This is a genomic window from Chitinophaga sp., from assembly GCF_017745275.1.
Taxonomy (GTDB): Bacteria; Bacteroidota; Bacteroidia; order Chitinophagales; family Chitinophagaceae; genus Chitinophaga.
Window position 1 is genome coordinate 576,714 of record NZ_JAGHZS010000001.1, and the last position, 115,343, is coordinate 692,056.

Here is a 115,343-nt window from a genome sequence, read left to right on the forward strand (position 1 = left end):
AATGCCTGACGGAAGAATATTATGTCGTCAATAAACTCATCAAAGGATTTATTGGCAGCAATAACATCGATACCAATTCACGCCTGTGTATGAGCAGCGCCGTGGCTGCTTATAAGATGGCCCTCGGGGAAGATGCCGTGCCAGGCACTTATGACGACATAGAACACGCCGACTGCATCTTTGTAGCCGGCGCCAATCCCGCCTGGTGCCATCCTATTTTATGGCGACGGGTGGAAGCTGCCAAAGCCGCCAATCCAGCCCTGAAGATTATTGTAAGCGACCCGCGTGTCACACAAAGCTGTGCCATGGCTGATCTTCATCTGCAGATACATCCGGGCACGGATATCGTTTTGCACCATGCCATAGGACGCGCGCTCATCATGGCTGGGCATACAGATAGCCATTTTATACAGGCACATACCAACGGCTTTGCCACATATAAAGACACCGTGATGCGACGAAGCGTGGAGGAAGCCGCAGGTATTTGCGGTATCCGGGCGGAAGAGATCTATACGGCCGCCGCTTACATCGGCAACGCTACCGGCTTTATGACGCTATGGACCATGGGCCTCAATCAAAGCGTGGTAGGTGTTCATAAAAACCTTAGCCTGATCAACCTGCATCTCATTACCGGGCATATAGGAAAACCTGGCAGCGGTCCTTTCTCCCTGACCGGGCAACCCAATGCCATGGGAGGCCGCGAGGTAGGTGGTCTTTCTAACCTCCTGCCTGCACACCGCGTACTCAGCAATCCACAACACCGCAAAGAGGTACAGGAATTCTGGGGCGGCACCACATTATCTGATAAACCGGGATTGACTGCCACAGAGATGTTCAATGCCATGCATGATGGCCGCCTGAAGGCCATCTGGATTATGTGCACCAATCCACTTGTGAGCCTGCCCGACGTTCGTTTTGCAGAAGCAGGATTATTGAAAGCCAAATTTGTAGTAGTACAGGAAATTTCCAATAAGCCGGAAACATTGCGCTACGCCGATGTAGTACTGCCTGCTGCCGCCTGGACAGAAAAAGAAGGTACTATGACCAACGCCGAACGCCGCATCAGCTATCTGACAAAATTAACAGACGCTCCCGGAGAAGCGTTGCCAGATGCTGAAATTATTTGCCGCTTTGCACAAAAAATGGGATATCACGGTTTCGACTATACGAGTATGGCTGATATTTATGCTGAACATGTTCGCCTGACAGCGGGTACTAACATAGATATCAGCGGACTGGATTATCAGCAGCTACAGGCACATCGCAGCGTACAGTGGCCTTACCGGGGAGGACAAAGCACCGCGCGGCTTTTCGATGATCACCAGTTTTACACCCCGGATTCAAAAGCGGTGATACATAGTTTTGAGGATCACAACCAATCCGTAAAGCCCACCAAAGCCTTGCCGCTCATACTTACCACCGGTCGTATCCGCGATCAGTGGCATACCATGAGTAAAACCGGCAAGGTCAGCAAACTAAAACAGCATATCGCCTCCTCCTTCCTGGAAATACATCCTGACGATGCGCGGCAGCGGGGAATACAGGCAGATGATATTGTTGTTGTTCACAATGGAAATGGTGAAGTACGTGTAAAAGCACAACTCAGTAGCCATATCAAAAAAGGGGTGGTGTTTTTGCCGATGCATTGGGGCAAAATTTTACAAAATGATTTACATCGCGCCAATAATCTCACCCATCAATTACTGGATCCTATCTCCAAACAACCTGATTTTAAATACTCCGCTGTGCAGGTACAACGTTACCGGAAGCCTGCACAAAAAATTGTGATAATAGGCGCGGGTGCAGGCGCCTGCGGCTTCGTAAAGTCGTACCGCGAGCTGAATACCACAGATGAAATCACGGTATTCAGCAAAGAAGATCTGCCGTTTTATAACCGCGTAATGTTACCGGATTACATCAGCGGTACCCAGCAATGGAAGCAACTGATTAAAATGACCCGGGCAGAAGAAACGGCTTATAACATTACGCTGCACAGGGGTGTCAGCATCCAGCATATTGACCGTAACCGCAAATGCGTGACGGATAGTAACGGCAACCTACATACGTACGACATACTCCTGATGGCAACCGGCAGCAGGGCTGCCACGCTGCGGGATATTCCCCCTATCCCCGGTATATTCACGATGCGCACCCGCATGGACGCAGACGCCTTCAAACAACATATTGCACCTGGTAAAGGGAAAGTAATGATCGTAGGGGGTGGACTATTGGGGATAGAGCTGGCAGCATCTCTCAAAGAAATTAATATAGACGTGGGCGTTATACAGCGTACTTCCCGGCTCATGGACCGGCAACTGGATACGCTTGGCGGGCAGTTGCTCTATGAAGAACTGACAGATCGCGGCATCGATATCTATTACAATGATGAAATTGATCGCTTCCTGGGGCAGGACCAACTAGAAGGGATACGCATGAAAAGCGGGGCTTATATTCCCTGCCAGGCCGTAGTAATGTCTATCGGCACGGTTCCAAATATAGAACTGGCACAGGCCGCGCAGTTGCACTGCAATCGTGGTGTAGTGGTAAATGAATACCTGCAAACCAGCGATCCTGATATTTATGCGATCGGAGAAATTGCCGCCTTCAATGGCACGCTGTATGGTATTACTGCTGCCGCAGAACAACAGGCCGCAGTAGTGGCCCGCTATCTAAACGGTGATATCAGCAGTTATTACCAGGGCTCTCTCTTCATGAATATCCTAAAAATGCATGGTACCGATCTTTGCTCACTGGGCATGGTGGAAACGCCGAAAGATCCGGCATACGAAGAAGTGGTATTCATTGATAAAGCAAAACGTTATTACAAAAAATGTATCATTCACCAGGACAAATTAGTAGGCGCCATCCTGATCGGCGACAAATCTGAATTTGCAGAATTCAGGGACCTTATCCAGCAAAAAATTGAGCTGTCGGACAAGCGGCTGGAACTATTGCGTTCCGGGAAAAAAGGTACCCCTGTTATTGGCAAACTTGTTTGTTCCTGCGGGAATGTAGGAGAAGGGAATATCCTGGAAAAAATTGCTGCCGGTTGCGACAACCTCCAACAGTTATGCGCCGCATCCGGTGCCGGTATGGGCTGCGGCAGCTGTAAGCCGGAAGTAAAAGCGCTGCTGGAAAAAGCAATACCTAAAAACGTGGCGGCATTGGTATAATCTATGGGAAAACAAGCACATACTTTTGCGATCAACTTCACAGGCGGCATTATTTCGCCGGGCTGGTTACTGGAAATACTGGACATTGCCGAAGCTGCTCAGGCCATGCATATCCGCTTTGGCCTGCGCCAACAATTGCTGATTGACATTCCCGACAAATGCCTGGTGTCCTTTAAAGCACAGTGCGCCGAAAAGCAGCTCACATTTGCAGTTACGCCGAATATCATGAGCGCTTATCCCGCTGCAGATATTTTTATACAAAATAGCTGGCTGAGCGAAGGAATTTATAAAGATGTGTTTAATCTCTTTGACTATGCGCCCACGCTTAAGGTGAATATCTGCGACAGCCAGCAAACTTTTGTGCCGTTATTCACCGGGCATATCAACTGGATTACTTCTTCCCATACCCATTACTGGTATCTATACCTTCGGATGCCGGGTAGCCAGCAGTTGTTCGCCTGGCCGGAACTGATTTACACCAATAACATTGCAGCAGTCAGCAAACAGGCGGAAATGGCACTCAGTAAAGGATATACACCAGAGCAATTATATGGGGAGATAAAGCAAACGTTAAACTATATCTCACGCCCGAAAGAGCAGGAGCCCGATCTGCCGCCGTTTCATTTGCCCTATTACGAAGGATTCAATAAATACAATAACAGCTACTGGCTGGGCATTTATCGCCGTAATGAAGACTTTCCCATTCCCTTTCTGAAAGAAATTTGTACTATTTGCCTTGAAACCCGCATCGGTCAACTGTATGCCACGCCATGGAAATCGCTCATCATCAAAAATATAGATGCCGCTCATCGCAGCCTGTGGGATTATGTATTGGGGAAGCACGGCATCAATGTGCGACATGCCGCCAATGAACTAAACTGGCAGGTGGAAGATAATTGTGAAGACGGCCTGGTGTTGAAGCGGCATATCATCCGGTATTTCGATACCGCTGACGTGCGTACCTATGGCCTGTGTTTCAGCGTAAGAGTGAACCGCCCTGCCAGCCTGTTTGGTACGGTGGTGATCCGCAAAAAAGAAAATAAACACCAGAGCAAATTAAAATACCTGCAGCGGTATGATATCCTCTATACGGCGGATTATAATGCCAACTCTGCACAACTGCTGCTATATCGCGAAGGCGTCACAAAAGAACAGTTGGGAGCTTATATCGTTTCCCTGTGCAAAGCGTTCTATGAACAAAAAAGTGCCGCCAACATACTGCAGCATTATGTGAAGGAACAACAAGCCACCATTGCGTTGCCGGTGGCGGCAAAAATGGTGTATCAATGTCCGCATTGTTTTACCGTATACGACGAAGCGGCCGGTGATGCAGCACAACAGGTACCAGCCGGTACCCTGTGGCAGGATATACCCAGAGATTATGAATGTTTCGTATGTGCGGCTCCTTTAACCGATTTCCGGCAAGTGAATGCGGTAACTTTACAGGCGGAGGAATAGGACTACGGTGGGTTTCGTGTCATCCGGACAATCTACGCCGGCTTTTTCCCTGAAATTGTCTAATTTTGCGGACTTCAACGCCGCAACAGGTGTGATCCTCAGATCATGTTAGCAGATATTCACAACGAAACCGATGCACGGCAATACCGAATCGCCACTTCTGTATTCTTTTTTATTTCGGGACTGGGTTATTCTTCCTGGGCATCCAGGATTCCGTCTATTCAGCAACAGTTGCACTTAAACGAAGCGCAACTGGGTGCCGTATTATTTGCGCTGCCCATAGGGCTCATGCTAACTATGCCTATTACCGGCAAGCTGCTGGGCAGCTTCAGCAGCCGGAAGATTATGATGTTTGGCGCAATGGCGTTTAACGTAGTACTGAGTTTACCTGGTTTCACCACCCACATCTGGCAACTGGCGCTGTTATTATTCTGCTTTGGCTCTGCCCGTAATTTGCTGAATTTATCTATGAATGCGCAGGCGGTAGCAGTGCAACACCTGTATCCCCGGTCTATTATGACCACCTTTCATGGTATCTGGAGTGTGGCAGGTTCTGTAGGTGCGCTGACAGGCTTACTCATGGTGTCTATGAATATTGCACCGTCTTATCACTTGTTATTGGTGAGTGTATTGTTGTTGGGGTTCTGTGTATACTATTATCCTAAAACCTTTCCCGATCAACCGGTGAAAGATCCCGTGAAACGTGCCGCCTTTTCCTTACCGGATAAATCATTGCTGCGGTATTCCCTGATCTGCTTTGCCTGTATGGCAACAGAGAATACGATGTACGACTGGAGCGGGTTATATTTTCAAAAAGTAGTTGGCACCGGTAAATCTACAGCGGTAGCGGCTTTCGTAATCTATATGGTAGCGATGACCACCGGCCGTTTTGCCGGCGATAAGCTGGTGAAAAAATGGGGCATCAAAACTATCCTGTTGTATAGTGGCTGGTTGATTCTCAGCGGCCTGCTGCTGGCTATCCTGTTGCCTTACCCGGTAACGGCAGGTATCGGGTTCATTTCTGCAGGATTAGGTGTGGCTTGTGTGGTTCCGTTGGTGTTTAGCCTCGCGGGGAAATCAAAAAATACCAACAGCGGACAAACATTGGCTTCTATTTCCACTATCGGCTACCTGGGATTCCTGGTAGTGCCGCCACTGATTGGGTTTGTAGCACAGGCAACCAGCTTACGGTTGTCGTTTGGTATTATGGCCATCTGTGGACTGCTTATTATACTGATGGTACGCGGACTGAAAGAAGCATAATATAAGAGCCCCCAAGCTTTCGGCGAGGGGGCCTGATGACTAAAACAAAACCTGAGCCTTTGGGCAACCGGCTATTAGCATACCCAAAACGTTTCTCCGCAGCTGATGAACTGGGTAGTCGGCAATGACTGGTTTTTAACCGCCTGGGGCGACACTTTACTCAAAGTAGCCACGGTAATTTTGGTAAGCTTCAGTTTTGAGGTGATTTTCTTTTTCATCGTAGTACAGATTTAAGGTTTATTGAATCTACTGAAAGCAACCTTGTCTGTCAATCACGGAAAAAGGGGATTTATTATTGTTGCGCTCCCTTGCTGATGCTGTTATTCACGATCCGCGGCTGACCATCAATATCCAACGTTCCATTCACATCAGCAGCAATCACCACACCACTATTTTTAGCCGGTGAATTAGCTGTGATATGCAAATCAGGAATAGTGGTACTCACCAGCAATGGATCCACCCCATATGTGGCACTCGCATCTACGCCGGCAGTAGTTTTCCAGGTGGCAAAGTCTGTGATGATATGATCGTTGGTGCTGCCCCAGATCCACTGCGGAGTGCCGGTAGTGTAATACAAATTATTATCGATGATATTTCCGGAACCAGAGTTGGTGTACTTATGAATGATTACATCTACCGGTCTGGCATATACGATATTATTTTTAATGACGTTATCGAAGCATTGTTCTGTCAATCGTATTTCTCCTTCTATTTCACCATAGGCGCCCACCACCTTGTTATTAAACAGCAGCGTATTATTCACCACATAACAATTACGCGTACCTCCGGAAGTATAGCCCAGGTAGCCACCAAGATAAATACCGGTGAGCCAGCCGTTATACACAAAATTATTTCTTACAATACAATTGCTGGTTGGGTAATCATTGTTTTCGCTCACAATGCCAATACCACGATCGGCTTCATGTATTTTATTTCTTTCTACAATAATATTCCGGGCTCCGTCTACGTAAATCGCAATGGCGCCGTGCCCGTGTATTCCGCCTATGGGGCCCCGTGTTATGTCGATGTTATATAATTCATTTTCGCTGATCACACCATTGCGTGCATAATTAAAAGCGGGATTAGTATTGGCGGCATAACCACCTGCTGCGTCTATGCCGATATTTTCTGTGTTATAAATGGTATTTCTGCGAATGGTAAATCCATCTACATAACCATTGATGGTCAGGTTTTCACTATATCCTGTTTTGGTATCATGAATGATATTATCTTCCACCAGGATATTTTTCATCACATCAGCAGTGTTGCCAATAATTTCAATACCATGACCACTTCTTCCCTGTGAAGGAGCTGCATTATTCTCGATGTTATAAATTTTATTTTTCCGGATGATGATATTGCCAGACCCTGCGTTGGCTGTCACACCGTTCACGTTGGTGCCGGCAGCACTGGTCTTTAGATTGCAGATATCAAATCCTTCCAGCACTACATAGCTGGCATTACTGATCATGACCAATGATTCATTACCCGACACCGTAAGACCCGTACCATCAATCACCGCTTTTTCTCCCGCATAGGCTTTCAGGGTAATTAATTTCTCAAGGCGGCCTGATTTAGGAAATACTACTTTTTCTCCGTAGTTGCCGGCTCTTACAATCACGCTATCGCCCGGAATTGCTTTTGCCAGGGCCGCGTTAATGGTGCGCATAGGGCTACCGATGGCCCCATTGGCAGCATCACTACCAGTAACGGATACGTAATAAGTATGCGGTTTTACAACGGCAACAGGCGCCGTTTTATCACTTTTGTTACACGCACCAGTGAGGCTGCCGATAGCTGCCAATAAAAAGATATACATGTGTTTGCTTAACATTGTTTTAAAATATAAGGCCGCCATACACGGTAGTGTATAGCGGCCGGGGTTCGCATATTAGAGGACTACTCTGATACTATCTTTCTTACCCTGTTGTTATTCTTATCCAACACATACACCACATCGTTCTTATCTACGGTTACGCCCATAGGTGCATTGAAGGCTGCCAGTCCGCCGATGCCGTCAGAGAAACCAGGCGTACCGCCTCCGGCATAGGTAATCACTTCCCAGGTATTAGGGTAAACAGCACGGATGCTCTCATCTACATTAGCACCATAGCTACCGTTACCGGCTACGTATATCATACCATTATCACCTACTGCCAATCCCCAGGGATTGGCAAACCTTGCAGCGGCGCCAATACCATTCACAAAACCGGCTGCCCCGGTTGTACCGGCAATTACGCTGCGTTCCCAGGTACCTGCTTTAAACTTCAAAATGGTTTGATCGCCATAACTGGATACATACAAATTACCATCCTTATCGAAACTCATTCCCCCGGGATTGTTAATACCACTGAGGAATGTTTCGCTGCTGCCGTCGGATTTTAATTCCATGATGACACCATTGCCGGGATTGGAATAAAATATCCTTCCGGATTTTTTATCTACAGCAATATTCCATGGTTCCTGCGCCGCATCTCCCAGGGAAGAAGTAGTGCCATCCGGCGTAATTTTACGGATATGCCATACACCCGGATCCGCCACATATACGTTGCCCGCAGCATCCGTAGCCACTCCATAAGGAATGGAGAAGCGGGCCGTTGAGCCCTGTCCTTCATCACCACCACCGTGGCCGGGACTACCCGCCAATACGGTTGCATTACCTGCAGCATCAATTTTACGGATACAGTTATTTCCGGGATCTGTTACAAATACATTCCCCTTGTCGTCTGTAGCTATTCCCATCATTCTAAACCAGCTCTGTCCATTAAAGTTGAACATCGCATCTGCGCCTTTCCCATCTGCATATCCTGCTGTACCATTACCCGCCAATGTAGTCACAGTTCTCGTGAATATATAGTTGAATGGCGCGCTGCTCACTACACTATCTTTTCCGATAGACACCACCAGGTTGCCTGACCCGCATCTTTTTGGTACAATCACCATAATTTGTTTGGTATTGGCTCCTACTATTTTGCAGGGCTTACCATTGATAGTAACCTTCAAAGCCGAAGTATCAGATGAAAAGTTATCACCGGTGATGAGTACTTCTGTGGTAGCGCCACCACTGGCGGGAATAAAGTCTGTCAGCACAACAGGTTGCCCCGCGGCATGTTTCAAATCACTATCTTTTTTACAACTGGTAAAGACAGCTGCAACCAAAAAACAACCTGTAAGTATATATGAATTCAGTGGCCTGATCATAACCGTTAATTGAGAATTAAATAAAGAAAATTATTACCACCCTGGATTCTGTACCAGTCCCCTCGCTCTTTCCATATCCTTCTGCTGTATTGGGAACAGGTACATCCTGTCATCCCAGAATCTCTTCTGGAAAAGCGTTCTGTTATAAAAGTCAGTGAAAGCAAATCCCTGTTTGTTATCGTTCGCATTTACGTTCATCCCGTAAATAGCCTGGTTTTCCGGTTTACTCATCCGCAGGCGGCGAATCAGTGTTAAGTACCGGTCACCTTCAAAGCAAAGTTCTACCTGTCTTTCTCTCAGGATATATTCTCTCATTTTGGTCTGATTGCCTACTGCATCCGGATAAGCTACTTCTATCCCCGGAATACCTGCTCTTTGTCTGATCATATCCAGGTACTTCACGATATCCGTATTGGCAGGATCATATTCGTTGAGTGCCTCCACATAGTCCAATAATATTTCAGCATAACGGATAAGGATCCACGGAGAACGATAAGCGCCACTCACCATGGTGCGGATATTATCATTAGGACTCAGGAGCTTACTGGGCAGATAACCTGTAATAACATTACTTCCCTGGGATATCATCCCTGATTTACCACTGTAATAAAATTCTATTCTGCCGGTACCATCTTTATTATTATCGGAAGAAAAATAATTACGTTCATCCGGCGAAGTGGCTGCCGTAACAGGGCGGCCATTGTAGGCAATGTAAGCATAGAAACGGGGCTCACGGTTAGCATACATATTCCAGTCGCCTTTATGATGTTCCCATCCATTATCACCTGCTTTGGAGGCAAAACCAGTTTCCTGGTAACCGGAAGCAGGATCATCAATGGTTTTACCATTATTCATGTAAAATGCATCAACTACATTTTGTGTAGCATTGTATAAATCCAGTCCTGATGGGCCGGGCGAAGAACAAGCAGTATACCCCCAACGATCCCAGTTCATAGAAGCCAGGATGATTTCATTATTCCAGGAAGTCAGAAACAAATCACGCACAGATTCGTAGGGATTAAACTGGCTTCCACCGTTGTCCAGGTTGGTGAACAACTTATAAATGTTTGAATCAATAATGGCTTTGGCAGCGTTGGCAGCTGTACGCCATTTATTAACATCATAGGCAGCAGGCGCCAAAGGCGTACCATCCTGATTTTTGAAATTAGCAAAACGCGGATTACCATTCCACAACGGACTGGCAGCCCATAGCGCTACCTTCTCTTTAATCGCCATACAGGCGCCTTTGGATACACGGCCGTTATTACCCGCATTCCAGGTAAAAGGTAATCCTTTCGCTGCTGCATCCATCAGGCCATTGATATGGGCTACACAGTCCGCAAATGGCGCCCTGGTTAATTTATTATAATCATCATTCTGACTCATGGTACCAGTTACGATAACGAACGGACCATACTGTCTTAACAGCATCCAATAAAAATATCCACGGAGGAACAGGTTCTCTGCTTTATACTGTGCCTTCAGCTCATCGCTCAACTGGATAGCAGGTACTTTATCGATATTCTGCTCAAAAATAAATGACTGGCGAATAGCAGTATAATAGCCACCCCAGTTATAATAGTACCAATCTGACGGGCTCCAGTTGCCACTCACCATATATCTGGCATTGGTACTCGGAATACAAACAGACATTTCATCTGAAACACCAATATTGGCATAATCACTATACCCCGATCTGTAGCTGTAAATATTGCTCAGGTACGCTTCCGCATTGGCCCTGGTTTGCCAGATCTGGTCATCCGTTAAAAGATTATCCGGCTTTTTATCAAGGTATTTACTACAGGCACCCAGCATCATAACGCTCATACCACTGAAAAAAAGTAACAGGTATTTATATCTCTTCATAACAATGATCTTTTTTGCTTCATTAAAACTGTGCTCTTACACCCAGTGTAACTGTTTTAGAATAGGGATACTTCGCTGCATTATTACCCAGTTCAGGGTCCCATAACTTAAATTTAGAGAAGGTAAGCATGTTGGTGCAGGACGTATATACCTGTAAGCTGCTGATACCTCTTCTCTTCATTTCAGGTGTGATAAAAGAATAACTGAGCGAAGCCTGTTTAAGGCGCATAAAGCTGCCATCTCTTATCCACCAGCTACTGTTTACATAGTTATTATCATTGGTATTCGCTACAGTGAGTCTTGGGTAGTGTACGTTCTGGCTTGGATTGTCCGGTGTCCAGCGGTTCATCATATCTTCCATTACTGCGGCAGTATATTGTCCCATACCGGCAAATGGCACAATACCTACGCCCGGAGCGCCGGCGCCATCCATTTTAACATCGGTACCATTCGCCATAATACCTACATCAGCTACACCTGCGAAGACGGCAGAGAGTTCAAACTTTTTATATCCGATGTTGAAACCATAACCATATGACCAGGTTGGAAAAAATGATTTGCCGAGATAGGTTTGATCATCTCCATTAATTTTACCATCCCCACTCAGGTCTTTGTACTTTATATCACCAGGATAAACTACCCTGCTTTGTGTAGGGCTTTTTGCTACATCATCATTACCGGTAAACAGTCCCAGGCTCTCGTAACCGTAAAACTCACCAAACTTATGTCCTTCCATTTGTTGATACGGGAATATCGCTTTAGGCGCATCTGCATAAACGATACGGTTCTTAGCATAAGTAACGTTACCGAATAAACGAATAGAAACATCCTTTCCTATATGATCAGTATATTCCAGGCTGGCATCCATACCTTTGTTCACCATCTCGCCTATATTGCCAAATATGGAAACACCGGAATAACCACCGATGGGAGAAATACTACTTCTTGCAACAAGTATAGCAGTTCTTTTATCCTGGAATAAATCTACCACCAGGTTCAGCTTATTCAGGAAACCAGCTTCCAGGCCGATATCTGCTTTTGCAGATTTCTCCCAGGTCAGTCCTTCGGTACCAATCACACTGGCCGCAATACCATTGTGATAGGTAGGCGTTCCGGCACTGCCAAATGATACGCCACCTGCGCCGGTGTTATAGGTTGTTAAATAACCAAAACGGTTACCCTGACCTATTTGGTCGTTACCCGTCATACCATAGGAACCTCTTATTTTCAGCAGGGTTACTGCTTTTACTACAGGCTGGAAGAAATTTTCTTTTGAAATCACCCAACCAATAGATCCTGCAGGAAAATATCCCCATCTTTTACCTTTCTCAAAATTCTCGGAGCCTGTAGCACCCATATTTATTTCTGCCAGGTATTTATCCATATAAGAATAAGTAACCCTGGCGGCTACATTCTGGTTGCGGTAGGGAATAGCGGTTATTGCATCACCGGCAGATCCTCTCAAACGATTGCGGATACTACCCACCAGTAAGCCACCGAAATTATGTTTACCAAAACTACGGTCGTAGGTCAGGTTACCTTCCAGGTACATCATACGTTCACCCGAAGAAGAAGCACCGTAGCCCAGGTAAGTATCCCCTGTTCTTACAGGCTGTCCAAAAATAAAGCTGCCATCTTCGTTTCTGCCGGAGGCGTACCAAAGGTCATTTAGTCCTTTCCTGGAATTATCAAATTCACTATAGGTATCAAATGAAAAGCGTGCGTTGGCACTCAGTCCTTCTGTGATAGCATCCAGTTTCTGGTTCAGTGATAACACAGACTGGATAGAAGGTTTGAACTCTGTACTGTAACCTGAATTTTGCACCAGGTTAAACGGGTTGGCGCCACCATTATTAATAGGCCCCGCCCACTTATTACCGGGATACGAAACCGGGAAAGAAATAGGATTAGTACCATAAGTATTATACCAGATGCTTCCGGCGGAGTTGCCCGGAAAACGGCTATTTACCAGCATTGAAGCCAGGTTGAGGGAAAGCAGTGTTGTTTTGGTGACATTCAGGTCTACATTACTTCTGAAATCGTATCTCTTGAAATTAAGGTTGGGGTTATAATCATTTATCTTTTTCACCTTGTATTGTCCGTCCTGGTTATAAAACGACATCGATACATAATAACGCATGGACTCTCCACCACCACTTACATTTACGTTGGCATTGGCCATTGCTGCCCAGTCCTTATAAATCGTATTGATCCAGTTTACATTTGGATACAGGTATGGATCCAGTCCACTGGCCGTTTTCCGGATCACCTCATCTGTATAAACAGGTTGATCTCCGGCATTCGTCCGCGCCTCATTATATAGTTTCATATAATTTACGCCATCCAGCATTTTAGGCAGCTTAGTTAAACCACTATAACCTGTTTCTGCTTTGGCAGATACTTTAGGCTTACCGGCAATACCTCTGCGGGTAGTAATAATCAATACGCCATTGGCACCTTTCGCACCGTACACGGCGGTAGCAGAAGCATCTTTCAGCAAGGAAATGCTCTGGATATCTTCCGGATCTATATTATTAAATGCACCTCCATAGGTACTATTCACATCTTCGCGTTGCACCCCATCCACAATAATTAATGGAGACGTGCTACCCACAAAAGTGCCAATACCACGGATAGTGAAATTGGGATTATCATAACCGGGCTCACCACCTGCACTCGCCATAGAAATCACACCGGCCACTTTACCTACCAACGCATTGGTTAATGTGCGTACAGGCGTTTTCATGTCCGCCATATTCACCGTGGAAACAGCACCTGTTACGGTTACTTTTTTCTGTGCACCGAAACCCACTACCACCACTTCATTCAGCTTATCCACTTTAGCGGTTAAACTGATTTTCATGGATTTCTGGCTAACCACGCGCACTTCTTCGGAATTCATTCCCATCATACCTACTTTCAGGATATCATCCTTGGCAGCGTTGATGGAAAATACGCCCATTACATCGGTCACCGTACCTTTATTGGTTTCCTTTACAGTAACTGTAGCACCGGGTAATGGATTACCATCGGCGTCCATCACCTGACCACGTACCAGCCACTCATTCTGCTTTTCAGCCGGAGCAGCAGGCGCCGCAACTGATTCCTGCGGCACTGCTTTCTTGTCCAGTACAATACGGTTACGCTGTACCACATAGCTGATATTCCGGCTCTTAAAAATAAAAGCCAATACATCATCCAGTTTCGCCTGCTGGAAATTCAGCGAGATCTTCTCACCATCATTCAGCAATTGATTGCTGTACACCAGCGTGAGACCAGTTTGCTTTTTAATGGCACGAAAGATCTGCGCCAGCGATACATCATTTCCTGTAACGGTTACAATTGACTGTAGTGAAGGAGTTGGCGTTTGCGCCCGGGCGCTAAAAAACGGCATACCTAAAAGGCTGCATAGCACCAGTAAGTGTACTACTCTTCGCATAGCCATTTGAAAGTGGCGTATACTTTTTCTCATTCGGGAATTGTTTACAAGTTAAAATGATTATACAGCAAATAGCATCTACCACTGCTTTTCAGAACAACTACATCGATTTTGGTAAAACGGGTGACAAGCCGCACGCACTTTTTTTAAAATTATTTTTGGCTGCTGTACTTTAATAATAAACAGATAAATAGTTGACTGGCCAGCATGAATGCTTTCCATATAGCTACTCCGTTTTCGATAAAACGGGTGACAAGCGATGGCTCAAAATTTATTTCAGGATAATTTCGCTACCGGAGAGTTGGTAGTCGAGATGAGCGGTAGTTTTAAGGTCAGATAAAAAATCATCCAGCCTTTTACGGTCCATTAACCCCGTAACGGACTTACCGGCCAGTTTATCTTTATCAATGACAAAGCGCATCCCATAAAAGCGGGTGGCTTCCTGTATTAACGCAGCAAGTGGCATACTGTGATAATAATATACACCTGTACGCCAGGAGGTGACTTCTTCCTCATCAAAGCGACTGGTAGTAAATCCTTTGCCGGCGCCATAATCCGCCTGTTGCCCGGGTTGTAAGGCCTGCCTTTCATTACCTTTCCCATGGGCAATCACACTCCCTGATACCAGCGATGTTTTGATGATACCTGCCTGGTAAGTGTTAATGTTAAAAGCTGTTCCCAGCACCTGCACATTATTTAAAGCCGTATGTACGATAAAAGGACGCTGCGCATCTTTGGCTACATTGAAGTACGCTTCTCCGGCTACATATACTTCCCGGCTGGATTTCCCAAAATGAAAGGGAAAACGCAACCTGGTGGCAGCGTTCAGCCATACCTCCGTGCCGTCAGATAATGTCAGCTTATAACTTTCTCCTGCCGGTATTTCCAGTGTATTTTGTACTGTATCTAAAGAAGTGTATTGTAATGCGCCATTGTTGGTATTTAGCGTCGCATTATGTAAGGCGATGGTTTGGCTACCGCTGTCTTTATTCAATGTGATGGCTTCGCCATGATCCATTACCAGGCGGATCTCCCTTTTCTGTTGCTGCTGGATAGCGTTGGCAGAAGTATATACCGGCGCAGGTTTATGCCAGAAGAAAAATACGAGGATACCACTACCTAACAACAAGGTCATGACGGCGGCAATCATTATTTTTTTCAGTGGAAACACCCGTGCAGGTGGTGCCTCTCCTCTTTCTTCGTGAATGGACTGCAAAGCAGCGGTGGAATCAAGACGTTGCAGGTAACCGCTGGCATTCATGGCTTCATCTTCCTTTACCAGCAGTTCCCATTGTGCTTTGAACGCAGGATTATGCAGCAACTGTTCCTGCACATAACGCTCCTCTTCTGCAGAGAGCGTACCCGACAGGCGTTGTATATATAGTTCAAATATTTTTTCTGCTGCTGCTTCCATGATTGTTAACAAAACACGGCTAATGCCCTTTATTAATGACTGCATGCCGCAATACTTTCAAGCCTCTTTTCAAGTGAGTTTTGAAAGAATTGATGCTGATTCCCATTTCATCTGCTGCCTCCTGGTAACGCTTCCCCTCCATATATACCATTTGTATGGCCGAACGTTTTTGTATAGCCATCCCATTAATAGTAGATAATACCTGTTTATAATAATCCGGAGAAATATCCGGCACACTCATACACGTTTCATCCTGCAATTGTGTGAAAGCCATCTGCTGTTCCCGTTCGTTCTTCTGCTTTTTCAACAAAGTCAGGCAACGGTTTTTAATAGCCTGGTGCAGGTATCCTTTGATATCACCATTGAACTGAAGATATAACTTTTTGTCCCATATGTCCAGGAAAAAAGTCTGTACCAGGTCGTTTGCTTCCGCTTCATTACGTAAAAACCAATACGCATTTACGCACAGCAGCTTATGATACTTCATAAACAAAGTATCATACGCGGCGGTATCCCCGTCTTTTAACCGTTCAACCAGTTCTATGTCTGAAGAATAATCCATTTAATAAGACTGCCGTGTTATTACAGGTGACATTTACACATAACTCCATTGATGGCTATATCGCAAATAGCTGCTATTTGATTGGTTCGACTTAAAATAGTTGCGGAAGAAGCGTATTTCTTCTATTGTTCAACTGTTGTGACTAAAGACTTTGGCTTGATGATTTTAATTTGAAATCAAGGTAAATAAATAATTCGTAAAAATGCATAGCGCCGGGAAAAAAAGTAAAAAGCCCCGGCAAACGGTGCCGGAGCTTTCTTTTCACAGGGGTTTCAGTAGACAGCTTATAATTTAAAGAAGATTTTTTTCTTATATAACCAATAGCACAATCCCCATTCCAGTGCCAATACTACAAAAGCTGAAATTACTTCCTGGATGCCTTCCGGCACTCCCACCATACCGGTAAAGCCTTTTACAAAAATACCGGTGGTTGGATTTACCCACTCTCCTCCTACTGTTTCAAAAAAGAGGTAGATAAAAATTGCGTTCATCCCTACCACAGTGGCTATCCACGCGTAACGCGTATTTTGTTTTACATCTACCACCCAATACAGCAAGGCCAGTAACAACATCACCCAGCCGCCGGAAGCCAGTGTAAAGGAACTGGTGGCAATACGCTTGATAATAGGTGTAATACCTGCCCAATCCAGCCCGAAGCCAGCAACCAAACCCAGGGCGCCTGCCGCCAGCAGTATATTTATTTTTTGGGAAGATGACCGGCTGCTGATCAGTAACTTCCCCGCCAGTACTCCCCAGATAGTATGAGCAGCAGTAGGCAAAAAATTAATGGTCACCCATCCTCCACCATTATTTAGTTTCCCCATTAACACCATATCCATGAATGATCCGAAGTTATGGTCCATTACAAACGGCTCATTATAACCAGGCATCAATACAAAACGATAAAGCAGGTCAGTAGCCAACAATAATAAGAGGCTTACTCCCAACTGGAAAACATAGGAACGGCGTATAATCAGGTAGGCGATAAGGGTGGTGAGGGAGAGTTGTGTCAGCACATTCCATAACTCCCACACTAACCTTCCTGCATATACGCAATGGAGGGCGGTGCCAAATATAAACAACTTTATACAACGAAACGCAATATGCCGGAAGTTTTGTGACCAGGTGATCCCTTTCTGCGTCTTATAATAGTAGGATATATACATGGCAGATCCAGCCATGGTCATGAACGCTGGCTGCACCAGGTCCCAGGCCCGCAGGCCATTCCAGGGATGATGAAAAAACTGTTGAATGATACCGCCGGCAATTCCCGGAGGATCCAAATGCGCAATTGACGAGTATATGCGGGCGCTCTCCCCTGCCAGGAGAATCATGATAAGGCCGCGCATCACATCCAGGGAAATCAGTCTTTGGTTGACATTGGTTGTACTGTTCATTATCCTGATTGTAGCGTTAATTTAATAATTATTCCGGCATATTTAATAAAAAAGATGCCGCCCCTTCATCAGGAATAGTTCCCAACTGAGTCCCCCAATCGCTGGTAGTAGCCACCATACCAAGTCGTATAGCCATCCCCGTAAATCCTTTGATCTTTGAACGATCCAGTTTTCCTTCAAACCGAAGCAGCCCATTATTTTCCTGCAACGTACCTATGGCGTAAAAATCAGTACCCGACTGCGGATCAAAGTTGAACCCTGTTTGGGGACCACTGTGATAATACATGGCCATCGGAATAGGAGCAGATCCCAACAACCATTGCCCTTCCAGCAATACATCATAGCCGCCACTGGTGAAGAGCGCCGTCAGTAACCCTGTACCGGCATTGTTGTCGCTATCTATGTACACATCGAAAATCACCCCATCCGACTGCTTACCACTCATCTCCACATAGAAATACACATACTGCCCATCGTAGTCAAATTTGGCCTTCTTAAACACTCCTCCTTTAGGGCCGGCAGTCATTACGTTCTGCGTCAGCGTATCCCAGTCCGCCAAACTGTTATCATTCAGCTTAACAGGCGACGTCTTTGAAATCCGTATTACCGTTGAGCCTTCCGCCGTTACCCCATCTCCCGAAGTAGCATACAAGGTAGGTACATACTTACCCTTACCTTTATACGTATGCACCGGGCTTTGCTCTGTGGACGTAGTACCATCGCCAAAATCCCATTTCCAGGATACCGCCCCGGTGGTAGTATTGTTAAACTTCACCTGGTTGCCATCAACAGCAATGGTGTATACCACTACCGGCGCCGGTTTAGCATCATCTTTTTTACAGGAAACCGCTACACATAGTAGCAATAATATATAAAGCAATGACTTTTGCATGTTCAGTGTTTTAAGGATTCTGGGTACACAGTTTATTCGTTTCTACTTCATCAATCGGGATATAGTAGATGATCTTCGGATTATCCGGCTGTATGATCATATTGGCATAGCCTGATGGGTGCCTGGATAAATCAATATCTGATTGCTTCAGGCCGGGTAAATGATAGCCCCAATAGGTTCTGTTCATTGGCCTTTTATTCCGGTACAAATCATAACTACGATGCCCCTCAAAAGCTAACTCCAGGCGCCTTTCCTTTAATACAACGTCCAGCGCCGATTTACCCGCCGGCAATTGCTGATGATACAAGGCATTTGCTAAACCACGGTTGCTGCGGATCATGTCCACATCATCCAGCGCCGCGGCTACATTTCCAGCCTTTGCATTGGCCTCCGCCCGGTTGAGATACATCTCTGCCAACCGAAACAAAATCGGTGAACTCAACGTAGGCCGCTTATCCTGGCCGGAGAACTTGGAAATATAATAAATGTCGATTCCATTCTTTTGCTGCAATACCCCGTTACCATCTTTCAGGGGCACAATATACTTCCAGCGTACATCTTCCGGATTGGCTGCCATGGTATCTCTCAGCGAAGCAGACGCAAACTCCTCTCCCCAACCGGAGTTGCCATCGGAATAAATCATGGACGCAATAGAACCGAATTTGCCGTAATCATCCAACTGCGTAAAGGCCACACAAAAAATAGTTTCACTGCCACCAATTGCATTCGCAAATAAATCAGGATAAGTGGCACTGGTAGTCAGCGAAAAGCGGCCGCCATCTATTACTTTGTTAGCGAAATAAATGGTGCTGTCGTTCACTCCTTCATAGAGATAAGCCCTGGAAAGCAATGCCCATGCGGCGTCTTGTGAGGCATATTGTTTTCCCCTGGCTTGTGTCATCAGGTCGGCGCCGCGTCGTGCATCAGCAATTACCTGCTTATATACCTCCGCTACTGATGCCCGCGCCTTCTGTGCCGGATCACTGGTAGACGTTCGCAGGATCACCCCCTGCGCTGCCGGGTTCAGCGTATATGGCATGGCGAATATTTTCACCAGGTTGAAATGCACTAACGCCCGGAGGAAATAACATTCTCCCAACAACTGTTGCGTAGTAGCATCTGCGTTAGGCAGCTTCTCCACCGCTTCTATCACCGTGTTGGCATCATTGATAATTTTATAGGAGATATACCAGAAGTAACGGGTATTCGTTTGCGTTGGAGAATGATCCAGCGAAAAGCTGTAGAACAGCGGATCTTCGGTGGTTTGTCCACATACAATATCATCGCTGGCAAAATCAGACAGTTGAAAATATTGACGCAGGTACATGTTGTTATCATCTGTAGTACCATTAAAAGGCACATGATCTTTCAGGAGCGAATAGGCACCATTCACTGCATTCTTCAGCCCATCCGGTGAACCGGTAATTGTTCCAGTGGTGAGCGCATCACTGGGATTTACATCTTTCATACAACCGGTTTGCCATAGCAACAACGGTAGTAACAATACTATTATAATAACTGATCTCATGACAGGCAGTTTAAAATCTGAAATTAATATTGAACAGGTATTGGCGGTTATTCGGATACTTGAAATCCGATACGCCGGGCATCACCTGTGAGCCGGGCGTGATGGTGGTTTGCGGATCCTGGCCCAGGAAATTAGTGAAGGTGTGCACGTTGTCGGCGGTGAAACCCACGGTAATCCCTTCCATGTTCAAACGGCTGACCAACTGCCGCGGCAGTTCATAACTCAACCGGATATTACGCAACGCCAGGAAGCTGCCATCTTTCAAAAAGCGTGTAGACGTTTGCGTGGAATTGGCGGAATTCTGCGGGCTGGGTTCTGTGGCGTCATCACCCGGTTTACTCCAGGTACTGCTGCCTTTAGGCAAATTCACCTGGTTGTAATAAGGCTCATTGCCATCATTTTCTACAAAGCGCAGGTTGTTGCTGTATACTTTGTTGCCCGACAAAAAATAGATATTCACGCCCAGCGAAATACCGTTATAACTAAAGGTATTAGTCATGCCGCCCTGGAATTCAGGCAGCGCAGATCCTACCTCCTGGTAGGTAGCACTGGCATAATTGGAAGTAGATTTCCGGGTACCATCTTTTTCCACCACTTCCCATAAGGGTGCACCCGTTTGTTTATCTACGCCCAGCCACTTCGGCATATAAAATTCATACAGGTTGCCACCGTTGCGATAAATCTGTGAAATGCTCCAGGTAGATTGGGTATTGATAATATTTGCGGGAAACTGCTGTAAGCGGTTCGTATTGAAATTGATATTGAAGTCGGTGTTCCATTGGAATTTTCCTGCACGCACATTTAAACTGCTGATACCTACTTCTATCCCGTTGTTCACCAGCTGTCCAACGTTCTCCCAGCGGGTTTCAAAGCCTACAGACAGTGGCTGCGATACCTGCAGCAACAGGTTTTTAGTGATGTTGTTGTACACATCCACACTAAGGTCTATACGCTTAAACAAGCCGATATCTATCCCGCCATTCCACTGGTATTTGCTTTCCCAGGTAAGATCAGGGCTGGGGAGCTGGGAGGGCGTGGCAGCGGTTTGCTGGTTATACTGCCCCGATAGTGAAAACAGCGCCAGGTAACGCGACGACCCGATATCCTGTGTACCGGTAACCCCATAGCTGGCCCGGAGCTTTACATTATTGAACACTTCATTATCTTTCAAAAAATCTTCATTGCTCACCAACCATGCAGCAGATATTGCCGGGAAAGGTGCATAGCGGTTGCTGGATGGGAAATTGGAAGAACCATCTACGCGGAAAGATCCGGTGAGGAAGTATTTATCCAGGTAGCTATAATTCACCTGCGAAATAAACGACTGGATAATGGCTTCATTCACACTCCCAAACACTTGCTGATTACGGGATACTACGTTCAATACTTTCAACCCCACAGGAATCCCTTTTCCGGAAGCTCCTAAAATTTCCGCATTACTTCCTTCAAAAGCCACGCCGGCAAGGCCGCTGATCCGATGGTTGCCCATATGAAAATCCACTTTCAACAGGTTGTTGGAGATATAACCGTAGTTGAGCGTACTCTGCTCATTCAGATAGCCGTCGCCGTGATACTGACCGGCCACCTGTGGAGAATACCACGTTTTATTTTTGTTATAACCCAGCGATAAACGATTGGTGCTGGAAAACGTGAGCCAGTTGGTGATGCCGACATTCAATCCCATATCATAATTCACATCAAAATTTTTATACGGGTGCTCAGAATTCTGAATGGTATGTATCGGGTTCACTTTATCCCTCGACCACCATTTAAATGGTGCATTGCCGTCTACATACAGCGCTTTGCCGCTGCTATCATAAGGATTATCCCAGGGCATGTTCAGGAACGCGTAATACATATCGTTGTAGTCGTATGTTTTACCGAAAGCGCCGCTGAGGTTGATGTTGTTGGTAAGACTGATATTTTTCGTGAAGTGATAGGTCGAATTAGCTCTCAGGTTCACCCGTTGATAATTGGTATTCATGAAAGTACCTTTCTCATTGTAGTACGAGAGTCCCAGGTAATAATCTGCTTTATCTGTTTTACCGCTGGCAGATACATATACATTTTGCATAGGTGCGCGGCGGAACATATCTGTTAGCCAGTTGTAGTCCTGATTTTTCAGGGACAGCGGGCGTTCGTTGTAGAACTTCACCAGGTCTATTTTGTAGGAGTTATCGGTGGCACCTGGGATATAATCGCGGTAGAATTCCTTTTGGCGTTCGTACAATTCACTGCCATTCATCATATCCATAGTACCAAAATCAGGCGTACGAAAGCCGGTAGTAATCTTTGCCTCGAAGCGTGTTTTACCGGAGGCGGCTCTTTTGGTGGTGATGATAATGACGCCGGCATTGGCCTGTGAGCCATACATCGCGGTGGCGCCGGCATCTTTGAGCACTGTTACCGTAGCAATATCATTGGGATCATAGTTACCGCCGATGATACCATCTACTACTACCAGTGGGCTTTGAGAAGCATTCACCGAAGAAATGCCGCGCATGCGTATTTCAGCAGCGGCGCCGGGTACACCAGAGCTGCTCACTACCTGCAGACCGGCTACTTTTCCCTGTAGCATAGTTCCTACGTCGTTGGTGGTGACATCTTTTAACTTGGTGGCATCTACTACGGCCACGGCGCTGGTGAGTTCACTTTTTCTCTTGTCGGAGTAACCTACTACAATCACCTGGTCCAGCTGGCTGTTGCCGGATTTCATGGTCACCTGCATTCCCTGCCGGGCGGGGAGCTCCTGCTTGTCATAGCCGGTAAAGGTGAATACCAGTATTTCTCCGGCGTTGGCGGTTACAGTAAACTGACCGCTGCCGTTGGTGGCATTTCCCCTGCCCGTTCCTTTTACTATCACGGTGGCGCCGGGCAATGGCGTACCATCGGCGGTTTTCACGATACCGGATATCTTACCCAACGTATCGGCAGCGGTTGGCGGGGGCAAAGGTTTCGGACGAATGACGAATACGCCGTCGTTCAGCGTAAAGGTAACCGGTTGATGTTGCAGGCATTGCTCCAATACTGTTTGCACAGATACGCCATTCACCTCTAATGTAACCGGCAGGGTATTTTTCAGTGCCGATTCATTGTACACGATGGTAGCGCCGGATTGCAGGATTATTTCCGCAAATACTTTTTGTAAGGGCATATTTTTCACAGAGAGGGTTACCTGTTGTGAAAAACTCCTGGCGCTTACATGCAAGCAGGCTACCAGGATGAGCCAGGTGGTTATTTTCATCACCCGCAAAATTTTGGTTAATAAAAGTCCCTTGGGGAGAAATGGCTTCTCCTTAAATTTTAAATCCATACTTTTAATAAGGTTTAGAATTCTTAAATGATCATTCGACGGATCTTACAGGATGCTGGACTTTGCCGGGGGTGTGTCCGCACCTCCGGTTTTCCATTGTTCAAAAATTTCGTTCTTCATTTTTTATTTACAGGCGTTTTACGGTAATACAATAACTTTATTTCCGTTCGTTTTAAAGTGATTTGTTCCGTTTTCCTCTAATACGTGCAATACAGCAGACAAATTAAGATTCCGGCTGATACCGCCACCATACAGCTCTTTACCGGGTGCGGCTTCATAAACTATTTCCACATCATACCAGCGGGCTACCTCCCGTAGGATGGTGGATAAATCCATATTATTAAATACAAACAGCCCGTTTTTCCAGGCCATGATTTTGTTGATATCTGCTTCCTTCACCGTTAACTGATGACCGGAAAGCGCCAGTACTGCCTGTTGACCGGGACGCAAAATTTTATCCTGCACTTTTATTTTTCCATCCAGCAGCGTGGCGTTAATACTCGGTTCGTCGGTATAGGCCATCACATCAAAGCGGGTACCCAGCACCTGTACATCCATTTCATTAGCCTGTACTTTAAATGGCTGCCCTGCTTTGGCGGCTACTTCAAAATAGGCCTGTCCCTGTAGCAGCACTTTTCTTTCAGTGCCCGTGAAAGCAGTAGGATAGCGCAGCGAAGAAGCGGAATTCAACCATACCTTGGTACCATCCGGGAACACCACCTGGAACTGGCCACCACGGGGCACGGAGAGGGTATTATATACCACGGCCGCATGGGCGTCGCCGGCCTGGTAAGAAAGTTGCCCGGCGGTATTTTTGATAACGCTGGCGCCACCTTGTTTTCCAATAGCGCCATTAGCCGCATCATCAAGCGCAATGGTACTGCCATCACCTAATGTGAGGGTGGCCTTTTTATTAGCGGGAGGCACCTCTTTCGGAGAGGTATTTACGGCTATTGTATTTTTTGGGGGAGATGGATACCGGAGCTTTAAGCCGATAACACCGGCTACGCCCACTACGGCGGCTACAGATGCCGCCACGAGATAACGACGATAACGCGGATTTTTATTTACGACAATAATTCTTTGCTTTTCGTTTGCTGCCTGCTGCTCTTCCATAACAGGCTGCAGCCGGCTTAGCAGCCGCTGCTCCAGCAGTTGCCGGTCTTCCCCCGGCTCCAGTGGCAGGGATACTTCACTATCGTCAAAGCTGTCATACCAGTCATGAAGCGCACTGCCCTCTTCGGGTGTAGCCTTGCCTTTCAGGTAACGTTGAATCAGGTCTTTTAAATGCTGCATAATAATAGAGTACAGAAATGCCTGCTCTACCCTTAGTCCGGATTAAATTTTTTTTTAGAAGAAGAAAGAAAGATAGGGATATACATCTTTCAAGCGTACGCGAAGTTGTTTCAATGCCTTAGTCAGGTGGGCTTCTACCGTTTTCTCCGACAGTTGCATGGCGGCGGCAATTTCTTTATTGCTGTATTGTTCTTTCCGGCTATATAAAAATACGAGGCGACATTTTTCCGGAAGCCGGGCTATTTCCGCTCCCAATCGTTCCTGTAGCCGGTAATAGTCGAGGTGGTCCATATCCGGCGCCGCTACCTGTTGCATCACCTCCGGGTTATCCAGTGGCTGATCCGGCAGCAGGCGGCTGATCTGGCGGAATACAGCATAGCGGGTAGCGGTAGCCAGGTAACCGGAAAGATGACGTATTTCAAGCACCTCCCTGCGTGCCCACAAACTGGCCAATACTTCCTGCACTACATCTTCTGCGGCGGTACGTACGCGTAGGCGATTATAAGCGATGGCATATAGTTTTTCCCAGTAGCGGTGAAATATTTCGGTGTAGGCCGATGCGTCGGCCTGTTGTAGTCTTTCTAATAACGCTATGTCACTCAGTTCATCCACGTGTGGTAGTTGGTTGATATCCGACGGATGCACTAAAAATAGCGAAAAAGACTTAGAAATTATAACGGCCTTTCAGTATACAGGAAAGCGGACCAACTTTAAAAATATCAAGTAGATGATTTATTTTTATGGTCCCGCCGTAATGATTAATTTGCATTTGTATCTGTGCTGTTTAACCCGCCTGCCGCCAGGCAGCGACTCGTTTGTAACCATTTTCAATACCCGAAATCTGTTTATCCATTATTATTCACATAAATAAATGCTTATGATTTTACGTACTACTATTTTCCATTAATCCTTTCCGGCCTTACACAACAAATACTATCATTCTGCGATCCAGACGATCATTTCCCTATTAATTTATCATCTAAAAACCCTTTAGGAAACATGAAATTTCTATTCATTCTGTGCTACAGTTTCGTTTTTGCTTTTACCTCACAAGGTCAGGTAGTCGGCTTGTTCCGGGTATGTCCTGATCAGGATTATTCTTACGAATACCTTACCAGCAGGCCCTATTTCACCATCAATTACACAGTGGTGGATGGGTTTGGAGTTGTTTCACCCTATAACTCCGTAGCTAATATTAAGTTCCCAAGCTCAATGAACGTCGGTAAAAAACCGCGCGTTGTTGCCACTATACGGTGGACCTCTGGTGAAATTGGAACGGATACCTCCCAGGCGATAACGGTGCTGGCTATTGGAGATCCAGCGGAAAGCGTTTCCATGACCCGATCTTTCCCCTGTTCATTTCGCGGTACCACCACCGTTACCATTGGCAGTGTTGTGAACGCAAATTCGTTTGACGTGACCAACGATGCTGGCTGGCCAGTCACGCGGACCTCCAACAATCAATTTGTCATCGATATTAATAATGGGGCTGAAGGTAAGGTGTCACTCATCGCCAGACAAGACAGCTGTAACAAAACGCGGGTTAGTACAATCCAGATATCCAGACCCAAGCCTCAACTAGGAGCGCTCACCAGCACCGGCTCTATCTGCGAGGGGGGTACCTCAACATTCAACGTGCCGGCCTATCCTAACGCAACCTCTTATACATGGACCGCCAACAATGCCAATATACGGATCAACGGGCAGGCAGCCCCGGTTACCATTAGCGGCACCAGTGGTAATAGCGTACAAATTACCTCCGTTGGCGGAAGTTATAGTGATATCATCCGCGTAGTAGCCACCAGCGAATGTGGCAATAGCGATACAGTACGCCGGCCGCTCACTGTAGGTATTCCGCCCATTATCGGCGTTCAGGGATTTGAGATCAACGGAATGCATTTCGCAGCAGGACAAGTTTATCCGTTTTCCATAATACTGGCTGCGGGAACCGGTGACGTTCTTGAAACCAAATGGACTATTGGCGGTGGTGCGATCATCAATTCAAATGCCAACAAAACTGACATCGATGTACGCATGAACAAACCCCGATTCCAACCCCTGCCGGGAGCAGTAAATATGGTCATAGAATATCGGAATCAGTGCGGATGGAGTAATTATTTCAAGCGGTCAGGAGACCTGGATATCAATGGCCTCCCATTCACCGTTAGCCCCAACCCTGCAAGCAATTATCTTAATATACAACTTACAGACGCAGGGGCTACTGCCAGCAAAACCGCCACAGTAAATACAGATGGCGTAGCAATCCTTTATGATATGAATTACAGGGAAGTCAAAAGAATGAAACTACTAGCTGGCACACAACAAATCAGAATGGATTTGCAGAACGTCTGGGAAGGTACTTACATCCTGCAAATAATAATCGGCAAGGAAAAATCTACTAAGACAGTGGTGATCTCTCATCCGATGTAAGAAATAACAACCACTCTTCCACATAAATAAGGCTATCTCAAAACAATTGAGATAGCCTTTCTACTTTTACAACGCTTCTTTAATCACTTTCACCGCCTGCCCTCTCTCCAGTTCATTATGCTCCTGCCACTGGCTTTGCTGCTGGCTCACCAGCAACGACGTTTGCCAGGCCAGGAACTTAGCTTCCAGCCGCTCCAGGCAAAGTTGCTTATTCTGCAACTGCGAGCGACTATCCATCGCTAACACCTGTAATCCGCTGGGACGATGTATACCACGTACGGCCGTTTCTACCTTGTTCACATGTTGTCCACCAGGACCTGCAGCACGACAGGTTTCCAGTGTTACATCTTTCAGGTTCCACTGCAATTGTTTCTTCACATCGAATACCGATACACCCACAAACCAGTTTTTACGTTTATGAAATTTACGATAAGGACTTTGTGCAATCCACTGTATAGTACCTTCCCATTCTTTGAGGAAAGCTCCCATCTGATGACCTTTTGCCAACAACGTGGCAGACAACAATGTGCCGTTGATATCTCCCTTAATACTATCCAGTACCGTGATATCGATGCCTGCGGCGCGGCCCTGTTTTATGATGCGTTCCTGCACCCTGGCCACTACCCGGCAACATTCTGCCGGGCCGCGACCTGAGGTGATTTGTATAATCATTTGTTCCATATCATTAATCTTTATTCATTCTTACAATGGCAGGCATAAACCGGCCCTGTATCTCAATTAATTCCGTTTGCGCAGCTATCACCTGGTCGATGTTTTTGTATGCCAGCGGATTTTCTTCTACGCTGCCGCCAATGAGGGTTACGCCTGCATTGGCCAGCATTTTTTTCATGCCGGACACCGTCATGTTTTCTTTGGCTCTTTTACGGCTCATCGCTCTGCCTGCCCCATGAGAGGCAGAGTATAAAGCGTTATCCACGCCTTTACCCATCACGAGATAAGCAGGCGTACACATACTGCCGGGGATGATACCCATTTCACCGGCATGTGCAGGCGTAGCGCCTTTGCGGTGAATGATCACCGAACGGCCATCTGCCAATGTATCCTGCCAGGCGAAGTTGTGGTGGTTTTCCACTTTGGCGAGCGACTGTAATCCTAACGCTTTAATCAGGTTGATGTGGATACGGTCGTGACAAGCCCTGGCATAATCGCCAGCCAGGTTCATCGACAGCCAGTATTCCTGTCCCGCTTCGGTGTTCATATCCAACCATGCCAGCTGTTGCGCGGAACGTGGCAATTTGCAGGTATCCATCGCGATGCCAGTGTAGTGCTGTGCAATATTGGCACCAAGGCCACGGCTGCCGGAGTGCGACAATAACGCCAGGTATTTTTTCGGCGGCAATTGCAACGCATTATCTTCCTGTAATTCGATGAGTCCGAACTCTACGAAGTGGTTGCCACTGCCGGAAGATCCCAGCTGTCGCGCTGCTTTGGCCTGCAGCTTTCGCAGCAGCTCAGTGTATTGAAACACCGGGCTGTCTAATACTTCATGTTCCTGCGAAAATTCCAGTCCACCTTCCATGCCGAAGTGCGTATATTCTTTCAACGCTACTTTCACCTGGTGAGAGAAACGTTTTAAAAAGCTTTCTCCTTCGTCGAGGATGGTGAGCGCCATGCGGCAACCAATATCCACGCCTACAGCGAAAGGAAGCACGGCATTTTGCGTAGCTAATACGCCGCCGATAGGTAAGCCGTAGCCCGTATGGGCATCGGGCATTAATGCGCCCTGTACGGTGACCGGCAACGACATGGCCAGTTCCATCTGTTGTTTCGCAGAACGCTCTATTTCTTTGGCGCCATATACTTTTAACTGCCCGGTTTTTTCCAGCAGTTCATGCGACTGAAAATGGCATTCCACCGGCTCATCCATGAATTTGTCTGCAATTTTTCCCAGGATGTCATGCGACCGGTATTTCGCCGGATCTGCTTTGATATCCGCTAATAGCTCCATTATTTCCGGCTTGCTGTGATGCTTGAAATGCCTGGACATAATGTTGATGACAAGGCTTCTGGCCCTGTCGTTGGTATAACCTATTTTACTAAGTTCTTTTGTTTTTATACTGCCCATAAAATGGTCGTTTTTTGTGTGCGTTATATTTGTGCGCACACGGGGGTTGCATCAGTATTTACTGATGTCATCAATAAAATAAAAAAGATAATTTTTCCCGCAGAGGGAGATCAACTTTCGCAGAGGCAGGTGAGCAGCAAACGACAGGTATAACGTATATGCATATATGATTCCGTCCGGGCAAATGTACGCACCGCAAAAGCAATGTAGCGATGACATCTGCCTATAAAAAAGATATAAAAGCAGGCTTACACAATTACAGTGTATAACCTTCACAACTTTATAACTCCGGCTTATGCAAAAGTAATATAAGGCGTTTGCCTGATCAGGCAAGAAGCGAAAGGGGCGATATGTGGGTATGTTCTGTCATGATTCCTTGTAATTTTAAAAATGAAAAAAAGGAATTCGGGTGCAAAGATATATTTATTTCTGAAATACCAAATTTTCATTTCCTTTTTCTTCTTTTCCAGTCCTTTTTTCACCGCAGATTTTAACATTTCCAGCTGAGATAAAAAAGGGTTTATAACCCTGCATGACGTAAATTTGTATACCCGTAATTATTAACCTCCGGCTACCCGCTCCGGGCGGGATCATTTCAACAATAGTAAAACTTTTTCTCATGGACAAACAGCTCATCCGCAACGCTTACAAAGTGTACTGGCTGGAAAACGGCAAAGCGCCCGTATCTGTTTATGCACTCTGCAAAATTGTAGACATCACCGAAGCTTCCTTTTATGAGCAATACAGCTCCCTGGAAGCAGTAGAAAAAGATATCTGGCTGGCTATCTTCCAACAAACACTGGAACAACTGCAGGCAGACGACATTTACCAGCAATACAATGCACAGGAAAAATTACTGGCCTTCTATTTCCTTTGGGTACAAAAACTGAAAGAAGACCGCAGCTACCTTCTCCTGCAACGCAAACACTTCCGCTTACCGGACTTCTATCGTAATAAACTGGAAACCTTCCGTCATGCGTTCAACAATTATGTCAGCGACCTGGTAAAAGAAGGTTACCAATCCAGCGAAATCAAAGAGCGGAAATACATCTCCGATCAATATGTACACGGCTTCTGGCTACAGGCGCTGTTTGTACTGAAATACTGGCTGGATGATACCAGCAACCAATTTGAAATGACCGATGCTGCTATTGAAAAAGCAGTAAACCTGAGCTTCCAGTTAATCAAATCCAATACACTTGATAGCTTGCTGGACTTCGGGAAATTTATTTTTACGCGGAAATAAGCACCATGAAAGAGCAATCCAATATCCCCACTACCAAAGTGGAAAGGGCTGGCAAATTCGTTACGACCGGACTTAAAGTAGGTACCAATTATATCAAACATTACACCCGCAAACTGATGGACCCTTCTACCACCAAAGAAGCGTTACACCAGGACAATGCCGCTGATATTTATGATACCCTGAGCAACCTGAAAGGCAGTGCGCTGAAAGTAGCGCAAATGCTGAGTATGGACAAAGGAATGCTTCCAAAAGCCTATACTGAGAAATTTGCTATGTCGCAATACAGCGCGCCTCCATTGAGTGGACCGCTGGTAGTCAATACTTTTGTAAAAACACTGGGTAAATCACCCACACAACTATACGATACCTTCGACCTACAGGCGTCTAACGCTGCCTCTATTGGCCAGGTACACAAAGCCACCAAAAATGGTCAGCCGCTGGCTGTAAAAATTCAATACCCCGGCGTAGCCAACAGCGTAAAATCTGATCTGCGTATCGTGAAACCCTTTGCCATCCGCATTGTGGGTATGAACGAAGTAGATATGGATAAATACTTCGACGAAATAGAAAGTAAGCTGCTGGAAGAAACCGATTATAAACTGGAACTACGCCGCTCCATGGACCTTTCCCAGGCCTGCGCACATATTCCTAACCTGCGGTTTCCCGGCTACTACCCGGAAATGTCGTCCGACCGCATTATTACCATGGACTGGCTCGATGGGCAGCACCTGAAAGAATTTTTGCTCACCAACCCCAGCCAGGAAGCCAGGGATAAAATCGGGCAAGCCCTGTGGGATTTCTACCAATTCCAGGTGCATAGCCTTAAACAGGTACATGCCGATCCACATCCCGGCAACTTCCTCATGCGCCCCGATGGCACCGTAGGCATCTTCGACTTTGGCTGTGTGAAAGAAATTCCGGAAGATTTTTATATCAACTATTTCCTGTTGGTAGATAAAGAAGTACTGAAAGATGAAAAACGGCGACATGAGATTTATACCAACCTGGAAATGATCCACCCCACAGATACGCCTAAAGAAGTGGAATTCTTTTCCGGCCTCTTTCAACATATGATTGATTTACTCACCTTACCATTTACGCTGGAACACTTCGACTTTGGTAATGAAGCATATTTCAATGAAATATATGCCTACATGGATGAGTTATACAACATGAAAGAAATCCGCGACTCCAAAGTAGCCCGCGGTTCCAGGCATAGCCTCTACATTAACCGTACTTATTTCGGCTTATACTCCATTCTCAGTGACCTGAAAGCCAATGTGATTACAGGCCCCGGCAGAATACAGGAGTTGCAGAAAGCGTAAAGCAGAAAGCCTAAAGCAAAAAGCTATTGAGGCGAGTGATCAAAGCGTATAAATATCCGCAATAATCACTCGCCTCAATAGCTTTTTGCTTTAGGCTTTCTGCTTTATGCTTTATTAAAATGTCTTTTTCTTCTCCAGCTCTGGCAACGCTTCATCTATGCGTTTACATAACTCTGGTAATTTGATAGTAGGCACCGCAGGAAACAAGTGATGCTCCAGGTGATAAAACATACTGAAAGTAATCGTGTTCTTCCATCCTGTACGCTGCGTTCTGGCAATAGTGTCATGGTCACAGTCGTGGTGCACACTCCATACAGCGAAAAAAGCCATCATCAACTCCCCGATCAGCATCACTATGATGTGGTACACCAGGAAATGTACCTGGAAATAAAACACCAGTCCTGTAAATACCACAATAGCAGCTAACTCCAGCAACATATTACGGCGGTAGTTCTTATTGCCCAGTTGCCAGGTGACCCGGTGAATCAGCCACATATGCTTAGGTCCGTAGCAAATGGCACCCAGCGCGCTCATACCGGCCGACTTACCTTCGTAATCTTCTTCAGACAAACAATATTTGTGATGACGGATGTGGTTAAATTTCACCGCATGAATAGAAGCCATCATCAGGATGCTGTTGAGAAACAGGGTAACCCAGGTCAGTTGCTTGTTAGTACCGAGTGATTGGTGAAAACCGTTATGTACTTGTCGCAATGCCGTCAGGAAAAAAATGGCCGATAAAGGCATCGCCAACATGTAGTATCCATAATACGCTAGTACCCAGGAACCAAGCGCCCAGGGAATAGAAATATTATTTTCGATGAGCATTTCCCGGACAGACAAGCGGGTTAAGTCTTTCCAGGCAATTTGACGGGTAATATCAGCAGCTGCCATATACCAGAATTTAGGAAGGATGAGGTGATAAGGAATTCGGGTGTAAAATTAAATCATTATTGAATATGATAATCGGTTGGTCGTATATTTATTCGGGTTGGTCGCAACCCATGAGCAGATAATCGTCGAAATTTCTAAATTGCCACGATGAAAGAAGAGTGGTACCATCAAAAATGGGCGGTCGTGGCCAGGCATATATTAGCGTGGCTGCTGTTTTTTTCGTTGCCTTACCTGTTGCACCCTACAACTGATGCCTGGGAGCGGGATCATATCAAGGATAAAATGGCCTGGACCATCTACCAGTATTATACTGACATAATACTCATCGGCTTCTTTTACGTGAATGCCTGGGTGTTTATTCCCAGGATGGTTTATAAAAAGAAATTCGCCAAATATGCATTGCTGATGCTGGTGGTATTTTCACTGATGATAGCCAGCCGGCTTTTTTTCAATCGTTTTCTGGTGGATCCTCCCAGCGATATCAGGCCTACCATTCTCATTACCTTTTTTATCTTTTTCCTGGTACTCTGCGCCAGCACAGCTTTCCAGATGATTGAAGACAAGATGCGAATGGAACGGCAAGCCAGCGCCAAAGAAAACGAAAATTTGAAAACGGAATTATCACTGTTGCGGTCACAGGTGAGTCCGCATTTCATGTTCAATGTGCTCAACAACATGGTGGCGCTGGCCCGCAAAAAATCAGATGTGCTGGAACCTTCCCTGATAAAGCTTTCTTCGTTGATGCGCTATATGCTATATGAGACAGATGAAGACAAAGTACCGCTGCAAAAGGAAATAGAGTACCTGCAAAGCTATATCGACCTGCAGCAGCAGCGTTTTGGAAAAAATGTAGCGATCGGGGTATCGTTGCAAGCTACGGACAGTACCCATGAAATAGAGCCGATGCTGCTCATTCCTTTCGTGGAAAATGCTTTTAAACATGGTACCGGCCTGATTGCCGATGCCTGTATAGATATCCGCCTGTATACACGCCCCGGCAGATTATTTTTTGAGGTACGTAACAAGTTCAACCCAATTTCCTGCGAAATAAAAGATAAAACCAGCGGCATTGGCCTCACCAATGTAAAAAGGCGACTGAATTTATTATATGGAGATGACTATGTATTGAATATCTCCCGGAAAGATGACTGGTTTATAGTATCCTTGCAATTAAATCTCCATTGATGATAAAGTGTATTGCCATAGATGATGAACCCCTGGCGCTGGACCTGCTGGAAGATAATATCGGCATGGTGCCTTACCTGCAGCTCATAGGAAAATGCAACAATGCCTTTGAAGCCATGGAAATACTGCGGCAACAACCCGTAGACCTTATTTTCCTGGACATCCAGATGCCAGGGCTTACCGGCCTGCAGTTCCTGGAGTCTCTGCCGCATAAGCCCATCGTGATCCTCATTACGGCCTACGAAAAATATGCATTGGAAGGCTTTAATCTTGCCGTTACCGACTACCTGGTAAAACCGGTGTCACTGGAGCGTTTCATCAAAGCATGCAATAAAGCACAGGAACTTTTCCTGTTGAGAACAGCCGGTAAAACTACCAAAGAACCCGCGGATTTCTTCTTCGTGAATGTAGATTACAGCTTGCATAAAGTAGTATTTGCAGATATCATATGGATTGAAGGACTGAAAGATTATGTCAAAATACATCTCCGGAGCACCTCAAAACCTGTTATAACACGTATGAGTATTAAGGGCATGGAAGAGCAGTTGCCCGGCACGAAATTCATTCGTATCCACAAATCCTATATTGTGGCTGTTGCCGCTATTTCTTCTATCCGGAAAAACAGTATTTCCCTGGACAGCCTGGAACTTCCGGTGGGCGACACTTACCGGGATTCGGTATATGCCATTGCCGGTAAGATGTAACACATTAACTGCTGTTTGTAGCGTTTTTTCTCCCACTCATCTCATTTATTTTATAATATCCGATACGACGATATACTTTTGCACGATTAGAATTATACCAAAATGCAGAAGATTTATTTGTTTATCACCCTGTTTTTGCTTTCAATGAGTGCCTGGGCACAGGCTCCAGGAGGTCCCGGTGGCAGAATGCCGATGGGAATGACTGGGCACGTGTACGGGAAAGTAATCGACCCCGATGGGAAACCCGTCAATTATGCTTCCGTGATTGTACTCCAGAATCGTATGGATACGCTCACCAAAAAAATGAAAGAAAAACTGCTGAAAGGCGCGCTCACCAAAGGGAATGGTGAATTCAGCCTGGACGATCTGCCAGCCAGAGGTCCCCTGAAACTGCGCATTACCGCTACCGGCTACAAAACTGTAGAACAAGCTGTTAGCTTTCCCCCATTTGATAAAGATCTGGGCAACATCAAACTGGCTGTCAGCACCACCCAGCTGCAAGGCGTTACCGTGGCAGGCACCAAACCGCTGATGTCCATGGATGTTGACAAGAAGGTATTTAACGTGGAAAAAAACATCGTCAGCGCAGGCGGGACTGCCCTGGATGTCATGAAAAATGTTCCTTCCGTAAATGTGGACATCGATGGAAATGTGACGCTGCGCAATGCTGCACCACAGCTCTACATTGATGGACGCCCCACTACCCTCACCCTGGAGCAGATTCCAGCGGATGCTATCGAAAACGTGGAAGTGATCACCAACCCTTCCGCTAAATACGATGCTTCCGGTGGTAGCGCCGGTATCCTGAACATTGTACTGAAAAAGAACCGTAAAACAGGCTACAATGGTAACCTCCGGGCCGGTGTGGATAAACGCGGTGCACTCAATGGCGGCGCCGACTTCAACCTGCGCCAGAACAAAGTAAACATCAGCGCCAGCGCTATGGGCAACCAGATGAAAGGCCGTACCAATGGTACCACCGATCGCAGCAATTTCGGAGACGTACCTGCTACCGCCATTACCCAGGACAACGCCAACAAAACCAATGGCGGCTTCCTTTTCGGTAAACTGGGACTGGACTGGTTCATGACCAACCGCACTACGCTCTCTATCGCAGGTATCAAAGTACATGGTTCCATGAACCCTGATGAACACATTGATATCATCAGCGATACGCTTGTAAAAGGAGGACCCAGCATCAGAAGCCTCAGCCAGCGTAACTCCGACGGCCACAACAAGTTCAATGCAAATGGAATTGTGTTGGGTATGAAACACCTCTTCCCTAAAGAAGGCGAAGAATTAACTGCCGACTTCAACTATTTCGGTGGCCAGGGTGATAACAACACCAATTACAGAACGGACCGCTTCGGCAACAATAACAGCATCATCGGCAGCGATATCCAAAGAATTGCTGGTACCGGGAAAGTGAGCTTCATGACCATCCAAACGGATTACGTGAAACCATTTAAAGGTAAAATGAAGCTGGAAACCGGTTTAAGGGCAGCTGTACGTACTACAAAAAGCAACTTTGTGAACTCGATGTATGACGACCAATCCGGTAAATACATCCCGATTCCAGCCGCTTCCAACAATTACAAAAACAACGATAACGTATACGCAGCTTACGCCAGCTTATCCGACAACATCGGTAATTTTGGATATAAGGCAGGTTTGCGCGCGGAAAGCTCCGATTACTCCGGCGATCTGCTGAACAACGGGCAGCACTTTAAAAACAGCTACCCTATCAGCCTGTTCCCATCTATCTTTTTAAGCCAAAAACTGAAAAAGAACCAGGAACTGCAGGTGAGCTATACCCGCCGTATTAACCGTCCAAACTTCTTCCAGCTGATACCATTCACCGATTCTACCGATAAGTTGAATATCACCAAAGGTAATCCGGGCCTGGTACCAGAGTTCACCACTTCACTGGAAATGTCGTACCTGAAAACGTTTAAGGGTAACAATACCTTTTTGGCATCTCTCTATTACAGACATACCAACAACCTCATCACCCGTTACCTGACCAAGGAAACCAACCCGGTGGATGAAACACAGATATTGGTAAACACGTATATCAATGCCAATTCCAGCTATTCCGGTGGTTTGGAACTCACATCTATGAACACCCTTGCAAAATGGTGGACGATGTCGACCAACGTGAATATCTACAATTCAAAAATCAATACCGATAACGTTACACAGTCGCAGGATGCCCTGTGGAGCTGGTTCGGAAAACTGAACAACCAGTTTAAGCTACCGGCCAATTTTGAATTACAGTTGACTGGTACTTATCAATCTAAAACCAACCTGCCGGTAAATGACAACAAAAACGTGCAGGCGGGTCCGCCGATGCAGCAGTCGCAGAACGCATCACAGGGATATATTGCTTCTTTCTGGGGCGTAGACGCTGCCATCAAAAAGAGCTTCCTGAAAAACAATGCTGCTTCTGTAACCTTAAGCATCAACGACATTTTCAGATCCCGCTGGTCTGACCAGTACTCTGAAAGTGCTTATTTCACACAGTATTACAGCCGCATAAAAGATCCTCAAATGATCCGCCTGAACTTTGCTTACAGATTTGGTAAAATAGATGCCAGCCTGTTTAAGAGAAAGAATATGGGCGCGGGCATGCAGGGAATGCAGGAAGTAATTCAGTAAGTAATTGCTTAAATTAACAGGCCGCCACGCGTTATGCGTTGCGGCCTTTTTCGTTCGGGTATAATTCCATCACCAGGTCACTCTGCCACACTTCACCCGTGTCTGGATTCATAGCTGAAACCCGCCCCAGGTAAGCGGCTCCCGTATCGAGGTTGTATACGTTGCATGCTTTCATGGGCATCGTTTCCCCATAAATCAGCGTAGGGGTGTGCCCGATATAAATTTCATGAAACTGCTGTAATATTTTCGGATATAGCTCCGGATGAGTGATCACTCTTTTATCCATAGTAAGAGCCATTTCCCAGAGGGTTCTGTCTTTATACATCGCGTGATCAAAAGGCACTGTACCGGGTGTTACCGTGTAACCTGCATGGATAAAGAGGCGGTTTTTATCGTCCACGTAGTAGTCCTTCATCGCGGCAAAAAAAGCGGCATGCTGCGCCCGTTCTTCAGCCGACAATTCGTTGTAACTGGCCATGGTAGCTATTCGGCCATTTTTCAATGTACTATTGGGCGGCAATGTTCCTTTCAGCCAGGATTCACACCAGTCGTCATGATTACCTTTGATGAAAATACAGGAATACTGCTGCGATAACGCCATGAGGTGGGTGATCACTGCCACGGAATCGGACCAGCCATTTACATAATCTCCCAAAAAAATCAATTGATCATCGTTTTTCAATTCCAAACGGGTAAGCAACTGTTGTAATGCTTTCAGTGCGCCGTGAATATCACCGATGACGTAGGTTGCCGGCATGTTTACAGGTAATTTAAGAGGTGGGTAAATACATCAGGGATTCCGGCCTTTTTCATCCGGGTACATCCCCTGCACCCTGTCGCTTTGCCACACCTGTTTGGTATCAATATTCATGGCAGAAATTTTCCCCATAAAGGCAGCGCCGGTATCGATGTTATGTACATTGGCGGCAATCATCGGCTTGTCTTCCCCGTAATTCACACTGGGCGTATGCCCGATGTATACTTCGTGGAAGAGCGCCAGGCGTTTCGGATAGCGCAACGAATCTTTCGGGATGCGCGGATCCACTGCCAGCGCCAGTTCCCAGAAACTTCTGTCCCAGTACAACGAAGGTTCAAACCGCTCATAAGCCGGGCCATGCGTGGAAGTGAAGCCGGCATGAATAAATAACCGGTTCTGTGCATCAATATGATACAGCTTCATTTGCTCCAGGAAAATGGTATGCCCCAGGCGCTCCGCAGGATTGAGCTTATTGAAACTGGCAACAGTAGCTTGTCCGCCGTTGCGAAGCCACGACGCTTCAGGCATGATGCCGTGCAGCCAGGATTCGCACCAGGCGTCATGATTTCCTTTTATAAAAATGCAGTGATGCTGTTGCTCCAATGCCATCAGGTAGGTAATCACTTCTGCTGATTCTGACCAACCATCCACATAATCTCCTAAAAAAATCAGGGTATCTTCCTTTTTCGGCGCTATTCGTGTTATCAGCTGCTGCAGTGCTTTCAACGCACCATGTATATCACCTATTACGTAGGTTGCGGGCATGTTTAAATCTGTTTGTACATTATATCCGTTCTCAGCACATATTTCACTCCTTCTGTCAGCAAGGCTCCTTCATGCCGTAGTGGATGGTGAAAGATCAGGGCGGTGCCGGTTTCCGGGCGAATCACTTCTCCGGAGGCAAAAATAGTTTCCCCGCTGGTATAGGCTTCGTTCAGATAAATCATAAAAGTATATTGACTGGCTTCAAAACGATTCCGCTCAAAACTACCATCCTTGTGCATTTTAAAGCGTTGTCCCGGGCTGTATTTATAGAACCGGAACAATTCGTTGAGGCCAATGGCAGCGCGTTGATTCGCGCCTTCCGGCGCAAAATCCTTTAGCCTTTCCCAGATAAAGGTAGCATAAGCAGGGTCTTTATACAATACCCGCTCATTATTTCGTACACCTTTTACCATTCGTTGTACACCATTTCCTACGTCTACCGTGGCTTCTTCGTATCCGATAGCTTCACTTTTTTCAATAAGGCTGGCGCATTCTTCCCGGGAAAGAAAGTTTTTTAATGTAAAGATGCCGGGCGCATATACTTGCTTTTCCATACAAAAGTGGGTTAAGGTTCCGTTGGAATATGTATCTGAAAACTATTTTTCTTCAGTTGTTTATTGAATTTATAAAGTTCCGGGTGCCTGTTTTTCAGGCCTTCCCGCTTCATGCCGGTGTTAATTACATAGGCAGCATCTAATATTTTCCGGCGGAAATTGCGCCGGTCGAGGGTAGTTTGCAGCACGCACTCATAGAGTTCATGCAGTTCTGTAATGGTGAATAATTCATCCAACAACTCAAAGCCGACAGGATCGTACAGTATCTTGGATTTCAGGCGTTGCAGGGCCTGGCGGAAAATGTGTTTATGATCAAATCCCAGGGTGGGTAATTTTCTGACGTTGAACCATTTTACATCATTCGCCATACTACCGGCTACTACCTGGAATTTAGCGGGGTTGATGAGGGCATAATATCCCACGGCAATTACGCGGCCCCTGGGATCCCTGTCTGGCGCATCAAAGGAGTAGAGCTGTTCCAGGAATACTTCCTTCATACCCAGTTTGGTTTGCAGGATACGGGAGCAGGTATCCAGGAAAGTTTCCTGCATCTGTACGAAACCGCCCGGCAAGGTCCAGCAGTCTTTAAACGGTTCTTCCTTACGATTCAGCAGTAATACAGAAAGGGTATTGTCGTGGTAACCAAATACCACCAGGTCTACCGCGAGGGAGGGGTTCTGATACTCGTGAAAAGCCTTCATACTTTTGTTTGCGTCAGTTTAACGCGAAGTAACGGTTTTTTAGCGAGATAACCTTAAAATGTTTTTGGGGCATAAGTTTGCCTAACATACCTGCCGTACGGTCACATCCAGCAACGCTCCCAGCTTATGAAGCTTATCCGCAATATGCCCCACTCCCACTGCACAATGATGCGCAGGCCCATAGCTATTCCAGCTGTTTACAAACTGCCTGGCGCCGATGGAAAATTTGTACCGGCTGTTGGTATTGCCGATCTCGAGGATAGGTCCCGGCACAGAAGCCCCTTCTGCTACCAGTAATTCAATTTTCCCATCCAGGGTTTCAATAACGGAGAGCAGCGTTACCGGGCCATGCTTCACGGCCATTTCAACGGAGAGGCCCTGCCCTACTTTGCCGTGATACACCTGCAGCGGCTTTACTTTTGTTTTGCCCTGCGCAATGGCAATGTGGCCGGGGCCATCATGCCCCATGAGCACAATGTCTTCCTTAAAATCAATTGCATAATATTCCGTAAATGAACCGCCGGCATTGAAAGTATCCATGATCTTCATGGCCTGTACATTTTTGATTTCGTACTCTCCTGCCACGGGAATATGGCGGGCGGTAAGTAAGGAGTTCCCCAGGATCACAGAACTCATGGTATCTTCATTTTCATTGTCGCTACCTTTGTAGTAGTAAGCCAAAGAACCAAGTCCATGGCGGATCACCAACTGATCCAGCGCTACGGACGCGCGGGCGGCCCTGCGTAATTCAGCAACAGCACAATCCTGTGTAACCTCAAATGATTCATAGAACAAGGCTACACGTTCATCGATTTGTTTTTCCGTGATGATTTTTCGTAAAGCCGTCAATTCATCTACCTCTATTATTTCCATATGTCCCCCGAAAGTGGCGATCTGCTTGGTTTTATCTGTGTAGATATCGAGCATGCCGGAATAGTAATGCCCCATTAATCCCATGCGGTTATGGGCCATGGTGTGCGCCACCTTTGCTGCTTCCACCCATTGTTGGATGGTATGCCAGCATTCATCCCTGCTATCCAGCACACCAGTTACCTGGTGAAAACGGATATTAGCGCGGTTGAATACATTGGCGATTTCCGGCACAGGGCAGGCAGCGCAGTATTTCAGCCACTCGCCCGTCATGGCAGTACGGTTGGGCATCGCGTTAAACGAGGTGTAATCGATGGCCGCCGATGGTGATAAATTGAGGAGGATTACCGGTACCTTGGCCCGCTGCACTACCGGCAATACAGTAGCGGAGAGTGCATAGGTGGTAACGTAGAGAAAGATCAGGTCCACATCTTTTTCCCGGAAGGTATGGCCCGCCTCCATGGCTTTCTCCGGTGAATCCACGAGGCCCAGGTTCACCACTTCCGTACCGGCATTTTCAATGCGTGTACGGACAAGCTCAATATTCGCTTCCAGTGAGGCTTTCAAGCCTTCAAACTGTTCCCAGTAGGCTTCCAGGCCAATACCGAATAACCCTGCTTTCAGGGTATAGTGTTTTCGCTCCATGGCTTAAAGCTAGGCAGCCAGGCCGTGGAAGTATTTCGTAAAATGACCGAAGTATTTAGTTTCCTGACATGCGGGTATTGTTACGGTACTCCACCGGCGTGAGGCCTACCCTGGATTTGAAAAAAGTGGTGAAGTAGCTGGTGGACTCGAAATCCAGAACAAAACAGATTTCCTTCACAGGCATTGTTGTGCTGGTCAGTAACTCCTTCGCTTTTTTAATGCGCATTTCGTTGTGGTACTGCGCTGGAGAGAAACCGGTGTATTGCTTGAACACCCGTCTGAACCAGGAATAGCTGATATGAAGATCAGCGGCAATCGTTTCTACGTTGGCTTTGCCGTCGCGCATCAGCAGTTTTGCCTGGTTTACTTTTGCGATGATGGTGGTATCGTTGCATGCATTATTCCGGCTTGCGTAATAAATGATGCCGGACATCAGGTGCGTTAATCCTGCCAGCATAGGCTGAAAGGCCGTTTGCTGCGATTGCGCTATGGCGAGCGCCTGCTGGAAGGTATCCACCAACTGTTCATTAAATCCCACCTCTAACACCGGATGTTGTTTTGTAAAGAATTGATGCCGCTCCAGCCCTGCAATTCCTTCGCCGTTGAAACCAATCCAGTAAACTTCCCACCCGGTTTGCGGATCCGGTTGGTATGTATGCCATTCCCCCGGAAAGATCATTACAATATTCCCCGCGCTGATACGGCAGGACGAGCAGCTGGCAGAACTGAATTTCCCTGCGCCCTGTATGATATAAAGGAGCTGGTATTCTGTTAGTATCCTGCCATAGATCGGATTGAACCAGTAACCGGCAGGATGGCCCTGAGGCGGATACACCGTATTGGCGGCTACCGGCTGGTGGCCAATAGTAGTAACATACAAGCCCCAACGCTTATCCTGTTGGTTTGCTACAAGGTATTTATGACGCAAATGAAGCAGTTATTTGTACTGCCTAAAAATAAACAATTTAGTTATTGGCTTAAAATAGAAGAGGGAGTCTCATTTATTTTGAGACTCCCTCTTTTTTATTTGGACCCGGGATAGGAATATTCCAGTCATCTCATAACCTACAACTGTTACACTGTTAAAGTAACAAGATGCAAAGTTACATGCATAAAGGGATATAACATAGCCCTGGTATCCCGAAGGTTACCAATATTATCTGGTATGCGCCAATACCACAATATCCTTTATTTCAATTACTTTCTTTGGATAACCGTGCAGGGTAACGTTGATCATGGCTTGCCCCACCTCCGCCAGCGTAGTGACCATCTGCGGGAGAAAACGCCTGAAAAAGGGGTACATCCAGCTGATGTATTTAATAGCCTTTGGCGCACGTTGCAACCCGGGAGTAGGATGCATATAACCGGGACGAAACATATACGCAGCTTTAAAAGGCAGGCGCAGCAAGTCCTGCTCCGTACGCTTCTTCACCTTCGCCCACATACTACGTCCGTCCGTTCCCGCACCTGATACATAGCAGAACGTCATATCCGGGTTCATGGTAGCCAGCGTTTTAGCCACTTCCATGGTCAGGTCGTAGGTAACACGGCGATAAGCAGCTTCTTTCATCCCTATTGACGACACACCCAAACAGAAGTAACACGCATTGTAATCGTGCAACTGCGCTGCTATGGGTAACATGTCATAAAAGTTCGTATGAATAATTTCCTTCAGCTTCGGATGACTCACCCCGCAAGGCCGGCGGTTAATCACCAACACCTCCTTTACATCCGGATGCTGTAAACATTCATGCAATACCCCTTCCCCTACCATACCTGTACTGCCTGTAATAATGGCTTTGATGTCCATAGGATTCTTTTTACGTACTATTGAAATTAAATATTTAGTTCCAATAATTTGCAGGAAGCCCTGTTGACGTTGTTGGTACGCCTTACATTTCTTTTGTTTTTCTTAGCTGAAAAAATATCTTTGCCCCCGAAATGCCCCTGCACGCTATTGTGCAATTGATTAATCCGACTTAAACCAATACCATTTTTATGATGAAAAGACCCATTCTGTACATTCCACTCAGCCTGGCGCTGTTCACTACTGTGCTGTCATGTAACAATACCGGGAAACCAGCCACCACCGCCTATGAAGAGAAATCAGCTTCCTCGGCGAATGATGTTATTGAATACACTAATCTCATCGTAGACCTCTCTAACAAAAACACGGGTTATGTAGTGCGCCTGGTAAAAAATGCAGACCGTGCCGCGGACGCGTTCAAAACAAAACCTACGTTTGCTTCCCTGGCCGGCATCATTAAACCTATCATGATACCGATGATTCGTCATGGTAAAATTACCGCGGATAAACCCGTAGATGCCCTGAACAAAGAAGATCAAACCTTCTTCAAAGAAAAAGTAGCCGCTTTCAACGGTTCTTTTGAAAAGCTGAAAACCACCTACGACAAACTGGACGACTACCTGAAAGCCCAGGACTACAAAGACGATAAAGGTGCAAAAGGTATTGCCCTGGCTGATTCTATCCGTAACGATGCACAAGCCTTTTTTGAGATAAAAGAAGTGCTGATGAAAAGGGTAAGAGAAGTGGCAGATGCTAGCGAAATCATCGTTCTCAAAGATAGCCCGCTGAAAGATTATATCGTGGCCATGAAAGCAGATATGCAATCTGTCCGCAACTTTATTGATCAACTGGAAAAAGGCGGGGAGGATTTTAACAAAATCAGCGCTGCTGCACAAACTGCCTACGAAACACTGGAAAAAGACCAGGCCGCACATGCAGCGATAGATCCAGCCAAAGCAGAAGGTAAAGCACCGTACTATAAATCGTTCTACGATAGCTTCCACGACTTCCTGCTGTTGTCGAAGAAAACATTGCGTGATGCCAAAGAAAAAGGCAGGCTTGGTGACAGTGACCTGGAAAGCCTCGATGGCGCCCTCGATACCATGATAGGAAGATATAACACCTTCACTAACTAATGATATAAAAAACCGCAGCCAGGATTGGCTGCGGTACTTTTCTTATCCACTCGTTTATCGTTGTAAACTCAACTCCGTTTTTGTAGCGAACTGTTGTAACGTTACACTAATCTCTTTCTCCAACGCTTCGCCTGTTAATTCCTTCCGGAAAGCTTTCTGTTCCAGCGTCATCATCACTTTATACAGCGGCTCATTATTCACTTTGTGCTGCAGGTTAATCACGCTGTTAGCGCCATACACCTTATCCCAGCTTTTACGTACCACTGCCCAGAATGCCTTGTTTTGTTCCCACCATGCTTTCGCTTGTGTACATTTTTTTTCATCGGTGCGGTTATACGTATTCAATCCTTTTTCACCTACCAATACCTGGTCTTTTCCATTGGTGCGAATGATCTTGGCATTGTCCTGTTCATGTACAGATCCTGTAGCCGTGATTTCATGATGATTGGTACGGCGTAGCACGTTATAATCTTTGCGGGTAGTATACTCCCGGCGCGGCAACGGTGCATCGCTGGTAGATTCCCAGTAGTGGCGGCCATCTGCATGTACCCAGGAAGCAGCACCTTCATAGCGGGGTTCATCATCTACTCCATATACTTTTTGTGTCCACTGCCCTTTTACCTGTGCAGCAGGCAGCGTCACTTTCTTCCATTCGTTATCCTGGTTATAGGCCAGTAACTGCTGATTTTCATATTGCCAGTCTTCTGTCCAGTGTTTAATCACCATGCTGTCTGCAATCAGCAAATGTTGCAATACAATACGGTTGCGATCTTCCGCCGCTACGGTAACATACTCCACAGCATCGGTAATTTTATGATAGCCTTTGGGCTTGTAACTGGTATCAGCAGGAAATGTTTCTGTGTATTCGAAGGTAACTTCCTGGCAACCGCACATGCTTTTAATAGCGGCTTTATCCTGAGCCAGTTTATCGTTACTTTTCTGCTGGGCGGTAGCGCTCCATGCTAAACAAGTGGCAGCAATGGTTAATCTGGTAATGTGTTTCATGATATTATACAATTAATACTATTTGAAATTGCGGGAGCCATCTGCCTGGTATACATACCGGAAAGAATAATAGCGACGTTCAGATTTATCATCCGGTGTAGCCGGCGAATTTTTGTAGTAACTGGTGATTTCCAGTTTGGCGTACTTGCCTGTAGCAGTTTTCAGCACTATGATAGTACCAGCAACAGGGGTAATGATATGAGTAGTCATGTTGTAGGAATACCAGCCTGTAATAGCTTTGGTAGCCGCCGCATCAGTTTTGTAGCCTGCTGCAGGTGCTTCCACCAGGTTGTTATACACCCCGGTAATTACCTGTGCTTCCCCTTTACCGGGACCGCTGCTGCCACCGTTGATAATAAGGGTGGTAGACTTAAACCCGATATCCCATTTGCTGGTGGCGGAATCGCTGTTAGGGATCACCTTATTATCTGCCAGGCTATAAAAAGTATACAGGTCTTTTCCTGCCGCGTCTCCGTCGATATTGGCCACTGTTTTTGATTGCAGGGTCACCACCGGTGCAGGCGTATTTTTATCATCATCTTTACTACAGGACGACAGGACAACGAAAGAGAGTAGCAGGGCGCCTGCCGAAAAAAATTGCTTGTTCATACAGGTACTTGTTATTTATGGTTAGTGTGAAAAAAATTCCAGGTAGCACCCAGCGAATAAATCCGTCCGGGCATGGTAGCAATATGTTGTGCATCCGTATAATTAAAAAGATTTCCCAGGGTGGCCTGTAACCTCAATTGCTTACGGAATAAGGTTTTGGCGGCTGCCAGGTTAATAGTGGCATAGCCGGGTACAAATTCACTTTTCAGATCAGGTGTGTTATTGCCATTCTCATCTGTAAAGCCGTACTTGCTGCGATACAACACCCTGACATTAGCATCGATATCCAAACGGGGTTGGATATACGCAATTTTCAAGTTACCGGAATGCGGGGAGCGGTTAAACAATCCGAAATACTCGCTTTTCCGCAGGGCGCGGGTTTCACCTGTACCGGCATCTTTGGTATATACTTCCCCATTCTTTACTTTTTGATATAGCGCGTTATCCCTGGACCGGAGATATTGATAACCACCCGACAACTGCCAGTAACGCCCGATCTGTTGCGACAAAGACATCTCCGCTCCGGAAGTGGAAATACGCTTCAGATTCACATAACTATACACCGCCAGGTCATTGGTTTTTACAGCAATCACCCGGGTATCGATCAGGTTTTTCACATCATTGTAAAAGAAGTTAACTTTAACACCCGTGCTGGAAAACAACTTTCCTTCCACTCCTATATTATAAGACCAGGAGCTTTCCGCATCCAGGTCTTTTACCTGTGTGGGATCAATTTTCACTTCTTTGATTTGTCCCTGCTGCTGCATTTCCTTCAGGATATCTGCAGCCAGTTTGGTACCTGCTACGGTATATCCAACAGCAGCATTGTTGAAATGCAGGTACAGCTGCCTGAAGTCTGGTGCGCGGTAACCACGGCCCACCGCGCCGAGTATACGCCAGCGGGAATTGATATGGTAGGATACAGATACCTTCGGGCTCAACTGTGAAGGATACTGGTTATGTGTATCAAATCGTCCTCCCGCCAGGATGTTCCATTTTGTGGATGGTTTCCAGTTTTCCTGCAGAAAGATATAAGCCGAGTTAAACGCCATGCGATCGTCATACCGGGTGGCCTCCAGCGATTCATGTACATAGCCGATGCCTCCTGTGAGCTGATGCTGCGTATTCAATTGCCAGTCTGCCTGGTATTCCGGCTTTAAATATTGTTGTTTAAAGAAAGACAGGTCATACACCGATTTATCCTGTTGATAGCGCATCTCTTCATTAGTGGAATACCGGGAGTAGTACAATCGTAATACCTGTCTGAAGTCCTTTCCCGGCGTATGACTTATCTGTGCAGAAGCATTCATATCTTTCTCTTTGCCGATATCATCTACTACGCCTTTGGCATCATGGAAATAGCTGTTGTACCGTTGCGCGTAGTACCTGCCGGAAAGCGTAGTATGCCATTTGGGTGACCAGTCCTGCTGCCAGCGCGACTGCCACGTTGCCGTTTTAAAAGGCGGTACCGTAGGTGCGGTAGCGTTACCAAGCGTATATCCGTTGCTGTTATAGGTACTTACTCCCGCGGTGAATGAACCATTTTGATACGGAATACGGGTGCTACCATCCAGGGTATACGTATTATTGGAACCATACCTTGCACCAATGCTGGTTACACCGGTTTGCTTATTGTTGCTGGTAATAATATTAATCACCCCGGCCAGCGCATCACTACCATAGAGGGAAGACACCGGGCCTTTGATGATCTCTATTCTTTCTATATTACTTACTACTATACGGGATAAGTCGAAGGTACCGGCAGTTCTGCCTATCAGCGGTTCGCCGTCCAGTAGTATTAAAGTATATTCTGCTTCGAGACCCTGCATTTGCACACCGGTACCATGATTAGCTGTAATAAATAATCCTGTTTGCTCGGCCAGCACCTGCTGCAGCAACACGGCCCCCATCGACTGCAACTGCTGTTTATTGATCACCGTAACCGGTACCGGCACCTGATCAATGAGCTGCTCGTTGCGCGTGGCGGAGACCACTACTTCGGGCAATATTTTAGTGGTATCTGTTTGGGCAAAAAGGGTCCCTACCCGCATGATGCAGGTAACCAGGAATAAATATTTATACATCTTAAAGCTTATCTGAAATTGTGAGGCAAAAGTAAGGGGCCACAAAAAAAAGTCTTTACGAGTTCGGGAAACAAATTTGCGAAATCCGGAAAATTGGTCAACCTATTGAATGAAAAAAATCAGTGAGATGATACCGCAGTGTACAAAAAAAAGTAGTGGCCAGTCAACCCCAAAATAAGGTGGCTAACAAAATTATTTTGAGCTACTGCTGTGCGTTAGGAAACAGTTAACATTCCTTTTTTCACAACCTGTATATTATTCCAACGGGAATCATTAAATTTATATTGCACCGAAGAAAAGGGTCATATAATGGTATGATTAACACGGCTCAAAATAATTATATAGGGTTCGAAGTGCTCTTTAATCATGCCACCATTGGCATCCTGGTAGCCGATAGCCATAACGAAATCGTGATGGCTAATCCCTTCCTTCTTAACCAGTTTGGCTACACGAAAGAAGAAATCACCGGCCGCCAGGTAAGCCTGCTGCTGCCTCCTGATGAAAAAGAACATATCGCACTGCGAAAGAATGGCACCCGGTTCCCGGTAGAAATCAGCCATGGCGAACACAACACACCGGAAGGATTACTAACCATTACCTACGTCATCGATATTTCCGACCGGAAAATTTCCGAACAAACCCGGCAACAACTCGATCAGCAAAAAAAGGAAGCCGCCATTAAAGATGGTACCCTCCAGCGGATGAACAGCTTCCTCAACAGCCTCTGGAGCAATGCCGGAGCCATGATCATAGTGATCAACCCCGATGGATTTATCAAGTGGTTCAATCCCGCTGCCGAAAGAATACTCGGTTACAAAGCCAGCGAAGTAATAGATGTGTGTACTCCTCTCATGTTGCATAATCAACATGAAGTAGCTCTCCGGGCAGAAGAATTTTCCCGGCAATTGCAACAACCGGTAGAACCCGGTATGGAAACACTCATTATCAAAGCGAAACTCAACATACTAAATGAATACGAGTGGAGTTATATCCGGAAAGACGGCACGTCCTTACCCGTATCTCTGACTGTATCTGCTATCCGCAATGGCAGCGAAATTACGGGCTATATCGGCGTGGCCATCGACCTGTCACGCATCAAAGAAGCCGAATCCGAATTACGGGTATCCCTGGAAAAAGAAAGAGAGCTGAATGAACTGAAGTCCAGGTTTGTATCGCTCGCCTCCCACGAATTCCGGACACCGCTCAGCGCCATCCTTTCCTCCGTATACCTGGTATCCAAGTACGAAAGCGCGGAAGATATACCGAAGCGGAGTAAGCATATCCAGCGGATCATATCTTCCGTAAATATGCTGACAGACATCCTCAACGACTTCCTTTCCGTAGGCAAAATAGAAGAAGGGAAAATCCAGGTGCGCTACAGCACTTTTGAAACGGCCAAACACATCGGTAATATTCTCGGTGAAATGGATGGCTTGAAAAAACCACGACAAAACATTTATTATGCACACCATGGTACGCCACAAACCAACCTGGATCCTACACTGCTGAAACACATTGTGATGAACCTGGTGTCCAACGCCATCAAATTTTCCCCGGAAGGAGGCATCATTTCTATTCGTACACAAGGTACGGACAACTCCTTCCTGCTATCGGTAAAAGACCGGGGGATCGGCATTTCCGCAGAAGACCGGCAACACCTGTTTGAACGCTTCTTCCGTAGCCAGCAGGTGGCTAACATCCAGGGCACCGGCCTGGGTTTACACATTGTAGCCAGGTATGCAGAACTGATGAATGGCACCGTATCCTGCAACAGCACACCCGAAAATGGTACAGAGTTTATCATTTCCCTTCCTCTCCCCCAAAACCAATGAACATGGAAAAAATACTGCTGATAGAAGACAATCCTACTATCTGTGAAAATGTGGCTGAAATACTGGAGTTGGCAAACTACCAGGTACTCACCGCCGCCAATGGAAAAGAAGGCGTATCTATGGCCCTGGAACATCTCCCGGACCTCATTGTATGCGACATTATGATGCCGGTACTCGATGGATATGGTGTATTACATATGCTCCATAAAAACAAAGCCCTACAAACCACACCGTTTATTTTCCTCACCGCCAAAGCAGAAAGAACAGATATGCGGAAAGGGATGGAAATGGGCGCCGATGATTACATCACCAAACCGTTTGAAGGCACGGAACTACTCAGTGCTATTGAAAGCCGCCTTAAACGCTGCGCTGAAATAAAACACACCCCTGCCAGTGGTCTGCAGGGCTTTAATATGCTGCTGGCAGCCAGCAGCGGCGCCGACCAGCTATCGCTCCTGAAAGAAGACCGTAATACCCATCACTATAAAAAGAAACAAAGTATTTATGCCGCCGGCAACCGCCCGGAATATTTATACTACCTCGTACAAGGAAAAGTAAAAACCTATAAACGCAATGATGAGGGCAAAGAGCTCATCATCGGCCTCTATAATGAAGGCGATTTCCTCGGTTATAACGCGCTGCTGGAAGGCGGTAATTACCAGGAAAATGCGGAAGCCATGGAAGACACCACCCTGGCGCTAATTCCTCACCAGGATTTCGAGCAGCTCATCAGCAGCAACCCGGAAGTACTGGGGAAATTTATCCGGCTGCTCTCCCGTGAAATGGCAGAAAAAGAACAGCAATTGATTGGCCTGGCTTATAATTCCCTGCGCAAAAAAGTAGCGGAAGCATTAATTATGCTGGAGAAAAAATACAATACAACAGGTAATAAAAATTTTACGATAGATATCAGTCGCGAGAACCTGGCGGCAGTAGCGGGCGTTGCTAAGGAGTCGCTCATCCGTACCCTGGGTGATTTCAGGGATGAAAGACTGATTGCATTGAAAGAGGGACAAATAGCAGCGTTGTCGGTGAAGAAACTCTCCGAAATGATCAATTAATTCTCTTTGGCGATAAATAAGAGGAAGGCGACTTTCACTTTTTCATGGCCCGCCATCATGCCCTTTACATCATTTTCCAATACTGAAAAAGAATGCGGCGCAGCGATGCCTTCGGGCTGTTGCTCCAGCCAGCTGAGTTGTTCCCCGATCTCATGCCGGAGCAGGATCATCGATTCCTCGCGCGCCAGCATGGTGAGCTGAAATTCTTCGGCTTCTTCAATAAAGGAACGACGGCTGGTTCCACGCAGCGCGGCGGCCAGGCGATTAATCAGGGTAGCATTGTCTTCCCTCAAGGTTTTCAGTATCCGGATCCATGTCCTGCAAACTTCCTGGTACTCAAGATAGGGTGGATCACGCTGCAGTTCGTAAGACATTTTTGTTCGCTAGTTGTAATAGGTTTGAAGTCCATTCAGGTTTTTGTCGGTCTCCCATCTCTTCAACAACTGACAAAGGTTTTTTTGTATAAAATATAATTGCTTAATCTCTGCCTGCAAAGCGACCAGTTGCCCGGCCGGTCCCTGTGGAATCGCATATTCCTTTTCCACTACTTCCTCCATCAGATGCACAATGGACTTGCTTTGCAAAACAAATTCCTTTACCAGTTTATATACCTTGCTGATATGATCATATCCCTGTTCTGGAAACACATCTCCTTTCTTTGGTTTCAATACCGGCTTTAACTCTTCTTTCAGGTTGCGTAATACTACGCTATGATATACCGATACTTCACGGTAATAGTGAATAAACAGTTCGTTAAAATCCTGGAGAACACCCGGGGTAGGGCTGGCCATTTCCTGCATCTTCGTATAAAAATCTTCCATTTTGGCCAGCACCTGCGCGGCCTGTGGGATCGCCCGGTGTGTTATATAATCATCTACATCTTCAGCATGACCTGTATTATAGTCCAACACCTTCAACTTCATATCCAGCAGGTTTTTCACACCCGACTGCCGGTTGTACTGCCTGAAAATATGATTCCCGTATTTGCGTAAGTGCTTGATGGGAAAAAATAGAAAACCTTCGCAAAATTTGCGTTGCCGGGAAGTAGGTGTTAGTCCACTAAACATGATTTGCATTTTTTATGTGTGGATAAAGAGTATCACCGCCAGTGAACGGTGATACTTTATCAACAGCACATCTCCGTCATTCATTAATATTATTCTTTGGTGATCCAGGTGGATGTCCAAATGCTACAGTAAAACTACCTCCGTTTGTATTGCTGAACAATGACGGACATTATCCGCCCCATTGATGTTGATCATTTTTTGAGATGACCATGATCATTGTTTCGCCAAAGGCGGATGATAATCCAGGCAGCGGAATACCAGGAACTTCCGCACCACACGGCCCTGTTGCCGTACTACAATAGGTGGTAACTCCGTCACGGAGCTGAAATAAGGCGCCAATTTTTTTACAAATGCCAGTTCATCTACGGCATCATTTACATCTGTTAGGGAGTTAATAAAGAGAGCATTCTTTCCTTTCAAAGTATTTATATCGGTACCTATAAAATCAAATTGCAAGGCATTTTCCCCGATAATATTCCTGGAATACACCATACGTCCCAGGTACAAATTAAGCATGGCACTGGTTTTATAATCATCTGCAGAAAAAATGAAATCGTTGGGATAGGTGGCCGACAATTCCTTCACCCCTGCGCCTAATCCGCTCCAACCAATCATAGTATCATCAGAATGAATAGGTACCGGGTAAAAAATAACTTCCACCGCCAATGCCAGATGTACCACCAGTGAGCAGATCCACTGCCAGCGGATATACTTCATCGTTACCCAGGTACTGACCCAGATAATCCCGGTTATATAGGCCGGCATCATCCAGTTGATTTTTATCCAGTAAACGGGGGATATCAATAAAAAGATCCCAAAAAGCGGCACAAAAAAACATAACAGGAATAACTGCGGCGCCGGGATACGGGCGATCTGCCACTTGTATTTGCGTGCAAATTTATAGCAGTAGTACAGCAGCACCCCTAACAATACTGGCAAGAGGATGGCTGCCTGATGCCCAATTACCCCCAGGAAGTCGAGCGGATGAAATTCCACGCCCCCTACTCTCTCGGACGACTGAAAACGGAAAGACGCAAACTGGTTATCCACATTCCAGATCACGACGGGTAAAATTGTTACGCCAAACGCCAGGATACTCGCGAAAAACCAGGGCGACCACAGATACCGGCGATGCGACTTACTCAGCAACAGGAACAACACCGCCCCTGCCGGCAACATGATAGCAGTGTATTTACTATCAAAAGCCAGCCCCATGGCGATACCTGCGTATATCCAGTACGCCCTGCGCGATTCAAATACCGCGCGGTATACCGCTATCAGCGAAATACACCAGAAAAATAATAAGGGAACATCCGGGGTAGAGACTAATGATAAGATGGTAATCATCAGCGTGGCATACAGCAGCAACAGGCTATTCCAGGCCCTTGTCCGGGAAAGGAAGCAGCGCGACAAATGGTAGAAAGCCAGCAAGGTACCTATGGTTACCAATGTATCCGCCAGCTTGATTACCCATACATGCCGCCCAAACAGGTCGGTAAATGCCCTCAAAATCCAGGCGATGGCGGGTGGATGATCAAAATAGGAAAGCGCGAAGTGCTGCCCGTAGAAATAGTAATACGCATCCTGCGGCATCGCCCCCATGGCTCCAATAAAAGAAAACCTCAGTAAAACAACTATTGCAATGGCGAACGCCATCCATTTGTGGGTAGTGATATAGGTGGGTAACCGATTCCCCTCTGCTGATTCCCGCATATGTAACGCTGACAGTTATATGAATGACAGTGTCCCACTTCCCACAATCTCCATGCCGCTTGATAAGCCGACAGGTACTGTTTAACCATATTTAACACTGCGCCCGTCTGCATTCATCTGCCTTAAGCAGTACACCAGGTTGCACTGCCTGCCTGCAAGGTATGTAAACCCGCGGCAGCAAGGCAATCAGCAAAGCGCCTATTGCTTCCACAACCAGTTACCATCAACTGACTTGTGCATGAAAAGCTACATCACGCAGCCAGTACCTGGCCACCGGCGTAGCCACTATAACAGATAAAATCACCAGTATGAGGAAATCTTTTGACAACAATGCCACAATGCTACTCATACCGGCGACCAACACACAAATTTTGTCTTGTCCGGGATGATCCCGGACAAGACAAAAAAGCTCTATTGCTCCGTCCATTGCTTCTCCCACTGGAAAAACGCCGGCATCGGCGTGTTCTTACCTTCCAGTTGATCCATTAATGCAGCAATATACATTTTCCAGCGAGGCAGGTAATAGCTGCGCATCAGGCCACCCCATTCCTTATTGGCATATTCATGCAGGTCGGTGTCAGGATTATCCGGGCCCCAGTATGCGATCTGTGTTTTAGCATTGCGCACCAGCAGTTTCTTTTCAGCAGGTGTTTGTCCCAGGTTTTGTGCGGCATTCACCCAGGTATCCAACCGGAAATGTTTGTTGCCACTGAGCAGTAAATCCTGTTGCTGCATCAGTGCCAGGAAACGCGCGGACGTTTGTTTGAATACAGCAAGATCTTTTCTCTCAAAGGCAGCTACCATCTCTGCATAAATTTCTTCTCCGCGATTTGCATTTACCTGTCGTTGAAAATCGATCGCATCAATTTCGTAGGTAGTGTTATTCTTCATGGCCGGCGCGGCTTTCAGAAAAGTAGCCACAGCATCCGCAAATGCTTTGGTATCATAGTTACGTTTACGGGTACCCCAGGTAGATACGGGTACATCCTTCAAGGTAGGACGAGCACAGAATACAGATTCATTAGGCCCTTCCTGGTATTGTGGAAAACTACTGTATGCGGTAGCCACTAATCCCTGCCATGCCGCTTGTAACTGCGGATGATCACTGCCATAACGGTAACGTACATATGATTTTATCCAGTCTTTCACTTCCACCTTATCTGCATGCCAGGCCAGCTCGAGTATCAGGTCATAAATAACCGGGTTGTTGTGAATACCTTCCGGCATAATGCCTGTACCTTTAAACAAGGAACTGTAAGGACTATGTGCCGCGCGGAAAGTTTCATCTGCAAAGCGTTGCAGCTTGCCATACAATCCCAGCTTTTCTCCGAAGTTATTCACACTGCACCAGATGAATGGTGTGCCTTCATATCCTTTGCGGGTTTCCCAGTTAGCAGTATTTTCCCCAAATAATTCCTGTACCAGCACTTTAGACTTATCAAGTCCTGCTAACAAGGCCCCGGAAGGGTTTGCCTGCCAGCCCTGCAATACCCAGGTGCTGCCGGGAAAATGTTGCTGCATGGTTTGCTGAATTGCACGAGCGGCGGCACTTACATCTACGCCCTTGCTGATACCACCTTCGTGAAAGGGATCGCCCGCAAAGAAATGAATGTTGCTGCCATATAATTTTTTCAACTCTTCATAGTAGATGCCGGCAATCCTGGTGAAGTTGCTGTCGCCGGGAATGAGGAAGTCCGGGCGTTGAAAGCCACCGGCCCATTTGCCCTGCTCTACTACTTTTATAGGCATCTTTTCTTTCAGGTTCACTGGTATCATGCCGTAGAAGCCTTGCATCACCGGCGCAATGCCTAATCCGCTCATACGTGCCAGGATTTGTTTTTCCAGCGCCGTTTGCTGGTCAATCATTTGTTGTGTTACCGGTCCACCCCAGCCTTCGAGGTTACCCATGAGCCACCAGGCGGTAAAGCCCGGCCCTGCAACAAAGCGACGGGCTTCCTCACCAGAGTAGCCCAGGCGTTCCAGCGTATGTTGCCATACTGCTTCGGTGCCCATAGTAGCCAACATTACATTCACGCCGTTGAGCGCCATCCAGTCCAGTTCATGTTCCCAGTCTTTCCAGTTGTAATAGCTCATCGTGTAGCTGATGGTACAATAGTTCAGCGCATAGCGGTAATCATACATGGTGTTGATACGCACCGGCGCTTTCACTACTGGCAACGGTGCTACCGGCGACAAGTTGTCGCCCATATGCGACATCGAGCGATGACAGTAATATTTCAGGTACCAGTTCAGCCCGGCAGCAGCAGCACTGGGGCTGGAAGCACTGATCTGCACCTGCTTTCCTGGTGTTACAATTTCAAACTGATCTTTTCCATTTTCAGCCGGTATTCTTTTCAACACCAGCGATTTGGCCAGCCAGGGAACACGGCGTTGCGCCAGTTGCTGCACAGCAGGGAAGTCTTGTGCAAATACGCCGGAAGACAGGCATAGGAGTAGCCCTGCCAGCAAATTTTTACCTTTCATTAGTTTCACTGTTATGATATAAAGAAGGTAAATGTAATGATCAATTACCTTAATTCGTAAATTTAGTATCGCGCTGGCCTTCAAAACAACTTATATGGCAGGAAATAGTAATTTACCAGAACATATTAAGGGACTGAATGATGCGGAAGTAGCCGCCTCCAGGGAAAAGTACGGCAGCAACACCCCTGCTGCCCCCGCTACCAATCCTGTTCTACATCTGATAAAGGAAATACTGGGAGAACCCATGCTGCTATTGTTAATAGCCGTAACAGTGATTTATTTTGTGATGGGCGAACTGGGAGAAGCCTACTTCATGCTGGTAGCCATTGCCCTGGTATCAGGTATTTCTTTTTACCAGGACAGCCGCAGCCGCAAAGCATTGGAGGCGCTGGAAAAAATAAATGAACCACTGAGCAAAGTGATCCGGAACGGTGAACTGAAAAGCATTGCCACCAGCGATATTGTCACCGGTGATATGCTATTGGTGTCAGAAGGCAATACCATCAACGCCGACGGCATCATTGTACATGCGAACGATTTTTCCGTGAATGAGTCCGCCCTTACCGGCGAAGCCTTTGCTGTTTTTAAACAACCCGACGGAGAAGATAACCGGGTGTATAGCGGTACCCTCGTGGTATCCGGTCTTGCGATCTGTGAAGTACAACAGGTAGGCGCTCAAACAAAAATAGGACAACTGGGCACTGCTATTCTCAATATCAAAGAAGAGCCAACACCGCTGCAACAACAGATTGAACAATTTGTGAAATGGATGGCTGTAGCGGGCATCGCCGTTTTCCTGGCCGTGTGGTTGATTAATTTTATCCGCAGCGGCAGCTTAACCGATAGCCTGCTGAAAGGATTAACACTGGCCATGTCTATTTTACCGGAAGAAATCCCTGTAGCCTTCGCCACCTTTATGGCGTTAGGTTCCCGGCGACTCATGCAAATGGGTATCATCGTAAAGAAAATCAGGACGGTGGAAGCACTGGGTAGCGCTACCATCATTTGCACAGACAAAACAGGTACCATCACGGAGAATAAAATGAGCCTGCCGGCAATTTATCGCGGCGAGGATCAGACTTTATACGGTGAAGACCAGCTACCGCTGGATGTAATAACCATGGCCATGTGGGCCAGCGAGCCGGTACCCTTTGATCCCATGGAAAAAACACTGCACCGGCTATACGAAAAAATGACATCCGCCGATGAACGACCTGGTTATACCATTGTACATGAGTATCCGTTAGCAGGCAAGCCGCCTATGATGACACATGTATTTGAAAACAATGCCGGTCATCGCATCGTGGCAGCGAAAGGAGCGCCGGAAGCGATCATTGCCGTTTCCCATCTCCCGGAAAAAACAAAAAGTGAGATCACAGAACAGGTGCGTGCACTGGCTCAACAAGGCTACCGGGTACTCGGTGTAGCAACGTCGAACTTTACCGGAACCGACTATCCTGAACTACAACAGGAACTGCCCTTTACGTTCGTAGGACTGTTAGCTTTTTACGATCCGCCCAAAGCCAATATAGGCGAGGTATTCAGGCAATTTTATGAAGCAGGTATTGCGGTTAAAATTATTACCGGCGACAACGCCGTTACCACCTGTGCCATTGCCAGGCAGGCAGGCCTGAAAAATGCCGACAATGCCATTGATGGCGAAGTACTGATGCAAATGGATGCTGCGCAAATGCAACGGACCCTGGTGTCTGTCAATATTTTCACCCGCATGTTCCCTGAAGCAAAACTGGCCGCTATCAACGCACTGAAAGCCGACAAGGAAGTAGTAGCGATGACGGGAGATGGTGTAAACGACGGTCCCGCCCTGAAAGCCGCACACATCGGCATTGCCATGGGTAAAAAAGGGACAGAGATCGCCAAGCAGGCCGCCGCACTCATACTCGTCAACGATGACCTCAGCGGCATGGTAGACGCTATTGCTGTTGGGAGGAGAATATATACCAATATCAAAAAAGCGGTACAGTATATTATCTCTATTCATATTCCCATTATCCTCACGGTATCACTCCCGCTCTTTCTCGGCTGGATATATCCGAATATTTTCACACCGGTACACGTGATATTCCTCGAAATCATTATGGGGCCCACCTGCTCTATTGTATATGAAAATGAGCCCATGGAAGAAAATGCCATGCGACAGCCACCAAGGCCCATTACGCAAACTTTCCTCTCCTTCCGCGAAATGAATATCAGTATCATACAAGGACTACTGATTACCGCCGGCGTACTCAGCGCCTACCAATGGAGCGTTGCGCAAGGTTACGATGAAACACATACCCGCAGCATGGTATTTACCACATTGGTGCTGGCCAACATTTTTCTTACATTGGTGAATCGTTCGTTTTACTACTCTTTCCTGCACAGCATGCGCAATCGCAACAAACTAATGGTAAGCGTGATTATCATTACTTTGATATTACTGGCTGTTATGCTATACGTTCCCCCGGTAGCACAATTTTTTAGCATCAACGCGTTACAGTTACCACAGCTATTGATATGTGCTGGCATTGGCGCAGTGGCGGTATTATGGTTTGAAATCTGGAAATGGTGGAAGCGAAGCACACGTTCTGCGGGCAAACAACAACGGGAAACATTGTCCGCGGCGGGCGCAGGTAGTATATAATCAACATCTCAAAAAAAAGAAAAACAGCCATGAAAGTATTCACAACAAGAGTTATTCCGGAAGAAGGGTTGCTACTGCTTCAACGTGCAGGCGTTACCGTTAAACAGTGGACAGAGAGAAAAGAGCTGACACTGGAAGATATGATTGAGCAATGCAAAGACCAGGACGCATTATTCTATGCCGGTGGCAGGCATATTGATCGCCCATTTATGGAGCACGCCAGGCACCTGAAAGTGATCAGCTTATTATCCGTAGGCTACGATAATGTAGACCTGAAAGCCGCTACAGAATTAGGCATTCAGATTACCAATACGCCCGGGGTGCTAAGCAATGCCACCGCCGATACCGCCTTTTTGTTAATGCAGGCAGTAGCCCGGAAAGCTTTCTATCAACATAAAAGAATATTAAACGGGGACTGGGGATTTTCCACACCAACTGCTAACCTGGGTATTGATATAGAAGGAAAAACGCTGGGCATCTGGGGGCTGGGCAATATAGGAACGGTAATGGCTAAACGCTGTAAAGCTGCTTTCGATATGAAAATCCTTTATTGCAACCGCCATCGCAATAAAGCGGCTGAGAAAGAGCTGGGCGCCACCTTTGTGTCTTTCGATGAACTGCTGGCACAAAGCGATGTACTCAGCGTACATACCAGCCTTACGCCCGAAACCAAAGACAAATTTAACCTGGAAGCCTTCCGTAAAATGAAGCCCACCGCTATTTTCATCAACGCCGCCAGGGGAGGTATTCACAACGAAACAGATTTATTGTTTGCCTTACAGGACGGGCTGATCTGGGGCGCAGGACTGGATGTGACCAATCCTGAACCCATGCAGCCGGATAACCCCTTGCTGAATATGCCTACCGTAGCTATCTTACCGCATATAGGCTCCGCTACGGTAGAAACAAGGAATGCTATGTCGCGCATTGCCGCGGAAAATGTGCTGGCTGCTTTGGAAGGCAGGCCGGTACCGAACCCGGTGAATCATCTTTATTCACTGTAGCTATTATTCACTTTCCGCCTACCGGTTTTTCAGTAACTTTAGTAAAAGCACTACGCTATGAAAAAAGTCGCTATCATCGGCGGGCAAAGAATCCCTTTCGTCAAGTCTTTCAAAGAGTATAACCACATCAGTAACCAGGAAATGCTAACCTTCGTTTTAAATGCACTGGTCAGTCGTTACCAACTGGCTGGCAAGCGTATAGGCGAAGTGGCATTGGGTGCTTTACTCAACCGTTCCACAGAATGGAACTTTGCCAGGGAATGCGTTTTAGGCACTGCCCTGGATCCTCATACCCCGGCTTACAATTTACAGCGTGCCTGCGGCACCAGCCTGGATGCCGCCATACAACTGGGCCTGCGGATCGGGTGCGGACAAATAGATACCGGCATCGCTGGCGGCAGCGATACCAACAGCGATATTCCCTTACTGTTTAAGCAGCAACTGGCCTGGAAACTAACTGACCTGCGCGCCGCTAAAACACTGGGGGCGCGACTGAAAATACTCACCTCTATTCGCTTTAAAGATCTCACACCTGTATATCCTTCTATCGTAGAACCCAGAACGGGCCTCTCGATGGGACAACACACCGAGAAAATGGTGGCCGAATGGGGCATCACGCGGGAAGCACAGGATGCACTGGCATACCAGAGCCATATGAACGCAGCCAAAGCCTATGCAGAAGGCTTTTTCAATGACCTGGTGATGGAATTCAAAGGCGTAAAAAAAGATACCATTGTACGCGCCGATACCACACCAGCCAAACTCGCCGCGTTGAAGCCCGCATTTGATCCCAATGGCAGCCTGACTGCCGGTAACAGCACCTTGTATACCGACGGCGCCTCTGCCTTATTGCTGGCCTCGGAAGAATATGCGCAGCAACAAAACTGGCCGGTGATGGCGCACCTTGTAGACGCAGAAAGCGCCGCAGTGGATTATGTGAACGGCGAAGGACTACTCATGGCGCCTACCTATGCAGTGGCACGCATGCTGAAACGCAACCACCTAAAGTTGCAGGACTTCGATATCTATGAAATTCATGAAGCTTTCTGCGGACAAGTACTCTGTACGCTCAAAGCCTGGGAAGATGTTGCCTACTGCAAAAAACTGGGTTGGGATGCACCACTGGGCAGCATCGACCGCACTAAGCTAAATATCAAAGGCGGCAGTGTGGCTATCGGTCATCCTTTTGCGGCTACTGGTACCCGTATTCTCGCACAGGCTGCGAAAATATTGCAGGAACGCGGCAGTGGACGAGCACTGGTATCTATCTGCACCGCCGGCGGTATGGGGGTGGTAGCTATCCTGGAACGTTAGCTTTTAATCAACTTCACCCCGCAATTAATTAATTGTCAATATAACACGTATTAAAAGTTATCACATAAAAAACCCGTCCCGGAAAACCAGGACGGGAGATCATTGTCATCCATTTCACCGAATAAAATTTCGATTGTTTTATTGCGACATATACCATGCCGGAAATGGAAGATTATCATTTAATGCAATACTTTTTCCCGCGTTTCTTCCCGCAGGTTGGTAGCGATGATACGTTCGTAATTATATTTTACTCAGCTGGAAATATCCCAGGTGTAACTCATCCTCTTCCGTATCAGCCGCCGGGGTTATTTCCAACGTATACTTCTCTTTCAGATGAGCCGGCAAAATATCTTTTACCACATAGGCATCATCTACATCTACCCCATATTTATCATCCACATGAGAAGTAGCTGTTCCAAATGTGGTATGCTTAAAAAATGTGGTTTGTTTAGATGCGCGAATAGCTTCACTGATATCCTTTTGTACACTGAGCATTTTATAATGAAACTCTTCCATCTCATTCGGCTTATAACCACCCAGGTTCAAAAAGAATAATTGCATATCCTGTTGAGCAGCTACGGGCTTCTCTATAACCCGGATCTGGTGCCCATCTACCGCATTCACTTCCCTCCAGCCATCGATATGGAATTTTCCTTTTGCTTCCGGCCAAAAAGCCTGCATGTCAGGGATCAGGTCTCTCAGTTGATTGCCGATACCGAAAAAAACATCGTGTTGCTCCGTATGCCGCCCTTCAGGCGTACATCCCAGCAGCACCATAAATAATTTTAACTCCGCCATGATAATAGATTATGGGCGGAAGTTAGATTATTTTATTTTGTTTTCATTGCCTCCCGCATCGCCTGCTCTTTATCGGCACTCCAGTATTTACAATCCAGGTTAATAAACACAGAAGAGTAAGCCAGCGTAGTATTGGTTTTTAATACGATTACTTTAAACAGCCCGGCAGTTTTATCCATCTTTGCAAAAACTGAATCATGCAGCAGTGTTTGTACCGACTGGCCCTTAAAAATCTGTTGCAGGGTATCCCGGTAACCAGCGGCACCTGGCACAAAGGACAATTCCTTATCCAGGTAGAGTATAGGACTTACATGCGTGCCTTTACCCAGTTGCCGGATGGTATAATCAGCAACTTCCGGCAATGTGGCGTTGGTGTTGATATACACCATTCCGGGGGCCGACTGAAAAGGAAATGCCTTGTCGGCAATAATAATCCAGTTACGATGTCCCAGCAAAGGCAACACGCTGTCCAACCGGGTTTGCCAGGTGGTAGCAGTAGAAGGAGCCGATGCCGGCGTATTTCCCGGCTGGCAGGAAAATAAACATATAACAGCAACGGCTATCTGAATTAATGATTTCATAGATCAGGCGATTGTAATTTGAAGTGATTGTCCGGCATGTAAATGTACCGGGGCCGATAGTTGTATGGTTACCCATCCATTATCTTCGGTAAAGGTAACCGGGGTTTTCTGACCAGCTATACTTACTTTCTTTACGCCGGCATGTGCAAACCGCAATGTTTGCAGCGACAAGCTGCCATACTTTAACTGCAGGGTATGATGACCATTCTTTTGTGTATAAGTACCCCATCCTTCTGCAGTAACAAACGGCGATTTGAAATTTTCCTTATTCATGGCAGGGGCAAAAGCAATGTATCCTTTGGGGCCATGGTATTGGAAACCGGTAGCCGTGATAAAAGTACCATAGCTGGCCATGGCGCGTGCATAGTGGTCACTGCATTCTATTTCATTAAACGGATTACGCTTAAACGCATGGTAACGGTCGTGTACCGCGCGGGTAAGGGTGAGTGCTTCATCGGTCATCCCTTCTGCCATCATATGCGACGCTACCTGGTGTTCAAAACCTGTCATACACTCATTGAAGTAACCTAATTGCCACGCATCTTTCACACCGAAAGGATATTGCTCGTTGTGCGGATTGGTGTTCAGGATCATACCGCCTTCACCTGCCAGCGCATAAGGCCGGCCACCCGGATGCGCTGCGATATATGGCCCCACATCCGCCTTGTAGTTGTATTTGTACAACGCCCTTAAAGCTGACATCGTTTTCTCTTTGTCAATCACCCGGTCCATACCGACCTGGAATGCCCAGCTCTGACCGTATACCTGGTCGATATGACAAGTATTATACGAACCGATCACAGAGCGTCCTTTTACTTTATCAGGCTGATGAATAAAGTATTCACCGTTGAACAACTGGGATTCCATATTGCGCCTTCCTTTCTCCACATAGTCATTACACATGGTGGCAAACTCTGTATCCTTCACTTCTGTAGCCATCAATGCAGCGGCTTTTACGGCGGCAATACACAAGCCTACAATCCATGCAATTTCTCCATCCCATACTGCATCGAGGGTATTTTCCATCGGGGTATCTTCCATACCGTCGCCGTTGCGATCCTGGTGAATAATAAACAGCGATGCTTTTTTAATATTTGCCCAGTTGCGTTGCAGGAAGCTGCTGTCTTTACTCATCTGGTGCTCGCGGTAAATGCGTAATACAGTTCCGGCTTGTCCGTCAATAGCAGGGCGCTTTTCCGCTTCTCCCCTGAACAGGATACCACCATCTGGCATTTGCCCGATGCCGAGGTCTACCCGTTGCCGGGTATCTCTTTCCAGCGCAGGGAAAATGCGGCCTACTGCCTGTGCATATTGCCATACGTGTGTACAGGTGCCTTCGCAGGCGCCCACGCCTTCCCAGGCATAGAAGCGGCCGGAGCGGAAACGATGTGCAGTGGTAGTAGCCAGCGTGGAGATGTTCATGAAAGTACGCTCCATGAACCACCAGGGCAGCGTGGCGTCATACCAGGTATCTTTCCACAAGCGGCTTTCACGGTATAAGCGGGTGTAGTTTTTTTGCACGTAGCGCATCACAGCTGCGGCATCGCTGAAGTGATTGGTATAGTAACGTCCTGTGTCTTTGATTACATTAAACCAGAGATTCGGGGTATACCAACTGATAGCGAAATCATTTCGTATAGACTTACCCGGTAGTATCTTATTTTGAATAGCTACGCTACCGGTCAGTTTCTCATTCACGGGCTTCACCACCGGTTGTACAGATGCTGCTTTAAAGTCAGCCGCGGATAATTCACCCGGTGATAACAGCGGATTTACTTGTACATTGGTGCCAAAAGCCGCCAGGCAAAGGTTACCGTAGTCGTATGATTTACTGAACTCCTCATTGCTGCCGTTTTTCACACGTACAGTAGCGTGTACGCCCTGCCAGCCTTTTTCCTTCACCACGGTATTGGTTCGCTCATGATCAGCCCCGGCGCTATAGATAGCGGTTTTGTTTTCCAGCCAGCCCAGCACAGTAGCGGTAACCGGTGTAGTTCCTTTATTAATAATTTTGTAAGATAGGATGGTCACTGGTAAACCAGAGTCATCTTCATTTAATGGAATGAACGGAGAAAAAGCCTCGAGCGTTACTTCTACAGGCAACGCCGGATCAATATAACGGATCACTGCCATCGGGTAAGTAGCTTCAAAAGTGATTTCCGGCCAGCTTTCTTCATCAAATTTGCGGATTACAGTTTGATTGTTGTAGGTAAGCTGCAGCGCAAATCCCTGGTCCAGCGGGCGAATATTCTTCGACGGAGCAATATAGCAGGCGCCATCGCGGGAACGGACTTTCTTGCCACCATTGAGTACGTCGGCATGGAAATCAACCGTTTTAGGTTCAATACCTTCCTGGTTTTTGTTGAAAATATCCCATAACCATAAACGGCCGTCGCCGCCCAGATATACCGTACCGCACATAATGCCGCCTACCGGCATCCCGATATATTGCAATTCATTTTTGCTTTTGCGATAAGTGGTAACAGTACCCCGTTCATATAACGACGCTATCCAGGCGGCATCCGGCTGACGGGTGCTCAGCAGGTAATGAGGGGTGTCCGCAATTGCGCGCCCCACCACCGGAAGACGTACGGTCAATGCGCCAGCCACCGTCAATCCAATGTTTCGTAAGAATTTTCTCCGTTCGATTCCCATAGATGTAGTTTTTAAAGTTGAGCAGTTAGCAGCTAGCTTTTAGCTTTTAGCTTTTAGCTTTTAGTAAATGCAGCGGAGAGGATAATATGTTGGTCTTTGCTGCATTTACTAAAAGCTAAAAGCTAGAAGCTAAAAGCTAACTGCTATTTCCATGCACTTGTTTGCACCAGGTTCTTATTTTTATCAATAGCCTCCTGTGGAATAGGCCAGGTGTAATGCTTCGCCGGATTAAACGTTCTGTCCTGTGCTTTGAATGCCGGTTGTGTCCAGTCGCCGATAGGCGCTTTCTCATCCTGGTTAATACCATAGGCCGGTTTATTCAATACTATTTCAGCCGTCTTCCAACGTAAAATATCGAAGTACCTCTTATGCTCCGCCACAAATTCATGACGGCGCTCTTCGCGGATTTTATCACGCATTGCTGCCTGGTTGCCCAGCAACGCATCCACACCAGGCAAGCCGGCACGGGCACGTACCTGGTTCATGGCCGTCACAATCATTTGGTTGCCCGGATCATATTCATTCAACGCTTCCGCCAATATCAACAATGTTTCTGCATAGCGATATAACGGGAAATTCATGTAGGCATTTTCGGGGTTCGGATTCTCCGGCTCTGCAAATTTGAGATACATAAAACCCGTTAAACCTCCTCCTTCATTGTTCATCTTCTCCGGTTTATTATACGCCGGATGCGGCTCATACGGCGCATAGCTACCATTAGGACGTAAACATGGTACGCCCGGTAACAGGAACGTCTTTTTCAGGCGACTGTCGCGATTTTCCCAGGGATTATTCTTGTCGTATTTCGCAGAAGCTTGTATGCTTTTACCATCAGTACATTCATAAGAATCTACGAGGTCACGGGTAGGACAAAAACTCGCCCAACCTTCACCGGTAATAGAGCAACCGGTAGGCAATGCCAGCACCGGCAGCATATTGGTGATTTCATTCTGAATATACTGGAAAGCCAGGATCACTTCCTTATTGGCATTGTTAGCTTCATGTGTAAACAGGTAGGAATAATCTTTTTCAAGGCCGTAGGCGCCGGTATTGACCACATCCCGGGCCGATTTGGCAGCTTCTTTCCATAACAAAGGATCAGTTACTCCGCCGTGAAACTGTTTATAGCTGGCCATATAAAGGTATACGTTGGCCCTCAGCATCATGGCTGCCGCTTTATTAATACGCCCGGTGTTAGCCCCTGTATAAGTGTCTGGTAAGAAGGAAATGGCACTGTCTACATTGGTCACTACGTAATCCAGCACGTCCTGCTTTGGACTTTTAGCCACATTCGCATTTTCCAGTGTCAGCGGCTTTTCTTTAATCAGCGGAATATCGCCATAGAGCTGCGCCATACGAAAATAACGCAACGCCAGTATAAAGCGGGCTTCTCCGAGGTATTGCTTTTTCTTCGTGGGCTCAATAGTCATTTGAGAGAGCTGATCAATGGCTGTTAAAGCACGGCTGATATAGTCGTACCGCCACTCTTCCTTGATATAAGCATCCGTGGCAGCCTGGCTACCCTGGCAGATATATCCCATACCACCCTCACCCCAGGCATTGGTCATCACAGAATTATCACTACTGCAATCCCGCCAGAAATCACGGCTATCCGGTAAGGTAGCATATAAAGCATTCACGCCCTGCTCCGCATCGGTAGCGGTTTTCCAGAAAGCATCTGAAGTGGCAGATGCCAATGGTGCCCTGTCTAAAAATTTAGAACAGCTTTGCAGCATCGCTGCTATTACAAGTATAAATAAGCAAATCTTTTTCATAATCATCAGAATTTTAAATTCACACCAAATGCCCATGTTCTCGACAGCGGATAATATCCACCCTCCGGATCAAACCCTTTGTAGCCGCTGAAAGTAGCGAGGTTCTGACCAGATACAAATACCCGCAGGTATTTTATCCGCAACTGGTTCAACACCGTTTTAGGCAACGTATAACCCAGTTGTACATTCTGTAATTTCAGGAAGTTTGATTTACGCAGCCAATAGCTCGAATACCTGGTATCATTGGACGTGTACTGAATAGACAAGCGTGGATAGCTGGCATTGGGATTATCAGGTCTCCAGGCATCCAGGTGCATGGGGCGGGCATTCTGTGACAAATAAAAAGCCCAGCCTTCAAAACCACTCATATAGCGGTAAGTGTTCAGCGTACCATACATGTTTGCGGAAAAATCAAAATCTCTCCAACCCAGGTTGAGATTCAACGCATACATCACCGGTACTTTGGTGTTTAATATCACCCGGTCGTTTCCATCAATGATGTTATCTCCATTCTGATCTTTGTATTTAATATTTCCGGGGAAAACATTCGGTCCCTGGTTAGGACTTTTTGCAATTTCATCGACGCTCTGGAATAATCCAATGGCCTGTAAGCCGTAAGGCAATTGGTATTGCCCGTTTTCTGCGGTATAGGTGTTATTATCAATCCACGGCCCTGTGCCTGCCAGGTTTGTAATTTGATTTTTAGAGAAGCTTACATTGGCAGTTGCGCCCCAGTTCCAGTCGCCCTGCCTGTCGTTATAAAACACCGATGCATCCAATCCGCGGTTGCGCATAGCCAGCAGGTTGGTATATGGCGCTTTCATGCCAAACTCCAATGATACTGGTGCACGATATAGAATTTTATCGCGGTTGTTGATGAAGTAATCCACCGTGAATCCAACTTTATTTTCCAGGAAGCTGGCGTCCAATCCAATGTTACCGAGTTTGGCTTCTTCCCAGGAAAGATTTTTATTCACTGCAGTATCTACAAATGCGCCTGGTACAATAGCATTACTGAATCCATAAATATTAGGTACAAAGTTGAGGATCGATGCAGTAGCATAGCTGCCCACTTTTTCTGCATCTCCCAACACGCCCCAGGAAGCCCTTAATTTCAATGCGGTGATCCAGTTAAAATGATCAGCGATAAAGCTTTCCCGGTGCATATTCCATCCGGCAGAAAACGAAGGGAAAACACCCCAGCGATGTCCGGGTGCAAACCTGGAAGATCCGTCACCACGCAGATTGGCTTCCACCAGGTATTTGCCGTCGTAATCATAATTGATACGGCCAAATACAGATTGTATCGCTACATCGCTGGCGGTACCACCATTCTGCTTATTCAGGGTACCCATGTCAAGTACATCGATGCCGGCAAATGGCATTCCATCCCTGGATGCATAAAAATTATTGCTGTTATACAACTCCTGTGAATAACCCAGCAATCCTTTAAAGTGATGGCGCTCCAGGCTGTACGTATAATCCGTAGTGAATTGCAGGGTATTACGATAACTTGAGTTGGTACTGTTCTTTAAGCTGTTCACCTGGTTTTTAGTAGCGGCAATATTGCCGTTATCATCATACAGGTAGTAGGTATTTAAGCGGCTGGATATCCAGTCGTCATAACTGTACTTTGCATAATTACCGGTAATGTTCCAGTTCTTCAGCGGCGTATAAGTAATACCGAAGATGGCCATCAGCTCCTTCACTTTCGTTTTATTGATGCCGCCTTCATTTACAGCGGCAATAGGATTACCGGCCATAGACGATCCAATGCCATACTGTCCCATAGCAGCTGTTACAGGAGAGATAGGAGCAATGCGCGCCGCCTGCGATTGCCAAAGATCGGTGCCGCCCTGTGGTGTAGTGAGCTGTGTTTCGGTGTATTGAATATTCGTGGACACGGACAGGTTATCCCTCAATTTGATGGAGAGATCAGGTCTAACTGTATAGCGGCGGTAATCATTGTTCGGCAACGTACCGTCCTGGTAATCATAAGAACCAGACACGCGGTAACTGATATTATCTTTTTGTCCGGAGATCGACGCATAGTTGTTGTTGATCAGGGTATTTTTTTTGTAGATATCTTTATACCACCTGTTATCGGGCAGTTTCCCGGCTTTTAAATCGTCTTGTCCTTTTTGTCCGTATACCGGTGCTTTCCCATCATTCACCAGTGCTTCATCCCACAGCTTCATGTAATCTGCGGCGCCTACGAAATCGAGCCGGAATTGTGGTTGCTGTACACCTACGCTGGAAGAGATATCTATCACCGGTTCTTTACCGGCACCGCCTTTTTTAGTGGTGATCAGGATCACTCCATTTGCTGCGCGTGATCCGTAGATCGCCGCACTGGCTGCATCTTTCAATACCGATACATTGGCAATGTCGTTAGGGTTAAGGGTATAAATATTACCGGGAATACCATCTATCAGCACCAGTACGCCGGAACTGCTACCGATGGTAGATGTTCCGCGGATATTAATGGCAGCGCCGGAACCTACGGCACCAGTACCTTTGCTGATATTTAAACCTGGTACTGTTCCTGCCAGCAACTCCTGTGTATTGGTCACCGGCCTGGATTTAAAGGCTTGTGCCACATTCACTGTACCTACAGAGCCGGTCAGGTTGGCCTTCTTCTGGGTACCATAAGCCACTACCACCAGCTCATCCAGTTTACTGGTAGATGTTTGTAATACGATGTTAATGGTGGTACGATGATTCACGGATACCTCCTGTGGTGTAAACCCTATCAGGGAAAAAGTCAGTACCGCATCATCCGGGGTACTCAGGGTGTAGTTTCCTTTTTCATCTGTGAGTGCCCCCTTGCCCGTGTTTTTATTGAGTATGGTTACACCGGGTAGCGGCAAACCTTGTCCATCGGTGACCTTACCGGTTACCGTGATCAATCCCTGCAACTGTGGCCCCGGCTCTATAAGCACCAGACCGGATGGACGTATTTCAAAGCCGAAGCCGGTACCGGCCAATACGGTTCGGAGTACGTCTTCCAGCGACGCATCCTTTACCTTCAGGCTCACCGTTTTATTTTCGGGCAACTTGTTATCATTATAAAACAAACGGTAATCCGACTGTGTCATGATCAGTTGTAATACCTCTTTAAGGGATACATTCTTCACATTCACATTTAGTTTCTTTTGCGAGAAGGCAACTGATGCATGCACCTGCAGGAGGGCTGCTATCATCAATACTGCTGTAATTTTCATAATTCGCAAACACTTGCGGAAACAAGGGTGGTATAATACCCTTTGTTTCCTGTAGTCATTTTTCATAAGTTTGTGTTGAATTGTGGAGGCAATAGACGCCCTGTCCTTACAAGCAAGGAACGTCTGTTTCTGATGAACAATTTCCGGGGGGAATGCCGCAATCATTCTCCCCTTTTTTATTCTACTGTGTTGGTTATACTAGTGGCATAACATACCTGATTTTGGTGGTGAAACTCATTTACTGCTAATCTTTAATACACTGTTGGTCTGATCATAACGGTAATTAAACTGCCCGGAAGTACGGCTTAATACATCCATTACTTCCTGAATTTTTTCTCCCTTTATACTCCCTGTAAATTCCAGTTGTTTCAGTCGTGGTTGTTCAAATATTACGGTGATATTATACCATCGTTCCAGCCGCGTAGCCAGGCTGGAAAAGGATTCTTTGTTAAATGAAAGGGTATTATCTTTCCATGCAATCTCTTTCACATCTTCTTTCTTATTACTCCGGAGTGACTGCCAGGAGGCAATAAAACCATTACCTGGCTGACGGGTCAATATCAGTTTTTGTCCTGGTTTCAACAATGCCTGCCGGGGTTTTGCATCTTCCTCGAATTGTAATTGTACACTCCCGCTGATCAATGCGGTTTCTACCATCGCTTCATCGGTATAAGCACGTAAGTTGAAGGAGGTGCCTAATACTTTCACCGTAGCACCTTTTACTTTTACCTCGAAAGGAACATTCGCCTGTTGCGCTACATCGAAATAGGCTTCACCTTCCAACTGCAATAAACGGTCATGGGTGCCGTAATCGTCGTCGTACACCAGCTTACTACCCGCATTCAGCCATACTACGGAACCATCCGGCAGCCGCACCTGGCTACGGGTACCACGGTTAGCCACTACTTCATGCACGGCAACATGTGGCTGATGCGTATAAAACAACAGCCCGCTGCCTATGGCTGCTAACAACAGGAATCCTGCGGCCCAGGCAAAACGGCTATGCCTGCGTTGAACCGGAACGACTACCGGTACAGGGGCAATTTCAGGCACCCGCTGTTCCAGCAGGGCCAGTAAACGCTGTTGTTCGTCGGCGCTCACGATAGGCACTTCCTGGTGCCATACCCGCTCCAGCGCATTCACAGTGGGGGTTATTTCCGGATGCTCGGCAGACAAGGCTTCCAGCTCCTCCAGTTCGCCGGGAGTAGCTTCACCATTTAGTTTGCGTGCGGTTAATATCCAGTATCGTTCAATGGGCATTGATAATTGCTTCGTCCTGATCATAAGACAAAACAACCGGGGAAATCACCTAAAAGAATTAGAAAATTATTTTACAAGATGTGCATCCACTGCCGCATGAATCCGCTGAAAGGCAATAGCCAACTGGCTATCAATGGTGCGGACAGAAATACTGAGGATGGCGGCTATTTCTTTATATTTCAAACGTTCCTCTTTTGCCAGCTTAAAAATCAACCGGCATTTGGGGGGTAATTTATCAATGGCTTCCTGCATGGCCTGTGTCATTTCACCGGCAATCAACTGCTGCTCCGGGTTAATAGTTCCCAGCGGTTCCAGCAACACTTCCATTTCTTCAAAAGCATAAAAGGTAATCCTGTCGCGCTTCTGCAGGTAATTCATACAGGCATTCCGTACGCTGGTAAAAAGATATACACGGAGATTATCTATTTTCAGGAGTTCTGCCCGGTTACTCCACAATGCTGCGAAAATATCCGCTACAATGTCTTCCGCTGCCAGCGCATCTTTCACAAAAGAATGAGCAAACTTTGATAAGCCGGGCATTAAGTGCAGGTATAGCGCCTTGAAAGCGTTACTGTCATTGTTCAATGCTATATTTTTCTGCCAGGTGCTGATCATAACGAGCGTGACAAGCAATATAGGCAACCTTTAGGCACGTTGTACCTCCATGTTAAACCAACGTCACGAAATGTGAAAAAATCATCACCATATAGAAAAGCGGCGTTCTTCAACAGAACGCCGCTTTTCTTATGAGCTGCAAAAAAGACTAGAATACCTCTTTCAACTTCTGTTCCAATGCCGCTCCCCTCAGGTTCCTGGCGATAATCTTTCCACTGGGATCCACCAGGAAATTGGTAGGCACGGCGCTTACACCGTATAATTTCGCCACCGGATTTTTCCAGCCACTCAGGTCCGATACATGCGTCCAGGTAAGGTGATCTTTGTCAATAGCTGCTTTCCACTTTTCTGCGTTATCATCCAGTGATACACCGAGTATAGTAAATCCTTTGGCTTTATAAGCTTCAAAAGCTTTGACCACATTGGGGTTTTCAGCGCGGCAAGGACCACACCAGCTGGCCCAGAAATCAATGAGTACATATTTACCCTTGAAGTCTGCCAGTGAAACCATTTTTCCATTTATGTCTTTCATAGAAAACGCCGGCGCTGTTTTTCCCTCTGCTGTTTTGGCCGCTACGGCCAGGAACGACTGGATATTTTCGCCAAACAAAGAAGCTTTTGCTACAGGTCCCATCTTATCATACCATTCTTTCGCTTCTTTATCTCTGCCTGGCCCACTGTGGAAACGTCCTACCAGGTAGGCTTCCAGCACCGTATTCGGTTTAGTGGTGAGGTAGTGTTTTACAATGCTGTCGCCCTTTACATCCAATGCCTTGAAGCCGGCACTCACTTTTGCTTCCGTGGCCGAATCAGCTTTGCCGCCATTTGCTTTCCGGGAAGCATCGTACATTTCATTCAACTGTCCGGCAACAGGATACAATGTTTTCAGGGCGCCGTCAAAGGCTGCCCAGTCCTGTTGTGCCGGCCCTGCCGTCACAACTGCGTTTGCCAACTGCTTATCTGCGGATACAATGGTAGCTACCTTATCTTTCTCCAGCATGATGGAAAGAAAAGAGGAACTGCCGGCAGTGTGCAGGTAATACAGGTTGGTACCGGTAGTTTTCACAGAAAAGGAGAACTGCCCGCTTTTAATGTCGGCAGAATCCCTGACTTGTTTCTGATGATAGTCATAATCAATATACACCTTACCATTTTCACCATTTTTAATGGTGCCACGAATAACAGACTGGGCCTGGGTTACGGCAGATAAAGATAAAAGTGCCGCTGTAGCGGTCATTAAATTTTTCATGTGCGGTTAGTTTGTGTAACCAGCATTCTGCTGGATAGCGGTGTTCGTATTTAATTCGTATTGAGGTATTGGCCAGAGGATGGCAGTAGATTTCCACGTCGGTTTCAATACGCGCAATACTTCATCTGCCTTGTTGGTACGGATCAGGTCAAACCAGCGATGCCCCCATTCTGCAAACAGTTCTATTCTCCGCTCCTGGGCAATCGCCTTGAGTAATGCATCTTTGGTAATAACCGGCGATAACAAGGACAGTCCCGCACGGGAGCGGATGCTGTCTGCATCTGCAATGGCAGGCGTCATATTTCCCAATTGCGCATTAGCTTCTGCACGAATCAGGTACTGCTCACCCAGCCTGAACACAATTTCATATTCAGTGGCGTTCTCAGGTACAGTAGAACTACCAACCCTGACCTTGTATTTGGCGGGATACTGATACGTTTTACCATTGTATTTCTTAATACCTACCCAACTGGCGAGCCGCTTGTCTGTTACTTCAAAAGCGGCTGACAATACAGAATCCAATGCGTACTTTGGCGCAGAGGAACTGCTTGTATCCGGAATAAACATACTACCGGTAAAAGTATTGACACCGCGGTTGAGTACCGGCATCAATTCCCAGATGGCTTCCCCGCTTTCTTTCAGAAATACTTTATTCAGATCTGTTACTAAGGTGTACGGCCCGGCAATTACCTCACCTGCTTTGGCGGCAGCTTCCGCATATTTTCCCCGGTACAGATAAGCACGTGCCAGCAAAGCGGATGCAGTAAAGCGATTAGGCCGTACTTTCCCGGAAGTAGGATAGGCAGCCTGCAGCAAACCTTCCGCCAGCTTCAGGTTAGCGATAATGGTATCGTATACCACCGCCACTTCTGCACGTGGCAGGCTGCTGTTAGCCTGATAATCAGTAGCCTCCGTTAAAGGAATTTTGCCATAGAGATTGGTCAGCTGAAAATAGATAAAGGCACGCAGAAAATAGGACTCACCCAACAACTGGGTATTCATAGCCGCGCTTACACCGTTAGGCGCCTGCAGACCCTTTAAAATAGCATTAACACGGTATAGCGAAGCATAACCATACTGCCATAAATATTCTGCCGCTGAATACGACTGAAAAGTAATCTGGTTAGTAAAGAACTCCTGGTCTGCACTGTTAAAACTATATATTTCATCCGCCAATAAACCACTATATACACTCAATGTACCATTGGCAATACGGGCTGAGCTGGTGCCCATCATATCCTGGTAGACACCGGACACGGCTGACAAGGCATTTGCATCGTTGGCAAACAAACGATCCGCCGGCACAACATCCGTCGGAGGATCAGCCTCCAGGAATTTTTTGCACGACACCATCGTTACACAACATAACAGCAATACTGCCAACAGGCTATTTTTTTTCGTATATACGTTCACGTTTCGCATGTTTTAATCATTTATAAGGATAACTGGATACCGGCAGTATACATTTTCAACGGTGGCTGGAAAATGCCCTGTGTTTCCGGATCAAAGCCCAGGTAGTTGGTAATGGTGAGCAGATTTTGTCCCTGCAGATAGATCCGGCAGTTACTCAGCCTTAACCTGGATCTCCACGCCGATGGTATATTATACGCCAGGTACACATTTTTCAAACGGATAAAGGAAGCATCTCCCCAGTTTTGGGTAGCATTCATATAGTTGAACCATACCGGCGAATACGTAGTGGCACGGGGAATATTAGTAGCATCCCCGGGATTCTTCCACCGGTCCAGCACCGTTACATCAAAATTGCCCAATGCACCTATATTATTCCAGGCATTGTTGAAATAGTTAAACCCGGATTGTTTACTATACTGAACAAATATATCCAGCTGCCAGTCCTTATATCGCAGCGTGTTTTGTAACCCACCATAATATGCCGGTGTTCTGGTACCCAATACTATTCTCTTATTGAAGTCCATACTGGTAAATTGCGGTGCGCCTGTTTTAGGATCCACTCCTGTAAATTCATACCCTTTTGACACCTGTAAAGGTTGACCAATAGCGTAATTATAACGATAGGAAGAACTTTCCAACCCGGGATAACTTACCAGTTTATTTTGCGGGATAGTGAGATTAAAGGAAGTTGTCCATTTAAATGACTTACGGGATAAATTAGTGCTACTCACTTCAAACTCCCAGCCCTGGTTACGGGTTACGGCAGGCAAATTATATTGCACGGAGGTAAACCCGGCCGAAAATGGCAGGTTGTAACCCACCAGCTGGTTAGTAGTCCTGTTATTGTAAAAATTGATATTGAGCAGGAGTTTGTCTTGCAGGAAGCCTGTTTCCAGCGCTACATCAGCTTTTGCTACCTTTTCCCAGCCAAAACCGGAATTTGCCAACCGGGAAGGCACCAATGTATTCACACCGTTATAACTGTTGCCACTCACCGTCCAGCTGGACATATAACCATAATCGCCAATCATATCATTACCGGTAATACCGTAGCTGGATCTCAGTTTACCAAAACTTAAAAATGGCAAATGATCTTTTACAAATGATTCCTCACTGAAGATCCAGGCGGCCCCCAATGCGCCAAAATTACCGTAACGGTTTTCCGGTGCAAAACGTGAAGAACCATCCCTGCGCACCGTTCCATTTACCACATACTTACCCAGCAGGTTATATGTTAAACGACCGAAGATAGACTGATAACGATAATCATTATATCCCACATTAGGATTACCATAAGAAGAAGAAGCCACCAATGAAGTAGCGCCCTGCATAGACCCCATCGTTGCCTCAGAAGAATAACCCGAAGCTGTTATGTAGTAGCCATCAGAAGTACGTTTCTGCCAGGTGGCTCCTACCAATGCTTTCAGGGTACCACTTCCCAGCTTAAGCTGATAATCTACCTGTGGTTCAATGATAAAACCTTTTCGCTGCGTGTTTCCGAAATAGGCAACAGATTGTTTATAATAACGGGGATCCAGGGAAGATAATGGATTAGCGAGGTACTGGTCCATGCTGTTCTGATTGTAGCCCAAATTCAGCTTTAACTGCAAATTATCCAGGATAGCGTAACGCATGGTAACGTTGCTGTTCAGATAAGCCGCTTTATTATTATACCGCTGCAGCAACTTAGCTGCCGGATTATTTCCCATATCCCAGTTCATTTTTCCATCTGCTTTATATAACGGGAAGTTGGGAGGCAGATTATACAGATTTGCTAAATCACCTGAAAAGTTTTTATCATCGTCGTTGGTATAATTGGCTGCGAAGGCGAGGTTGAATTTTGCATCTTCTGAAGTGAAGTCGTAAGAAGCATTGAAGGCAATACGCTGATCACGGCCATCCCCGGGATTCACCGTCGTTTCCTTATGATAGTTGCTGCCCAGCATAAAACGATTTTTGCTGTCGCCGCCACTTAAACTCACCTGTGCATCGGATACATGCGCAGTTCCACCAATCAAATATTTTTGCCAGTCGGTATAGGCATGTTGGTCATAGGTAACCAGGTCGGGCGCATTAGCGGCAGTGGGTTGGATGTTATCGTTGGCGAAAGCTTCTTTTCTGAGTGCAAGGTATTGATCCGTATTCAGCATATCCAGCATATGCGTTACTTTTCCGGCACCTGCATACACATTGGCATTCACGGCCAGCTTACCATTTCGTTGGGCTCTCTTTGTAGTAATGAGAATAACACCGTTAGCACCTTTTGAGCCATAAATGGCGGTAGCATCTCCATCTTTCAAAATTTCTATACTGGCAATATCATCCGGGCTGATACTGTTGAGTGGGCTCCTGGAGCCTTGTACCGGCGTGCCCAGCGCATCGAACTGGTTCAGTGGTACCGAGAAAAAAGGAACACCATCCACAATGTATAATGGTTCGTTGCGGGTTACATACGGACTGTTTTCCCCGATGGAATTTTGTCCGCGGATTTGCACCACCACATTTGCGCCTGCTTTTCCGCTGGTAGCTGTCACCACCAGTCCTGGTGCCCGGCCCTGCAAGGCCAGCAACGGATTACCTACCGGTTGCTCTTCAAACACGGCGCTGTTAATACGACTGATAGTACCGGTATTATAACGCTTCGTGGTAGTGCCATATCCCATGATCACGGTTTCATCCAGCACGCTGGTAGCGCGTGATAACCTGATATGAATCACCGGTCTTTTACCAATGGCAATATGTTGTGGTACGCAGCCCAGGTAGGTAACATCCAGTGCAGCATCTTCCGAAATCCCGGCTAATACATATTCACCTTGTGATCCCGTACTGGTGCCGGCATTACTGTTACTCACCTTAATGGTCACTCCCGGTAGCGGTGTGCCCTCGGTATCTGTTACAGTACCGGATAAGCTAAAAGCAGCAGCACCTGCATGATTATCTGCTGCTTTCCTGTTTAATACAATCACCTGGTTTCTCCTGATTTCATAGCTGATGTTCCTGTTGGCCAGTACATAATTCAATACTTCTTCCAGTGTACCATTTTTAAAATCAAGTGTTACTTTGTCCTGGTCATCCAGCAACCGGCTATCGTAAAAAACGGTGAGCCCTGTTTGGTTTTTGATCGTTTTAAAAATACTTTCCAAAGTTAGCTGTTGTCCTGAAACATGGACCCTTCTTACTTTTTCGCCCGTTTGTGCATTTACGGAAGTGCATACTAAAACGGAAAGCAGTGCAGTGATACTACCAACTGCCAACGACTGCCGGAGCCTTCTCCGCAGTGAGTTTCTTCCCATAAAATAGATTTTGGTTTAATCCGAAATAATCGTCATCGGATTAACTACAAATGAACAGATGCTTCGGGTGAACGGTAGTAACAAACTTTTTTTAAGGCCGGCTAAAATGTAGCTGGTTGCCACTAAAATAATAATGTAAGTGCGTAGATGTTTGCAGGTCCTGTAAAAATTCAGGCAACTTATTTTTTTCTACCATGCCGGTAACCGATGTATTGGCCACCTCCGGCTGATCAAACACTACTTTTATATCAAACCATCTTTGCAGTAATGGCTGCATATCCTGTAATGTAGTATGATGAAAATAACTGATTCCTTTCATCCAGCTCAGTACTTCTCCTTCATCAAATCCTTGTATCGTCAATGGTGCATCGCCGTTAGACACGGCCTCCGTACCGGGTCTTAACGGTACTTTTTTATGATCGGCGCCTGTTACAATCACTGCGCCTTCCACCAGCGAGGTAGTTTCATGTGTGCTATAAGTGTTGATATTAAAAGCTGTTCCCAATACCTGCACCGTTGTATGTGGCGTGTGTACTACAAATGGCTGGTCACTGTTTTTAGCGACCTTAAAATACGCCTCCCCTTCCACGTATACTTCGCGCTGCCCTCCGGAAAATGTAAAAGGAAAACGTAAGCGGGTAGCTGCATTCAGCCATACTTCCGTACCATCAGATAATGTAAGCCGGTAGTCCGCTGCAGCAGGCACTAACAGGGTATTCATGGCGTCGTTGCCATTGCCCGTATAAGCCAGTCCATTCTTACTATTTTGTAATTGCACACCACCGGACTGCAATTGTTGAATGGCACTATCGCCGGTTAAAGCAAGGGCTGTTTGGCCGGCTATCAGCAGTTGTACGGCTTGTGGTTTTGCAGGCGTATAGGGATGCTCCGCTGCCAGTGGCACCATTACCCGCACCGGCTTCAACAGGTGATAAAGTCCCGTTGCCGCCAGCAGCAACAACACCGCTGCTGCCACACGGATCAGCCAACGATAGCGGTGCAGCAGGGATACCCTGGCTACTGGTACAGCCGTTTCTTGTATGGCATGTAAACGCGCCAGCTCAGCTGCAGGATCCAGCTCTTGTGCAAAAGTAGTAGCATCCAACACTGCTGCTGCTTCCTCCAAAGAGGCCCATATCTCGCGCGCAGCGGCATTTGTAGCCAACAGGTGGGCCAGCTCCTCCGAATCAGATTCGGACAAGGTGCCGGTAAGTTGTTCCATGAACAAAATCCGTATGTGTTCGCTACTCGTGGCCATTACAGTTATACTACAATTAAATGTTGCTATCGGGTGAATCCTTTTCGCTAATTTTTATCTTTTCCCGCAAAAATTTTAATGCCAGCTTCAAATGTGTTTTTAACGAATTAACGGAAATACTCATATCATCCGCTGCTTCCTGGTACTTTTTCTGTTGCAGATATACCAAACGAAAAGCCTGTTGCCGTTGTACCGGCAGCTCACGCATGACATGTATTACCTGCTGATATATTTCGGGAGAGCGGGTTTCCGGGATCATATCCCGCTCCAGTTGCAGTCCATACGCTTCCAGCTCCCGTTGTTGATAAGCTTGTTTCTTCAGTAAATTAAGGCATCGGTGCTGCACTGCACGGAAAAGATATCCCTTTATTTCCCCATGCAATTGCCGGTACAATTGCTTATCCCACATTTCCAGGAAAAATTGCTGCACCAAATCTTTGGCCTGCTGTTCATCCTGTAAAAGAAAATACGCATTAGTACATAGCATCCGGTAATACTTCAGGAAAATAGCGTCGTACGCCGATTTATCCCCCGTATTTAACTGCTGTAACAATAATATGTCCTGCTGTTCCTCCATGACTGGCTCCACATCCTGAATACACTGGTTGGTTGGTTTTGCAGGATAAATGTAGTAAAAAAGGAACCAGGATACAAGAGCATAAAGCACAAAGCTGAAAGCAAAAAGCTATTGTAGCGAATGAACAACGAAATTTTATGTCTGTATACAGGATTAAATTTCGTTGTTCATTCGCTACAATAGCTTTTTGCTTTCAGCTTTATGCTTTATGCTTTCCTATTGGGATGCCCATTCTTTACTTTGTTTAAGCTTAGTGTTCACCAGCTCCAGTTGAGGAATAGGTAATATCTCATTTTTGCCTTGAACAAAGTTCCGCTTAGGCTGAATAGGTGCAAAAGTGGCGGCCGCTTTGCCGGTTCTCACCAGGTCAAAGAAACGATGCCCTTCTCCAGCCAGTTCAAGTCTTCTTTCCAGGAAAATATTATCAAAGGTGGCAGGAATAGGTCCTAATCCAACGCGCGCCCTTACTGCATTCAGCAATACATAAGCGCGGGTACCGGCACCGCTGCCTTCACCAGCATTCACTCGTGCTTCGGCTTCCATCAGGTAAGTATCTGCCAAACGGATTTCATACAGGTTCTGCGGAAAATTCAATACCATTTCTCCTCCACTGGTAGAGGCATTGGATTCTCTGCCGGCAAATTTATTCAGGAAGTAACCCGTGTTATCGAAACTGGGAGAATAAGATACTTTCTTTGCCTTCACCAGGCTATCCATATCCAATACGGTGGCAGCAAAACGGGGATCGTAGTGAATAGCCGCATACAACTCTTTGCTGACAAGCAGGAATCCCCATCCTGACACATAATCAGGAGCATCCGGTGCTGTTTTGGCATAAGACCTTGGCCCACACAGGATATTCAGGATATTACCTTCTGTTTTAGCCACCCCGTCTGTCCAGTTACCACCGGAAATAGAGTTGAAGGATACCTCGAAAATAGATTCACTGTTAAATTTGCTCGCATCATCTGATTTCCACAGCGATGCAAAATCCTTCACCAGGTTGTAATTATATTTTGCACTGGGCTGACCAGGTGTTTCTCCATTTACTTCTTTGAACTCAGCAGCGGCTTCTGTCCATTTCTTCTCATATAAATACACCTTGCCCAACAACGCGTGTGCCACCCCTTTGCCTACACGACCACCTTCTCCCAAACGCGGAGGCACATCCGGCAAATTGCTTTCTGCAATAGCGTCTTTCAAATCCTGTTCAATCTGTTTATACACTTCTTCCGGCGCTACCTGTACCACATTGTTCATCTGATCTGCCGGCACCGGCGCTGTAAATAGGGGAAGATCTTTAAACAGGCGCACCAGGTCAAAATAAAAATGCGCGCGGAGTATCTTTGTTTCTGCGGCATACCGTTTCTTCAGGTTATCATCCATCGGTACACCTGGCAGTTTCGCCAGCAATGTATTGGCACGGAATATACCTGAAAAGCCTTTCTTCCATAATTCGTCCTGTGGCCCAAACGCCGGGGTAACGGTAAAACGTGTTAACACCTGGAATACATTGATATCCGTGGCATTTCCTCCACCAGTCCAATGATCATCGGAAGCCGCATCCATGGCGCCTACTTTAGTGGTGTAGTTGCCCGCCTGCCAGCCCACTACATCGTAGACCGCTACCAGCCCGTTAAACGCTTCCTGCTGGTTTTTGTAATAGTTAGTTTCCAGGAAACTTCCTTTTGGTGATACATCGAGGAATTTATTGCTACATGCGCTCATTAACTGCATGCCTGTGGCAATTGCCACTATATATTTGAAATTTTTTCTTTTCATTTTTGATCAGCTTTAAAATTATCAGAAAGTAACATTCAAACCACCCATGAAGGAACGCGCCTGTGGATAAATACCACGGTCGATGCTCAACGCATCAGTACCGCCTATCTCCGGATCATAACCAGTGTATTTGGTAATGGTCAGCAGGTTTTCGCTCATCACGTATACCCGTATTTTCTGTAAGCCTATTTTCCTGGTAACAGTACCTGGCAGAGAGTAACCGATCTGCAGGGTTTTAATTCTGAAGTAGCTGCCATCTTCCAGGTAGAAAGCGGAAGCATTGGTATAGTTATGATTTTTATCTGCTATACTCAAACGTGGCACGGTGTTGCTGGAACCTTCGCCTGTCCAGCGATCCAATGCCTTGGTTTGCCAGTTGGCTGTAGAAATATCCAGGCGGCGCAGGCCCTGGAAAATTTTATTACCACCCGCACCCTGTCCGAATATAATCACATCAAATCCCTTGTAGGCTGCACTTACCGTAGCACCATAGGTCCAGGTAGGCGTTGGGTTACCAATAAACTTGCGGTCCTTGTCTGTGATCACACCATCGCCATTCAGATCTTCCCAGCGGAAATCACCTGGCTTGGCATCCGGTTGGATTTTTCCACCACTTTTGTTTACCCATGCATCTACTTCTCCCTGGTTCTGGAAAATACCTAACGACTGGTATCCGTAAAAGGAGTTGAAAGCCTGTCCCACTGTTGTTCTCACGATATCATTCATTCCCTGGAAATTCTGCACTTTGTCGCTCAATATATCTACGCCATTACCCAGGAAAGTGACCCTGTTTTTCAGATGAGAAATATTAGCGTTGGCAGAGAAATCTACTTCACCCAATTTAGCGTGATAGCCCAGTTCCAGCTCCACGCCCCTGTTTTCCATACTACCCACATTGGCAGCAGGGTTATCAATAGCGCCTATATAGAAAGGAATACGGGGCTTCATCAGGATATCTTTGGTTTTCTTATTAAACCAATCAAATCCAACGGTAATATTACGAAGTACAGTAGCTTCAAACCCAATGTTGGTCTGACTGGTAGACTCCCATTTCAGATTGGGATTAGAAGGGGCATTAGGGCTGTAGCCTACTACATAATTAGGCTTACCATCTACGCCAACAAAAGTATAGTTCCTGCCACTGCCAATAGTAGCCAGGTAGGCCATATCGCCAATTTCATCACTACCCACAGTACCATAACCACCGCGGAACTTCAGGAAGTCTACCACTTTATTCTCTGGCCAGAATGCTTCTTTAGAAGTTACCCAACCAACGGAATAAGATGGGAAAATACCATAACGGTTATTGGCGCCAAAACGGGTGGAACCATCCCGGCGAACAATCGCCTCCGCCAGGTATTTCTCTCCGTAGTTATAATTCAACCGGCCGAAGAGAGAGGATACTTTATGTTCTATTCCCTCGCTACCATCTGAAATACGGTTGGCTGCAGAAGATTTAAAGTTCAGTGATGCATCCGCAAATGTCTCTGCCGGAATATCGTAGAAGGTAACGTTGATAGATTTAGAGCGGTTCTCCATATACGCACCCTGACCAGCTAACAAAGTAACATTGTGCTGACCAAAGTTTCGTGTATACGACACCGTATTTTCCAGGTTAAAGTTGTAGTTCTGATTTTGTCCACGCTTAAAGCTGGTACGAGGGGTAACGCTGGCACTATTCAGGAAAGAAATAGGTGTAAATGTTTCATCTCCAGAGAAAGATAATTTTGCGCCGATGGTAGAACGGAATCTTAAACCCTTCACAGGTTCCATTTCCAGGTAGGTATTACCTACCACATTATGTGCCCAGTTATAATTACCCAGCCTGGTAGAAATATATGCCAGTGGATTGGTGATTTCCTGTGTTACGATATCAGAGATGCCATAGAAGCGTCCCTGTGGATCTTTTCTGGCACCCGCATTTTTATATTTGGTCAGTGCCGCTTCTGCCGGATCCGTTACAATAGCAGGCGTAATAGGGTCCAGGTTAATAGCAGAACTTAATGGTCCGCCAAACTCATTATTCGTATTACCGATGCCGATTGTTTTTTCATAAGAATATCCTACGTTTTCGCCCCAGGTCAGCCATGGCGTAATTTTATGCGTGGTATTCACCCGGAAGTTGGCACGTTCATATTTGGAAATAGCGGTAGCCACAATACCTTCCTGCTTCAGGTAGCCGAAAGATGTATAGAAAGTAGATTTTTCACTACCACCACTGATACTCAATTCATGATTTTGACGGGCGGCATTATTGTTAAAAATCTGCGCCTGCCAGTCGGTACCCTTACCAAATGTTTTAGGGTCCGCAAACACCGGCGTACCGCCATCGTTGGTAACTGCTTCGTTTCTCAGTGTAGCATATTGTGTGGCATCCAGCAGTTTCAGTTTATGTGCCGGAGCAGAAGTGCCATAGTAACCGTTATAGTTCACCGTAATTTTTCCTGTCTTCCCTTTTTTGGTAGTCACCAGGATAACCCCAGCGGCTGCACGTGCACCATAAATAGCCTGTGAAGCCGCGTCCTTTAACACTTCTACGGATTCTATATCATATTGATTCAGGTAACCGATCCCTCCATTATCTACTACCACACCATCTACTACCCATAATGGATTGTTATTATTGAAAGAAGTGATACCTCTTACCCTCACTGCTGAATTAGAGCCCGGCTGGCCGGAACTGGCGGCAATGGTTAACCCGGAAGTGCGGCCCTGTAACACCTGCTCAATGCGGGTTACCGGCTGTGACTCTATATCCGCTGAACGAACACTGGAGATAGCGCCCGTCACCACGCTTTTTTTCTGAATACCATAACCTACTACCACTGTTTCTGTGAGCGCTGTGTTAGCAGGCTTCAACTGTATATGCAGCGGGCTGCCGGAAGCAGATACGCTTTTCGTATCATAGCCAATAAAAGATATCAGCAACACACTTTTGTTATTGGGTACTCTGAGGCTAAACCTTCCCTCAGCATCTGCTGCAGTACCGGCACCGGAATTTTGTAACCGGATGGTAGCGCCGGGAATAGGTTCTCCTGATTCGTTGACCACTTTACCGGTAACGGTGATAATGGAATCTGCAGCACCTTTCTCCGGAAATACATTCACCAATGTAATACGGTTGCCTTCTATTACGTAGGCCAATGGCTTATTTCTCAGGCAAACGTCTAATGCTTCCTTTACCGATACATTGGCAACATTTACATTCACGTTTGCGAAAGAAGATAACAGGGTTTCATCATACACCACAGAGATCCCTGCTTGTCGCGCCACTTCCTTCAGTACTTTCTTTAACGGAGCATTTTTTTCTGAGAGAGTGATCTGCTGCGACAATCCTTTTGCGCTGATATGCAGGCATGCTGTGAGTAGCAAAAAGGCGGTCATTTTCATAACGCAGAACATTTTGGTTGATACTAATTTCCGGGTACAGGAAATTATACCACATAAGTTTAATTGCATACTTTTGTAGTGTTTGGGAATTCTTGTAAAATAGTTCTTCGAATAAGGGATTGATTTTCAAGGGATGCCCAGGCTCATACCGGCAGTGTTGCGAGCACTTCCGGTTTTTTTTGGGCATACGTTCCCTGACTAGCTAGTCTCGGTTGTTGCCATCTTGTTTGAATTTTATCAGTTTTTATTGATTCTACATAGCGCCGCAACGTGGAAGCAGCAATTCTCTAAGCTTTTATCTTATAACAGTTAGTTTTCTTCCTTCAAGTTTAAATTTAGCACCGCTGCTACCCAACAGGGCCAACATCTCCGATAACGGCAGATTTCTACTGATCCGGCCACCGAATAGTCTGTTGTCAGCAGTTTTTGTATCTACTTCAATATCATACCAACGGGCTAATTGCCGCAGGATAACATTTATATTGGCATTATCAAATTCAAAGAAACCCGTTTTCCAGGCCACCACTTCCTGTACATCTGTACTGCGCACCAGCATCACACCCGTGGTATTATCAATAGCCGCCTGCTGCCCGGGCTTCAGGTATTTCTCCACACTACCCTGCTTCACTTTTACCGCGCCACTCACCAGGGTAGTACGCTGCTCTTCTTCATCTTCATAGGCCATAATATCAAAGCCGGTACCTAATACCTGCACCTCCATATTATTCACTTTTACAATAAACGGCAGCCTGGCATTTTTCTTTACTTCAAAATATCCCTGCCCCTGCATTTCCACAGTACGGCTATCACCGTTAAATGCTGTAGGATAACGCAGGCTGGAAGCGGAGTTCAACCATACCTGCGTACCATCTGGCAATACAACCGTAAATTGGCCACCACGGGGCACCTTCAGGGTATTATAACCAATAGCGTTCTTATCGCCCCCGGCAGCATACTGTAAGGCGCCATTCTTTTGCTCCACCTTGGTGCTACCTTGCTGTATCACCTGGTTACCGGCACTGTCCAATGTAACTACCGAACCATCTGCCAGCGTTAACACCGCCTTATTAACGCCTGGATTCACATCTGCTGCCTTTGCTGCCAACACTACCGGTACAGCGGGTTTATGCCACTGATAAAACAATGCGGCACCTGTTGCCAGCACCACGGCAATGGATGCTGCGGCTACCCACTTCCAGCGCTGCGTGGTTCGTACAGGCACCACTTTACCCTGCCCAATAGAGGCCAGCAGCCTGGTTTCTATCCGGTTACTAATTTCTTCCGGCACAACAGCTTGCGCATTCATCACCCGCTCAAAATCCTGTTGCATCACCGTCAGCAAGGGCTTATGCGCGTCAGAAGAAAGCAGCCACCTATATAAAACAGCTATCTCCTCCGGGCTGCATTGCCCGTCCAGGTATTTTTGTAATAGTGCTTCTTCCGGTTGATGCATACTGGTAACAAAGGCCACTTGCATACAGGCCCTGTATATAATATCCGGAAATAAAGAAAGAGGGTACCCCTGTGAAAAAATATTTTTTTAAACGATGGTGGTGAGCAGAAAAGTAGCTACCAAAATATCCCCATGACGGAAGATATAATCCTGGATAAACCGCATACTGAGTACCATATGCTTTTTAACGGTATCACGGGATATTCCCAATATGGCGGCCGCTTCATCGTAGGTTTTACCTTCCTGGCGACAAAGCCGGAATACATTTAAACGCTGCGTCGTCATCTGGCTCAATGCTTCCTGCAACAGCCGCTCATACTCCCTTGCCCTGACGGTAAGGTCTGTAAGCCCTGCATCCTGGTGAGCCAGTTGCAGCAACAACTGCTCCCGCATTTGCTCATCGGTAGATAATTTGGCGATGGTTTTAAAAACATGATTGCGCGCAATCCGGTACAGGTAGCCGCTGAAAGAAAGCTGTGGGTTAATACGATCCCGGATTTCCCAAATTTTCAGGAATACATCATGGACAAGGTCCTCCGCCAGGGAAGGCACTTTGCAAAAGCGTAACAGGTAGATATAGAGCGAAGAATGGTAGTGCCGGTAAATACTGGAAAAAGCCAATTCATCACCTCCTATCATCCGCCGCAACACCTCTTCTTCTGATGGCATTCGCTCCATTGAGTATAACAATTTTTAAATGATGCACACCGTTCGGCTGTAAATTATAAAAAAAGTAATAATAATAACAACTCCCGCACAACGGCCCCGATTACTCCTGCTGAATAAAAGCCAATGCCCGCTGCTCAGACCAATAGAAATCCTGTCCAAACTGCACAAAACCAACATGTCCGCCCTGTTGAGGCGTTTCCAGGAAAACATACGGACTGGTTGCAGCCACATCGTAAGGATAACAGGCCGGCCCCAGGAAAGGATCATCCTTGGCATTAATGACTAATACGGGTATACGAATATCAGGTAAAAACGACCGGGAACTGCATTGCTCCCAATACGTCACAGCATCCTTAAAACCATGCATAGGCGCGGTATAGCGATCATCAAACTGGCGGAACGACTTTACCGCCTCATATCCCTCCAAACGAATACTGCCGGGAAACTGTTGCTCCTTTGCCCGCAACTTATTCCCCAGCTCCCGGATAAATCGCTGCATATATATAATGTTGTGCCGCTTCTCCAACTCCACCGCCCCACTCTGCAGATCACAAGGCACCGAAATAGCTACGGCCGATTTAATTACGCCCGCTGCTGCAGTGCCTTGCTCCCCCAGGTATTTCAAGGTTACATTTCCTCCCAGGGAAAAACCTACCAGGTGTATTGCCTTATATTTATTCAACGATACCAGGTGTGTGATCACGGTTTGCAAGTCTCCCGTTTCTCCACTATGATAAAAGCGGAGCTGTTTATTTGGTGTTCCTCCACATCCTCTGAAGTTCATGGACACCGTATCAAACCCGGTACCATTAAAGATATGCACCATCCCCAACACATACTTGCGCGTGGAACTACCTTCCAAACCATGCAAAATCACTACAATACGGTCATGCCCCTGCTCACTGAAATCCAGGTCCAGGAAATCATGATCCGGCGTCGGAATCTGCTCCCGCCGGTAGTTCGCCGGCTTAATACTGCGAAACAAAGAAGGATAAATCGTCAGCATATGACGATTCTGTAAAAGAAAAGGCGCCCGGTAATCTGAGTGTTGAATCAATGGCATAACGGCGAAATTACGAATTCGTAGCCCTTAATTCGTAATTTTACTCCAGGTCACTACCTGTCTCCGGTACGCTGGATCAATTGCTACGGGAAGTAAAAAGAGAAAACCGCTTTAACTGAATAATAAATGCCCTCGGACAACATCCGCTATTTTATCAGCGAAAACAACCGGCTCCACCGGACACGGTTATTGTGAAAACTCATCCAGATCATCCACGCCTTCCCTACAATATGATCTTCCGGAACAAAGCCCCAGAAGCGGGAATCCGTTGATTCATTCCGGTTATCGCCCATCATCCAGTAGTAGTTCATCTTAAAAGTATAGGTACTCGTTTCCTGGTCATTGATGTAAATTTTATTACTACTGCTGTCTATTCTCAATGTATTGTGTTCATACGTTGTAATAATACGGCGATAGAGCGGCAAGGTAAGCGTATCCAGTTTCACGGTGGCTCCTTTTTTAGGAATGTATAAAGGGCCGAAGCAGTCCTCATTCCATTCGTAATGCTGTACATCAAAAGGAAATACCCGGCCGTCAGGATAAAAATAAATGGTATTACGTATAACTGTAGCTCCCATGGCGCGGAGTGTATCAACTGCAGGTGCACTAAGATTATAGATAAATGTCGTGGAATCCCTGGTAGCCCTCAATATATGATCAGTCCCAAATTTGTTTTCCAGCAAACTATCGATAGGCTTATGATTGGGCATCGTTACCAGGTACCTCGCCTCAAAATCAGGTGGCACCCTGCCAGGTGCACCATTGATATAAACAATGCCATCAATGATCAGCACCGTGTCGCCGCTTACCGCCACGCATCGCTTAATCCAGTTCTCCCGCTTATCTACCGGCCGCGTTACTACCGGTGGATAATTCTTGTGTACATACTCATATCCGAGAGAACGTACCTGCGAATAATAATCTTCATCTTCCCCTGCCAGGTTCTTTAACACACTATCTCCACAGGGATAATTAAACACAATCACATCATTCCGCCGGATACCGCTAAATCCCGGCAGTCGTTTATAGGGCCAGCTGATAGCGGTGGAAAAAGGGGGTACATTTTTGGTAAAGGGCATCGTATGATGCGTGAAAGGCCACGCCAGCGGGGTATTGGGGATTCTTGGGCCATAACTGATTTTGGTAACAAAAATAAAATCATTCACCAGCAAGGTTTTCTCCATCGAAGCACTGGGGATAACAAACGCTTCAAAAATGAAAGTGCGGATGAGGGTGGCAGCAACCACCGCAAAAATCACTGCCTCTATCCATTCCCTTACTTTAGATTTCTTCCGGACGCCTTCTTCTGCCTGCCTTACATTGGTGAAAAAAAAACTCATTTGGACGCGGTTTTTGGATAAGTAACTACTAAACAATTTAATGAATTAAACGCACATTCCCTTAAAAAATACACGAACAAAAACCGCTGCAACTATGATGCAGTAAGGATTTCATAAAATCAAACCCTATCCTGCACGACGCATTAAAAGCTACTTTATACGTATACCCGACCAGGTTAGAACAAGAGATGTTATTTCAACCTTTGCCACAAAAAAGTACCAGCCTGGTTTTCTTTTTTAAAAATTTTGAACAAGATGCAATCGTTTTGCTAAATTGCTGCACATAGTCACCCGATTATATATTCATCCACGTCAAAAAACATGATCCGCATGCACACTTCCAGACGTTCATTTATTCAACAAACAGGACTCCTGGCTGCCAGCTTGATGTTGCCCGGTGGCCTCTCTGCCATGACCGGTAACAAAGCCCTTCCTAAAAAAATAGGACTGCAATTATATACCCTTCGCGACGAACTGGCCAAAGACGTGAAAGGCACCATCGCTAAAGTGGCTAAGATTGGCTTCAATGAAGTAGAAACCTTTTATGGCTATGAAGGGGCCGCCGATAAAGGAACATTCTGGGGCCTCAAGCCAAAGGCATTAAGCGCGTTGCTGAAACAACACCACCTTACTACGCCCTCCGGCCACTATCAGCTCAACGACTACCTAACCCGCGGCAATGGCGACGCAGCGGCATTGCAGCCACAAATAGACCTGGCAGCCGCCCTCGGCCAGCAATATTTTATTGTGCCCGTACTACCACTCTCCCTCTGGGATAAAAAGCTGGGAGCCGACGACTATAAATACATGGCAGCCCAACTGAATAAAGCCGGTGAAATCTGTAAAAAACATAACCTGCACATCGGTTATCACAATCACTACTGGGAATTCAAAAAACTGGCAGACACCGACAGCACCGGCTACGACATTATGCTGAAAGAAACAGATCCTTCCCTCGTTTCCTTCGAACTGGATCTTTTCTGGGCCGTAAAATCAGGCCGCGATCCAGTCACCCTCTTTAAAGAAGCCCCCGGTAGATTCGTAGCCTGGCATGTGAAAGACATGGACAAAAACAATACTGCCAGCCTTACTGCCGCCGGCACTGAAAATAAAACCTCTATGGAACTCCTCTCCGGCGTCACCTTTGCAGAAGTAGGCACCGGCAGCATCGACTTCCATAAAATATTTGCGCAGGCAAAACTGGCAGGCGTAAAACACCTGTTTGTTGAACAGGATAAAATCACGATAGAACCATTCCAAAGCATTACTACCAGCTACAAGTATGTGAAGAATGTACTGCTGAAGTAAAGAAATATGGATTAGCAGAAAGCAGAAAGCAGAAAGCAAAAAGCAGAAAGCTATTGTCGCGAGTGATTAAATCGGATTAACACTCGACCTTTTCACTCGCGACAATAGCTTTCTGCTTTTTGCTTTCTGCTTTCTGCTAATCCATATTTCGTAATTTCGCCCAAAAGTTACATATGGCGATGCATGAAGTAGAATCATTGGTGGAGCTATCCGTTTATAGCCTGGACAAAAATCAGGAAGAAGGACTGGATCGCAGAAGTCTGTTTTACAATCTCTATAAATTACAAAACCAGTTTGATACTGGCTTTACCCATTTCCGGGTAATGGATATCCTGGTTAAACATCGTTTCGTTTACACGTTTCCTGTCAGCGCGCACCCTGCCTATGCTACCCATCAGGCCTGGTTTGATGCATTGGCCGCCAGTCAGAAATTTAAATTTATCTACGAGCAACCCACAGCAGAGTGGGACGAGGAAAGTAACCCCGTAGCCGGTTACGCCAACTACGACTTAACCACACAAAAATATATTCTCTACTGCGATGCAGGTTCCTCTCTCTGGGCAGCCATGGTAGCTAATGGTACTATTACCGGCGAAGATGCCGTTGCCCCTGAAGCCATAGATACCTTCCTCATGGCGCTGGAAATATGCGAAATAGCCGGTGAGCAAAAAGACAAAGCCCTCCTTTCACTTTGGTACCTGCTCCTGCCTTTCATGGTGATGCAGGCCGAACAGGAAGGGGAAACGATTCACTATAAAGCCCTGGAATCTATACTGGACCTGGTGGTAGCCAACGATGCCATTGAAGCAGAAGGCTTACCTCCGGCAGATGAATTACCGGTAGGTGGTGAACTGGGCAAATTCTGCCAGTGGTGGTATGCACCAGCGGCGGATAAAATGAGGCCCTCAGAATCACCCAAAGAAGAAGAAGAAATAGACCTGGAAAAAATTCCATTTACAGAAAATGTGGAGAAAAGCGCTGCCTGGTACGAACAACAGGTTGTACAAATATTACAGGAAGCCAATGAAGTCATCAGTCACATGGAAGATCATGGTGCAGATGAAACCGGCCAGCAACAAGTATTCAACCGCCTGCAGGAAGGACTCCAATACGCGGATAAGGGCCTGGAACTATCTCCGGACGAACCTGGCCTGCTGATGAATAAAGGCTCTATCCTGATGCTGCTGGAACAATATGAAGCAGCACTCGCTACATATGATAAAGCCCTCGCTATTGCGCCGGAAAATCCATATGTACACCTGAACCGCGCGGTACTGTTTTATCATATGGAACAAATCCCCGCCGCCATCGCCTCCTTCGAGAAACTGCTGCAACTCGATCCTGGTAATGAATTTGCACAGCAATGGCTGGGACACCTCAAAAGCCTTTAGCCTTCAACTAAATAAAAAGCCTTCCGCATTGTTGCGGAGGGCTTTTACCTGGCCATCCGCAACAAGCCCCCAAACCACGCTCGCCACTTAATATCACGGGTGTTAACACAATCAGCTACAGCGCAGCAGTATCATATCATCATCCGCTGCCACCCTGAAAAGGTTATTGTCATACTCAAAGCCCCCTCCCTTTTTTTTCCCGCACTGGCCCGAATACCCAGCCAAAGCGCCGCCAGTATTAAGATGTATCGTATCAATTCGCAGGCTGTTGATAACTCAAAAGCAAACAACCTCAATGGCGTAAAATGGTGCCTATCCGGGATAAAACAGGACTAATTAAAACTGGCAATACCAATAATTTTTCCTACCTTATTAGTGATTAATACAGACTCAAATGGCTGCTGAAAACGACCCACAATCTTCTTCGCACAAAAAGGATAAACAGGAAGCCCGCCGAGACTTTCTAAAGCAATCTTCCGCGATGATGGCCCTGGCCCTCACACCGCCACTGGTGATGAAAGCCGCACAACATGATGAAACCATCGCCGGCATCTTTGAAAAGATGCCCGTTAACATGGACATCAATGGTCAAAAAATGCAGCTCTCGGTGGAACCGCGTACCACCCTGCTCGACCTCCTGCGGGAACAACTGCATCTCACCGGCACCAAAAAAGGTTGCGACCACGGCCAATGCGGCGCATGCACCGTACATGTGGATGGCCGCCGGATTAATGCCTGCCTGACTCTCGCAGTAATGCAGGAAGGCAAAAAAATTACCACCATCGAAGGACTGGCAAACGGTGATCAGCTACATCCCGTACAGGAAGCCTTTATCAAACACGACGGCTTTCAGTGCGGCTACTGTACCCCCGGTCAAATTATGTCGGCTGTTGCCTGCCTGCGGGAAGGCCATGCCAATTCCCCCGAAGAAATACGCGAATTCATGAGTGGAAATATCTGTCGCTGCGGTGCTTACGACAACATCGTACATGCCATCACTGATGTAAAAAATGGAGGAAAAACAGTATGAACCAATTCTCCTATGTAAGGCCCACCAGCCTGAAAGCAGCTATTGAGGCTGTAGCTAAAAACAATGCCCGTTTTATTGCAGGCGGTACCAACCTGCTGGACCTTATGAAAAACGGGGTCATCATATCAGACAAACTGGTAGATATTAATCGCCTTCCACTAAAAGATATACAACTGGATAACGGGGTGCTGCACATCGGTTCCCTGGTGCTTAATAGTGACCTGGCTGAACACGAGCTCGTAAAAACACATCACCCGTTACTGTCGCAGGCCTTGCTGGCAGGAGCTTCCCAGCAATTACGCAATATGGCTACCGTAGGTGGTAACATGATGCAGCGAACCCGCTGCTCTTACTACTACGATACCACCATGCCCTGCAATAAACGTAGTCCCAACAGCGGCTGCGGCGCCCTCGGCGGCATCAACCGCATGCACGCCATCTTCGGCGCCAACGATAACTGCATTGCCGTACACCCCAGCGATATGTGCGTGGCACTGGCCGCTTTGGATGCTACTGTGCTGGTAAGCGGTCCTAAAGGCGACCGCCACATTCCATTCACCGACTTCCACCGGCTGCCCGGCAATACGCCACAACTGGACAATAACCTCGGCAAAAATGAACTGATTACTGCCGTAGAAATTCCTGCCAATAACTTTACAAAAAATGTATACTACCTGAAAGTACGCGATCGTGCATCCTATGCATTTGCACTGGTATCCGTTGCCGCTGCACTGGATATCCGCGATGGTGTAATTCAACAGGCCCGCCTCGCCATGGGCGGAGTAGCACATAAACCCTGGCGCTTACCCGATGCCGAGAAAGCATTGACAGGCAAAGCACCCACGGTGGAAAATTTCCGCATCGCGGCCAACATCGCTACACAATCTGCCAAAACTTATAAACATAACGCGTTTAAAACGGCCCTCGCCACCAACAGTATTCAAACCGCCTTACTAAAAGCCACTACCGTATGAGAAAACAACAAACAGGACAGTCTATGGACCGCGTAGATGGCCGGCTAAAAGTAACCGGTGGCGCAAAATATTTCGCGGACCATCACATGGAGGATCTGTTGTATGCTGCATTGGTTTGTAGTCCGATCAGCAGCGGTACCATTAAAAGTATCGACACTACCAAAGCCCTACGGGCACCCGGTGTGGCAGACATCGTATCACACCTGAATGCACCGCGGGTACCCGCGTATCAATCGGCCAAAGCCGGCGATAAAAACGGCCTGCAGATATTTAAAGATGACCGCATCTATTCCAATGGTCAGCCAGTGGCCATTGTAGTAGCCAATACGCTGGAACGTGCTGTGCATGCCGCTTCACTGGTAGCTGTACAATACAACCAGGAAACACATTATACAGACATGAATGCCAGCATGGGCAAAGCCTTTCAGAACAACCGCATGAAAGACTACCTCCGCGGAGAAGCCGGTGCATGGGAGAAAGCAGCCGTGACCCACAGCGCTACCTACACCCTTCCGCTGGAAGTACACAACCCCATGGAACTGGCAGGCATCATCGCACACTGGACAACGCCGGATACCCTTACCCTCTGGGCTAAAACACAGGGCGTAAAAAGTGTACAGGAAACCATCCAGGAACTCTTCCAATTGCCGGAACAAAATATCACTGTACACTCCCAATTTGTAGGTGGTGGCTTTGGTATGGCGTTGCGCATCTGGCCCCTGGAAATAGCTACCATATTGGCCGCTAAAAAAATACGCCGGCCGGTAAAACTGGTAATTACCCGCGAACAAATGTTCACCCTCGTTGGCTATCGCCCCAGCGCTACGCAGCAGCTCAGCATAGGCGCTACGGCGGAAGGAAAACTAACTGGTATCACACATCAGGCAGTCGCCATCACCTCTCCCTACGAAGATTTTACTGAAGGCATTGTGGCCATGAGTAAATTCATGTATGCCTGTCCTAATGTTGATACCAAATATCAATTGGTGCCACTCAATATAAGTACTCCCGTGTGGATGCGCGGCCCCGGCGAAGCTACCGGCTCCTTTGCGCTGGAATCCGCCCTCGATGAACTGGCACACAAATTAAAGATGGATCCGTTGCAACTTCGTATACTCAATCACGCAGATATAGACCCGGAAAGAAACCTGCCTTTTTCCAGTAAATATTTGAAAGAAGCATACGCATTGGGAGCAGAAAAAATCGGGTGGTCTGCCAGGAAACCTGTGCCCCGCAGTACGGAGGAAAACGGCATGTTGGTAGGCTATGGCATGAGCAGTGGCACTTTCGGTGCGTATCGGGGTAAAGCTACGGTATCGGCTACACTAAAAGCAGATGGTGCTTTGATATTGCAAAGTGCGGCAGCTGATATTGGCCCGGGTACGGCTACCGCCATGGTACAAATTGCGGCGGATGTAACCGGCATGCCACCTGAAAAAATTACGTTCATGCTGGGAGAATCCGCATACCCGTTTGCGCCCGAGCAAGGCGGTTCTTCTACTGTATCTACGGTAGGCAGCGCCGTAACTGATGCCTGTAAAGCGTTACAGCAGCAACTCGGCACTATGGCCATTGCACACATACCTGCGTTTAAAGGAAGTACACCGGAAACAATTATTTATGAAGATGGATACCTCCTGCCTCCAAACCGGGAAAACAAAATTACGCCCGAAGCACTCTTACAACAACAGCAGCTGCCGGAAGTAAAAGTAACGGCCACTTCACAGGGCGGACCGGAAAGAAAAAAATATTCCATGTATTCCTTTTCTGTGCACTTCGCTAAAGTACTGGTACATCCGGCTACCGGCGTGGTACGCATCCAACATATTGTCAGCGTAGCTGATGCCGGCACCATCGTTAATTCCAAAACAGCCCGCAGCCAGATGATTGGCGGTGTAGTAGGCGGTATTGGCATGGCACTAACGGAAGAGGCTATACTGGATCATCGCTTCGGCAGATTTGTGAACAACAACCTGGCCGATTACCATGTAGCGGTCAACGCAGATACACCACCTACCGACGTGTATTTCATCAACAAAAAAGATCCCTACATCAACCCGATGGGTGCTAAAGGGATGGGAGAAATAGCGCTGATAGGCTTTGCCGCAGCCATTTCCAACGCCGTATTCAATGCAACCGGCAAGCGGGTGCGTGATTTACCTATTACACCGGATAAAGTATTGAATACGCCGGTAACCGTTTAAATACTTGACATGAAAGAACTGAACGATATCGTAAAAGCATACCATACGGCCTGCCGGGAGGGGCTCAAAACTGCCCTGGCTACCGTTGTACATGTGGAAGGCTCTGCCTACCGTCAACCGGGCGCCCGCATGCTGGTAACAGAAAATGGCTTGCTCACCGGCGCCATCAGCGGTGGCTGCCTGGAAGGGGATGCCCTCCGGAAAGCACAGTTGGTGATGCTGCAGCAACAACCCATGCTGGTAACCTACGATACCAATGATGAAGACGATACTACACTGGGCGTAGGTCTGGGCTGCAATGGTATCATTCATATATTGCTGGAACCGGTCAACACCTCCGATCCTCACAACCCGATTGCGCTGCTGCAGGAAATTACACGACATCGGGCCCCTGCTGTGCTGGTAACACTGTTTACACTGCGCAACCGCAAAGCGCCACAACCCGGCACCTGCCTGGTGCTCACAGCCAACGGATTAATGCAGCACGACATCCCCGACGGCCACCTGCAAAATGTGCTCACCGCCGAAGCACATGTGGCCCTCCAAACACAAAGCAACTGCACCAAAACATACCTGTCTACCGGGAACGACTATACGGCACATATCGCCTTTCTGCCACCGGCACCACAACTACTGGTTGCCGGCGCCGGCAACGATGTAATGCCACTGGTAAAAATGGCCGCCATACTCGGGTGGCAAACCATCGTGGTAGACGGACGCCCCGGATACGCCACCCCTGCCCGCTTCCCGGAAGCCACACAACTGCTTACCACCAGGCCCGCAGAGGTACTCACACAGGTAGCTACAGACCCTCACACTGCCGTAGTACTCATGACACATAACTATAACTACGACCTGGCACTGCTGGCACAACTGCTGCCACTACCCCTGTGCTATATCGGCGTACTGGGTCCCGCCAAAAAACTGCAACGCATGCTCGGTGAACTGTCAGAAAATGGTATTCCCATTTCATGGCAACAACGGGCACGCCTACACGGCCCCGCAGGCCTCGACCTCGGCGCCGAAACAGCAGAAGAAATTGCCTTGTCTATTATCAGCGAAATAAAATCCGTGCTGTCGGCCACCGCAGCTACTTCCCTGCGGGAAAAAACAACCTCCATCCATGCACGCGAACAACAAATCATCCTTCAACAACAACTATAATGGAAACAACCGGTATCATCATCCTCGCCGCTGGCGCCTCAAAACGATTAGGAACCCCCAAACAACAGTTGCCTTTCCAAAATAAAAGCCTGTTACAAAACGTAGTACACACCGCCAGCCAGTCCGGCGCCACGCCAACTGTAGTGGTACTCGGCGCTTTCGCTACCCAGGTAAAACAACAACTGATTTCAGAAATGGTGCATACCGTGGTAAATCCCCACTGGCCTACTGGTATGGGCGGCTCTATCAAAACAGGCCTGCAATACCTCCTGCAACTGTCACCACAAATCAGCAACGCCTTACTCCTGCTCTGCGATCAGCCATTCATCACCACTTCCCTGCTGGAAGAGATGTTTACCCTTAAAAACACCACCGGCAAGCCCATGGTAGCCTGCACCTATGGCAATACCATCGGTACCCCAGCCCTGTTTCATAAAAGTATTTTTCCACAATTATTGTCGCTCACCGGCCAGGAAGGCGCCAAGAAAATACTGTTGCAACATCCCGAACAGGTAGCCACCATCGACTTTCCACAGGGCGCTATCGATATCGATACTTCCGGCGACTATGAGCAGCTACTCACGAAAGTGTAAACAGTATATCGTCTTCGAAAAAAAATCCCGCAAAATCAGTTTAATCAGTATAATACTGGCAAAACAAAAAAAATTTTGCCGTTAAAAGTATATCCGTATATTTGTCTACAGAATTGGTAGACTAATAAAAAACATATAAATCATGAACACCAATCATTATTCCAGCCAGCATCCAAATCAGCGAACGATAGTCGCCTTACCCTTACGTGTAGCCACTTACGCGCGTTGTTGTTGTTAATACCCCACTCCTGCCTGCGGTCACCCCACCAATGCCGCAACTATACTTAATATCACCAACTGTTTCTTTACTGTCATTTCAAAAACATTCCGTCATGGAAACGAACAACCAACCCATTTTCCACCTCAATGAGGGGATCACCAACACGCATCTGGCTTATTTCCGTAAACACGGTATTATCCAGTTTAAAAGTTTCCTGGATAAATCCAAACTGGCATTTATTCTGTCCGAAGTACAACAGGTACAGGAACTACTACTTCGCAACAACATTCAGAAGGTGAATGGCATCCCGTTGAAATTCGGTACAGACGTAGATGGTAGCCCGTTGATACAACGTATTGCCTTCGCCTCTCATTATAGCAATACCTTACGTTCCCTGCTGAAAGACCAACGCCTGCAATCACTCATCGCTTTACTCGGCCCATACGACGGCAGGATAGGAGAAAATGAAAAAGATGGACTGGTGATTAATCACTATGTCAATGCCGCAGAAAGCCAGTTCAAACAACTGGGGTGGCATACCGACAGCCCACGGGATCTATTCCTCGGATCACGCATTCTTCCCATGCTCAATGTAGGCATACATCTCGACGATTGCCCATTGGAAAACGGCGGGCTGCGTGTACTTCCCGGCACACATGAACAGGGACTACTCAAATTATTATTCCGTAAAAAATATTTTATCGATAATAATCCGGATAAAAAAGAAGTTGGCTTTGATATTGAAGCCGGCGATTTAACCGTACATGATGGAAGGTTGTGGCACCGCGTGCAGCAGTCGCCATTCACCGGAGAAAAGAGCCGCAGAAGAGTGATGTACATTCCCATTATCACCGGCGCCTATCAGCCTAAAACGGCGAATAGCCCTACACCGTTTTATCATAAACTGGCACATCTCTACGGTAATAAACCACAATGGGCACACGCAAAAGCCCATACAGAAACACTTACCCGCGTAAACACACCAACGCTCTAAAAAAATAATTATGTCATACGCACTCATCACCGGCGCAGCCAAAGGAATAGGAAAAGCCATTGCCGCGCAACTGGCAGAAAGAAACTACCAATTGCTGCTGGTCGACCTGGACGCTGAAGCACTCACTAATACCGCTACAGAACTGTCGGCACAGTATCACGTAAACGTACACACGCTGCACCAGGACCTCTCACATCCTGATGCATTGAAAAACGTCACGGCCTGGACCAGCGCCTGGCACGATGAATTACAGGTAGTAGTGAATAACGCCGGGTATGGCATCAATGGCGCGTTTGAACAACTGACACTGGCGGAACAATTCAATATTATCGACGTAAACATCAAAGCACAGGTAGGCTTATCATATGCGTATATACCTGTGCTGCGGAAATTTCCTAAAGCATACCTGCTGAACCTGGCCAGTACTACGGCTTATCAAACCGTGCCTTACCTGAATATCTACGCAGCTACCAAAGCCTTTGCACTGTCGTTTACCCGTGGATTAAGGCATGAGCTGAAAGATTCTCCAATATCCGTCAGCGCTCTCAGCCCGGGTAGCACCGATACGGATTTCGTGAACAGGGCGCGCATGGGCGATTATACCCGCAACGTTGCCAACCGCTTTAACATGACAGCGGAATCAGTAGCTAAAATAGCGGTAGATGGCCTTTTCAAAGGAAAGGCGGAAATCATCCCCGGCTTCACCAATAAACTAAATGCTTATTTACCGAAATTTTTCCCCAAAGCATTCGTGGAAAAAATTGCTGCCGGTATTTACGCCCCTAAAGAAAAAACAACAACTGCCATCGCACTAACGACATGATAGTTTTGCCATAAAAAAACCGGCATCGTAGGAGCAGAAAGCAGAAAGCATAAAGCTATTTTAGCGAATGAAAGGAGCGAAAATTATCCCTTCACGCTAATCATTCGCTAAAATAGCTTTATGCTTTATGCTTTCTGCTTTCTGCTCCTACGATGCCGGTTTTTATTTATTTATACAACACCTGTTCATCGGTGTAATACGTTTTTCTTCCTCCACCTGTATCTTTCAGGATCTCCGCACCACCGGGACTTTCCTTTAGCTTCGACGAATGCACCAGCATAAAATCCCTGATCTCTCCATGGATGATGTCAGGATTACTTTTCAGGATCTTTTTCTCCGCACCCTCCAGGATTTTCTTTATCGACTTAAACAATGCTTTCACCGCTTTAGCAGGAATTTTATTACACACAGAAAAAGGAGAAATACGGGCATCCCATAAAATGTCATCCGCATAAGCATTCCCGATGCCCAACACATTATGCTGATCCAACAAGTATTTTTTAATCGTCACTTTCTTCTTCCCTAACTGTGTTTCCAGGTAGTTTTCCGTAAATTCTTTTGACATCGCATCCGGCGCCTCTTTTTCTTCCGGATCCAGGAACACATTGGCAGCCGCCTGGAAATCTGTCAGCGCCAGGCCTGTGCCATCCCCAAATAGTAATTCTACAATGGTATATTTCTCCGTATTCTTTTTTTGAAAGAAGTATAACTTACCATGGAGCATTAAATGCATGCCTAATACATGCCCATTTTTGAACTCAAAATGTAATTCCTTTCCCACCCGTCGTATATGCTCCAACGTTTGTCCTTCCAGCGCTTCCTGCAGCGCTTCAGGAGTAGTATGCAGCTTTTTGGCGTTCACAACCGTCAACGACTTCAACTTTTTTTGCAATAGTGCTTTTTCCAGGTTATGGCGAAAAGCCTGCAGGTCAGGTAACTCAGGCATAATGATTTCTTTTTTGAAAAATTAACAATAATGGTGCAAATAATAAAGGGCCGGTAACAGTAACCGACCCATTTTTTTATGGCAGTTTTTCTTCTTACAAAACAGTACTTCAAAGATAAAACCCACTGTATAGCCTGCTTTGCTGATATTGTCCATTCATTAACCAATGTTTGCCACTTATACACTTTTTTTATGTATGTGAACAGGTTGTTAAAAATAAGGACAGAGCGGGCTCTGGCCTCCATCCTATCTACTTTTTCACCCGTAAAAGCGTTAATTTCGTGACCTATGCCTTTGCAATAATTTTTTACACACCAAAAAATATTACGGAGTGAACATGAATTGGAAGAAAGCGATTAAACCGTTAATTTTTATTGTCACGATTTGCAGTTTTGCATTTTTATTTACCTCTCTTACAGCAGAAAATCCCGGCACTAAGCCGCAACCTATTGGAACGGTAGTAACTACTGATTCCGTGAGGGAAATAAGCTTGTACGACAATATGCGGCTCGACTCTGCAGGTCTTTCCCGTGAAGCCTTTGACAATGCGTTGATAGGTTATCAGCACCTGGAGGAAATGGGGCGGATTAAAAACCCGGATATCATTTCTATCGTCGACTTTTCCCTGCCCAGTACCAAAAAACGTTTATTCGTAATAGATCTTAAAAACAAGCTATTACTTTTCAACACCCTGGTATCACATGGCCGCAATTCCGGAAAAGATATAGCCAACGCCTTCTCTAACAAAATGAATAGCTTTAAAAGCAGCTTAGGCTTCTACATCACCGGCGATACTTACACCGGTGAACACGGCTACTCATTGCGGCTGGAAGGTGAAGAAGCAGGCATCAACGACAATGCTCTCAGCAGAGGCATTGTAATGCACAGCGCGGATTATGTCAATGAAAGCCTCGCAAAAGCGCAGGGCTACATTGGCCGCAGCCTGGGTTGCCCCGCTATTCCTGAAAATATTCACCGGAAAGTGATTGAACGTATCAGGAACGGCACCTGCCTGTTTTTGTACAGCCCCGATAAATATTACTCTTTGCATACAAAAATCCTGGGCAAAGACAGCACAGCATCCTGATTCATTTAAAGAGCTTTTCTATAAAAACAGCATCGTGCCCGTATACGTCAGGCGCGAAATAAAGCTGCCCATCTGTACTCCAGGCGGTAAAGTAGGTAATGATCACCGGCACCGGGTGTTTTACCGCCACAAATTTCTGCTTGCCACTATTCATGGCACTATCAATTTTTTCGTTGGTCCATTGGGGTGAGTCTTCCAATACGAACTGCGCCATTTTCACCGGGTCCTTCAGCCGGATACAACCATGACTGTAAGCACGATTATCGCGGTTAAAAAGCCCTTTCTCAGGGGTATCATGGAAGTAGATATGATAACTGTTCGGGAACAGGAATTTTACCCGTCCCAGCGCATTGTGCGCACCCGGCAATTGCCGGATCACCGGTAACCCGTTAGCCGTTCCCGTTACCTCCATATGTTTGGAAACCAGGTAATTTTTATTCCTGGCGATAGCCGGCAATATTTCCTTCCGCACGATACTACGGGGAATATTCCAGTAAGGGCTGAATACCACCTGGTTCAATTCGCCTGAAAACATGGTAGTGCTATGTCCTTCTTTCCCTACCACAATATCCATATCAAACAAATGCTGCGTTCCATTGGTAACGTGCAGCCGGAACGCCGGGATATTTACTACGATCAATTTTCCGGAAGGTGTTTCCGGCATCCATTTCATTCGCTCCATATTGACCAGTAGCTGCTTCAAACGAGCCTCAGCCGGAATATTCAGGGCATTGACCACCGTATCATTTAATACACCATTCTGCGTATAACCATTGCTGTTACGGAAGCGGTTAACAGCTGTCTCCAGTTCATCCGTAAACAGTGCACTGCTATCATTCGTTTGCAATTCACCGGTAATAAACAGGCGTTTCTTGATGGGTATAATTTCAGGAGATGACTGACCTTTCTTTAATCCCTTTTTCACTTCGGGAACCGGCGCCCATCCACCATTCTTAACATATTCCCTATAGGTTTTGAGCGGCTCCTTCATCACGGCTATCGCCGGAAACAGGCGACTGCTGGTTTGCAGCATAGAATCTGCCAGTGCCATCACCGGATAGTTTTGAGTAGGGATCATATGCTCCAACTGCGCAATGCTGCCGTTCTTTTCCCGGAAGTAATTGATCAGCCGCCACGTTAACTGTAACTCCGTACTGATCATTTGCCGGTCCGTGGCCTTGATAGTCCCGCTGTCTTCTTCCATTAAATCATCCAGCCGCCGGTCCAGTGATTTGTTACTGGTACTGTCTTTACTGTAGTTATATAAACTGCGGAAGGCTGCAGCCTGCTCTACCGGTCCATGGCTATCAAGCCAGGCAAATTCAAAATTGCGGGCATTATAAAAGCTACGCATACGCGTAGCCAGTGTATCGTCCAGCTTTTGTGCAGCAATAAATTGCTCCAGTGCTGTACTGTCCAGGAATAAATCATTGTAAGCGTTTTCCGGCCTAATGCTGGTGTTACGCGGGCTGACAGTACTACTGCTACCGGAGTTAACCGGAGAAGAAGGGCTGCCACAGCCCCACAGCACGCCAATCACCAACGCTATCCCTAATAACCTTTTCATACCTGCTTTCTATCAAAAGAAAAGCCGGAAGAATAACCAGCCTTGCGGCTGTGTTGGGAAACTGGTAACGTGGCCGGGAAGGAACAAACTGTGCATATAGGGCAACAAAAAGCCCCCACCAGAAATGGAAGGGGCTTATTACTATTGTTGTGAATCATAAAAAACTAATCTTTTAAACTGAGGTATTTCTGAACAGATTTATAATCTTTCCAGTCAACACCACTGCCGCTACGCGCAGCTACCCCTCCAGGTACCAGTACATAACGGTATTGAGCTCTTTTCTTACCACTAACGGTGTAGGTACTTACATCACCATTAGAAGATAGTTCAATCCCGTTTTCAAATGAAACAAATTTAATATACAATCCAGTCGGTTCAGTATATGGAATAGATGCTATAACGGGATTATCCGCAACGTTTAGGTTCACATATACATATACAAGCCCTTTGGAGAGAATATCTTTGGTAAGTTTAGGCGCGTTAATGTCAGCGTAATATCCCAGCGTATCTATTACACCGCCAGCGCTATGAATGGTATCTGGCAGATAGGATACATCCAGCCAGCCAGAATAAATCACATTGGCAACACCGGTATCTCCTTTTGGACCATTATCCCCTTTGGGACCATTGGCTCCGGCAGGACCAGCAGGACCGGCAGGACCAGCGGGGCCCTGGGAGCCGTCTTTAGAACATGCAGCAAAAGCTAAAATGGCAGCCAATACAAACAGGTAAGGCAAGCGACAGTAATTACGTTTCATAAAAGAAGAGATTTTGGATGATTTAATATGATTAATTAATTGAGGTAAATCGAGGCAAACGGGATCAATTAACACGATAGTCAATATACAAAAAAACAAATAACAAAAATCCAATAATTTAGTTCAATTGGCTATTCATCAGCAGTTAGCTATTAGCTTTTAGCTATTAGCAAAATGCAGCGAAGACCACATGATACGATCTCCGCTGCATTTTGCTAATAGCTAAAAGCTAATGACTAACTGCTCTCTGCTATACTCTGCCCATTACCGGGTCGCTGAAACTTTCTTTTCCTGTTTCTACCCTGCCGGCATACCGCTGTTCAAAAGAACCACTGCCAGCTACCTTCACGGAGAAGTCGTACCAACCATGGCTTTTCGCCAGGTCTATCACCAGGGTAGCTTCTGTACGTGGTGCCACGGTTTTCTTCAGGGTTCCTTTGTGATAACCCAGATCTTCAATACTGATATTGGCAGCTTTGCTACCGCGGTTAATCAGCTTCAATTCTACACTGCCAGTGAGTTTCCTGCCGTTCGTTATACTGCGTTGGTAACCACATTGCACTTCCACCTGCGGATCATTGGCATCGCCTTTAAACTCCCGGTAGAAGCCATTAGGTCCATATGCACGAAGGTGATAGTGTGCATCTTCAAAGGAAGACAGTGGCCAGGTATCTTTCAGTTTATCCGCCGGCTTCACAGCGTAAGACCAGGTTCTTACGGCTTCCATCACCTGGGTTTCTTCCTGTAAATACTTTCCGGGCGCATATACGTTAAAAGGAGCACCGGCTGCCTGTTGTCCAAATATTTTATTGCCTGCTTCAAAGGTGATTTCAAAAGATTTTCTATCTGCACTCAGCTTACCGCCTACATATAACTCATAAGGTAAAGCATTAGATACACGTACCCCTTTTTCCTGCTGCGCCATCCAGCTGGATGCGGCAGGATCACTATTGATCTGCGCAATTTCATCAGTGGTCAATGCTTTAAAGCCATCAGGCAGTTTCTTGAATTTGGCGTTATATACCATTTCAATAAACTCGTTTCTTTCGGGGAAAGGCACGGTGATCTTTTCTCCGTTGAATGGTCTGAATACGGAGGTTAAGTCACTGCATACAGTCCGGCGCCATTCGGAAATATTCGTTTCCTTAACCGCCTTACCTTTATGCTGCAGGAATTTCTCCATCAACTGCAAAATAGAGGTGTGATCACATACCTGTGAATTCACATAGCCACCGCGGCTCCAGGGGGAAGCAATCACCAATGGCACCCGGTAGCCCAACCCAATCGGGCTTTCATGGATTTCATCGGCATTGAGGTATTTCTTGGCTTGCTCTTCCTCTTTGGTAACATATTCAATACCGGTATCAATTCCCGCGGATACTTTTCCTGTACCAGGTTTATGCGGTGCTGTGAAAGGAGGTACGTGGTCGAAATAGCCATCGTTTTCATCATAGCAAAGAATGAAAATAGTTTTCTTCCATACTTCTTCTTTATTCGTCAATATATCCAGTACTTCCGATACATACCAGGCGCCATACCACGGCGATCCGGGGTGATCAGAGAATTCGCCGGGTGCTACCAGCCAGGAAATAGTAGGCAGTTTACCTTCGTTTACATCCGCTCTGAACTGATGTAAGATATCTCCCTTTGGTACCTGTACGGTCCTTTCGGTGTCTCCGTCTTTATAAGTCAGCGTCTCCAGTTCATGATAGTTGGGATCGGCGATATTACTTGTAAATGCTTTGTTGTGGAGGTTCTGCGCGCGTTGTGATAATTTCGCGAAATTAGCTGCCGTAAATTGCGCAGCGTCGTTTTTTGTTTTCTCCAGCGACGCCTTCAGTTGTTCCAGTTTCTTCTGCACTTTTTCCTTCTCCCTGGCAACAGTAGTAGCTGCCAGCACTGCTTCCAGGTCGGTGATCTCTGCAGGCATCTCCTTTAATCTTCTTTGCAGGTACCCGATATGTCCTGCTGCAAAACGTACGTTGAAAGCAGCAAACCATTCGATGGGATTATCTGTAAAGTTAGCCAGCATGCCGTCCTTTTCTCCTTCTAACCCGGCTGCACTGATTTCGTTCTGGTATATTTTCCAGGAAACACCATTATCTTCCAAACGCTCTGGAAACGCGGTCCAATGAGCTTCTCTGCCATAGTCTACATCTTCATTCCACACATTGGCTTTGGAGTTGGCATTTTGTTCATCACGCAGGGTACCAGTCCATAAGTAAAGGCGGTTGGGAGTGGTGCCTGTGAGAGATGAACAGAAGTTTTGGTCACATACGGTAAACGCGTCTGCCAGTGAATAGTAAAATGGAATATCCTCACGGTTGTAATAGCCCAGCGTCAGCGGCATTGGCGCCCAGTCTTTATTACCGGATTGTTTTACCAGCAACCATTTATCGTATTTACCATGGTTGCGGGCTTCTACCTGGTTTCCCCATGAATGCGGCAGGCTGCTCATCCAGGTGGCTTTGGTGTCTTTCAGGTTCAGGCGGAATGGTGCAAAAGTTTCGCCTTTAGCATTGCTTTGCAGCCAAACCAGGTTCTTATTGGGCAGTTGAATGGCCCGTGGATCATTGTATCCACGAACACCCCGTAAAGAGCCATAACAGTGGTCAAACGAACGGTTTTCCTGCATCAACACCACAATATGCTCTGCATCCAGGAAGGTAGTACCAGGCTTGGGATCAATAGCCATTGCCCGCTGAATGGATGCTGGCAAAGCGCTGAATACGCCGGCAGCCCCCGATAATAAGGCTGCCTTCTTAATAAAATCTCTTCTGTTATCCATTAATAGTTGATTTTTTTTCATGTACACTGACAACCAGGATTGCCGCGGAAAGCGGAAAATAGTAAAAATCTGCGGCCAGTCATAACTAACTGTGAGGAATGGTAGTTATATTATTGTTATTGGGTCAATAAAAAAGGCCCCCCGCTAAAAGCGGGGAGCCCCTGTATATATATGTTGAGAAATGGTAAAGCTGATTTAATCGTTTACAACAGAAGGGATCAATACAATCTTGATGGCTACTGTACCGGTAGGTGCTGCCGAAGCTGCTCCATCGATTCCCTTGATCTGCACAAATACTTGCTGGTCATTGTGCAGCACATTATAAGACTGCTTTGCAAAGACTTCCGGTAACATTTCAAATTCAGTCGGAGCCGAACCTCCGGAGCCATAACGTCCCATTGATACTATTACGCCATCTGATTGAGTAAAGCCCTTCAGCTCTGGTACTGAAATCGCCAGGTTATAAGTTTGATCACTGTTGTCATACTTCCAGCTATCCGGAGTTATATTTCCAACAAAGATTGTTTTATTAGGTATCACAACCTCATTTGTAGTTTTGGTACAACCAGTGAAAACAAACACCAGTAATATCAACGGAAGGTATAACCATGTTTTCATATGAGATGATTTTGTGATGATTATCCAAATACAATGCCATAATACCAAACAGCCGATATTTCACCTGTTGAGGTCGTGACACACTGCTTTACAATCTCACCTGTACACCACCTGCTGCACCCACATAGATCGCATGGAAACGATTGTAACGTACATGTTCTGACCAGATGTAATGCCCCACCAGGTCCTGGCCCAAACCATCTTCTGTTTCCAGGTAGTTGAAGGTAGGACCGGCGTATATTTCAAACCGGCCAAAGCTGTAAGCTGCATAGGCACCCAACGACTGGCGATTGTAGTATGCACTGCTCTTTAAATTTGTCATGAAGGTGTTCTTCGCTTCTACATTTATTCTGAAGTGAGGGAAAAGCTGTGGTGAATGCGCTCCGATACCTGCTTGTATTGCATATAACGGATCGGGATTATCCTTCAGGTTATATCCTACTCCCAGGATACCATACAGGATGCGGCCACCTGATTTAAAAGCAGCTATCATAGTAGCCGATTCATCGATAGACAGGCTTACCTGCTTTTCTCCGCCCTTGACAATATTGATGACACCAATAGGACATGCGCTGCTATCCGCTATGTTGATAAATCCTACCTGCACTCCTTTTACTTTTTTGGCGATGTTGATAAATCCACCGATCTGTGTATTTACTTCTGTGGCCTTATTCATAAAGCCTGCTATCTGTGCCTTTGCACTGCCGGAAAAGTTGCCAAATCCAGCCACCTGCGCCTGTGTATTACTGCGCGCCGTATTCATAAAACCAGCGATCTGTGTACCGTCAACATCACCCTTCACAAAGTTCGCATAACCCGCCGCCTGAAAGCCTTTCATACTTCCATCGAGATTCATAAATCCTGCAATCTGCGATCCACTGGTACTGTTTTTTACCTGGTTCATAAATCCTGCAAACTGTGCGCTATGGCTTGCACTGCCAATGTGATTGGAGAACCCTGCCACCTGCAGGCGGGTAGCACTGTCTTTAATAATATTGGAGATACCGGCAATGGCTACTCCTGTTTCTGCCTTAGAAACACCAGCAATGATATTTAAAGAGAAATGATTAGTGTAGTTGGCCGCATTCTTACCGTTACTGCTCAACGGGTAAATAAGTCCGATATGTGCAGGAGCAGTCTGCGAAAACACAGTATTGGCATAGGTTATAACAGCTATCACTATTACAATAATCCGATAGTTGATGTAGTTTGTTCTCATGTTGCGTAATTATTTCGTATAGTATTACGACACGTTGAGAAACATCTACCCCTACGCAAAAAATGAAAATTAAAAAATACTGATGCCTGCCTGCCAGCCCAGCCAGCCCCTGGCATCGCCCATATTGAACGAAGGATAATGCGCACCATAGTCAATATAGCGACGCCCCTCTGTTATCTTATTTTCAGGATCAGCTATCCCTATAGATAATGCAGGACCTGCAAATATGGTAATGTGTTTATTCAATGTTACATTGAGTGATGGCTGCAACCGGAATATCTTCATATTGTGATCCCAGGTGCCTTCAAACGTATTTTGCCCGGTAGCTTCTACCATTACTGACCATACTTTATTAAACGGAATGATCTTTCCAATACCGTATCCAATAGACCATGCACTGTTATTTTCTCCCGTACCAAATCCTCCCAGCAAAATGCTGTATAATTCTGTACGGCCAGCCTTCCAGGCGATATTGTAAGGCAGTACATCTGTGCTGTACAACGTTATTTTCTTGTATCCTTTACGTACAAAGTTGAACAGACCAATGCTATATCCTGTGGAGGTATCTGCAATATTCACCAGCCCTATCTGTACACCATCCATTCGTTTCGCATAGTTAAAAATCGAGGATAACTGCAGTCCCTTCATTGTACCATGACTGATATTTCCTATATCGGAAATCTGTGCACCAGACACATCTTTTTTGGTATAATTAAGGATACCACTTGCCTGCAAGCCTTCCATATTCCCTCCCGCATAATTCACTACACCGCTTACCTGCACTCCTCCCATATCTCCACGGATAGAAGATACTACTCCTGTCAACTGTGCGCCGTTTGTATTACCATATACCTGGCCCACAACACCACTTACCTGCATTCCTCTCAAACTACCTTCGGTGACATTGCTTACACCCGCTGCCTGCAAACCTATCATGGAATCCAGCACATTATTGTGTATCCCCGCAATCTGCGCCCCGCGTGTTTTTCCGCCCACTATATTTACTACACCGGCAATCTGGCAACTCTGCATATCATTTTTCACGATGTTGAAAACCGTTCCCATTTCAAATCCATCTACACCGGCGGCATAACCACCTACCACGTTGACAGAAAATTTATTGACTACCTGCCCGCTCATACGGCCGTGAGTACCTAAACCCGGTGCCAGCGATACCTGGTAAGGCTTATCAGCAAAGAAAGAACCGATATTCAAACTGGTTAATTTCTGCCGCGAGGATAAAAATACTTTTGCAAACCAGGTTTTCTCTACCTGTGCATGCCCGGTTATATCTACAGTCTTGAGCTGGTAAGTAGTAGGGGAAATACTGACAGATATTTCCTGGTCCTGGCCCGTAAATAATAGCAGGGATGTATCGGCATACAGGTCCTTACTAACGCTGATGGCTGCGGTAGGATATCTATCCTTTAACCGCAGCCTGAAATAACCATCGTTATTAGTGAGTGTAGAAATGAGTTGCTGTCGTTCATAGACGCTGGCGTTGGGTAGCCGTTGTCCCGTTTTCCCATCCGTGACAAACCCCGTAATCATGTAATACGATTGTGTGGAGTTTTTCTTTAGCAGGATAATATAGTTGCCAGATTCTTTATATTGATAATCTCCGGAGAACAACATATCCAATACCTGTCGGACTGTCTTTCGTTTAGCGGAGATGGTGACTAAACTGTCTTGCGGAAGAATCGTTGTTAAATATGAGAAATAAAAACCTCCTTGTTTGCTGATCGATGTAAGTACGGTGGAAAGTGGCTGCTGGTTTACTTCTATGCTCACCGTTTTATTCAACAGGTTTTGTGCAGCTACTGACAGCGAAAAAATACATCCTAAAAATAAAGCTAACAAATGCTTAGATAGTAACATACGGAACGAAGGCTTATTTCAATATTATTTGTGATCCACTTTTCTCCACATTGATCTCATAAGTAAGCCCGATTACCTGTAAAGTACTATCCAGCGAACTGTTTGTAAAGGTAGAATTAATCTGTAAATCCCGTTTCTTATTATCGGCAATCACGATGTTCACACCGTATGCTTCATTTAATATTTCCACCAGTTTCCAGAGTGGTGTGTTATTACATACAAAAGTTTTTGTGCGGTAATAGCTATACAACTCATCGGTATTATTTTGCTTGCTGGGAGCAGTCTGATCTGCCGTGATCACCGCTTTCTCATGCTGCCGGAGCTGAACACTATTGTTGTTTTTAGTCACTTCCACTGCACCACTTTCTACAATTACTTCGGTTTTACCATTCACACTTTTTACATTGAAAGAAGTGCCCAACACTTTCACCGTTACATCATTTACCTTGAGTACAAAAGGTTTTCCCGGATCCTGTGCTACATTAAAAAATGCCTCCCCTTCCAGTTTCACCTGCCGTTCTTTCCTGAAAATAGCAGCATATTCAATAGTAGATTGTTTATTCAGTGTTACCTGTGATCCATCAGGTAATACCTCCTCTTTTATTTGCTGACCGGAGCTAACGATCATGGGGGTTGTACTCTGGTTCGACAGGTACCAGAAGCCCGCAGCGCCGAGCAAAACAATAAATACAGCGGCTATACGTAAAATAGGTTTCCAGTTAACACCGGTATCCAGGTGTACAATGCGGGCAGTAGTTTCGTTGCTGCCTACCCGTTGTTGAAATCGGGTCCAGGCCTCATTTTCATTCACAGTGCTAACGGCAGCCAGTTTCTTACTTTCCGTCCAGATAAGGCGGAAATGTTCAAAATAGCGCTGGTGGTCTTCTTTCTCTGTGAGCCATGCAGCTACAGCTGCCTTCTCAGCGGGAGTGGTAATATCCAGCAGGTATTTTACCAGGAGGTCATCGTTTATATGCTCAGATTGTTTTTTCACTTATGCACTTTTACAGGTGGAGCAAAATTAATAACAAGGGCAGAAAATCTACCAGGTTGAGTCGTAACAAGCGCAAAGCTTTGCCCATCTGATTTTCCACAGTTTTTATAGAGATATCCAGTCGATCCGCTATTTCCTGGTACTTCAATTCCTCGAAGCGGCTCAGTTGAAAAACGGTGCGACATTTTTCTGGTAATGCCATCAATGCCGCTTCCAGCTTCTCTTCCAGTTCACGTAACATTACTTTGCCGGATGCATTGCCGGTACTTTGATCATTGCTCATCTGGTATTTGGTATGTGCCTGGTGTGTAGCTTTCACTTTCTGATGTCGCAGATAATTAATGCATTCATGGTATACGGCCCTGTAAAGGTATCCTGAAACAGATTGCTTTATTTTGATATCGCCTGATTTCTCCCATAATTTGCAAAAGACGTTCTGCACCATTTCCTCCGCCATTACTTCATCTTTTAATAAAGTGCAGGCATAGGAATGCAAGCCTTTAAAATGTGTTTTAAAAACCTGTTCAAAAGTTAATGAGTTTTCGATTTCCGGTACTGCAGTACCCGGACTTGTAAATTCCATGCGTAGGGTTTGATATCTAACGTCAAATATAATTCCTTCTGCCAATTGAACTGATTTATTATACGACACCATGAGAAAGGTATACCCCTACGAGAAAGGACATTTTTTTGGGAATTTGTTGAAAAAGAAGGGAGGATGCTGGTTTCCAGACGCCCGGAGCGCCCTGATTTAACTGGTTATCAATCGTTTGACTTATCTCTAAACTTTCCTAGTTACTTTAACATTATATTATATTCGTTTTAAAGAATATTTCACAACTGGACGATTAATATTGTAAAAATTATCCCGATGAAATTTATCTGTACACTTTGCCTGCTGCTGTTTGGAAGCACTGTCCTTTTCGCCCAATCCAAAACGGGCTACATTAATTTTCAACAAATGATTGGTATGATGCCGGAAAGTAAACTGGCCAATGATACCCTGAATGTACTTCAGGAAAAATTAAACAGTGAAGGCCAGCAACTGCTGGATGAATACACTAAAAAAGTAAAGGAGCTGGACAGCGTAGGTAATATGAGTCCGGCTATGGTGGAAGTAAAAAGTGCAGAACTTAAAGCTGCACAAGCGAGCATACAGCGGTACAGACAAATGTCTGAGCAAACCATGTCCGCCAGAGAACAGGAATTATTAACTCCGATATTAGATAAAGCTAAAAAGATATTAAAGGCGGTAGCTAACGAAAAAGGCTATACGCTGGTGATTGATAACTCCAGAGACGCGGTGTTAGTATCCGCAGAATCCGATGATCTGATGCCGGCAGTGAAAGTGAAGATGGGCATCAAATAAACAGGCATTTGGCTATTTAGTTATTTAGTTATTTGACCGGTATAAATATTTGATGTCACTTCCGCCATTCTAATTGATAGCAGTATTTATGGCCGGCAAATAATTAAATAACTAAATGTCAAATGTGGTTGTAAAGAACTATATGTGTAAACCGTGCGCCAGCAATGTTTTCCACTGCGGGTTGCTCCGTACAAATTCTGCAACTTTTTTGCTGGAAGGAACCATGCGAATATTCTGTGCAGAAATTTCCTCCATTACTTTTCCTAACATCATTGGTAATACCCCCTGCTTTTCCAACACAGGTGGTACTTCTGCACCCGTCAGGAAAATACGGCTACCATTTTTCTCATAAATCACTTTCGCCATTTGTCCGGCAATATGCGCCTCAAACTGTCTGGCTTCCTTGTTGTCAATAATTTTAAAATCCTTCATGATCATAATTATTTTTACACGATGTTTCTAGTAGTGGTATACTAAGGAAAGTATCTTAAGCAAAAGGGGAAGTTGATAGATAGCATGGTATTAAAATACCCTAAAAAAGTTCATTCCGCCTGCAAATATACTAATATTTTAGCAGAAAATCGTGAAACATCAATATGTAGAAATAACTAATACTTAAAGTAATTGGCTGGTAAGCCTTTAAAGGGTAGCTTAACGTGAAACACACTGCCACTCAATGGAAATTCACCTATTTGCTCCGCACTCATATGCTCCCGCGCGGTAGTAATCAATAACTCATCCATCCCGGCGCCCCCAAAAGCACAGGAAGATACATGCGGTACCGGTACCGATACTTTCCCCAATAGTTCCCCTGTTTCGGGATCCCAACAATATACGCCTGCACCACCCCATTGCGCAATCCACAACATCCCTCGACTATCCATCGCCATGCCATCCGGACAACCTAAGGCAGCCGGAATATGAATAGCGATGCGCGTAAAGGCAATATTTCCGGTGGCAGCATCGTAACTGAACTCCTGCACGGTTCCGGTGTGGGTGTCGTTGTAATACATCTTATTCCCCTTCCATACCAATCCATTGGAAATAGTGACCCCGGTCAGCTTCACTACCGGCGCTTCCTGCCCGGTAATACAATACAACGTCCCGGTACCTTCATCGGCAGGCATCTGCATAGTACCTATCCATAAGCGCCCTGCCGGATCACATTTACCATCGTTACATCTTATATTCTCCCGTTGATCCAGTACACTCAGTAATGGCCCTATACCTTTCTCCGGGGAAAAGAAAGCTACACCATGTTGCAGCCCTGCCAACAACTCATTGCGACCTGCTACAGGTACAAGCGTAGATACATAAGTGCCCACCTCAAACGCCTGCTGCCGGCCATTTATATCTCTCATATAAATAGTGTGTCCTATGATATCTACCCAGCACCAGCAATTTCTTTCCGGCCACCAACAGGCTCCCTCCCCTAACTCACTGGCTAAAGGCGATAATAACACTGCTTCATATATCTCCATAATACATGTTTTAATAGTTGAGGCTTCACTACCAACACCCAATATATACTTTTGTGCACTGATATTGTATATTGCAGCCTTAATCACTGTTAATTTCCAGTTCTTTAACTCCTGCTATGGATATAAAAGTTTTTGAGCAACTTCACCAGGAAGGCCTGAT

At 46.3% G+C, this 115,343-nt stretch carries 87 protein-coding genes (2 of these 87 cut by a window edge); 27 read left to right on the plus strand and 60 right to left on the minus strand.

All coding sequences use genetic code 11. The features are described from left to right. The 3 genes from J7623_RS02200 to J7623_RS02210 all read left to right on the plus strand — a co-directional run. Positions 1–3,173: the 3' portion of a nitrate reductase gene (locus J7623_RS02200; protein ID WP_291916679.1), read on the plus strand. Its footprint begins 325 nt before the window's first position; the window shows 3,173 of its 3,498 coding nt (coding positions 326–3,498); its start codon lies off the left edge, out of view; the stop codon is at positions 3,171–3,173. A gap of 3 nt (positions 3,174–3,176) precedes the next feature. Then, positions 3,177–4,631, plus strand: a complete 1,455-nt coding sequence (locus tag J7623_RS02205) for a rubredoxin (protein WP_291916681.1) — start codon at positions 3,177–3,179, stop codon at positions 4,629–4,631. 105 nt (positions 4,632–4,736) lie between these two features. Then, positions 4,737–5,894, plus strand: a complete 1,158-nt coding sequence (locus tag J7623_RS02210; protein WP_291916683.1) for an MFS transporter — start codon at positions 4,737–4,739, stop codon at positions 5,892–5,894. A gap of 74 nt (positions 5,895–5,968) precedes the next feature. On the opposite strand, the gene J7623_RS02215 is transcribed toward J7623_RS02210, so the two are convergent. From J7623_RS02215 to J7623_RS02275, 13 genes are all read right to left on the minus strand, one after another. Beyond that, a complete protein-coding gene (locus J7623_RS02215) occupies positions 5,969–6,112 on the minus strand; it encodes a hypothetical protein (protein WP_291916685.1) in 144 nt (47 codons plus the stop codon). Positions 6,113–6,186: 74 nt separating this feature from the next. Next, on the minus strand, positions 6,187–7,728 hold the full coding sequence (locus J7623_RS02220; RefSeq protein ID WP_291916687.1) for a DUF1565 domain-containing protein: 1,542 nt from the start codon (positions 7,726–7,728) through the stop codon (positions 6,187–6,189). A 65-nt stretch (positions 7,729–7,793) separates the two neighbouring features. Continuing rightward, a complete protein-coding gene (locus J7623_RS02225) occupies positions 7,794–9,011 on the minus strand; it encodes an IPT/TIG domain-containing protein (protein WP_291916688.1) in 1,218 nt (405 codons plus the stop codon). Between the two features lie 117 nt (positions 9,012–9,128). Beyond that, on the minus strand, positions 9,129–10,961 hold the full coding sequence (locus tag J7623_RS02230) for a RagB/SusD family nutrient uptake outer membrane protein (RefSeq protein WP_291916691.1): 1,833 nt from the start codon (positions 10,959–10,961) through the stop codon (positions 9,129–9,131). A gap of 22 nt (positions 10,962–10,983) precedes the next feature. Beyond that, a complete protein-coding gene (locus tag J7623_RS02235) occupies positions 10,984–14,433 on the minus strand; it encodes a TonB-dependent receptor (RefSeq protein ID WP_291916693.1) in 3,450 nt (1,149 codons plus the stop codon). A gap of 238 nt (positions 14,434–14,671) precedes the next feature. Beyond that, complete coding sequence (locus J7623_RS02240; protein WP_291916694.1) at positions 14,672–15,859, minus strand: FecR domain-containing protein; 1,188 nt, start codon at positions 15,857–15,859, stop codon at positions 14,672–14,674. Then, positions 15,834–16,376, minus strand: coding sequence for a sigma-70 family RNA polymerase sigma factor (locus J7623_RS02245; RefSeq protein ID WP_291916695.1), 543 nt, complete (start codon positions 16,374–16,376; stop codon positions 15,834–15,836). Before J7623_RS02245 ends, J7623_RS02240 begins: the two co-directional genes overlap by 26 nt. A 284-nt stretch (positions 16,377–16,660) precedes the next feature. Next, positions 16,661–17,773 carry a DUF5009 domain-containing protein gene (locus J7623_RS02250; protein ID WP_291916696.1) on the minus strand — a complete coding sequence of 371 codons (1,113 nt, stop codon included), beginning with the start codon at positions 17,771–17,773 and terminating at the stop codon, positions 16,661–16,663. 28 nt (positions 17,774–17,801) lie between these two features. Continuing rightward, a complete protein-coding gene (locus tag J7623_RS02255; protein ID WP_291916697.1) occupies positions 17,802–18,665 on the minus strand; it encodes a PKD domain-containing protein in 864 nt (287 codons plus the stop codon). Between the two features lie 10 nt (positions 18,666–18,675). Beyond that, on the minus strand, positions 18,676–20,193 hold the full coding sequence (locus J7623_RS02260) for a RagB/SusD family nutrient uptake outer membrane protein (protein WP_291916699.1): 1,518 nt from the start codon (positions 20,191–20,193) through the stop codon (positions 18,676–18,678). Positions 20,194–20,203: 10 nt separating this feature from the next. Beyond that, entirely contained in the window at positions 20,204–23,506 is a 3,303-nt protein-coding gene (locus tag J7623_RS02265) for a TonB-dependent receptor (protein WP_291916701.1), read from the minus strand. 138 nt (positions 23,507–23,644) lie between these two features. Further along, entirely contained in the window at positions 23,645–24,802 is a 1,158-nt protein-coding gene (locus tag J7623_RS02270) for a FecR family protein (protein WP_291916703.1), read from the minus strand. 54 nt (positions 24,803–24,856) lie between these two features. Then, entirely contained in the window at positions 24,857–25,414 is a 558-nt protein-coding gene (locus tag J7623_RS02275) for a sigma-70 family RNA polymerase sigma factor (protein ID WP_291916705.1), read from the minus strand. Positions 25,415–25,801: 387 nt separating this feature from the next. On the opposite strand from J7623_RS02275, the gene J7623_RS02280 reads away from it, so the two are divergent. Next, positions 25,802–27,232: a T9SS type A sorting domain-containing protein gene (locus J7623_RS02280; RefSeq protein WP_291916707.1), complete on the plus strand. Its 1,431-nt coding sequence runs from the start codon at positions 25,802–25,804 to the stop codon at positions 27,230–27,232. A gap of 66 nt (positions 27,233–27,298) precedes the next feature. On the opposite strand, the gene prfH is transcribed toward J7623_RS02280, so the two are convergent. Next, on the minus strand, positions 27,299–27,913 hold the full coding sequence (prfH, locus tag J7623_RS02285; protein WP_291916710.1) for a peptide chain release factor H: 615 nt from the start codon (positions 27,911–27,913) through the stop codon (positions 27,299–27,301). Between the two features lie 4 nt (positions 27,914–27,917). Further along, positions 27,918–29,318 (minus strand): RtcB family protein, encoded by a 1,401-nt coding sequence (locus J7623_RS02290; RefSeq protein ID WP_291916712.1) that lies wholly within the window; start codon positions 29,316–29,318, stop codon positions 27,918–27,920. Positions 29,319–29,937: 619 nt separating this feature from the next. Between J7623_RS02290 and J7623_RS02295 the strand changes: the two genes are divergently transcribed. Beyond that, on the plus strand, positions 29,938–30,564 hold the full coding sequence (locus J7623_RS02295) for a TetR family transcriptional regulator C-terminal domain-containing protein (protein ID WP_291916714.1): 627 nt from the start codon (positions 29,938–29,940) through the stop codon (positions 30,562–30,564). A gap of 5 nt (positions 30,565–30,569) precedes the next feature. Continuing rightward, on the plus strand, positions 30,570–31,889 hold the full coding sequence (locus J7623_RS02300) for an AarF/ABC1/UbiB kinase family protein (RefSeq protein WP_291916718.1): 1,320 nt from the start codon (positions 30,570–30,572) through the stop codon (positions 31,887–31,889). A gap of 114 nt (positions 31,890–32,003) precedes the next feature. Here J7623_RS02300 and J7623_RS02305 read toward each other — a convergent pair whose 3' ends face one another. Next, a complete protein-coding gene (locus J7623_RS02305) occupies positions 32,004–32,783 on the minus strand; it encodes a fatty acid desaturase (protein WP_291916720.1) in 780 nt (259 codons plus the stop codon). Positions 32,784–32,930: 147 nt separating this feature from the next. Between J7623_RS02305 and J7623_RS02310 the strand changes: the two genes are divergently transcribed. From J7623_RS02310 to J7623_RS02320, 3 genes are all read left to right on the plus strand, one after another. Further along, positions 32,931–33,968 (plus strand): histidine kinase, encoded by a 1,038-nt coding sequence (locus J7623_RS02310; RefSeq protein ID WP_291916722.1) that lies wholly within the window; start codon positions 32,931–32,933, stop codon positions 33,966–33,968. Next, positions 33,968–34,672: a LytTR family DNA-binding domain-containing protein gene (locus tag J7623_RS02315; protein ID WP_291916723.1), complete on the plus strand. Its 705-nt coding sequence runs from the start codon at positions 33,968–33,970 to the stop codon at positions 34,670–34,672. The genes J7623_RS02310 and J7623_RS02315 overlap by 1 nt, the downstream gene beginning before the upstream one ends. Positions 34,673–34,774: 102 nt before the next feature. After that, positions 34,775–37,330, plus strand: coding sequence for an outer membrane beta-barrel family protein (locus tag J7623_RS02320; protein WP_291916725.1), 2,556 nt, complete (start codon positions 34,775–34,777; stop codon positions 37,328–37,330). A gap of 31 nt (positions 37,331–37,361) precedes the next feature. Here the strand turns inward: J7623_RS02320 and J7623_RS02325 are convergent, their stop codons facing one another. The 7 genes from J7623_RS02325 to J7623_RS02355 all read right to left on the minus strand — a co-directional run bounded on the left by J7623_RS02325 (position 37,362) and on the right by J7623_RS02355 (position 43,432). Beyond that, complete coding sequence (locus tag J7623_RS02325) at positions 37,362–38,087, minus strand: metallophosphoesterase family protein (protein ID WP_291916727.1); 726 nt, start codon at positions 38,085–38,087, stop codon at positions 37,362–37,364. 33 nt (positions 38,088–38,120) lie between these two features. Next, positions 38,121–38,852, minus strand: coding sequence for a metallophosphoesterase family protein (locus J7623_RS02330; RefSeq protein ID WP_291916729.1), 732 nt, complete (start codon positions 38,850–38,852; stop codon positions 38,121–38,123). 2 nt (positions 38,853–38,854) lie between these two features. Further along, on the minus strand, positions 38,855–39,406 hold the full coding sequence (locus J7623_RS02335; protein WP_291916732.1) for a 2OG-Fe(II) oxygenase: 552 nt from the start codon (positions 39,404–39,406) through the stop codon (positions 38,855–38,857). 11 nt (positions 39,407–39,417) lie between these two features. Continuing rightward, positions 39,418–40,107 carry an NUDIX domain-containing protein gene (locus J7623_RS02340; protein WP_291916735.1) on the minus strand — a complete coding sequence of 230 codons (690 nt, stop codon included), beginning with the start codon at positions 40,105–40,107 and terminating at the stop codon, positions 39,418–39,420. Positions 40,108–40,188: 81 nt separating this feature from the next. Next, complete coding sequence (locus J7623_RS02345; protein ID WP_291916737.1) at positions 40,189–41,622, minus strand: arabinose isomerase; 1,434 nt, start codon at positions 41,620–41,622, stop codon at positions 40,189–40,191. A 55-nt stretch (positions 41,623–41,677) separates the two neighbouring features. Continuing rightward, a complete protein-coding gene (locus J7623_RS02350; RefSeq protein ID WP_291916739.1) occupies positions 41,678–42,550 on the minus strand; it encodes an AraC family transcriptional regulator in 873 nt (290 codons plus the stop codon). A 228-nt stretch (positions 42,551–42,778) separates the two neighbouring features. Further along, complete coding sequence (locus tag J7623_RS02355; RefSeq protein ID WP_291916741.1) at positions 42,779–43,432, minus strand: NAD-dependent epimerase/dehydratase family protein; 654 nt, start codon at positions 43,430–43,432, stop codon at positions 42,779–42,781. 188 nt (positions 43,433–43,620) lie between these two features. Between J7623_RS02355 and J7623_RS02360 the strand changes: the two genes are divergently transcribed. Next, positions 43,621–44,565 (plus strand): DUF3829 domain-containing protein, encoded by a 945-nt coding sequence (locus J7623_RS02360; protein ID WP_291916743.1) that lies wholly within the window; start codon positions 43,621–43,623, stop codon positions 44,563–44,565. 54 nt (positions 44,566–44,619) lie between these two features. On the opposite strand, the gene J7623_RS02365 is transcribed toward J7623_RS02360, so the two are convergent. From J7623_RS02365 to J7623_RS02375, 3 genes are read right to left on the minus strand one after another with little or no spacing between them, the layout of a single operon-like run. Beyond that, positions 44,620–45,570 carry a DUF6607 family protein gene (locus J7623_RS02365; RefSeq protein ID WP_291916745.1) on the minus strand — a complete coding sequence of 317 codons (951 nt, stop codon included), beginning with the start codon at positions 45,568–45,570 and terminating at the stop codon, positions 44,620–44,622. Between the two features lie 18 nt (positions 45,571–45,588). Then, entirely contained in the window at positions 45,589–46,179 is a 591-nt protein-coding gene (locus J7623_RS02370) for an HmuY family protein (RefSeq protein ID WP_291916748.1), read from the minus strand. A gap of 11 nt (positions 46,180–46,190) precedes the next feature. Then, a complete protein-coding gene (locus tag J7623_RS02375) occupies positions 46,191–48,263 on the minus strand; it encodes a TonB-dependent receptor (protein WP_291916750.1) in 2,073 nt (690 codons plus the stop codon). A gap of 314 nt (positions 48,264–48,577) precedes the next feature. On the opposite strand from J7623_RS02375, the gene J7623_RS02380 reads away from it, so the two are divergent. After that, a complete protein-coding gene (locus J7623_RS02380) occupies positions 48,578–50,095 on the plus strand; it encodes a PAS domain-containing sensor histidine kinase (protein WP_291916752.1) in 1,518 nt (505 codons plus the stop codon). Between the two features lie 2 nt (positions 50,096–50,097). After that, complete coding sequence (locus J7623_RS02385) at positions 50,098–51,156, plus strand: response regulator (protein WP_291916754.1); 1,059 nt, start codon at positions 50,098–50,100, stop codon at positions 51,154–51,156. On the opposite strand, the gene J7623_RS02390 is transcribed toward J7623_RS02385, so the two are convergent. From J7623_RS02390 to J7623_RS02410, 5 genes are all read right to left on the minus strand, one after another. Continuing rightward, positions 51,153–51,530 (minus strand): hypothetical protein, encoded by a 378-nt coding sequence (locus J7623_RS02390; protein ID WP_291916756.1) that lies wholly within the window; start codon positions 51,528–51,530, stop codon positions 51,153–51,155. The two genes, J7623_RS02385 and J7623_RS02390, sit on opposite strands and share 4 nt — an antisense overlap. Positions 51,531–51,539: 9 nt before the next feature. Then, positions 51,540–52,223, minus strand: coding sequence for a hypothetical protein (locus tag J7623_RS02395; RefSeq protein ID WP_291916758.1), 684 nt, complete (start codon positions 52,221–52,223; stop codon positions 51,540–51,542). A gap of 213 nt (positions 52,224–52,436) precedes the next feature. Beyond that, complete coding sequence (locus J7623_RS02400) at positions 52,437–53,936, minus strand: glycosyltransferase family 39 protein (protein ID WP_291916760.1); 1,500 nt, start codon at positions 53,934–53,936, stop codon at positions 52,437–52,439. 223 nt (positions 53,937–54,159) lie between these two features. Next, a complete protein-coding gene (locus J7623_RS02405; RefSeq protein WP_291916762.1) occupies positions 54,160–54,363 on the minus strand; it encodes a hypothetical protein in 204 nt (67 codons plus the stop codon). Then, entirely contained in the window at positions 54,348–56,420 is a 2,073-nt protein-coding gene (locus J7623_RS02410) for an alpha-N-acetylglucosaminidase (protein WP_291916764.1), read from the minus strand. Before J7623_RS02410 ends, J7623_RS02405 begins: the two co-directional genes overlap by 16 nt. A 94-nt stretch (positions 56,421–56,514) precedes the next feature. Here J7623_RS02410 and J7623_RS02415 point away from each other — a divergent pair, with 94 nt between their 5' ends. The 3 genes from J7623_RS02415 to J7623_RS02425 are packed head-to-tail and all read left to right on the plus strand — an operon-like array spanning position 56,515 to position 61,382. Continuing rightward, positions 56,515–59,064, plus strand: coding sequence for a cation-translocating P-type ATPase (locus tag J7623_RS02415; protein ID WP_291916765.1), 2,550 nt, complete (start codon positions 56,515–56,517; stop codon positions 59,062–59,064). 29 nt (positions 59,065–59,093) lie between these two features. Continuing rightward, entirely contained in the window at positions 59,094–60,068 is a 975-nt protein-coding gene (locus J7623_RS02420; protein WP_291916767.1) for a D-glycerate dehydrogenase, read from the plus strand. Positions 60,069–60,125: 57 nt separating this feature from the next. Continuing rightward, positions 60,126–61,382, plus strand: a complete 1,257-nt coding sequence (locus J7623_RS02425) for an acetyl-CoA C-acetyltransferase (RefSeq protein ID WP_291916768.1) — start codon at positions 60,126–60,128, stop codon at positions 61,380–61,382. Between the two features lie 240 nt (positions 61,383–61,622). Here J7623_RS02425 and J7623_RS02430 read toward each other — a convergent pair whose 3' ends face one another. The 18 genes from J7623_RS02430 to lepB form a co-directional block, all read right to left on the minus strand. Then, positions 61,623–62,180 carry a DUF1543 domain-containing protein gene (locus J7623_RS02430; RefSeq protein ID WP_291916769.1) on the minus strand — a complete coding sequence of 186 codons (558 nt, stop codon included), beginning with the start codon at positions 62,178–62,180 and terminating at the stop codon, positions 61,623–61,625. A gap of 32 nt (positions 62,181–62,212) precedes the next feature. After that, entirely contained in the window at positions 62,213–62,761 is a 549-nt protein-coding gene (locus J7623_RS02435; RefSeq protein ID WP_291916770.1) for a hypothetical protein, read from the minus strand. A 3-nt stretch (positions 62,762–62,764) separates the two neighbouring features. Continuing rightward, positions 62,765–65,416 (minus strand): GH116 family glycosyl-hydrolase, encoded by a 2,652-nt coding sequence (locus tag J7623_RS02440; protein WP_291916772.1) that lies wholly within the window; start codon positions 65,414–65,416, stop codon positions 62,765–62,767. 143 nt (positions 65,417–65,559) lie between these two features. After that, positions 65,560–67,191, minus strand: a complete 1,632-nt coding sequence (locus J7623_RS02445; protein ID WP_291916774.1) for a RagB/SusD family nutrient uptake outer membrane protein — start codon at positions 67,189–67,191, stop codon at positions 65,560–65,562. A 5-nt stretch (positions 67,192–67,196) separates the two neighbouring features. Continuing rightward, entirely contained in the window at positions 67,197–70,415 is a 3,219-nt protein-coding gene (locus tag J7623_RS02450) for a TonB-dependent receptor (RefSeq protein WP_291916777.1), read from the minus strand. A gap of 234 nt (positions 70,416–70,649) precedes the next feature. Beyond that, entirely contained in the window at positions 70,650–71,675 is a 1,026-nt protein-coding gene (locus J7623_RS02455; RefSeq protein WP_291916779.1) for a FecR domain-containing protein, read from the minus strand. A 66-nt stretch (positions 71,676–71,741) separates the two neighbouring features. Next, on the minus strand, positions 71,742–72,308 hold the full coding sequence (locus tag J7623_RS02460; RefSeq protein WP_291916780.1) for an RNA polymerase sigma-70 factor: 567 nt from the start codon (positions 72,306–72,308) through the stop codon (positions 71,742–71,744). Between the two features lie 130 nt (positions 72,309–72,438). Further along, positions 72,439–73,539 (minus strand): TlpA disulfide reductase family protein, encoded by a 1,101-nt coding sequence (locus J7623_RS02465; RefSeq protein ID WP_291916783.1) that lies wholly within the window; start codon positions 73,537–73,539, stop codon positions 72,439–72,441. Between the two features lie 6 nt (positions 73,540–73,545). Next, positions 73,546–74,961 carry a RagB/SusD family nutrient uptake outer membrane protein gene (locus J7623_RS02470; protein ID WP_291916785.1) on the minus strand — a complete coding sequence of 472 codons (1,416 nt, stop codon included), beginning with the start codon at positions 74,959–74,961 and terminating at the stop codon, positions 73,546–73,548. A gap of 11 nt (positions 74,962–74,972) precedes the next feature. After that, complete coding sequence (locus tag J7623_RS02475) at positions 74,973–78,245, minus strand: SusC/RagA family TonB-linked outer membrane protein (RefSeq protein ID WP_291916787.1); 3,273 nt, start codon at positions 78,243–78,245, stop codon at positions 74,973–74,975. A gap of 91 nt (positions 78,246–78,336) precedes the next feature. Next, positions 78,337–79,467: a FecR domain-containing protein gene (locus J7623_RS02480; protein ID WP_291916790.1), complete on the minus strand. Its 1,131-nt coding sequence runs from the start codon at positions 79,465–79,467 to the stop codon at positions 78,337–78,339. Positions 79,468–79,519: 52 nt separating this feature from the next. Beyond that, positions 79,520–80,092 (minus strand): sigma-70 family RNA polymerase sigma factor, encoded by a 573-nt coding sequence (locus J7623_RS02485; RefSeq protein WP_291916792.1) that lies wholly within the window; start codon positions 80,090–80,092, stop codon positions 79,520–79,522. Between the two features lie 204 nt (positions 80,093–80,296). Further along, on the minus strand, positions 80,297–81,862 hold the full coding sequence (locus J7623_RS02490; protein ID WP_291916794.1) for a RagB/SusD family nutrient uptake outer membrane protein: 1,566 nt from the start codon (positions 81,860–81,862) through the stop codon (positions 80,297–80,299). A 21-nt stretch (positions 81,863–81,883) separates the two neighbouring features. Further along, positions 81,884–85,252, minus strand: coding sequence for a TonB-dependent receptor (locus J7623_RS02495; RefSeq protein ID WP_291916797.1), 3,369 nt, complete (start codon positions 85,250–85,252; stop codon positions 81,884–81,886). Positions 85,253–85,547: 295 nt separating this feature from the next. After that, on the minus strand, positions 85,548–86,729 hold the full coding sequence (locus tag J7623_RS02500; RefSeq protein WP_291916799.1) for a FecR domain-containing protein: 1,182 nt from the start codon (positions 86,727–86,729) through the stop codon (positions 85,548–85,550). Positions 86,730–86,792: 63 nt separating this feature from the next. Continuing rightward, positions 86,793–87,383, minus strand: coding sequence for a sigma-70 family RNA polymerase sigma factor (locus tag J7623_RS02505; protein ID WP_291916801.1), 591 nt, complete (start codon positions 87,381–87,383; stop codon positions 86,793–86,795). A 91-nt stretch (positions 87,384–87,474) separates the two neighbouring features. Then, the gene (locus J7623_RS02510) at positions 87,475–88,437 is read right to left on the minus strand and encodes an alpha/beta fold hydrolase (protein ID WP_291916803.1); all 963 of its coding nucleotides are present in this window, start codon (positions 88,435–88,437) and stop codon (positions 87,475–87,477) included. 146 nt (positions 88,438–88,583) lie between these two features. Next, the gene (lepB, locus tag J7623_RS02515) at positions 88,584–89,777 is read right to left on the minus strand and encodes a signal peptidase I (RefSeq protein ID WP_291916805.1); all 1,194 of its coding nucleotides are present in this window, start codon (positions 89,775–89,777) and stop codon (positions 88,584–88,586) included. Positions 89,778–90,107: 330 nt separating this feature from the next. On the opposite strand from lepB, the gene J7623_RS02520 reads away from it, so the two are divergent. The 9 genes from J7623_RS02520 (at position 90,108) to J7623_RS02560 (ending at position 100,478) form a co-directional block, all read left to right on the plus strand. Beyond that, a complete protein-coding gene (locus J7623_RS02520) occupies positions 90,108–91,085 on the plus strand; it encodes a sugar phosphate isomerase/epimerase (RefSeq protein WP_291916808.1) in 978 nt (325 codons plus the stop codon). Positions 91,086–91,258: 173 nt separating this feature from the next. Then, positions 91,259–92,476: a tetratricopeptide repeat protein gene (locus tag J7623_RS02525; protein WP_291916810.1), complete on the plus strand. Its 1,218-nt coding sequence runs from the start codon at positions 91,259–91,261 to the stop codon at positions 92,474–92,476. A 394-nt stretch (positions 92,477–92,870) separates the two neighbouring features. Next, positions 92,871–93,506, plus strand: coding sequence for a 2Fe-2S iron-sulfur cluster-binding protein (locus J7623_RS02530; protein WP_291916812.1), 636 nt, complete (start codon positions 92,871–92,873; stop codon positions 93,504–93,506). Beyond that, the gene (locus J7623_RS02535) at positions 93,503–94,480 is read left to right on the plus strand and encodes a xanthine dehydrogenase family protein subunit M (RefSeq protein ID WP_291916814.1); all 978 of its coding nucleotides are present in this window, start codon (positions 93,503–93,505) and stop codon (positions 94,478–94,480) included. The genes J7623_RS02530 and J7623_RS02535 overlap by 4 nt, the downstream gene beginning before the upstream one ends. Beyond that, entirely contained in the window at positions 94,477–96,684 is a 2,208-nt protein-coding gene (locus J7623_RS02540; protein ID WP_291916816.1) for a xanthine dehydrogenase family protein molybdopterin-binding subunit, read from the plus strand. Before J7623_RS02535 ends, J7623_RS02540 begins: the two co-directional genes overlap by 4 nt. Before the next feature lie 9 nt (positions 96,685–96,693). Next, positions 96,694–97,848: an XdhC/CoxI family protein gene (locus J7623_RS02545; protein ID WP_291916818.1), complete on the plus strand. Its 1,155-nt coding sequence runs from the start codon at positions 96,694–96,696 to the stop codon at positions 97,846–97,848. Then, positions 97,848–98,441, plus strand: a complete 594-nt coding sequence (locus J7623_RS02550; protein WP_291916820.1) for a nucleotidyltransferase family protein — start codon at positions 97,848–97,850, stop codon at positions 98,439–98,441. Before J7623_RS02545 ends, J7623_RS02550 begins: the two co-directional genes overlap by 1 nt. Positions 98,442–98,773: 332 nt before the next feature. Beyond that, positions 98,774–99,655 carry a phytanoyl-CoA dioxygenase family protein gene (locus J7623_RS02555; RefSeq protein ID WP_291916822.1) on the plus strand — a complete coding sequence of 294 codons (882 nt, stop codon included), beginning with the start codon at positions 98,774–98,776 and terminating at the stop codon, positions 99,653–99,655. A gap of 10 nt (positions 99,656–99,665) precedes the next feature. Continuing rightward, positions 99,666–100,478, plus strand: a complete 813-nt coding sequence (locus J7623_RS02560; protein WP_291916825.1) for an SDR family oxidoreductase — start codon at positions 99,666–99,668, stop codon at positions 100,476–100,478. Positions 100,479–100,644: 166 nt separating this feature from the next. Here J7623_RS02560 and J7623_RS02565 read toward each other — a convergent pair whose 3' ends face one another. Beyond that, a complete protein-coding gene (locus J7623_RS02565) occupies positions 100,645–101,424 on the minus strand; it encodes a DNA-formamidopyrimidine glycosylase family protein (RefSeq protein WP_291916827.1) in 780 nt (259 codons plus the stop codon). Positions 101,425–101,761: 337 nt separating this feature from the next. On the opposite strand from J7623_RS02565, the gene J7623_RS02570 reads away from it, so the two are divergent. Further along, positions 101,762–102,511: a murein L,D-transpeptidase catalytic domain family protein gene (locus tag J7623_RS02570; protein WP_291916829.1), complete on the plus strand. Its 750-nt coding sequence runs from the start codon at positions 101,762–101,764 to the stop codon at positions 102,509–102,511. Between the two features lies 1 nt (position 102,512). Here the strand turns inward: J7623_RS02570 and J7623_RS02575 are convergent, their stop codons facing one another. The 8 genes from J7623_RS02575 to J7623_RS02610 all read right to left on the minus strand — a co-directional run bounded on the left by J7623_RS02575 (position 102,513) and on the right by J7623_RS02610 (position 112,916). After that, positions 102,513–104,078, minus strand: a complete 1,566-nt coding sequence (locus tag J7623_RS02575) for a L,D-transpeptidase family protein (RefSeq protein ID WP_291916830.1) — start codon at positions 104,076–104,078, stop codon at positions 102,513–102,515. A 164-nt stretch (positions 104,079–104,242) separates the two neighbouring features. Beyond that, on the minus strand, positions 104,243–104,836 hold the full coding sequence (locus tag J7623_RS02580; protein ID WP_291916832.1) for a hypothetical protein: 594 nt from the start codon (positions 104,834–104,836) through the stop codon (positions 104,243–104,245). A 250-nt stretch (positions 104,837–105,086) separates the two neighbouring features. Further along, on the minus strand, positions 105,087–107,624 hold the full coding sequence (locus J7623_RS02585) for a phosphocholine-specific phospholipase C (RefSeq protein ID WP_291916833.1): 2,538 nt from the start codon (positions 107,622–107,624) through the stop codon (positions 105,087–105,089). Positions 107,625–107,819: 195 nt separating this feature from the next. Next, on the minus strand, positions 107,820–108,242 hold the full coding sequence (locus J7623_RS02590; RefSeq protein WP_291916835.1) for a hypothetical protein: 423 nt from the start codon (positions 108,240–108,242) through the stop codon (positions 107,820–107,822). An 88-nt stretch (positions 108,243–108,330) separates the two neighbouring features. Beyond that, positions 108,331–109,461, minus strand: a complete 1,131-nt coding sequence (locus J7623_RS02595; protein WP_291916838.1) for a hypothetical protein — start codon at positions 109,459–109,461, stop codon at positions 108,331–108,333. 69 nt (positions 109,462–109,530) lie between these two features. Next, positions 109,531–111,339, minus strand: coding sequence for an STN and carboxypeptidase regulatory-like domain-containing protein (locus J7623_RS02600; RefSeq protein ID WP_291916840.1), 1,809 nt, complete (start codon positions 111,337–111,339; stop codon positions 109,531–109,533). A gap of 13 nt (positions 111,340–111,352) precedes the next feature. Beyond that, the gene (locus tag J7623_RS02605) at positions 111,353–112,333 is read right to left on the minus strand and encodes a FecR domain-containing protein (RefSeq protein WP_291916842.1); all 981 of its coding nucleotides are present in this window, start codon (positions 112,331–112,333) and stop codon (positions 111,353–111,355) included. Positions 112,334–112,343: 10 nt separating this feature from the next. Continuing rightward, positions 112,344–112,916 carry an RNA polymerase sigma-70 factor gene (locus tag J7623_RS02610; RefSeq protein WP_291916844.1) on the minus strand — a complete coding sequence of 191 codons (573 nt, stop codon included), beginning with the start codon at positions 112,914–112,916 and terminating at the stop codon, positions 112,344–112,346. 288 nt (positions 112,917–113,204) lie between these two features. Here J7623_RS02610 and J7623_RS02615 point away from each other — a divergent pair, with 288 nt between their 5' ends. Continuing rightward, on the plus strand, positions 113,205–113,702 hold the full coding sequence (locus tag J7623_RS02615; protein ID WP_291916846.1) for an OmpH family outer membrane protein: 498 nt from the start codon (positions 113,205–113,207) through the stop codon (positions 113,700–113,702). A gap of 138 nt (positions 113,703–113,840) precedes the next feature. Here J7623_RS02615 and J7623_RS02620 read toward each other — a convergent pair whose 3' ends face one another. Together J7623_RS02620 and J7623_RS02625 are read right to left on the minus strand one after the other, a co-directional pair. Next, positions 113,841–114,134: an N-acetyltransferase gene (locus J7623_RS02620; protein ID WP_291916871.1), complete on the minus strand. Its 294-nt coding sequence runs from the start codon at positions 114,132–114,134 to the stop codon at positions 113,841–113,843. 176 nt (positions 114,135–114,310) lie between these two features. Beyond that, entirely contained in the window at positions 114,311–115,183 is an 873-nt protein-coding gene (locus J7623_RS02625) for an SMP-30/gluconolactonase/LRE family protein (protein WP_291916872.1), read from the minus strand. Positions 115,184–115,299: 116 nt separating this feature from the next. Between J7623_RS02625 and J7623_RS02630 the strand changes: the two genes are divergently transcribed. Beyond that, positions 115,300–115,343 carry the beginning of a DUF2157 domain-containing protein gene (locus J7623_RS02630; RefSeq protein ID WP_291916874.1) on the plus strand. 937 nt of this gene lie beyond the right edge of the window, so the window shows 44 of its 981 coding nt (coding positions 1–44); it begins with the start codon at positions 115,300–115,302; its stop codon lies off the right edge, out of view.

Excerpts from the sequence above, each read along its gene's own strand:
- J7623_RS02205 (WP_291916681.1), top strand. The coding sequence starts at position 3,177 with ATGGGAAAACAAGCACATACTTTTGCGATCAACTTCACAGGCGGCATT.
- J7623_RS02210 (WP_291916683.1), top strand. The coding sequence starts at position 4,737 with ATGTTAGCAGATATTCACAACGAAACCGATGCACGGCAATACCGAATC.
- J7623_RS02215 (WP_291916685.1), bottom strand. The coding sequence starts at position 6,112 with ATGAAAAAGAAAATCACCTCAAAACTGAAGCTTACCAAAATTACCGTG.
- J7623_RS02220 (WP_291916687.1), bottom strand. The coding sequence starts at position 7,728 with ATGTTAAGCAAACACATGTATATCTTTTTATTGGCAGCTATCGGCAGC.
- J7623_RS02230 (WP_291916691.1), bottom strand. The coding sequence starts at position 10,961 with ATGAAGAGATATAAATACCTGTTACTTTTTTTCAGTGGTATGAGCGTT.
- J7623_RS02235 (WP_291916693.1), bottom strand. The coding sequence starts at position 14,433 with ATGAGAAAAAGTATACGCCACTTTCAAATGGCTATGCGAAGAGTAGTA.
- J7623_RS02240 (WP_291916694.1), bottom strand. The coding sequence starts at position 15,859 with ATGCAGTCATTAATAAAGGGCATTAGCCGTGTTTTGTTAACAATCATG.
- J7623_RS02245 (WP_291916695.1), bottom strand. The coding sequence starts at position 16,376 with ATGGATTATTCTTCAGACATAGAACTGGTTGAACGGTTAAAAGACGGG.
- J7623_RS02250 (WP_291916696.1), bottom strand. The coding sequence starts at position 17,773 with ATGAACAGTACAACCAATGTCAACCAAAGACTGATTTCCCTGGATGTG.
- J7623_RS02255 (WP_291916697.1), bottom strand. The coding sequence starts at position 18,665 with ATGCAAAAGTCATTGCTTTATATATTATTGCTACTATGTGTAGCGGTT.
- J7623_RS02260 (WP_291916699.1), bottom strand. The coding sequence starts at position 20,193 with ATGAGATCAGTTATTATAATAGTATTGTTACTACCGTTGTTGCTATGG.
- J7623_RS02265 (WP_291916701.1), bottom strand. The coding sequence starts at position 23,506 with ATGGATTTAAAATTTAAGGAGAAGCCATTTCTCCCCAAGGGACTTTTA.
- J7623_RS02270 (WP_291916703.1), bottom strand. The coding sequence starts at position 24,802 with ATGCAGCATTTAAAAGACCTGATTCAACGTTACCTGAAAGGCAAGGCT.
- J7623_RS02280 (WP_291916707.1), top strand. The coding sequence starts at position 25,802 with ATGAAATTTCTATTCATTCTGTGCTACAGTTTCGTTTTTGCTTTTACC.
- prfH (WP_291916710.1), bottom strand. The coding sequence starts at position 27,913 with ATGGAACAAATGATTATACAAATCACCTCAGGTCGCGGCCCGGCAGAA.
- J7623_RS02290 (WP_291916712.1), bottom strand. The coding sequence starts at position 29,318 with ATGGGCAGTATAAAAACAAAAGAACTTAGTAAAATAGGTTATACCAAC.
- J7623_RS02295 (WP_291916714.1), top strand. The coding sequence starts at position 29,938 with ATGGACAAACAGCTCATCCGCAACGCTTACAAAGTGTACTGGCTGGAA.
- J7623_RS02300 (WP_291916718.1), top strand. The coding sequence starts at position 30,570 with ATGAAAGAGCAATCCAATATCCCCACTACCAAAGTGGAAAGGGCTGGC.
- J7623_RS02305 (WP_291916720.1), bottom strand. The coding sequence starts at position 32,783 with ATGGCAGCTGCTGATATTACCCGTCAAATTGCCTGGAAAGACTTAACC.
- J7623_RS02310 (WP_291916722.1), top strand. The coding sequence starts at position 32,931 with ATGAAAGAAGAGTGGTACCATCAAAAATGGGCGGTCGTGGCCAGGCAT.
- J7623_RS02315 (WP_291916723.1), top strand. The coding sequence starts at position 33,968 with ATGATAAAGTGTATTGCCATAGATGATGAACCCCTGGCGCTGGACCTG.
- J7623_RS02320 (WP_291916725.1), top strand. The coding sequence starts at position 34,775 with ATGCAGAAGATTTATTTGTTTATCACCCTGTTTTTGCTTTCAATGAGT.
- J7623_RS02325 (WP_291916727.1), bottom strand. The coding sequence starts at position 38,087 with ATGCCGGCAACCTACGTCATCGGTGATATTCACGGCGCACTGAAAGCA.
- J7623_RS02330 (WP_291916729.1), bottom strand. The coding sequence starts at position 38,852 with ATGCCCGCAACCTACGTAATAGGTGATATACATGGTGCGTTGAAAGCA.
- J7623_RS02335 (WP_291916732.1), bottom strand. The coding sequence starts at position 39,406 with ATGGAAAAGCAAGTATATGCGCCCGGCATCTTTACATTAAAAAACTTT.
- J7623_RS02340 (WP_291916735.1), bottom strand. The coding sequence starts at position 40,107 with ATGAAGGCTTTTCACGAGTATCAGAACCCCTCCCTCGCGGTAGACCTG.
- J7623_RS02345 (WP_291916737.1), bottom strand. The coding sequence starts at position 41,622 with ATGGAGCGAAAACACTATACCCTGAAAGCAGGGTTATTCGGTATTGGC.
- J7623_RS02355 (WP_291916741.1), bottom strand. The coding sequence starts at position 43,432 with ATGGACATCAAAGCCATTATTACAGGCAGTACAGGTATGGTAGGGGAA.
- J7623_RS02360 (WP_291916743.1), top strand. The coding sequence starts at position 43,621 with ATGATGAAAAGACCCATTCTGTACATTCCACTCAGCCTGGCGCTGTTC.
- J7623_RS02365 (WP_291916745.1), bottom strand. The coding sequence starts at position 45,570 with ATGAAACACATTACCAGATTAACCATTGCTGCCACTTGTTTAGCATGG.
- J7623_RS02370 (WP_291916748.1), bottom strand. The coding sequence starts at position 46,179 with ATGAACAAGCAATTTTTTTCGGCAGGCGCCCTGCTACTCTCTTTCGTT.
- J7623_RS02375 (WP_291916750.1), bottom strand. The coding sequence starts at position 48,263 with ATGTATAAATATTTATTCCTGGTTACCTGCATCATGCGGGTAGGGACC.
- J7623_RS02380 (WP_291916752.1), top strand. The coding sequence starts at position 48,578 with ATGATTAACACGGCTCAAAATAATTATATAGGGTTCGAAGTGCTCTTT.
- J7623_RS02385 (WP_291916754.1), top strand. The coding sequence starts at position 50,098 with ATGGAAAAAATACTGCTGATAGAAGACAATCCTACTATCTGTGAAAAT.
- J7623_RS02390 (WP_291916756.1), bottom strand. The coding sequence starts at position 51,530 with ATGTCTTACGAACTGCAGCGTGATCCACCCTATCTTGAGTACCAGGAA.
- J7623_RS02395 (WP_291916758.1), bottom strand. The coding sequence starts at position 52,223 with ATGTTTAGTGGACTAACACCTACTTCCCGGCAACGCAAATTTTGCGAA.
- J7623_RS02400 (WP_291916760.1), bottom strand. The coding sequence starts at position 53,936 with ATGCGGGAATCAGCAGAGGGGAATCGGTTACCCACCTATATCACTACC.
- J7623_RS02405 (WP_291916762.1), bottom strand. The coding sequence starts at position 54,363 with ATGGACGGAGCAATAGAGCTTTTTTGTCTTGTCCGGGATCATCCCGGA.
- J7623_RS02410 (WP_291916764.1), bottom strand. The coding sequence starts at position 56,420 with ATGAAAGGTAAAAATTTGCTGGCAGGGCTACTCCTATGCCTGTCTTCC.
- J7623_RS02415 (WP_291916765.1), top strand. The coding sequence starts at position 56,515 with ATGGCAGGAAATAGTAATTTACCAGAACATATTAAGGGACTGAATGAT.
- J7623_RS02420 (WP_291916767.1), top strand. The coding sequence starts at position 59,094 with ATGAAAGTATTCACAACAAGAGTTATTCCGGAAGAAGGGTTGCTACTG.
- J7623_RS02425 (WP_291916768.1), top strand. The coding sequence starts at position 60,126 with ATGAAAAAAGTCGCTATCATCGGCGGGCAAAGAATCCCTTTCGTCAAG.
- J7623_RS02430 (WP_291916769.1), bottom strand. The coding sequence starts at position 62,180 with ATGGCGGAGTTAAAATTATTTATGGTGCTGCTGGGATGTACGCCTGAA.
- J7623_RS02435 (WP_291916770.1), bottom strand. The coding sequence starts at position 62,761 with ATGAAATCATTAATTCAGATAGCCGTTGCTGTTATATGTTTATTTTCC.
- J7623_RS02440 (WP_291916772.1), bottom strand. The coding sequence starts at position 65,416 with ATGGGAATCGAACGGAGAAAATTCTTACGAAACATTGGATTGACGGTG.
- J7623_RS02445 (WP_291916774.1), bottom strand. The coding sequence starts at position 67,191 with ATGAAAAAGATTTGCTTATTTATACTTGTAATAGCAGCGATGCTGCAA.
- J7623_RS02450 (WP_291916777.1), bottom strand. The coding sequence starts at position 70,415 with ATGAAAATTACAGCAGTATTGATGATAGCAGCCCTCCTGCAGGTGCAT.
- J7623_RS02455 (WP_291916779.1), bottom strand. The coding sequence starts at position 71,675 with ATGCCCATTGAACGATACTGGATATTAACCGCACGCAAACTAAATGGT.
- J7623_RS02465 (WP_291916783.1), bottom strand. The coding sequence starts at position 73,539 with ATGAAAAATTTAATGACCGCTACAGCGGCACTTTTATCTTTATCTGCC.
- J7623_RS02470 (WP_291916785.1), bottom strand. The coding sequence starts at position 74,961 with ATGCGAAACGTGAACGTATATACGAAAAAAAATAGCCTGTTGGCAGTA.
- J7623_RS02475 (WP_291916787.1), bottom strand. The coding sequence starts at position 78,245 with ATGGGAAGAAACTCACTGCGGAGAAGGCTCCGGCAGTCGTTGGCAGTT.
- J7623_RS02480 (WP_291916790.1), bottom strand. The coding sequence starts at position 79,467 with ATGGAACAACTTACCGGCACCTTGTCCGAATCTGATTCGGAGGAGCTG.
- J7623_RS02490 (WP_291916794.1), bottom strand. The coding sequence starts at position 81,862 with ATGAAAAGAAAAAATTTCAAATATATAGTGGCAATTGCCACAGGCATG.
- J7623_RS02495 (WP_291916797.1), bottom strand. The coding sequence starts at position 85,252 with ATGAAAATGACCGCCTTTTTGCTACTCACAGCATGCCTGCATATCAGC.
- J7623_RS02500 (WP_291916799.1), bottom strand. The coding sequence starts at position 86,729 with ATGCAAGTGGCCTTTGTTACCAGTATGCATCAACCGGAAGAAGCACTA.
- J7623_RS02505 (WP_291916801.1), bottom strand. The coding sequence starts at position 87,383 with ATGGAGCGAATGCCATCAGAAGAAGAGGTGTTGCGGCGGATGATAGGA.
- J7623_RS02510 (WP_291916803.1), bottom strand. The coding sequence starts at position 88,437 with ATGCCATTGATTCAACACTCAGATTACCGGGCGCCTTTTCTTTTACAG.
- lepB (WP_291916805.1), bottom strand. The coding sequence starts at position 89,777 with ATGAGTTTTTTTTTCACCAATGTAAGGCAGGCAGAAGAAGGCGTCCGG.
- J7623_RS02520 (WP_291916808.1), top strand. The coding sequence starts at position 90,108 with ATGCACACTTCCAGACGTTCATTTATTCAACAAACAGGACTCCTGGCT.
- J7623_RS02525 (WP_291916810.1), top strand. The coding sequence starts at position 91,259 with ATGGCGATGCATGAAGTAGAATCATTGGTGGAGCTATCCGTTTATAGC.
- J7623_RS02530 (WP_291916812.1), top strand. The coding sequence starts at position 92,871 with ATGGCTGCTGAAAACGACCCACAATCTTCTTCGCACAAAAAGGATAAA.
- J7623_RS02535 (WP_291916814.1), top strand. The coding sequence starts at position 93,503 with ATGAACCAATTCTCCTATGTAAGGCCCACCAGCCTGAAAGCAGCTATT.
- J7623_RS02540 (WP_291916816.1), top strand. The coding sequence starts at position 94,477 with ATGAGAAAACAACAAACAGGACAGTCTATGGACCGCGTAGATGGCCGG.
- J7623_RS02545 (WP_291916818.1), top strand. The coding sequence starts at position 96,694 with ATGAAAGAACTGAACGATATCGTAAAAGCATACCATACGGCCTGCCGG.
- J7623_RS02550 (WP_291916820.1), top strand. The coding sequence starts at position 97,848 with ATGGAAACAACCGGTATCATCATCCTCGCCGCTGGCGCCTCAAAACGA.
- J7623_RS02555 (WP_291916822.1), top strand. The coding sequence starts at position 98,774 with ATGGAAACGAACAACCAACCCATTTTCCACCTCAATGAGGGGATCACC.
- J7623_RS02560 (WP_291916825.1), top strand. The coding sequence starts at position 99,666 with ATGTCATACGCACTCATCACCGGCGCAGCCAAAGGAATAGGAAAAGCC.
- J7623_RS02565 (WP_291916827.1), bottom strand. The coding sequence starts at position 101,424 with ATGCCTGAGTTACCTGACCTGCAGGCTTTTCGCCATAACCTGGAAAAA.
- J7623_RS02570 (WP_291916829.1), top strand. The coding sequence starts at position 101,762 with ATGAATTGGAAGAAAGCGATTAAACCGTTAATTTTTATTGTCACGATT.
- J7623_RS02575 (WP_291916830.1), bottom strand. The coding sequence starts at position 104,078 with ATGAAAAGGTTATTAGGGATAGCGTTGGTGATTGGCGTGCTGTGGGGC.
- J7623_RS02580 (WP_291916832.1), bottom strand. The coding sequence starts at position 104,836 with ATGAAACGTAATTACTGTCGCTTGCCTTACCTGTTTGTATTGGCTGCC.
- J7623_RS02585 (WP_291916833.1), bottom strand. The coding sequence starts at position 107,624 with ATGGATAACAGAAGAGATTTTATTAAGAAGGCAGCCTTATTATCGGGG.
- J7623_RS02590 (WP_291916835.1), bottom strand. The coding sequence starts at position 108,242 with ATGAAAACATGGTTATACCTTCCGTTGATATTACTGGTGTTTGTTTTC.
- J7623_RS02595 (WP_291916838.1), bottom strand. The coding sequence starts at position 109,461 with ATGAGAACAAACTACATCAACTATCGGATTATTGTAATAGTGATAGCT.
- J7623_RS02600 (WP_291916840.1), bottom strand. The coding sequence starts at position 111,339 with ATGTTACTATCTAAGCATTTGTTAGCTTTATTTTTAGGATGTATTTTT.
- J7623_RS02610 (WP_291916844.1), bottom strand. The coding sequence starts at position 112,916 with ATGGAATTTACAAGTCCGGGTACTGCAGTACCGGAAATCGAAAACTCA.
- J7623_RS02615 (WP_291916846.1), top strand. The coding sequence starts at position 113,205 with ATGAAATTTATCTGTACACTTTGCCTGCTGCTGTTTGGAAGCACTGTC.
- J7623_RS02620 (WP_291916871.1), bottom strand. The coding sequence starts at position 114,134 with ATGAAGGATTTTAAAATTATTGACAACAAGGAAGCCAGACAGTTTGAG.
- J7623_RS02625 (WP_291916872.1), bottom strand. The coding sequence starts at position 115,183 with ATGGAGATATATGAAGCAGTGTTATTATCGCCTTTAGCCAGTGAGTTA.